General features: G+C 66.1%; 108 protein-coding genes and 1 other RNA gene (1 of these 109 running past the window's edge). 49 read left to right on the top strand and 60 right to left on the bottom strand.

The genetic code is table 11. The features are described from left to right. Window positions 1-36: 36 nt before the first annotated feature. The 7 genes from BSY238_RS08690 to BSY238_RS08660 form a co-directional block, all read right to left on the bottom strand. Window positions 37-969, bottom strand: coding sequence for a hypothetical protein (locus BSY238_RS08690; RefSeq protein ID WP_069038780.1), 933 nt, complete (start codon window positions 967-969; stop codon window positions 37-39). Between the two features lie 193 nt (window positions 970-1,162). Continuing rightward, window positions 1,163-1,693, bottom strand: coding sequence for a DUF3617 domain-containing protein (locus tag BSY238_RS08685; RefSeq protein ID WP_069038779.1), 531 nt, complete (start codon window positions 1,691-1,693; stop codon window positions 1,163-1,165). After that, window positions 1,690-4,428, bottom strand: a complete 2,739-nt coding sequence (locus tag BSY238_RS08680; protein WP_069038778.1) for a DUF2339 domain-containing protein — start codon at window positions 4,426-4,428, stop codon at window positions 1,690-1,692. The genes BSY238_RS08685 and BSY238_RS08680 overlap by 4 nt, the downstream gene beginning before the upstream one ends. A gap of 10 nt (window positions 4,429-4,438) precedes the next feature. Beyond that, window positions 4,439-6,313: an MFS transporter gene (locus BSY238_RS08675; RefSeq protein ID WP_069038777.1), complete on the bottom strand. Its 1,875-nt coding sequence runs from the start codon at window positions 6,311-6,313 to the stop codon at window positions 4,439-4,441. 12 nt (window positions 6,314-6,325) lie between these two features. After that, window positions 6,326-7,936 carry a hypothetical protein gene (locus BSY238_RS08670; protein ID WP_223300320.1) on the bottom strand — a complete coding sequence of 537 codons (1,611 nt, stop codon included), beginning with the start codon at window positions 7,934-7,936 and terminating at the stop codon, window positions 6,326-6,328. After that, on the bottom strand, window positions 7,933-9,156 hold the full coding sequence (locus BSY238_RS08665) for an alanine racemase (protein ID WP_083223983.1): 1,224 nt from the start codon (window positions 9,154-9,156) through the stop codon (window positions 7,933-7,935). Before BSY238_RS08665 ends, BSY238_RS08670 begins: the two co-directional genes overlap by 4 nt. Next, window positions 9,153-9,464 carry an ArsR/SmtB family transcription factor gene (locus tag BSY238_RS08660; RefSeq protein ID WP_069038776.1) on the bottom strand — a complete coding sequence of 104 codons (312 nt, stop codon included), beginning with the start codon at window positions 9,462-9,464 and terminating at the stop codon, window positions 9,153-9,155. Before BSY238_RS08660 ends, BSY238_RS08665 begins: the two co-directional genes overlap by 4 nt. 273 nt (window positions 9,465-9,737) lie before the next feature. Between BSY238_RS08660 and BSY238_RS08655 the strand changes: the two genes are divergently transcribed. The 10 genes from BSY238_RS08655 to glpD all read left to right on the top strand — a co-directional run bounded on the left by BSY238_RS08655 (window position 9,738) and on the right by glpD (window position 18,280). Further along, entirely contained in the window at window positions 9,738-10,088 is a 351-nt protein-coding gene (locus BSY238_RS08655; protein ID WP_069038775.1) for an ATP synthase subunit I, read from the top strand. Between the two features lies 1 nt (window position 10,089). After that, complete coding sequence (gene atpB, locus BSY238_RS08650) at window positions 10,090-10,971, top strand: F0F1 ATP synthase subunit A (protein WP_069038774.1); 882 nt, start codon at window positions 10,090-10,092, stop codon at window positions 10,969-10,971. A gap of 55 nt (window positions 10,972-11,026) precedes the next feature. Further along, window positions 11,027-11,263: a F0F1 ATP synthase subunit C gene (gene atpE / locus BSY238_RS08645; RefSeq protein WP_069038773.1), complete on the top strand. Its 237-nt coding sequence runs from the start codon at window positions 11,027-11,029 to the stop codon at window positions 11,261-11,263. 45 nt (window positions 11,264-11,308) lie between these two features. Next, window positions 11,309-11,782 (top strand): F0F1 ATP synthase subunit B, encoded by a 474-nt coding sequence (locus BSY238_RS08640; RefSeq protein ID WP_069038772.1) that lies wholly within the window; start codon window positions 11,309-11,311, stop codon window positions 11,780-11,782. Between the two features lie 4 nt (window positions 11,783-11,786). After that, the gene (locus BSY238_RS08635; protein WP_069038771.1) at window positions 11,787-12,323 is read left to right on the top strand and encodes a F0F1 ATP synthase subunit delta; all 537 of its coding nucleotides are present in this window, start codon (window positions 11,787-11,789) and stop codon (window positions 12,321-12,323) included. Window positions 12,324-12,333: 10 nt separating this feature from the next. Then, window positions 12,334-13,872, top strand: coding sequence for a F0F1 ATP synthase subunit alpha (gene atpA / locus BSY238_RS08630; RefSeq protein ID WP_069038770.1), 1,539 nt, complete (start codon window positions 12,334-12,336; stop codon window positions 13,870-13,872). Window positions 13,873-13,893: 21 nt separating this feature from the next. After that, window positions 13,894-14,763 carry a F0F1 ATP synthase subunit gamma gene (gene atpG / locus BSY238_RS08625; protein WP_069038769.1) on the top strand — a complete coding sequence of 290 codons (870 nt, stop codon included), beginning with the start codon at window positions 13,894-13,896 and terminating at the stop codon, window positions 14,761-14,763. Between the two features lie 35 nt (window positions 14,764-14,798). After that, complete coding sequence (atpD, locus tag BSY238_RS08620; protein WP_069038768.1) at window positions 14,799-16,202, top strand: F0F1 ATP synthase subunit beta; 1,404 nt, start codon at window positions 14,799-14,801, stop codon at window positions 16,200-16,202. Between the two features lie 65 nt (window positions 16,203-16,267). Next, window positions 16,268-16,690: a F0F1 ATP synthase subunit epsilon gene (locus BSY238_RS08615; protein WP_069038767.1), complete on the top strand. Its 423-nt coding sequence runs from the start codon at window positions 16,268-16,270 to the stop codon at window positions 16,688-16,690. Window positions 16,691-16,798: 108 nt separating this feature from the next. Then, entirely contained in the window at window positions 16,799-18,280 is a 1,482-nt protein-coding gene (gene glpD / locus BSY238_RS08610; RefSeq protein WP_069040568.1) for a glycerol-3-phosphate dehydrogenase, read from the top strand. On the opposite strand, the gene BSY238_RS08605 is transcribed toward glpD, so the two are convergent. The 4 genes from BSY238_RS08605 to BSY238_RS08590 form a co-directional block, all read right to left on the bottom strand. Further along, on the bottom strand, window positions 18,265-18,858 hold the full coding sequence (locus BSY238_RS08605) for a ubiquinone biosynthesis accessory factor UbiJ (protein WP_223300319.1): 594 nt from the start codon (window positions 18,856-18,858) through the stop codon (window positions 18,265-18,267). The genes glpD and BSY238_RS08605 overlap by 16 nt on opposite strands. 6 nt (window positions 18,859-18,864) lie before the next feature. Further along, the gene (locus tag BSY238_RS08600) at window positions 18,865-19,764 is read right to left on the bottom strand and encodes a Tim44 domain-containing protein (RefSeq protein ID WP_069038766.1); all 900 of its coding nucleotides are present in this window, start codon (window positions 19,762-19,764) and stop codon (window positions 18,865-18,867) included. Between the two features lie 142 nt (window positions 19,765-19,906). Beyond that, entirely contained in the window at window positions 19,907-20,644 is a 738-nt protein-coding gene (gene ubiE / locus BSY238_RS08595; RefSeq protein WP_069038765.1) for a bifunctional demethylmenaquinone methyltransferase/2-methoxy-6-polyprenyl-1,4-benzoquinol methylase UbiE, read from the bottom strand. Window positions 20,645-20,651: 7 nt separating this feature from the next. Next, window positions 20,652-21,089 carry a gamma-butyrobetaine hydroxylase-like domain-containing protein gene (locus BSY238_RS08590; RefSeq protein WP_069040566.1) on the bottom strand — a complete coding sequence of 146 codons (438 nt, stop codon included), beginning with the start codon at window positions 21,087-21,089 and terminating at the stop codon, window positions 20,652-20,654. Between the two features lie 156 nt (window positions 21,090-21,245). Between BSY238_RS08590 and phoB the strand changes: the two genes are divergently transcribed. Continuing rightward, the gene (phoB, locus tag BSY238_RS08585; RefSeq protein ID WP_069038764.1) at window positions 21,246-21,935 is read left to right on the top strand and encodes a phosphate regulon transcriptional regulator PhoB; all 690 of its coding nucleotides are present in this window, start codon (window positions 21,246-21,248) and stop codon (window positions 21,933-21,935) included. Window positions 21,936-21,971: 36 nt separating this feature from the next. Next, window positions 21,972-23,291 carry a phosphate regulon sensor histidine kinase PhoR gene (phoR, locus tag BSY238_RS08580; protein WP_069038763.1) on the top strand — a complete coding sequence of 440 codons (1,320 nt, stop codon included), beginning with the start codon at window positions 21,972-21,974 and terminating at the stop codon, window positions 23,289-23,291. Between the two features lie 40 nt (window positions 23,292-23,331). Here the strand turns inward: phoR and BSY238_RS08575 are convergent, their stop codons facing one another. After that, window positions 23,332-24,945, bottom strand: a complete 1,614-nt coding sequence (locus BSY238_RS08575) for a hypothetical protein (protein ID WP_069038762.1) — start codon at window positions 24,943-24,945, stop codon at window positions 23,332-23,334. Continuing rightward, window positions 24,942-26,492 carry a hypothetical protein gene (locus tag BSY238_RS08570; RefSeq protein WP_069038761.1) on the bottom strand — a complete coding sequence of 517 codons (1,551 nt, stop codon included), beginning with the start codon at window positions 26,490-26,492 and terminating at the stop codon, window positions 24,942-24,944. Before BSY238_RS08570 ends, BSY238_RS08575 begins: the two co-directional genes overlap by 4 nt. Before the next feature lie 156 nt (window positions 26,493-26,648). Between BSY238_RS08570 and BSY238_RS08565 the strand changes: the two genes are divergently transcribed. Continuing rightward, on the top strand, window positions 26,649-27,059 hold the full coding sequence (locus BSY238_RS08565) for a COG4315 family predicted lipoprotein (protein WP_069038760.1): 411 nt from the start codon (window positions 26,649-26,651) through the stop codon (window positions 27,057-27,059). Window positions 27,060-27,081: 22 nt separating this feature from the next. On the opposite strand, the gene BSY238_RS08560 is transcribed toward BSY238_RS08565, so the two are convergent. After that, window positions 27,082-27,939, bottom strand: coding sequence for a DUF3293 domain-containing protein (locus tag BSY238_RS08560; protein WP_069038759.1), 858 nt, complete (start codon window positions 27,937-27,939; stop codon window positions 27,082-27,084). A gap of 269 nt (window positions 27,940-28,208) precedes the next feature. Beyond that, the gene (locus BSY238_RS08555) at window positions 28,209-29,831 is read right to left on the bottom strand and encodes an ABC-F family ATPase (protein WP_069038758.1); all 1,623 of its coding nucleotides are present in this window, start codon (window positions 29,829-29,831) and stop codon (window positions 28,209-28,211) included. 164 nt (window positions 29,832-29,995) lie between these two features. On the opposite strand from BSY238_RS08555, the gene gshA reads away from it, so the two are divergent. Genes gshA through BSY238_RS08540 form a run of 3 tightly spaced genes read left to right on the top strand, consistent with a single transcriptional unit; the run spans window position 29,996 to window position 33,271 of the window. Then, window positions 29,996-31,318 (top strand): glutamate--cysteine ligase, encoded by a 1,323-nt coding sequence (gene gshA / locus BSY238_RS08550; RefSeq protein ID WP_069038757.1) that lies wholly within the window; start codon window positions 29,996-29,998, stop codon window positions 31,316-31,318. Between the two features lie 2 nt (window positions 31,319-31,320). Beyond that, entirely contained in the window at window positions 31,321-32,265 is a 945-nt protein-coding gene (gene gshB / locus BSY238_RS08545; protein WP_442922961.1) for a glutathione synthase, read from the top strand. Further along, the gene (locus tag BSY238_RS08540) at window positions 32,249-33,271 is read left to right on the top strand and encodes an FAD:protein FMN transferase (protein WP_223300318.1); all 1,023 of its coding nucleotides are present in this window, start codon (window positions 32,249-32,251) and stop codon (window positions 33,269-33,271) included. Before gshB ends, BSY238_RS08540 begins: the two co-directional genes overlap by 17 nt. Window positions 33,272-33,275: 4 nt before the next feature. Here BSY238_RS08540 and BSY238_RS08535 read toward each other — a convergent pair whose 3' ends face one another. Then, a complete protein-coding gene (locus BSY238_RS08535; RefSeq protein WP_069038755.1) occupies window positions 33,276-34,397 on the bottom strand; it encodes a GGDEF domain-containing protein in 1,122 nt (373 codons plus the stop codon). Window positions 34,398-34,455: 58 nt separating this feature from the next. On the opposite strand from BSY238_RS08535, the gene BSY238_RS19010 reads away from it, so the two are divergent. Further along, window positions 34,456-34,740: a DUF2256 domain-containing protein gene (locus tag BSY238_RS19010; RefSeq protein ID WP_335625446.1), complete on the top strand. Its 285-nt coding sequence runs from the start codon at window positions 34,456-34,458 to the stop codon at window positions 34,738-34,740. Continuing rightward, window positions 34,733-36,274 carry a cryptochrome/photolyase family protein gene (locus tag BSY238_RS08530; RefSeq protein ID WP_069038754.1) on the top strand — a complete coding sequence of 514 codons (1,542 nt, stop codon included), beginning with the start codon at window positions 34,733-34,735 and terminating at the stop codon, window positions 36,272-36,274. The genes BSY238_RS19010 and BSY238_RS08530 overlap by 8 nt, the downstream gene beginning before the upstream one ends. Before the next feature lie 7 nt (window positions 36,275-36,281). On the opposite strand, the gene BSY238_RS08525 is transcribed toward BSY238_RS08530, so the two are convergent. The 10 genes from BSY238_RS08525 to rapZ all read right to left on the bottom strand — a co-directional run bounded on the left by BSY238_RS08525 (window position 36,282) and on the right by rapZ (window position 46,020). Next, window positions 36,282-36,788 carry a macro domain-containing protein gene (locus tag BSY238_RS08525; RefSeq protein ID WP_069038753.1) on the bottom strand — a complete coding sequence of 169 codons (507 nt, stop codon included), beginning with the start codon at window positions 36,786-36,788 and terminating at the stop codon, window positions 36,282-36,284. 107 nt (window positions 36,789-36,895) lie between these two features. Continuing rightward, window positions 36,896-39,517: a CHAT domain-containing protein gene (locus BSY238_RS08520; protein ID WP_069038752.1), complete on the bottom strand. Its 2,622-nt coding sequence runs from the start codon at window positions 39,515-39,517 to the stop codon at window positions 36,896-36,898. Between the two features lie 98 nt (window positions 39,518-39,615). After that, a complete protein-coding gene (locus BSY238_RS08515) occupies window positions 39,616-40,485 on the bottom strand; it encodes a lysophospholipid acyltransferase family protein (RefSeq protein WP_083223979.1) in 870 nt (289 codons plus the stop codon). Between the two features lie 60 nt (window positions 40,486-40,545). Next, on the bottom strand, window positions 40,546-41,304 hold the full coding sequence (locus BSY238_RS08510) for a GNAT family N-acetyltransferase (protein WP_069038751.1): 759 nt from the start codon (window positions 41,302-41,304) through the stop codon (window positions 40,546-40,548). A 106-nt stretch (window positions 41,305-41,410) separates the two neighbouring features. Continuing rightward, window positions 41,411-43,174 carry a SpoIIE family protein phosphatase gene (locus BSY238_RS08505; protein ID WP_069038750.1) on the bottom strand — a complete coding sequence of 588 codons (1,764 nt, stop codon included), beginning with the start codon at window positions 43,172-43,174 and terminating at the stop codon, window positions 41,411-41,413. A gap of 30 nt (window positions 43,175-43,204) precedes the next feature. Beyond that, a complete protein-coding gene (locus BSY238_RS08500) occupies window positions 43,205-43,546 on the bottom strand; it encodes an STAS domain-containing protein (protein ID WP_069038749.1) in 342 nt (113 codons plus the stop codon). A gap of 101 nt (window positions 43,547-43,647) precedes the next feature. Next, entirely contained in the window at window positions 43,648-44,280 is a 633-nt protein-coding gene (locus BSY238_RS08495) for a flavin prenyltransferase UbiX (RefSeq protein WP_069038748.1), read from the bottom strand. Then, entirely contained in the window at window positions 44,280-44,801 is a 522-nt protein-coding gene (locus BSY238_RS08490) for a Gx transporter family protein (protein WP_069038747.1), read from the bottom strand. Before BSY238_RS08490 ends, BSY238_RS08495 begins: the two co-directional genes overlap by 1 nt. Beyond that, window positions 44,801-45,175, bottom strand: a complete 375-nt coding sequence (locus tag BSY238_RS08485) for a NusG domain II-containing protein (RefSeq protein ID WP_069038746.1) — start codon at window positions 45,173-45,175, stop codon at window positions 44,801-44,803. Before BSY238_RS08485 ends, BSY238_RS08490 begins: the two co-directional genes overlap by 1 nt. Then, the gene (gene rapZ, locus BSY238_RS08480) at window positions 45,172-46,020 is read right to left on the bottom strand and encodes an RNase adapter RapZ (RefSeq protein WP_069038745.1); all 849 of its coding nucleotides are present in this window, start codon (window positions 46,018-46,020) and stop codon (window positions 45,172-45,174) included. Before rapZ ends, BSY238_RS08485 begins: the two co-directional genes overlap by 4 nt. A gap of 257 nt (window positions 46,021-46,277) precedes the next feature. Between rapZ and BSY238_RS08475 the strand changes: the two genes are divergently transcribed. After that, complete coding sequence (locus BSY238_RS08475; RefSeq protein WP_069038744.1) at window positions 46,278-46,460, top strand: hypothetical protein; 183 nt, start codon at window positions 46,278-46,280, stop codon at window positions 46,458-46,460. A 5-nt stretch (window positions 46,461-46,465) separates the two neighbouring features. Here the strand turns inward: BSY238_RS08475 and BSY238_RS08470 are convergent, their stop codons facing one another. From BSY238_RS08470 to BSY238_RS08445, 6 genes are all read right to left on the bottom strand, one after another. Continuing rightward, window positions 46,466-46,660 (bottom strand): DUF1289 domain-containing protein, encoded by a 195-nt coding sequence (locus BSY238_RS08470; RefSeq protein WP_069038743.1) that lies wholly within the window; start codon window positions 46,658-46,660, stop codon window positions 46,466-46,468. Beyond that, window positions 46,657-47,568 carry a hydroxymethylglutaryl-CoA lyase gene (locus BSY238_RS08465; protein WP_069038742.1) on the bottom strand — a complete coding sequence of 304 codons (912 nt, stop codon included), beginning with the start codon at window positions 47,566-47,568 and terminating at the stop codon, window positions 46,657-46,659. The genes BSY238_RS08470 and BSY238_RS08465 overlap by 4 nt, the downstream gene beginning before the upstream one ends. Continuing rightward, window positions 47,568-48,362, bottom strand: a complete 795-nt coding sequence (locus BSY238_RS08460; protein ID WP_069038741.1) for an enoyl-CoA hydratase-related protein — start codon at window positions 48,360-48,362, stop codon at window positions 47,568-47,570. Before BSY238_RS08460 ends, BSY238_RS08465 begins: the two co-directional genes overlap by 1 nt. Further along, window positions 48,359-48,736 carry a hypothetical protein gene (locus tag BSY238_RS08455; protein WP_150123908.1) on the bottom strand — a complete coding sequence of 126 codons (378 nt, stop codon included), beginning with the start codon at window positions 48,734-48,736 and terminating at the stop codon, window positions 48,359-48,361. Before BSY238_RS08455 ends, BSY238_RS08460 begins: the two co-directional genes overlap by 4 nt. Then, window positions 48,726-49,331: a TIGR00730 family Rossman fold protein gene (locus BSY238_RS08450; protein ID WP_442922960.1), complete on the bottom strand. Its 606-nt coding sequence runs from the start codon at window positions 49,329-49,331 to the stop codon at window positions 48,726-48,728. The genes BSY238_RS08455 and BSY238_RS08450 overlap by 11 nt, the downstream gene beginning before the upstream one ends. Before the next feature lie 80 nt (window positions 49,332-49,411). Then, on the bottom strand, window positions 49,412-49,726 hold the full coding sequence (locus BSY238_RS08445; protein WP_223300317.1) for a hypothetical protein: 315 nt from the start codon (window positions 49,724-49,726) through the stop codon (window positions 49,412-49,414). A 263-nt stretch (window positions 49,727-49,989) separates the two neighbouring features. Between BSY238_RS08445 and BSY238_RS08440 the strand changes: the two genes are divergently transcribed. Further along, on the top strand, window positions 49,990-51,036 hold the full coding sequence (locus BSY238_RS08440; protein WP_069038739.1) for an MBL fold metallo-hydrolase: 1,047 nt from the start codon (window positions 49,990-49,992) through the stop codon (window positions 51,034-51,036). Between the two features lie 24 nt (window positions 51,037-51,060). After that, window positions 51,061-52,893 carry a PHA/PHB synthase family protein gene (locus tag BSY238_RS08435; protein ID WP_069038738.1) on the top strand — a complete coding sequence of 611 codons (1,833 nt, stop codon included), beginning with the start codon at window positions 51,061-51,063 and terminating at the stop codon, window positions 52,891-52,893. Between the two features lie 30 nt (window positions 52,894-52,923). Here the strand turns inward: BSY238_RS08435 and BSY238_RS08430 are convergent, their stop codons facing one another. The 6 genes from BSY238_RS08430 to BSY238_RS08405 form a co-directional block, all read right to left on the bottom strand. Further along, window positions 52,924-58,599, bottom strand: a complete 5,676-nt coding sequence (locus tag BSY238_RS08430) for an Hpt domain-containing protein (protein ID WP_069038737.1) — start codon at window positions 58,597-58,599, stop codon at window positions 52,924-52,926. Further along, window positions 58,596-60,689: a methyl-accepting chemotaxis protein gene (locus BSY238_RS08425; RefSeq protein ID WP_069038736.1), complete on the bottom strand. Its 2,094-nt coding sequence runs from the start codon at window positions 60,687-60,689 to the stop codon at window positions 58,596-58,598. The genes BSY238_RS08430 and BSY238_RS08425 overlap by 4 nt, the downstream gene beginning before the upstream one ends. Window positions 60,690-60,849: 160 nt before the next feature. Beyond that, entirely contained in the window at window positions 60,850-61,362 is a 513-nt protein-coding gene (locus BSY238_RS08420; RefSeq protein WP_069038735.1) for a chemotaxis protein CheW, read from the bottom strand. Further along, a complete protein-coding gene (locus BSY238_RS08415) occupies window positions 61,355-61,738 on the bottom strand; it encodes a response regulator (RefSeq protein ID WP_069038734.1) in 384 nt (127 codons plus the stop codon). Before BSY238_RS08415 ends, BSY238_RS08420 begins: the two co-directional genes overlap by 8 nt. Window positions 61,739-61,769: 31 nt before the next feature. Further along, entirely contained in the window at window positions 61,770-62,168 is a 399-nt protein-coding gene (locus BSY238_RS08410) for a response regulator (protein WP_083223978.1), read from the bottom strand. Window positions 62,169-62,272: 104 nt separating this feature from the next. Continuing rightward, window positions 62,273-62,461, bottom strand: coding sequence for a rubredoxin (locus tag BSY238_RS08405; protein WP_069038733.1), 189 nt, complete (start codon window positions 62,459-62,461; stop codon window positions 62,273-62,275). 115 nt (window positions 62,462-62,576) lie between these two features. On the opposite strand from BSY238_RS08405, the gene thiD reads away from it, so the two are divergent. The 3 genes from thiD to hemL are packed head-to-tail and all read left to right on the top strand — an operon-like array spanning window position 62,577 to window position 65,337. Further along, complete coding sequence (thiD, locus tag BSY238_RS08400; RefSeq protein WP_083224138.1) at window positions 62,577-63,419, top strand: bifunctional hydroxymethylpyrimidine kinase/phosphomethylpyrimidine kinase; 843 nt, start codon at window positions 62,577-62,579, stop codon at window positions 63,417-63,419. A gap of 3 nt (window positions 63,420-63,422) precedes the next feature. Beyond that, window positions 63,423-64,046 (top strand): thiamine phosphate synthase, encoded by a 624-nt coding sequence (gene thiE / locus BSY238_RS08395; RefSeq protein WP_069038732.1) that lies wholly within the window; start codon window positions 63,423-63,425, stop codon window positions 64,044-64,046. Window positions 64,047-64,056: 10 nt separating this feature from the next. After that, window positions 64,057-65,337: a glutamate-1-semialdehyde 2,1-aminomutase gene (hemL, locus tag BSY238_RS08390; RefSeq protein ID WP_069040560.1), complete on the top strand. Its 1,281-nt coding sequence runs from the start codon at window positions 64,057-64,059 to the stop codon at window positions 65,335-65,337. 75 nt (window positions 65,338-65,412) lie between these two features. Here hemL and BSY238_RS08385 read toward each other — a convergent pair whose 3' ends face one another. The 4 genes from BSY238_RS08385 to argS are packed head-to-tail and all read right to left on the bottom strand — an operon-like array spanning window position 65,413 to window position 69,230. After that, window positions 65,413-66,213, bottom strand: a complete 801-nt coding sequence (locus tag BSY238_RS08385) for an SDR family oxidoreductase (RefSeq protein WP_190295071.1) — start codon at window positions 66,211-66,213, stop codon at window positions 65,413-65,415. 5 nt (window positions 66,214-66,218) lie between these two features. Beyond that, the gene (locus BSY238_RS08380) at window positions 66,219-66,857 is read right to left on the bottom strand and encodes a thiol:disulfide interchange protein DsbA/DsbL (RefSeq protein WP_069038731.1); all 639 of its coding nucleotides are present in this window, start codon (window positions 66,855-66,857) and stop codon (window positions 66,219-66,221) included. Window positions 66,858-66,888: 31 nt separating this feature from the next. After that, window positions 66,889-67,488: an SPOR domain-containing protein gene (locus BSY238_RS08375; protein ID WP_069038730.1), complete on the bottom strand. Its 600-nt coding sequence runs from the start codon at window positions 67,486-67,488 to the stop codon at window positions 66,889-66,891. Next, window positions 67,488-69,230 (bottom strand): arginine--tRNA ligase, encoded by a 1,743-nt coding sequence (gene argS / locus BSY238_RS08370; RefSeq protein WP_069038729.1) that lies wholly within the window; start codon window positions 69,228-69,230, stop codon window positions 67,488-67,490. The genes BSY238_RS08375 and argS overlap by 1 nt, the downstream gene beginning before the upstream one ends. Before the next feature lie 211 nt (window positions 69,231-69,441). On the opposite strand from argS, the gene ubiB reads away from it, so the two are divergent. The 3 genes from ubiB to BSY238_RS08355 all read left to right on the top strand — a co-directional run bounded on the left by ubiB (window position 69,442) and on the right by BSY238_RS08355 (window position 73,296). Then, complete coding sequence (gene ubiB, locus BSY238_RS08365; RefSeq protein ID WP_069038728.1) at window positions 69,442-70,965, top strand: ubiquinone biosynthesis regulatory protein kinase UbiB; 1,524 nt, start codon at window positions 69,442-69,444, stop codon at window positions 70,963-70,965. Window positions 70,966-71,110: 145 nt separating this feature from the next. Next, a complete protein-coding gene (locus BSY238_RS08360) occupies window positions 71,111-71,692 on the top strand; it encodes a chemotaxis protein CheC (RefSeq protein ID WP_223300316.1) in 582 nt (193 codons plus the stop codon). A 101-nt stretch (window positions 71,693-71,793) separates the two neighbouring features. Continuing rightward, complete coding sequence (locus BSY238_RS08355) at window positions 71,794-73,296, top strand: sodium:solute symporter family protein (protein WP_069038726.1); 1,503 nt, start codon at window positions 71,794-71,796, stop codon at window positions 73,294-73,296. Window positions 73,297-73,299: 3 nt separating this feature from the next. Here the strand turns inward: BSY238_RS08355 and BSY238_RS08350 are convergent, their stop codons facing one another. From BSY238_RS08350 to BSY238_RS08330, 5 genes are all read right to left on the bottom strand, one after another. Then, window positions 73,300-74,028: a hypothetical protein gene (locus BSY238_RS08350; RefSeq protein WP_069038725.1), complete on the bottom strand. Its 729-nt coding sequence runs from the start codon at window positions 74,026-74,028 to the stop codon at window positions 73,300-73,302. A 180-nt stretch (window positions 74,029-74,208) separates the two neighbouring features. Continuing rightward, window positions 74,209-74,397 (bottom strand): hypothetical protein, encoded by a 189-nt coding sequence (locus BSY238_RS08345; protein ID WP_069038724.1) that lies wholly within the window; start codon window positions 74,395-74,397, stop codon window positions 74,209-74,211. 204 nt (window positions 74,398-74,601) lie between these two features. After that, window positions 74,602-76,029: an ammonium transporter gene (locus BSY238_RS08340; RefSeq protein ID WP_190295070.1), complete on the bottom strand. Its 1,428-nt coding sequence runs from the start codon at window positions 76,027-76,029 to the stop codon at window positions 74,602-74,604. A gap of 13 nt (window positions 76,030-76,042) precedes the next feature. After that, window positions 76,043-76,381, bottom strand: coding sequence for a P-II family nitrogen regulator (glnK, locus tag BSY238_RS08335; RefSeq protein WP_069038722.1), 339 nt, complete (start codon window positions 76,379-76,381; stop codon window positions 76,043-76,045). 38 nt (window positions 76,382-76,419) lie between these two features. Next, entirely contained in the window at window positions 76,420-77,217 is a 798-nt protein-coding gene (locus BSY238_RS08330) for a TorF family putative porin (RefSeq protein ID WP_069038721.1), read from the bottom strand. A 365-nt stretch (window positions 77,218-77,582) separates the two neighbouring features. Here BSY238_RS08330 and BSY238_RS08325 point away from each other — a divergent pair, with 365 nt between their 5' ends. From BSY238_RS08325 to BSY238_RS08305, 5 genes are all read left to right on the top strand, one after another. Further along, window positions 77,583-77,831, top strand: coding sequence for an accessory factor UbiK family protein (locus BSY238_RS08325; RefSeq protein ID WP_069038720.1), 249 nt, complete (start codon window positions 77,583-77,585; stop codon window positions 77,829-77,831). Between the two features lie 90 nt (window positions 77,832-77,921). Beyond that, window positions 77,922-78,506, top strand: coding sequence for a YceI family protein (locus BSY238_RS08320; protein WP_442922959.1), 585 nt, complete (start codon window positions 77,922-77,924; stop codon window positions 78,504-78,506). A 41-nt stretch (window positions 78,507-78,547) separates the two neighbouring features. Next, window positions 78,548-79,120 (top strand): YceI family protein, encoded by a 573-nt coding sequence (locus BSY238_RS08315; RefSeq protein WP_069038719.1) that lies wholly within the window; start codon window positions 78,548-78,550, stop codon window positions 79,118-79,120. Window positions 79,121-79,169: 49 nt separating this feature from the next. Further along, complete coding sequence (locus tag BSY238_RS08310; protein ID WP_069038718.1) at window positions 79,170-79,673, top strand: M48 family metallopeptidase; 504 nt, start codon at window positions 79,170-79,172, stop codon at window positions 79,671-79,673. Then, window positions 79,670-80,581 carry a patatin-like phospholipase family protein gene (locus tag BSY238_RS08305; protein WP_069040557.1) on the top strand — a complete coding sequence of 304 codons (912 nt, stop codon included), beginning with the start codon at window positions 79,670-79,672 and terminating at the stop codon, window positions 80,579-80,581. Before BSY238_RS08310 ends, BSY238_RS08305 begins: the two co-directional genes overlap by 4 nt. On the opposite strand, the gene dbpA is transcribed toward BSY238_RS08305, so the two are convergent. Further along, a complete protein-coding gene (gene dbpA / locus BSY238_RS08300) occupies window positions 80,582-82,024 on the bottom strand; it encodes an ATP-dependent RNA helicase DbpA (protein WP_069038717.1) in 1,443 nt (480 codons plus the stop codon). A gap of 105 nt (window positions 82,025-82,129) precedes the next feature. Between dbpA and BSY238_RS08295 the strand changes: the two genes are divergently transcribed. The 5 genes from BSY238_RS08295 to BSY238_RS08275 all read left to right on the top strand — a co-directional run bounded on the left by BSY238_RS08295 (window position 82,130) and on the right by BSY238_RS08275 (window position 88,518). Then, window positions 82,130-83,044, top strand: coding sequence for an asparaginase (locus BSY238_RS08295; RefSeq protein WP_069038716.1), 915 nt, complete (start codon window positions 82,130-82,132; stop codon window positions 83,042-83,044). Between the two features lie 165 nt (window positions 83,045-83,209). Further along, window positions 83,210-84,766, top strand: coding sequence for an EAL domain-containing protein (locus BSY238_RS08290; protein WP_069038715.1), 1,557 nt, complete (start codon window positions 83,210-83,212; stop codon window positions 84,764-84,766). Window positions 84,767-84,796: 30 nt separating this feature from the next. Beyond that, a complete protein-coding gene (locus BSY238_RS08285; protein WP_069038714.1) occupies window positions 84,797-85,483 on the top strand; it encodes an ABC transporter ATP-binding protein in 687 nt (228 codons plus the stop codon). After that, a complete protein-coding gene (locus BSY238_RS08280; RefSeq protein WP_069038713.1) occupies window positions 85,476-87,950 on the top strand; it encodes an FtsX-like permease family protein in 2,475 nt (824 codons plus the stop codon). The genes BSY238_RS08285 and BSY238_RS08280 overlap by 8 nt, the downstream gene beginning before the upstream one ends. 70 nt (window positions 87,951-88,020) lie before the next feature. Next, window positions 88,021-88,518, top strand: a complete 498-nt coding sequence (locus BSY238_RS08275) for a CIA30 family protein (RefSeq protein ID WP_069040556.1) — start codon at window positions 88,021-88,023, stop codon at window positions 88,516-88,518. 9 nt (window positions 88,519-88,527) lie between these two features. On the opposite strand, the gene BSY238_RS18925 is transcribed toward BSY238_RS08275, so the two are convergent. The 3 genes from BSY238_RS18925 to BSY238_RS08265 all read right to left on the bottom strand — a co-directional run bounded on the left by BSY238_RS18925 (window position 88,528) and on the right by BSY238_RS08265 (window position 91,123). Next, complete coding sequence (locus BSY238_RS18925) at window positions 88,528-88,659, bottom strand: hypothetical protein (RefSeq protein WP_257078996.1); 132 nt, start codon at window positions 88,657-88,659, stop codon at window positions 88,528-88,530. Between the two features lie 98 nt (window positions 88,660-88,757). Further along, window positions 88,758-90,506 carry a lipid A export permease/ATP-binding protein MsbA gene (gene msbA, locus BSY238_RS08270; protein WP_069038712.1) on the bottom strand — a complete coding sequence of 583 codons (1,749 nt, stop codon included), beginning with the start codon at window positions 90,504-90,506 and terminating at the stop codon, window positions 88,758-88,760. Window positions 90,507-90,550: 44 nt separating this feature from the next. Continuing rightward, complete coding sequence (locus BSY238_RS08265; RefSeq protein ID WP_223300344.1) at window positions 90,551-91,123, bottom strand: histidine phosphatase family protein; 573 nt, start codon at window positions 91,121-91,123, stop codon at window positions 90,551-90,553. A 223-nt stretch (window positions 91,124-91,346) separates the two neighbouring features. On the opposite strand from BSY238_RS08265, the gene BSY238_RS08260 reads away from it, so the two are divergent. The 10 genes from BSY238_RS08260 (at window position 91,347) to BSY238_RS08215 (ending at window position 99,577) form a co-directional block, all read left to right on the top strand. Continuing rightward, window positions 91,347-91,601 carry a hypothetical protein gene (locus BSY238_RS08260; protein ID WP_069038710.1) on the top strand — a complete coding sequence of 85 codons (255 nt, stop codon included), beginning with the start codon at window positions 91,347-91,349 and terminating at the stop codon, window positions 91,599-91,601. 133 nt (window positions 91,602-91,734) lie between these two features. Further along, window positions 91,735-91,929 (top strand): hypothetical protein, encoded by a 195-nt coding sequence (locus tag BSY238_RS08255; protein ID WP_069038709.1) that lies wholly within the window; start codon window positions 91,735-91,737, stop codon window positions 91,927-91,929. Next, window positions 91,926-92,243 carry a cell division protein ZapA gene (locus tag BSY238_RS08250; protein WP_069038708.1) on the top strand — a complete coding sequence of 106 codons (318 nt, stop codon included), beginning with the start codon at window positions 91,926-91,928 and terminating at the stop codon, window positions 92,241-92,243. Before BSY238_RS08255 ends, BSY238_RS08250 begins: the two co-directional genes overlap by 4 nt. A gap of 36 nt (window positions 92,244-92,279) precedes the next feature. Then, window positions 92,280-92,461: non-coding RNA, 6S RNA (gene ssrS / locus BSY238_RS08245), on the top strand. Between the two features lie 332 nt (window positions 92,462-92,793). Next, complete coding sequence (locus BSY238_RS08240) at window positions 92,794-94,320, top strand: acyl--CoA ligase (RefSeq protein ID WP_069038707.1); 1,527 nt, start codon at window positions 92,794-92,796, stop codon at window positions 94,318-94,320. A 54-nt stretch (window positions 94,321-94,374) separates the two neighbouring features. Next, entirely contained in the window at window positions 94,375-95,379 is a 1,005-nt protein-coding gene (locus tag BSY238_RS08235) for a Bug family tripartite tricarboxylate transporter substrate binding protein (RefSeq protein ID WP_069038706.1), read from the top strand. Window positions 95,380-95,484: 105 nt separating this feature from the next. Next, window positions 95,485-95,994 (top strand): tripartite tricarboxylate transporter TctB family protein, encoded by a 510-nt coding sequence (locus BSY238_RS08230; RefSeq protein WP_069038705.1) that lies wholly within the window; start codon window positions 95,485-95,487, stop codon window positions 95,992-95,994. A 30-nt stretch (window positions 95,995-96,024) separates the two neighbouring features. Further along, window positions 96,025-97,521: a tripartite tricarboxylate transporter permease gene (locus BSY238_RS08225; RefSeq protein ID WP_069038704.1), complete on the top strand. Its 1,497-nt coding sequence runs from the start codon at window positions 96,025-96,027 to the stop codon at window positions 97,519-97,521. A gap of 99 nt (window positions 97,522-97,620) precedes the next feature. Further along, window positions 97,621-98,625: a 2-dehydropantoate 2-reductase gene (locus BSY238_RS08220; protein ID WP_069038703.1), complete on the top strand. Its 1,005-nt coding sequence runs from the start codon at window positions 97,621-97,623 to the stop codon at window positions 98,623-98,625. A 133-nt stretch (window positions 98,626-98,758) separates the two neighbouring features. Further along, entirely contained in the window at window positions 98,759-99,577 is an 819-nt protein-coding gene (locus BSY238_RS08215; protein ID WP_069038702.1) for a sulfite exporter TauE/SafE family protein, read from the top strand. A 13-nt stretch (window positions 99,578-99,590) separates the two neighbouring features. Here BSY238_RS08215 and BSY238_RS08210 read toward each other — a convergent pair whose 3' ends face one another. Together BSY238_RS08210 and mgtE are read right to left on the bottom strand one after the other, a co-directional pair. Next, the gene (locus tag BSY238_RS08210; RefSeq protein ID WP_069038701.1) at window positions 99,591-100,118 is read right to left on the bottom strand and encodes a hypothetical protein; all 528 of its coding nucleotides are present in this window, start codon (window positions 100,116-100,118) and stop codon (window positions 99,591-99,593) included. Between the two features lie 12 nt (window positions 100,119-100,130). Further along, on the bottom strand, window positions 100,131-101,537 hold the full coding sequence (gene mgtE / locus BSY238_RS08205; RefSeq protein WP_223300343.1) for a magnesium transporter: 1,407 nt from the start codon (window positions 101,535-101,537) through the stop codon (window positions 100,131-100,133). Window positions 101,538-101,734: 197 nt separating this feature from the next. On the opposite strand from mgtE, the gene BSY238_RS08200 reads away from it, so the two are divergent. After that, the gene (locus BSY238_RS08200) at window positions 101,735-103,747 is read left to right on the top strand and encodes a ribonuclease catalytic domain-containing protein (RefSeq protein WP_069038699.1); all 2,013 of its coding nucleotides are present in this window, start codon (window positions 101,735-101,737) and stop codon (window positions 103,745-103,747) included. 85 nt (window positions 103,748-103,832) lie between these two features. On the opposite strand, the gene BSY238_RS08195 is transcribed toward BSY238_RS08200, so the two are convergent. From BSY238_RS08195 to BSY238_RS08175, 5 genes are all read right to left on the bottom strand, one after another. Beyond that, window positions 103,833-104,177, bottom strand: a complete 345-nt coding sequence (locus BSY238_RS08195) for a hypothetical protein (protein WP_069038698.1) — start codon at window positions 104,175-104,177, stop codon at window positions 103,833-103,835. A 23-nt stretch (window positions 104,178-104,200) separates the two neighbouring features. After that, a complete protein-coding gene (locus BSY238_RS08190) occupies window positions 104,201-105,838 on the bottom strand; it encodes a glycosyltransferase family 39 protein (RefSeq protein ID WP_150123907.1) in 1,638 nt (545 codons plus the stop codon). Window positions 105,839-105,959: 121 nt separating this feature from the next. Next, a complete protein-coding gene (locus BSY238_RS08185; RefSeq protein ID WP_069038697.1) occupies window positions 105,960-106,739 on the bottom strand; it encodes a ChbG/HpnK family deacetylase in 780 nt (259 codons plus the stop codon). Beyond that, window positions 106,736-107,119, bottom strand: coding sequence for a GtrA family protein (locus BSY238_RS08180; protein ID WP_069038696.1), 384 nt, complete (start codon window positions 107,117-107,119; stop codon window positions 106,736-106,738). Before BSY238_RS08180 ends, BSY238_RS08185 begins: the two co-directional genes overlap by 4 nt. 2 nt (window positions 107,120-107,121) lie before the next feature. Next, window positions 107,122-108,138, bottom strand: a complete 1,017-nt coding sequence (locus BSY238_RS08175) for a glycosyltransferase family 2 protein (protein WP_083223976.1) — start codon at window positions 108,136-108,138, stop codon at window positions 107,122-107,124. A 296-nt stretch (window positions 108,139-108,434) separates the two neighbouring features. Between BSY238_RS08175 and BSY238_RS08170 the strand changes: the two genes are divergently transcribed. Continuing rightward, window positions 108,435-109,256, top strand: coding sequence for a PEP-CTERM sorting domain-containing protein (locus tag BSY238_RS08170; protein WP_069040553.1), 822 nt, complete (start codon window positions 108,435-108,437; stop codon window positions 109,254-109,256). A 109-nt stretch (window positions 109,257-109,365) separates the two neighbouring features. Here BSY238_RS08170 and BSY238_RS08165 read toward each other — a convergent pair whose 3' ends face one another. Both BSY238_RS08165 and BSY238_RS08160 read right to left on the bottom strand, forming a co-directional pair. Further along, window positions 109,366-109,770, bottom strand: a complete 405-nt coding sequence (locus BSY238_RS08165) for a group II truncated hemoglobin (protein ID WP_069038695.1) — start codon at window positions 109,768-109,770, stop codon at window positions 109,366-109,368. A 227-nt stretch (window positions 109,771-109,997) separates the two neighbouring features. Beyond that, on the bottom strand, window positions 109,998-111,280 hold the 3' portion of the coding sequence (locus tag BSY238_RS08160) for an ABC transporter ATP-binding protein (protein ID WP_223300315.1). It continues 430 nt past the right edge of the window; the window shows 1,283 of its 1,713 coding nt (coding positions 431-1,713); the start codon falls outside the window, past its right edge; its stop codon occupies window positions 109,998-110,000.

The following is a 111,280-nucleotide window of genomic DNA, read 5'->3' as shown; positions in this document are numbered from 1 at the left end:
CGAGCCGATCGTGCCCGTTTGCCTGCCCGAGGCGCTTCAGGGCGGATAGCTGTAGCCGCTGCGGAAGAACTCGCGAATCAGGAAATCCTCCAGCTGGGCGTTGTTCTCGGGTGCCGCCGACAGCACGACGGTGCGACCGAGCACGCGCGATTCCCAGTTGAAATTGCCCTGGTAGTAGCGGCGGATCAGTTCGATCATGCGCTTGACCAGCGCACGCTCGATGTCGCCGCCGACACCCGCATCGACCTCAATGTATTCACGGCGCGCGTTGACCGCGTCGGTGGTCCAGCCGCGGAACACGAAAGACGCCGTCCGTACGCCCTTGCGGGTGATCTGGAACACGCCGCTGGTGCCCGACTGCAGGTTGCGCTTGATGTTCGCCATGGCGATCTCGTCCGCGCTGAGCACCCGTTCGCGCGCAATGCCGGCAGCAGTCTCTTGCCCTTCCGAGGCTTCGGCCGCCTGCCGTCGTTCGCGCTGCCGATTGACGTACGACGCCATGTCGGTCGGTTCGTCGTCGAGTTTCGGCCGGGTCGGCGCCTGCGGCGGCGGGGCCGGGGCCGGGTCGGGCACCGGCGCGCGCAGCACTTCCGGCTGCGGCTTGACCGGCGCGGGCTTGCGGTCGCGCTTGGGTCGCTCGGCCTGACGGGTCGGCGGCGGCGGAACGGGCGCCGGTTGCACCGCGGGCGGTTGCGGCTCGGCGCGGGGACGCGGCGCTTCCGGCTGGACCAGGCGGGCGCTGATGGTTTCGCTCGGCGTGCCGGTCAGCGGCAGCTCGGGCATGCTGTCCTTGTGCAGTATCCAGCCCAGCAGCGCCAGGTGCAGGCACACCGCCACCGCCAGCGCGAACAGCACGCTGCGACGCACGCGCAGGGACAGATAGACGACGCCAGGCGGGCTCGTCTCCCAGGCCATGTCGAACGCGTCGAAGCCGAGCGTGGAAGGATGTCGTCGGCGGTGTAAAGCCATCTTCAGGTCTGGCCGCGCGCCGGCAGCATGCGGAGGGGGAAGGTGCACAAGTCGGTGCGGTCAGCGCCGGCACCGGAAGTCGAAGCGCGGACGATACGTGAAATCAAGGGTCTGCGTCAGCTTCGAGGACATCTGGGGCCCCCGGTTCCCCGGATGCAGTCGCACAGACACCATCCGGGCCGCCCGCCGGCGTTCAGCGCGCCGTCGGTTTGATCTTGCCGCAGTCGGCGGCCAGCCAGCGTGCGTCGGTGTCGGCAGTCATCGCGCCTTCGGCCGACTGCATGTTCACCTTCGACGTGAAATGGGTCGGGCTGTCGATGATGGCTTCGAAATCGCCACTGGCCTTCGGCTTCGTGCAGGTGATCGTGCCCTTGACGCGGGTCGCGCTGTTGGTGACGTTCGTGTAGCGGCAGTCGCCGTCGGTCTTGCCCGTGTAGACGTTCGCGCCCTTGGCATCCTCCGGCGTGATGCATACCTGCAGTGCGCCGCCGCTGCCCATCGCGACGCCCTGCGCGGCCATCTGTTTCTCCATCATGGCGCGCGCCTCGGGCGGCAGATTCTTCATCTGCTGCTGCATCATTTCCATCTGCGCCGACATGTCGGGCATGCCCGGCATCGCCAGCTTCGACTTGAATTCCCACAGGCCGGGCTTGATGTCGGCAGCGTGTGCGCTGCCGAAGGCGCACAGGGCAAGGGTGAGGGCGGCGGTCAATCGTGCATTCAAGGTGTGACTCCTTCGGGGGCGGTGGCAGGCGGCACCGGCGCGACATAGCTGGCAATCAGTATGAGTGCGCCGATCCCGAGCAGGGAGGCGGTCCATTCGACGGTGCCCGCGCTGGCCAGATCGATCATCAGCAACTTGGCACCGACCGCGGCAAGCAGTGCGAAGCCGGCGAACCACAGGGTACGCGCGCCATTGCGGGTGGCGTGGATCATCAGTGCGAGTGCGGCCAGCGTCCAGGTCAGTGACAGCGTGGCCTGCAGCAGCGTGGATTGGAACATGGCCTCTGCCGACCAGGCCACCCCGGCCAGATGATGCACGCTGCGCGCGGCCAGCGCCGACACCCACAGCAGACCGACGGCGCCGGTCAGCGGCAAGGGTAGCAGTGGCTGTGGCCGGCCGCGTGCCAGCCACAGCAGGGCGGCGATGCTGGCCAGATCGAGGGCCGATGCCAGTGGCAGGTAGCGCAAAGCCGAGCCGCCATCCTGTGCCAGCTGCAGCGCCGCGACCGCCAGCAGCAGCAGCGCGGCGATCGGCCGCAGCACGTGGCTTTCGTAGCGGTCGCGCTGCGCAGTCCACGGCCATTCGTCGCGATCGACGGCCAGGGCACGCTGCAGTGCGATGCCGGCCATCAACCAGACCATGATCCAGGCGAGCCAGCGCCACAGGTCCTGCCCCGGCAGCCACACATCCAGCCAGCCGCCGGCTTCGACGCCGATCGACAGCAGCAGCGTCCAGGCCGTCGCAACATGGCGGAAGCGGCTGAAAAGGCCGGCCTCGTCTTCGTCCTGTCGGCGCAGGATCCACAGATGGGTCGCCCATGCGAGCGGCAAGGCCAGTGCCATCGCGCCGAACAGCAGATGGTGCTGCATGTCCCAGCCGACCAGACTGCCTGCCCACAGCATCGGCAGCGACAAGGCTGCGAGCGCGCGCGCGATGACGAAGTTGCGGCGGCGCCCCTGTTGTTCGGCGAAGGCGGCGCTGGCGATTGCGAACAGCAGCGCCAGCGCCGGCTGCAGCGCGGACGGCGCGAAATCTTCGATGTCGGCCAGACCGCCGAACAGCCACCAGCCGGCCAGCCAGAGGGTCAGTGCCTGCGGCAGCCCGTCACCGGTCGCAGCCGTGGCGCGCAGCACGCGTACCGATGCCAACGCCGCACCGGCCATCAGCAGGCAGCCCAGGGCGCGACCATTGACCAGCGGCCAATTCAGCGTCAGATCGGGTAGCGCGGCGACCAGCCACAGGCCGGCCAGCCCCTGCAGTGCCGCGCCGGCCCACAGCGTGAGCTTCGAGCCGCGCACACAGCCGTACCACAGTGCGGCCGCCCCCTCGACCGCATAGACCGCGGCCGTCATCTGCAGGTCGAACGCCAGCGGCACGGCCAGCGTCAGCAGCGCCGCGCCGATGCCGGCGTGTGCGCACAAGGCCAGCGATGCGTCCGGCACCCGCGCCCGCAGAAGCCAGGCCAGCGCGAGGTAGTACAGGCCGGCCGCGACCGCGCTGAGCGCGTCGCCGTACTCGAAAGGCTGCATCAGCGCGGCCTGCAGCACGCCGGCCGCCAGCGGCGGGCCGAACAGCAGGCTGCCGGAGTTCCACCCGGATGTCCTGCCCCGGTCCTCCGGCGCGCGTGCAACGGTCAGCGCGACAGGGGTGGCGCTGAACAGCAGGAAGAAGGCGATCAGGAAGCCCTGCACCGCGAGGTAGTCGTCCGGCGTGTAGCTGCGCAGTCCCCAGCCGGTGCCGATCACGAAGGTGAACAGGAAGCCGGCGAGTATCAGCGCGCGCCACGCATGGCGCCAGGACAGCGCAATGATGAAGATGTCGAGCAGCAGGGTATAGGACAGCAGCACGATGTGATCGCCCCGCCCGGTGGCGGCGAGCACCGGTGCCACGAAGGCGCCGGACAGGCCGAGCAGCGCCAGACTTTGCGCCGACTGGCGTGCGGCCATCAGCGCGCAGGCGGCGCCCAGCGCGGCGAACAGGCCGAAGGCCGGCGCCGGTCCGATGAAGCCGTAGTGCGCCAGCGCGAAGTAGACCGACAGATAGAGCAGCGCGAAGCCGCCGCCCTGCACCGCCAGCGCGAACATGCGGCGCGGTCCGTCGCCCGTCATGCGCCAGCCGGCGACGATCATGACCAGTCCGACCGCCAGCGCGCCGGCAAGGCGCAGCTGGGGCGGCAGCAGGCCGGCCTGCGCGGCCAGCCGCAGCGCTGACGCGACACCGAAGAACAGCACGATCACGCCGATGCGCGCCAGCGGATTGCCGCCCATCAGGCGCGCCCACAGGGCTGACCACGGCGGGCGGGCTGAGGGGCTGCGCACTTCGGGCGCTGCCGGCGTCATGCCTTGGGTGACGGCAGCAACCCGCACGCCAGGCGCGTGCAGCGCATCGAGCGGGGCTGCCTGCGCGCTGACGGACTGAGGCGTCGGCGAAACGAGCGGAGCAGGTACCGGGTCTGCGACCTGTGTCGCGGCCGTTGCCTGGCTGTCCGGTGCGGCTGCCGCGACCGGCGGCACAGCGCCGTGCTCTCGCTGCAGCGCGGTCAGCGCGTCATACAGCCAGCGCGACTTGTCATCGAGTTCGCGCAGCTTCTGCGTCAGGTCGCGTTCCCGCTGCGCGCTGCGGGCGCTGATCCACAGGCCGGCGGCGAGGCCGACGGCGGCGCCGACGAAGCTTTCGATTCCGCCGTGCGCAGCCCCCGCGACGAGGCCGAGCAGACACAGGATGGCAGTCAGCATGACAGGCGCCTCATCGCCGTTCGCCGCGCAGCCCGGCGACGATCACCTGCAGTGCTGCCGGTGTCGCGGCATCCGGCGCAATGGCGTCACCGGCCACCAGCTCGATGCGGCTGAACGGACCGCGTCGCGGCACCCGGCTCATCGCCGGCCCGTCCTTGCGCGAGAAGAAACTGCCCCACAGGCCGCGCAGCGCGAGTGGAATCACCGGCGCCGGCGTGCGCTCGAGGATGCGCGTGATGCCCGGCTTGAACGGATACAGCTCGCCGGTATCGGTGATGCGTCCTTCCGGGAACAGACCCACCAGGTCGCCGGCTTCGAGCGCTGCCGCGATCTCCTCGTATGCGCGTTCGAGCAGCACCGGGTCTTCCTTCGCCGGCGCGATCGGAATGCAGCGATTGGTCCGGAACACGAAGCTCAGTATCGGTGTGCGGAAGATGCGGTGGTCCATGACGAAGCGGATCGGCCGCCGGCATGCGGCCGTGATGACCAGTGCGTCGACGAAGCTCACGTGGTTGCACACGACGACGGCCGGGCCGTCGTCCGGGATGCGTTCGAGTCCTTTGGTGTCGAGCCGGTACACGGTGTGGATCAGTATCCACACGATGAAGCGCATCAGGAATTCCGGCACCAGCGTGTAGATGTAGATCGCGACCACGGCGTTGAAAAGTGCGGTCACCAGAAACAGCTGCGGAAGATCCAGCCCGGCCCGGAACAGCAGCAGGCTGACCAGCGCCGACACCACCATGAAACCCGCATTGAGGATGTTGTTGGCGGCGATGACGCGCGCGACGTGATGTCTTTCGCAGCGGCTCTGGATCAGCGCGTACAGCGGCACGATGTAGATGCCGCCGGCGGTGCCGATCAGCGCGATGTCGATCAGCAGCCGCCAGTGCGCGGCCTGCTGCAGGAAGCCCGCTGCACTGCCGTCGTAAGTTGCCGGTGACGACGGCGTGGCGAAGAACAGATCGATGCCGAACAGCGTCAGCCCGATTGCGCCGAATGGCACCAGGCCGATTTCCACCTTGCCGACGGACAGCTTTTCGCAGGCCAGCGAACCGGCACCGACACCGACAGAAAACACCGCCAGCAGCAGAATGAACACCCCCTCGCCGCCGCCCAGCACGTCGGCGGCATAGACCGGAAACTGCGCCAGCAGCGTCGCACCGTAGAACCAGAACCATGACACGCCGAGCAGCGACAGCCACACCGTGCGGTTGCCGGTGGCAAAGCGCAGCGTGTCGCGCGTGGCACTGAGCGGGTTCCAGTCCAGCCGCATCGCCGGTTCGGGCGCCGGAGACAGCGGGATGCCGCGGCTGGTCCACCAGCCGATGACGGCCAGCGCGAGCACCACCAGCGCGATGGCGCCGGCCGAAGTATTGCCGACCAGCCAGGCGCCCAGGATCTGCCCGCCGAGAATGGCGATGAAAGTACCCGATTCGACCAGCCCGTTGCCGCCGACCAGTTCGCCGTCTTGCAGATGCTGTGGCAGGTAGGCGTACTTGACCGGCCCGAACAGCGTCGACTGCGTGCCCATCAGGAACAGTGCCAGCACCAGCGCCGGCAGATTGCCGGCGACGAAGCCCCAGGCGCCGAGCGCCATGACGACGATTTCCAGCAGTTTGCTCAGGCGGGCCAGCATGGCGCGGTCGTACTTGTCGGCGAGCTGGCCGCAGGTGGCCGAAAACAGGAAGAAGGGCAGGATGAACACGCCCGGCAGCACGGTGGCGAGCAGCCCGGGCGACAGGTCGGTGATGCTGCCGGCCCGGAAGGTGAGCAGCGTGATCAATGCGGTCTTGAAGACGTTGTCGTTCAGCGCGCCCAGCAGCTGGGTCAGGAAGAAGGGCCGGAAGCGGCCTTCCTTCAACAGGTGGAACTGGGAACTCATGCGGGGCCCCGGTCAGCGGCGGAACAGCCGGCTTAGCAGCCACAGCGCGACCGCGCCGAGCGCCACCAGCCAGACGATGAGCGCGCGGCGCGACGCCGGCGGCGCCTCCTTCGGTGCCGATGCGTCGCGCAGCTCGTCGGGGAAGGGCCGCGGAGGCGCCGGCCGGACGATCCATTGCGAGCGGTCGGTCGGTACGCGCCCGGAATACTCATCGTAGGACGTGACCGGTGCGCGGCCAAATGCACGCGAAGATGGAATCTGCGGGATGTGGATGTACAACAGTGCTTCGACGTCGTCAGCCAGCAGGCGCTCGAGTCCCCGATCCGCCGCCTTGCCGGCCGCCAGCCGGCCGAGGAGGTCGCTGCCGGCGACGTTGAAGGCGACGAAAGGAAACAGGCCGCTGCGTTCCGCGCTCATGTAGTCGAAGGCCTGCAGGCCACTGGCCAGGCTCAACTCCGTGACCGTCATCCAGGGCAGGCCAAGCCAGGCTTTCAGTTTCGACGTCGGGCCCAGCTGCGGTACCGCCCAGCCGAGCGAACGCAGCGTGTCGAGACTGACGCCGGCGCAATTGGCAGTGGCGTGGCGGTAGCTGAAGTCGTGCCGGTAGAAGTGGCTGAACACGCGGTCGATGCCCTGCTGCACTAGGGCAGCGGCGCGCGGCTCGCGCAGCACGGCGACCAGCACCGCCGAGGGTCGGTACCAGGCCTGACCTGCATTGAGATCGGTCAGGTAGGCGTCCATCGGCAGCGTCGCCGCGACGATGCCCTTTTCGCTCCAGGCATCAAGGTTGTAGAAATTGTTAACCAGCCAGCCGCTCCACTGGCCGTGCTCCCCGAGTACGCCTGTGGCGAGGGCGAAATGGCCGCCGTGTGCCTCGTCATCGTCACCCTGGGCGCCATTGAGCACCAGCGCAAGCACCGGCTTGCCGGCGGCCGAGCGCGCCGCGCCCGGCGTGCGTTCCCACAGCAGGCGTACCGACGGCGGCTGGCGCGCACCGCCCTCGTTGGCGCGCACCAGCGTGGCCAGCGTTTCGCCGTCGCGCAGCGGTTCGGTGCTGAGCACCGTGAGGTCGATGTCGAAGTGGTGCGGCCACACGGTGCGCGCCATGAAGGCGCCGGCGTTCGCCTCACCGCGCAAGGTCAGCGGCTGGCCCTGCAGCCAGGCGACGCTGTCTGCGTTGAACCACGACGCGTTCGATGGCAGCTGCTGGACCAGCGAAAAGGCCAGGCTCTTGCCGTCGCCGATGTCGAGCCGGGTGCCGTCGGCCGTCAGGCGCGCGCCGGTCAGCATATGAGGCGAGCCGATCCAGATCAGCGGCGGGTGCGTCGCCTCGGAACCTGCGTCGTATGCCTGCGCCCAGGTGTGTACATCGTCCTGCGCGGTCAGCGCAGGATCGAAACCGCTCGCCGGTCCATGCGGCACGGCGATCCAGTCGTCCTGGAAATACCACAGCGCCTGCGGCGAGGCAGCACATCCGGCACAGGCGCCCTTGACGGCGCGAAAACCGGTCGCGTCGTGCAGGCCAAGCCGTCCGCCGGACAATCCGTCGGACGCGGCAGCGGCAGGGTGCGCGAAGGTCATCATCAGGCTCAGTGTAAGCAGGTGGCGCGCGGCGGGCGTCACAGCACGATCTCCGCCGCCGGCGGATGGCCCAGGAAGTTCACCGGACTTGCGCTCGCGCCGTAAGCGCCGGACTGGAACACCACGAGCAGGTCACCCGGCTGCGCGACCGGCAGGGTGATGTCGCGAGCCAGTACATCGAAGGGCGCGCACAGCGGCCCGGCGATGCTGACGCATTCGGTCCCGGCGTCGGGGACGGTCTGCAGCAGGGTCATCGGCAGATTGGCGGCTTGCGCACGATCGGGTTGCAGGGTGGCGTGCAGGTGATGATGGGCCCCGCCGTCAGCGACCAGCCAGGTGCGCCCGCGCACCGTCTTCCGGTCGAGAATGCGGCAGACGTAGATGCCGGCCTCGCCAACCAGGTAGCGACCAGGCTCGAGCGCGATTCGCGTACCCGGATGCGCTGCCTTCAGCCGTGCGTCGACGTGGTGCAGGTGCGCCGTGACCGCAGTCATGTCGAGCGGCGCCTCGTCCGCACTGGCCGGGATGCCGAAGCCGCCACCGAGATTGAGCCAGTCCAGCGCCAGCCCGGCGTCATCGGCCGCACGCAGCGCGTCGGCCGTGCAGAATGCATGCAGCGCGTTCACCGCGTTGGCGTCGAGCATGCGCGACGCACAGTAATAGTGGAAACCTGCGAAGGTGAGTCGGTGGTCGCGCACTGCGCGCAGTGCAGCCGGAAGCTGGTTGCTGTCGATGCCGAATACACCCGCTTCATTCATGCGTACATGCGTGCCCGTCATCGCAACATCCGGATTGACGCGCAGTGCAACCCGCGCCGGCAGGCCTTCGCGTGCTGCGATGCGTGCGATGCGACCGATTTCGCCGATCGATTCCGCGCACAGGCGCACGCCTTCGCGCACCGCAAGCGTCAGGTCCGCATCGCTTTTGCCCGGTCCGGTGAAACCCAGCTGCGCACCGACAAACCCGGCTGCCAGCGCGCGCCGGATTTCCTCGCCCGAGCTGACGTCGGCGCCATCCAGTCTCGGCTGCAGGCGGCGCAGCAACGCCGGCAGCGGATTGGCTTTCACCGCGTAACAGAGCAGCGTGTCCGCGGGCAGCTGTGCGCGCAGCGTGTCGATGCGCGATTCGATCGCCGCGGCGTCGTAGGCGAAGAACGGCGTACCGCCGAGGCGACCGGCGAGCGCGGCAACATCGAGTCCGGCGAAGGCCGCGGACGATGCGTCAGTGGATGTTGAACGGCAAGGCGTACCGGCGGTCGTCATCGGTGATCTTCCAGATAGTCGATCACGCTCTTCAGGTGGCCGATCAGTGCTGCGGCACAGAGCCGGAAGTGTATCTCGCGGCCGTGTCGCGACCGTTCGAGTATGCCGGCGTCGCACAGCAGCTTGAGGTGATGCGATACGGTCGTTCGGCTCAACGTCGAAGCCCTGGCGATGTCGCTGGCGTTCAGCGGAGCGCCCGGCTCGAACAGCAGCAGGATGCGCTGGCGCTCTTCATCGCCGAGCGCCGCAAAGACATGCGACAGGTGCAGCCACTCCGGCGGGATGTCCGATCGGTAAGCGCTTATCATGTCGAAAAATATCGACTAATTGACGCGCGGCGTCAAGCCCAAGTCATGTTGCGGCGCAGCGCGCAGGCCGCGTGGTCACCTGGAATCTGCGCTCCGCTTCGATTGACCGGTCTTGTAAGCTCATGTATCATCGCGGACTTTGTGTGTGGCGCATAAGTTCCGTGTGTGCCGCTGCAATGCAGTTGGGGATGTCGCGCAAGCGACGCTGACGTTGTTGATCGGACAGGTTCGCGCAGTGGGCCGGAAAGTCGCTGTGGAACGGAAAGAGCTGGCATGCTGAAGGCGGTCATGCTGCAGCTTTCGCTGATTCTGGTCATTACCGGTTGTGCGCTGTTGTTCGGTGGGACGCTTGCAGGGTTGTCGGTGCTGCTGGGCGGATTGAGCTACGCGCTCCCGTCACTGCTGTTCGCCCTCAGGTTGAACCGGCTGACAAAAGTTGCCTCAGCGTCCGGCAACGCATATCCGCTCGAATTCTTCTTCGGCGAGGCGATCAAGATCCTCTCGACGATTGGACTGCTGGCGTTGAGCCTTTACCTCGTACCGGACCTCATGTGGGGCTGGTTTGTCGGAGGTCTGGCTGCCGCGCTGCAGGCTGGTTTTTTTGCTTTCTTGCTCAAACACTGACATGGCATCCGGAACCGAACTGACGCACGCCGCTCCCACCGCGGGCGAATACATCGCCCACCACCTGACGTTTCTGAACAATTCCGGCGAAATGCAGGCCAACCTGATTGATTTCGGGTTGTACAACGTCGATACGCTGTTCTATTCGATCGTGCTGGGTCTGCTGACGGTGTTCCTTCTGCACCGCGCCGCGGCGAAGGCCACGTCGGGTGTTCCGGGCCGTTTCCAGGCCGCGGTCGAAATCCTCGTCGAGATGGTTGCCGATCAGGCCAAGGGCATGATCCACAGCGAAGAATCGCGCCGCTTCGTGGCCCCGCTCGCGCTGACCGTGTTTGTCTGGATTTTCTTCATGAATGCGATGGACCTGCTGCCGGTCGATCTGCTGCCGCGCATCTGGGAAGGTGTGTATGTCGCCGCGGGCCACGATCCGCATCACGCCTACATGCGTGTCGTGCCGACGGCCGACATCAACGCAACGATGGGCATGTCGATCGCCGTACTGCTGCTGTGCCTTTACTACAACGTGAAGATCAAGGGCGCCGGCGGCTGGTTCCACGAGCTGATTTCCGCACCGTTCGGCAATCACATCCTGCTGGCGCCGTTCAACTTCGCCATGAACGTCATCGAATTCCTCGCAAAGACCGTGTCGCACGGCATGCGGCTGTTCGGCAACATGTTTGCAGGTGAACTCATTTTCATGCTGATCGCGCTGATGGGTGGCGCATGGACCGGCATGAACGCACCGAGCATCCTGCTCGCGGCCGGCCACCTCGTTGCCGGCCTGTCCTGGGCGATCTTTCACATCCTGGTGATCACGCTGCAGGCATTCATTTTCATGATGCTGACGCTGGTGTATATCGGCCAGGCGCATGACGGTCACTGATTTGCAGTTCATCAGGTTGTTGTTGTTTTTCTATTCTTATCATTAAGGAGTTGTTATGGAACTGGGATTCGTTGCTATCGCCTGCGGTCTGATCATCGGCCTCGGCGCTCTGGGTGCTTGTATCGGTATCGCACTGATGGGCGGCAAGTACCTCGAGGCATCGGCACGCCAGCCCGAGCTGATGAATGCGCTGCAGGTCAAGATGTTCCTGCTGGCCGGCCTGATCGACGCTGCGTTCATTATCGGTCTCGGTATTGCGCTCTGGTTCGCCACGTCGACCTTCCTGAAGTAAGACAGGCAACCGCCCCAACACCGACTCATTGAAGGGAAAGTTGCCGTGAATCTGAACGCAACGCTCATCATCCAGCTCGTGGTGTTCCTGTCGTTCGTGTGGTTTACGAAGAATTTCGTATGGCCGCCCATCGTCAAGGCACTCGACGAGCGTGCGAAGAAGGTCGCTGACGGACTGGCTGCTGCGGACAAGGCAAAGGCTGATCTGGCCAATGCCGAGAAGCGCTCGATGGAAGAGCTGCGCTCCGCGCGCGAATCCGCCGCCGAGCTCCGCGCCGGTGCCGAAAAGCAGGCCGGCAAGCTGGTCGAGGATGCCCGCGCCGAAGCCAATCGCATCATCGCCGCCGCCCGCGAAGCAGCGACCACCGAAGCCGGTGCCGCAGCCCAGAAGGCCAAGGACGCATTGCGCGATCAGGTGGCAGCGCTTGCCGTCGCCGGTGCCGAACGCATCCTGCGTCGCGAAATCAACGCTCAAACCCACGCCGATCTGCTCTCCAACCTGAAACAGGAATTGAGCTGACACCATGGCAGAGAACGTCACCATCGCGCGACCGTACGCCGAAGCCGCTTTCCAGCTCGCCAGGGAAGCCGGTGCGCTGTCTGCCTGGGCCGATGCGCTGGGCTGCATGGCTGCCGCAGCGTCCGACCCGGCCGTTCGACAGCTGTTGTCCGATCCCACCCGCACGTCCGTGGATCGCGGCTTCCTGTTCCTCGCCGCGGTTCCGGGCGAACTGACCGACGAGCACCGCAGCTTCGTGCGCGTACTGGCCCAGAACAACAGGCTGTCGCTGCTGCCCGAGGTGTGCGAGCAGTTTGTCAGCCTGAAGAACGATCACGAGCTCAATGCCGTGGCCTACGTCAGTTCGGCCTTTCCGATGGACGACGCCACAGTGGCGCGTCTGCTGGCTGATCTGGAACCGCGTTTCGGCCGTCGCCTCGAGGCGCGGGTGAGCATCGATCCGGAATTGATCGGCGGTGTGAAGGTTGCGGTCGGTGACGAAGTGATCGACGCCTCGGTCCGCGGCAAGCTTGCCGCCATGGCCACTGCGCTACAGAACTAGGAGTTTTTTGATGAACCTCAATCCGTCTGAAATCAGCGACCTGATCAAGAGCCGGATCCAGAACCTGCACCTGACCGCGCAGGCGCGTACCGAAGGCACCGTCGTTTCGGTTACCGACGGCATCGTGCGCGTGCATGGTCTGGATGATGTGCAGCAGGGCGAAATGCTGGAATTCGAAGGCAACACGTTCGGTCTCGCACTGAATCTCGAGCGCGACTCCGTCGGCGCCGTGGTGCTCGGTGATTACGAACATATTTCCGAAGGCCAGACCGTCAAGTGCACGGGCCGCATTCTGGAAGTGCCGGTCGGCCCCGAGCTGATCGGCCGCGTGGTCAATTCGCTCGGCCAGCCGATCGACGGCAAGGGCGCGATCGATGCCAAGATGACCGACAAGGTCGAAAAGGTAGCCCCGGGCGTGATCGCACGTCAGTCGGTGTCGCAGCCGGTGCAGACCGGCCTGAAGTCGATCGACTCGATGGTTCCGGTTGGTCGCGGCCAGCGCGAGCTGATCATCGGCGACCGCCAGACCGGCAAGACCGCGGTTGCGATCGACGCCATCATCAACCAGAAGGGTCAGAACATGACCTGCATCTACGTGGCGGTCGGCCAGAAGGCCTCGACCATCGCCAACGTGGTGCGCAAGCTGGAAGAGTACGGTGCGATGGCCTACACCATCGTCGTCGCCGCAACGGCTTCCGACTCGGCTGCGATGCAGTTCCTCGCACCGTACGCCGGTTGCACGATGGGCGAGTACTTCCGCGATCGCGGCGAAGATGCGCTGATCGTCTATGACGACTTGTCGAAGCAGGCTGTTGCCTACCGCCAGATTTCGCTGCTGCTGCGCCGTCCGCCGGGCCGCGAAGCCTACCCGGGCGACGTGTTCTACCTGCACAGCCGTCTGCTGGAGCGCGCCGCCCGCGTGAATCCGGAATTCGTCGAGAAGTTCACCAATGGCGAAGTGAAGGGCAAGACCGGTTCGCTGACCGCACTGCCCATCATCGAAACGCAGGCCGGCGACGTGTCCGCCTTCGTTCCGACCAACGTAATTTCGATTACCGACGGCCAGATCTTCCTGGAAACCGACCTGTTCAACGCCGGTATACGCCCCGCCATCAACGCGGGCGTGTCGGTGTCGCGAGTCGGTGGTGCAGCCCAGACCAAGATCATCAAGAAGCTGGGTGGCGGTGTGCGTCTGGCACTGGCCCAGTACCGCGAGCTGGCTGCTTTCGCGCAGTTTGCTTCAGACCTCGACGAAGCCACCCGCAAGCAGCTTGAGCGTGGCCGCCGCGTGATGGAGCTGATGAAGCAGCCGCAGTACTCGCCGCTGTCCGTCGCGCAGATGGGTGTATCGCTGTACGCCGCCAACAACGGCTACTTCGACGACGTCGAGGTGCCGCGGGTGCTCGCTTTTGAATCGGCCCTGCATCAATACCTGCAGCAGAAGACCCCGGATCTGATGAACAAGATCGAGTCCACCAAGGATCTCGACGGTGAATCGGAAAAGGCGCTCGCTGCCGCGGTGGCCGAGTTCAAGAAGAGCTGGGCGTAAGCGCGCGGACCGGAGATAACCATGGCCAGCGGAAAAGAAATCCGTACCAAGATCAAGAGCGTGCAAAACACGAAGAAGATCACCAAGGCGATGGAGATGGTGGCTGCATCCAAGATGCGCAAGGCGCAGGACAGGATGCGGGCTGCTCGCCCCTACGCCGACACGATCCGTCGTCTTGCCGCCAATCTGTCCGCCGCCACCGCCAGCGAGTACAAGCACCCCTTCCTCGCGACCGTCGGTCAGATCAAGCGCGTCGGCATCATCGTCGTCACGACCGACAAGGGTCTGTGCGGTGGCATGAACACCAACGTGCTGCGTCTTGCCCTGAATTCGATGAAGGAATGGGAAGCGAAGGGCGCGACCGAAATCCGCGTTGCCGCCATCGGCAACAAGGGTCTGGGTTTCATGCAGCGCATGGGCGCCAAGGTGGTGTCGCAGGCAACGCAGCTGGGTGACACGCCGCACCTGGAAAAGCTGATCGGCACCGTCAAGGTGATGATCGATGCGTTCCAGGCTGGCGAGCTCGACGCGGTGTATATGTCCTTCACCCGCTTCATCAATACGATGAAGCAGGAGCCGGTGATGGAACAGCTGCTGCCGCTGACCGGTGATCGCCTCGGTACGCCGCAGGGCACGTGGGATTACCTGTACGAGCCCGACCCGCAGGTGGTGATCGATGAATTGCTTGTCCGTTACGTCGAGGCGCTGGTGTATCAGTCAGTGGCCGAGAACATGGCGTCCGAACAGAGCGCGCGCATGGTGGCCATGAAGGCGGCCTCCGACAATGCGGGCAATGTCATCGGCGAATTGCAGCTGGTCTATAACAAGACCCGCCAGGCGGCGATCACGAAGGAGCTGTCCGAAATCGTCGGCGGCGCCGCTGCAGTCTGATCGCGCACAATGATTTTTTGTATTGGGGATAGACGATGAATACCGGAAACATCGTTCAGTGTATTGGCGCAGTCGTGGACATCCAGTTCCCGCGCGATTCGATACCGAAAGTGTTTGAAGCTCTGACACTCGACGAAGCAGATGGCACGCACACCGCCGAAGCGGGTTTGACGTTCGAAGTCCAGCAGCAGCTGGGTGATGGCGTGGTTCGTACGATTGCGCTGGGCTCCAGCGACGGTCTGCGCCGCGGCATGAAGGTGGCGAATACGGGCGCGCCGATCAGCGTGCCGGTGGGCAGCGCGACGCTGGGCCGCATCATGGACGTGCTGGGTCGCCCGATCGACGAAGCCGGCCCGATCCCGACGGACGAGCGTCGCTCGATCCACCAGAAGGCCCCGAAGTTCGACGAGCTGAGCCCGTCGGTTGACCTGCTGCCCACGGGCATCAAGGTGATCGACCTGATCTGCCCGTTCGCCAAGGGCGGCAAGGTGGGTCTGTTCGGTGGCGCCGGCGTCGGCAAGACCGTGAACATGATGGAACTGATCAACAACATCGCGAAGTCGTACGGCGGCTTTTCGGTGTTTGCCGGTGTGGGCGAACGGACCCGCGAAGGCAACGACTTCTACCACGAGATGGAAGAGTCGAAGGTTCTGGACAAGGTGGCCATGGTGTTCGGCCAGATGAACGAGCCGCCGGGCAACCGCCTGCGCGTGGCGCTGACCGGCCTGACGATGGCCGAGAAGTTCCGCGACGAAGGCCGCGACATCCTGTTCTTCGTGGACAACATCTACCGCTACACGCTGGCCGGTACCGAAGTGTCCGCGCTGCTGGGTCGCATGCCGTCCGCCGTGGGCTATCAGCCGACGTTGGCCGACGAAATGGGCCGCCTGCAGGAGCGCATCACCTCGACCAAGGTGGGTTCCATCACGTCGATCCAGGCCGTGTATGTGCCTGCGGATGACTTGACCGACCCGTCGCCGGCGACGACCTTCCAGCATCTGGACGCCACCGTCGTGCTGTCGCGTGACATCGCTTCGCTGGGCATCTACCCGGCGGTCGATCCGCTCGACTCGACCTCGCGTCAGCTCGATCCGCTGGTGGTTGGCGAAGAGCACTACAACTGCGCGCGCAAGGTGCAGATGACGCTTCAGCGCTACAAGGAACTGCGCGACATCATCGCCATTCTGGGCATGGACGAGCTGTCGCCGGAAGACAAGCTGGCCGTGTCCCGTGCGCGCAAGATCCAGCGTTTCCTGTCGCAGCCGTTCAACGTGGCCGAAGTCTTCACCGGCTCGCCGGGCAAGATCGTGCCGCTGGCCGACACGATCAAGGGCTTCAACATGATCGTCAATGGCGAATGCGACCACCTGCCGGAACAGGCCTTCTACATGGTCGGCGGCATCGAGGAAGCGTTCGAAAAGGCGAAAACCCTGCAGTAATGCACCGGCGTGTGCGGTGACGGGCTCGCCCGCTGCCGCACACGGGCAGCATTCACGGAGTACTTATGTCCAAGACCGTACATGTCGACGTGGTCAGCGCGGAAGAGAAGATTTTCTCCGGGCTGGCGGAATTCGTCGTGCTGCCGGGCGAAAGCGGCGAACTGGGCATCCTGCCCGGTCACACGCCGCTGATCACGCGCATCCGCCCGGGCGAAGTGCGCATCAAGCTGCCGAACCAGGACGCCGAAGAATTCGTGTTCGTGGCCGGCGGCATGCTCGAAGTGCAGCCGGGTCTGGTGACCGTGCTGGCAGACACAGCGATCCGCGGCGCCGATCTCGATGAAGCGAAGGCGCTGGGTGCCAAGCGTCTGGCAGAGGAAGCGCTGGCGAACCGCAATGCCACGATGGATTACGCGGCAGCGCAAGCGGAACTCGCTTCCGCCGTCGCTCAACTCGCGGCCATCCAGAAGCTGCGCAAGCGCCACTGAGCGTTTCTGCAGTGCCTGGCACGGGAAAGGCAGACTTCGGTCTGCCTTTTTCGTTTCAGGCGCCCATTCGCTCCAGTCACTGATTCGTTCCGGCGCAGAATGCCGACCATGGCTTCGCCTCCGCATGATCTGCTGGTCGTCGGTGCCGGCATCAATGGTGCCGGGATCGCGCGCGACGCCGCGTTGCGGGGTTTGTCTGTCGTCGTCTGCGATCGTGGCGACATCGCCGGCGCGACCTCGTCGGCGTCGACGAAACTGATCCACGGCGGCATCCGCTATCTGGAACAGGCCGCGTTCGGGCTGGTACGCGAATCCCTGCGCGAGCGCGAGATTCTCGGGCGCATCGCCGCGCATCTCGTGCGGCCGCAGCGTTTTGTCTTGCCGCACACCGGCGAGCGGCCGGTGTGGATGCTGGCCCTCGGCCTGGGTCTTTACGACCTGCTCGCCGGCCGCAGCAGTCTGCCGCCATCACACCGGCTGCCCACGGATTTTCCGCTGCTGCGCGAACTCGATCCGCCGGTCTCCGGTGCCCACGCCTACTTCGACCTGTGGGTGGACGATGCGCGTCTGACGCTGACCAACCTGATGGATGCGCGCACACTCGGCGCAGAGGTGCTGCCTCGGCATGCGCTGGTCACGGTGAGCGCTGACCCGGCGGGGGGCTGGCGCTGCGAGCTCTCGGGGCATGGCGGGAGGCGCGAAATTCACACGCGCTGCGTGGTCAACGTCGCCGGGCCGTGGGTCGGCGAAGTGGAGAAACTGCGCGGTGAGCAGCCACCGCCGTTGAGGCTGGTACAGGGCACGCACATTCTGCTGCCCCGGCTGCACGCGGGCGACGACGCGTGGCTGCTGCAGCAGCCCGACCGGCGCGTGGTGTTCGTCATTCCATGGGACGCGCATTCGCATCTGGTCGGCACGACTGAAACGGAACTGGATTCACCGGCTGCATCGGGTGCGACTGACGCCGAATTCGCTTACCTGCTGTCCGCCGTCCAGCGCGCCTTTGGCCGGCGGCTGCACGCCGAAGACATCCAGTGGGCGTTCAGCGGAATGAGACCGCTGATCGGTGACGACGGACGCACTGCCCGCACCGCAAGCCGCGAGTATCGACTGTCGCTGGACGCAACCGACCTTCGGCGGGTCTGGCTCACCGTACAGGGCGGGAAGCTGACGACCTACAGGCGGCTGGCTGAAATCGCGGTTGATCTGCTGAAGGGCCCGCTCGGCATGGCCACCCGCTCAACGACCGCCGAGCGGGTCCTCCCGGGTTCCGGCCCCGCCCCTGCTGCGGCGCTCTCCATCCTGCACCGGACGGCGGGCACCCTCCCAGCGGAATGGATTGACGCGCTGTGGCTTCGCCACGGTACGCTGACTGCGCAGTTGATCGGTGATCACGCCAGCGGGGCGCGCGGCGCCGGCCGTGATTTCGGCGGTGGCCTGTTCGAGTCGGAGGTGCGCTGGTGTGCCGAGCACGAGTGGGCAGCCGAGGCCGATGACGTCATGTGGCGCCGGACCAAATGCGGCGTGCGGATGTCGCCCGATCAGCGGGCTGCATTCTCCAGCTGGTGGAGCGCTCAGGATTTCGGCTGAGCCCGGCGTTCGAGCAGTTCGATGCGTTTCTGAAGTCGGGAAAAATCGTCCCGCAAGGTATCGACGTCCGATGCAAAAGCGACGGACGCCGCGGGCCGGATCAGCATCTGTGCCTCGTCTGCAACATATTCGGAACCGGCATTGGCAAACCGGCTCGCCAGATCGCCGCCTGCAGACAACATAGAGCGAGCACTGCCGACCACACGCTCGGCTGCCACATCGCCGACGACGCGGCTGAGGTCTTCGGCTGCATCCCAGCGCAGCGAACGCAGCACCTGTCCAAGCGTTTCGGCCAGCGCGGCATCACCTTCGATGCGCGCCTCGCGCAAAACGCCTTCACCCTGGTGTGGCAGGCGCAGCAGCGCGTCGGCTGGCAGACGGAGCGTGACGGATGGAATGCTTTCGGCAGACTCGGCCAGCGTGCCGTCCGGTGCAATGGCAAACGCCACACCGACGGCACCAACCGCCAGCCGGGCGTGCCTGCCGGCGTACGCGGCGAGCTTCTCCTGCCCGCCCGGTGTCTGGGCGAGCAGGTGGTTGAGCAGCTTCAGTGCGGTCGCAGCGAGCAGGGCGCTCATCCCCGTTCATTCCATTTGCTGGATGCCGGCGATGAGCCAGCCACGGTCTCCCGACACGGGCTTGGAGAGGTGCCACACTTCATCGAACGATTCCGGCGACGCGTCGGCCTGTTCGCGGATCAGGCCGTAGAAGCGCACGCTGGCGACGTACTGCGTGTCTTCGGTGCTGACATCGAGCAGCACGGCTTCGACCTGCACCACGTCGGTGGACTGTGGTTCGCTGCCGCGCTCCTGGATCTGCATGCGGATTTCGGCAAACACTTCCGGCGTCGTGAAGCTGCGGATGTCCTCGACGTCACCGGCGTCGTTCGCAGCCTGAAGGCGCACGAAGTTCAGCTTGGCCTGACGCAGGAAGCCGGCGACATCGAAATCGGCCGGGATGTGCGCCGGAGCTGCAGCCGCTGCCATCGCTGCAGCTGATCCGGCGGCAGCGGGCGCGTCAAAGGGCTGATTCTGCGGCGGTGCGTAGGCCGGACGTCCGGCGGCGGCACCTGCGTACTGCATGCCCGGCTGGGGGGCCGGCGACTTGCGGCGTGCAAACATGCGCCACAGCACCAGCGCGCCGATGACCAGTAGTGCAATCATCATGAAGGATGCCAGTTCCTCACCGAATCCGAGGTGCGAAGCCAGTGCGGCCAGGCCGATGCCGGCGGCCAGGCCGGCCAGCGGTCCCATCCACGAACGCTTCGCCGGTTGTGCGGCGGCGCCGGCGGCGGCCGCGCCCGACTGTTGGGTGGCCGATGATGTGTTCTGTGCCGGCGCCGGTGTGGCGTCGCGCTTCATCACCGACGAATCGCGCTGTGATCCGAACGACTTGCTGCCGCCGAGCCGCTTGGCTTCGGCTTCGTAGGTCATGCCGCCGAAACCGACGACGGTGGCAAAAAGCATCAGCAGGAACTTCTTCATTCTGTTGTCTCCTCGGGTAAGGCGGGAACACGAGACCAGTCAGGCTTCGGAATCATCGCCCAAAAAATTAGCACACTAACAGACCGCCGGGAACGCGGAAGGTTCTGTTCTTTTTCGACCGATGGCAGGCGCGTACCGGCGTTCAGAGCTTGAAGCCGCGGTGCAGCGCGACCACACCGGCACTCAGGTTGAAGTATTCGACCCGGCCGAGGCCCGCGTCGCGCATCATTCCGGCCAGCGTGTCCTGATCGGGATGCATGCGGATCGACTCGGCAAGATAGCGATAGCTCGCCTCATCCTTCGCCACATGCCGACCCAGCCACGGCAGCACCTTGAACGAGTACAGGTCGTAGGCCTTTTCCAGCGGTTTGGCGACACGCGAGAATTCCAGCACCAGCACGCGGCCGCCCGGCTTGAGCACGCGACGGAATTCGGCCAGCGCGCGGTCCTTGTGCGTCATGTTGCGCAGGCCGAAGGCGACCGTGACGCAATCGAAGTAATTGTCCGGGAACGGCAGCTTTTCGGCGTCGCACAGCAGGCTGGGCAGCAGCAGGCCGGCATTGGTCAGCCGGTCGCGGCCTTCGCGCAGCATGTCAGGATTGATGTCGGTGTGCCATACCTCGCCTGTTTCGCCAGCGCGTTTGGCATGCGCAATGGTCAGGTCGCCGGTGCCGGCTGCCACGTCGAGCACGCGCTGACCCGCACGCACGCCTGCCATCTGGATGGCGAACGCCTTCCAGCCGCGGTGCAGGCCGCCGGACATCAGGTCGTTCATGATGTCGTAACGCCGTGCGACCGACGAAAACACGCTCGACACCCGCTTCGCCTTCGCCGCCTCGGCGACGCGCTCGAATCCGAAATCGGTGGACGGTTCGCTCATGTTCAGCTCAATGCGAGTGGCCGCGGCCACCGGTACCGCAGCCGCCCTTGGCTGAGGGCGGAGGCGTCAGCGCGGGATCGCGGCTGGCGCCGGCGGCATCGAGGCGGGCCAGATAATCGGACCACAGGGCTTGCTGGTTCTCGCCCAGCAAGTACAGATAGTCCCAGGAGTAGATGCCGCTGTCGTGGCCATCGGAAAATACCGGCTTCACCGCGTAGGCACCGACCGGCTCGACGCGCGTGATGTCGACGTCACGCTTGCCGACCTGCAGCGTTTCCTGGCCCGGTCCGTGGCCGCGTACCTCGGCCGATGGCGAGCACACGCGCAGGAACTCGAAACTGAAGCTGAAGTGCCGGCCGTTGTCGAAACTGACGTCCATCAGCTTCGATTTCTGCTGCACCTTTATTTCCGTGGGAATCGGGGTGTCCTTGTCCAGACCGGCCATGGTTTTCTGCATTCGATACGAAGAAGGCCGATGATACCGCGCGCCGCACGCACTGCCTTCGTGAACGCGCACGCAGAGGCCAGACGCTGTCACTAAATCGTCATCGTACTGAAATAGACTTCGCAGCGATCCATCACCGGAACGACCTTCATCGTCATGGCCCGCATACTCGTTGTCGAGGACGAACCGTCCATTCAGGAACTGATCAGCGTGACCCTCACGCGCACCGGCCACGATCCGCTGCGCGCGCTCGACGCCGAAACCGCGCTGCGACTGATGCAGGCCGAACTGCCGGATCTGGTGCTGCTTGACTGGATGCTGCCCGGGCAAAGCGGCATTGATCTTGCACGCAGGTTGCGAAGCGATGAACGCACGCGCGGCGTGCCCATCATCATGCTGACCGCGCGCGGTGACGAACAGTCCAAGGTGACCGGGCTGGAAACCGGCGCCGACGACTACGTCACCAAGCCGTTCTCTCCGCGCGAACTTGCGGCCCGCATAAAGGCCGTACTGCGCCGCCAGAAGCCGCAGGCGACCGAAGACCCGGTCGAGATCGAAGGCCTGCGCCTCGACCCGGCGACTCATCGCGTCACCGCGCGCGGCGCAGCCGTCATGCTGGGCCCGACCGAATTCCGTCTGCTGCACTTCTTCATGACGCACGCCGAGCGCGTGCATTCGCGCGCCCAGCTGCTCGACAGCGTGTGGGGCGATCATGTGTTCGTCGAGGAGCGCACCGTCGATGTGCATATCCGTCGCCTGCGCAGCGTGCTCGAAGCGAGCGGCCACGACGCGCTGATCCAGACCGTGCGTGGCAGCGGCTACAGACTGTCCTGCCAGAAGGAATAGCGCGCGATAATCCGCAAATGAACGGATCGTCCCGCCATGCGTGAATTCTGGTATCGCGTCCTGCTGCGCGTGGTGCTCGTTGGCGCCTGCGTGCTGACCGGGCTGATCGCCGGGTCGATCGTGTTCGGGCTGGCGCTGGCGGTCGGCGTGCTGCTGGCGGGGAGTCTGCGCGACCAGTACGAGATCGGCCGCTTCGATCACTGGCTCAATTCGACCGTCGATACCGCGCTGCCCGATGGCGCCGGTCAGTGGGAATTCCTGTTCGCCAAGCTGGCTCGGCGGGAGCGCAATGCGCGACATCTGCGCGAAGACCTGCGCAGCCGGCTCGAGCGCATGCGCGAAGCCAGCCGTGCGATGCCTGATGGCACGCTGATCATGTCGCGTGATGAGGTGATCGAATGGCTGAATCCGATGGCCGAGCAGCATCTGGGACTCGACGGGCAACGCGATATCGGCAGTCCGCTGCTCAACCTGCTGCGTCAGCCGGAGTTCGCCAACTACCTGCAATCGGGCGACTATGCCGATCCCCTGTCGATGCCTTCGCCGCGCCAGCCGGGCCGTACGCTGCAGATCCGCGTGGTGGCCTTCGGCGACGAGCAGAAGCTGCTGCTGTCGCGCGACATCACGCAACTCGAAAAGCTCGAAACGATGCGGCGCGACTTCGTTGCCAACGTGTCACACGAAATGAAGACACCGCTGACGGTGATTCATGGCTTCCTCGAAACGCTGGAGGACGCGCTGCCCGAACTGCCACACGAACAGGCACTGTCCTTCATCGCGATGGCGCAGCAGCAGTCGGTGCGCATGCAGCGTCTGGTTGAGGATCTGCTGACGCTGTCGGCGCTGGAAACCGATGCGCCGATGTCTGAGGAGGCGGTCGACATGCGCAATCTGCTCGACATCGTGATGATCGAAACACGTGCGCTGTCGGGCGGGCGGCACGAAGTGCTGCTCGAACTGGACGGCCCGCCCGGCGCGCTCACCGGCTGCGCGCGCGATCTGCGCAGCGCGCTCGGCAATCTGGCCAGCAATGCGGTGCGCTACACGCCGGATGGCGGTCGGGTGCGACTGGGCTGGACGGTGGTGGACGGCTGCGGGGTATTTTCGGTCGAGGACAACGGGATCGGCATCGATGCGCAGCACATACCGCGCCTGACCGAACGCTTTTACCGGGTCGATCGTGGCCGGTCGCGCGAGACCGGCGGTACCGGTCTGGGTCTTGCCATCGTCAAGCACGTGCTCGAACGCCACCAGGCGACGCTGAATGTCGTCAGCGAACCGGGCAAGGGCAGCTGCTTTACCGTGCGCTTTCCGGCCCGGCGCACATTGAGGCAGGCACAGGCGGTGGCAGCCTAGGTTTCCGCAGGGCCCGATCCCGCAAGGATCGTACGGCCGGCTATTTCACCAGTTCGCTGAATGCCACCCGTTCGTAATTGATGCCGAAGGTATTCAGCCGGGTCAGGGTCACGCCGAGCACGCTGTCGTTCAGATAGATTTCCAGCGCGCGGTCCTGCTGGAACCAGCCGCGTGGCACGACCAGCGTGGCTTCCTCGCCCATCACCTGTACGGCTGGCAGCAGAAAGGCACGAATGAAGCGCTCGGCGGGGGCGCCGTCTTCGGCCTTCGGACGTATGGCGATGGCGCGTGGCGTGCCGGGCAGCACATGCAGCCCGACCAGCAGGCGGGCGTCGGCTTCGACCATCAACCAGGATACGCGGGCCAGTCGCCAGTGTTCGGCGTCAGGCCCGAATACCGCCACGATCTGTGCGTGCTCCACCGGGCCGGTGTCCGGAGGCGCGCGCAGGCGATAGCCCATCACGCTGTGGTCGAGCATGGCCCAGCGCTGCGTCGGATAGTGCGCCCGCGCGCTGGCCTGCCGTACCGCCAGACCGGCGCCATCGTGGGCGCGTTCGCCGAAGGTGGCGATGTCGATGAAGTCGCTGTGGCTGTAGATGCGAGCGGGCGGCGGCTGGACGAATTCGCTGCCGCTGATCAGGAAGTGCATCGCTTCGAAGCCGAGGGCGATATCGATGTCACCGGTGCCGATGCGCCGCTGGAAGCGGCGCGGATTGGCGGCGTGGCACCACGGCTTGTACAGCAGCAGCAGCAGGCGGCCCGCCGAAACGGGGTGGCAATCGGCGCCCAGGCCGAGATGTTCCGGTGACAGACCTTGCTTGAGTCCCGCCACGACGCGCTCGATCTCGCTGGCCAGCCGGGCCGAGCCGAGCCGACGCAGCGATGGCGCGCGGGCGAAAACCTCCAGCGGCTTGGCACCGTTGTCTCGGTTGAGGTCGATGGCATAGGTCTTGGCGTCTGTGCCTCCGAACACCGGCATGATTTCGGTCAGGCTGGCGTACTGGTCGGCCCAGCGGCACACCCATTCGAACTCGCGCGGACTGCGGCCGTACGGGTTCGACAGGTCGATCAGCAGCACGCAGCAGTACGATTCCGCCGCGCTCTGTGGGTAGCCGCCCTCCTTCAGGCTGTCGGCCACCGGCTGGGTGGCGAATCCCCATTCGTCGGCCGTGCTGAAGTAGCCGTGCAGTTCCAGCCACATGCCGCGCGGAATGGTCCGCCGGGCGCGGAAATACTCGATCACCGCCCGGCCGGCATACAGCACGCAGCGTTGGCAGACCAGCGCGAGTTGTGTATCGGACAGCGGATGCACGCCGGTCTGCTCAGCCGCCTGCGCATAGCCCTGCGCCATGCCCAGCCACAGCGCAACCACCTGGCGCAGCACCGGGTCTTCAGCGCCGCCCGGAATCACCGGCCGGCTGCTGTAGCGCACGGCCAGGCTTTCCTGCAGGAAATGCAGCGGTGCCCGCATGGCTTCAAGCACGTCGAGGTAATCCGGGCTGCGCGGCGGTGTCTGGCGCAGACCGTACAGCAGCCGGGTCAGCGTATCGCGCACCCGCGGCACATTGGTCAGCGGCAGTTCAGCAATCAGTGTTCTGCACTGGCGCGCGTCGCGGTAATTCAACGTGCCGGGCAGGGGCGGAATGTCGGTCATGCTGCGGGCTCGATGCGCGCGAGGTCGAAATCGGCACCGCGCTCCAGCGATTCAACCAGCCGCACGCGCCGCCGGCCGGCGTCTCCCGACAGCAGGATGTCGCGCGACTTGCGATACCAGCCTGACGGCAGCGCGACGCATTCCGGTTGGCCGATGCGCTCGACGGCTGGCATCAGCAGGCCATGCCCCTGATGTTCGCCCTGGCCGTCGGGCGCGCGGGCCAGCCCTACCGGCTGGGGGGTGCCGGCGAGCAGGCTGATGCCGATCTGCAGTTCGACGCCATTCGCCATGACCCAGCAGATGTGCGCCAGCATGAATTGGGGGGCGTTGTCCGGCCGTACCGCCAGCAGCATCCCGTTGCTCACGCGCATGCCGTCGCCGCCGATGCGACGGCCCAGTCGCAGACCGGTGGCGCTGTCGTCGAGGATGCGCCAGTCTTCGACCAGATAGCCGGTGGCGGTGGTGGCCGGCGCGCTGGTGGATTGCAGTACGTCAAGCGCAGCGGCGCCTCCGCCAAAAAACTGCTGCACCGCCAGCATGCCGACGACCACCGATGCGTTCTGCTGCAGCGGTCGTCTCGGTTCGGCGCGTGTCAGGCCACCGCGGCAGCAGTGCGTGTGCAGGTGGCGCAGCAGCCGGTCGGCCTGGGCCGGGCTCAGTTCGTCGCCCAGACGCAGCGCGACCGGTGTTTCACCCTGCGCAAGCAGCCCCAGCCGCTTGCGGATGCCGTGCGAAAACTCATCCAGCACCAGCCAGCGCAGCGAGCTTTCACGCTGGGCGGCACGCGCGATCGCCTCGTCGCTCGACAGATCGAGCATCAGTGGCGGCAGCGCGCACTGGTGGATCGCAGTGTCGAGCAGTGCCACCTTGCCGGACCACTTGCCGAGCCAGCGGTACAGCATGCGCAGCTGGCGGTGCGTCAGGCCGAACGGACTGGCCGTGTGCATCAGCACGCACAGCACATAGGCGGCGCGCACGCTGGTGGGGCGTTCGTCGTTCAGCGTGTCGTCCTGGATCTTGCGTTCGCCCGCCCCGAGCTTTTCCGCCGCTTCGTAGCAGGCATGGGTGCGCCGCCAGTAGCCGGTCGGCGGCAGATGAGCGGCGCGCAATGCGTCAAGCTGCATCTGCGACAGCGCGCTCAGTGCGCGGTGGGCAATCAGCCCGACCTGGCCGGCGACGCCGCCGTCGCCATCGAGTGCAGCAGCCAGGCAATGCAGGTAGGCCGTGGCCAGCGCATCCCACATCGCCTGATTGGCATCGAAGGCCGCGCGCTCGCCAGCCGACAGCGGCAGCGGCCGGCCAGCAAAGCGGCCCGACGCGCCGGCTTGCGCATGCAGCACGGCATCGCGCACTTCTTCGATCACGCGCAATCGCTCGCCCGCCGTCATCCGATACCGGTTCAGCAGGTTGATCTGGCCGAGCAGGCTGGCCTGGGCGTTCAGGGGCTGCGTGCCGTCGAGCTGCTGCAGCCAGTCGCGCGCCGCCCGGGCAGTGCCGAGCTCGGGCGGGTGCGTTGGTGCGGTTGCAGGCAGGGCGAACGGATGCATTGCGATCTTGCAGCGGATAGCGATACCTGATTCTATGTGCGTGCCGCTGTTTGCGTGTGCGCACCTGGCTTGATCGCACGCATTTTTTGACCGATTGCGGCATCGCAACCCGCGTGGGCGCGCTGTCTGCGCGCAATCACCGAACGGGAGATCGACATGTTATCGAGATACCTGCTGTCTATCGTCACCATGGCGTGCAGCCTGACCGCGCTGGCGCAGCCGATCGAGGGCGCGGACGGACGGCTCACCGACCCGTCCGGCCGGGTGCTCTATACGTTCGATCGAGACAGCGCAGGTGTCAGCGCCTGCAAGGATGAGTGTGCCGTGCAGTGGCCGCCTTTTTCCGCCTCGCCCGATGCGTCGGCGAAGCCTGCCTTCTCGCAGTTGCGCCGCGACGATGGCAGTCTGCAGTGGGCGCATCGCGGCAAGCCGTTGTACTACTTCGTGGGTGACGCAAAACCCGGCCAAGCGAGCGGCGACGGCCTGGGCGGCACCTGGCATGTCGCGCGCACCCGCCCTGCGGAGACACCGGACAGCGGGCCCAGTTACAGTCCGAAGGGATACTGAGCGGTGCTGTCTGCGGGCGGGGTCAATCGCCCCTCGGGCGCACGCACCACATCAGCCGTGCCATGTTGCCCGCTTCACCGCACAGCACTGCGTTCTGGCCGAAGGCGGCGCCTATACGCAGGGCTTCCTCCGGACTGATGCCAGCGCACAGCAGCGCCGGTTCGGTCCAGCCGGCGACGCCGTCGTCCGGCCAGTTCATTGCTTCGCACACCGGCAGGCCGCGCTGCACCAGCAGCGCGCGCAGGGCGGTGTGCGCGGCGTGGTTGGCATCTTTTTCGCAGCGCGTCGACCACGGATTGGCGGCGGAAATGACCGCCCAGCGGGTCTGTCCGTGTTCGGCCAGCCAGTGCTCGAGCAGCGGTTCAGGCGTGCCGATGCGCAACGTGGCCGGACCGCCGGGCAGGTCGGCCGCATAGGCGGTGCTTTCGTAGGCCGTGACCAGCTCGGGTGTCACCGCCACCGTCGGCAGCCCCAGCCGCGCCAGCAGCGTGGCGCGCCACAGCGCGGCGGGTATGCGCGGGCGGGCCGCGCCTTCGCGCTGCTTCGCACTCCAGACCGACCCCGGGAAATGCGCGTCGTCCGGCCAGCGGGCGATGACGTGCCAGTGCAGGTGCGGCACCATGTTGCCGAGGCTGCCGAGGTTGATCTTGTCCGGTTGGGCGATCTCGCGCACGGCGCGCTCGACCTGCCAGACGACCTCCATCAGGTGCTGGCGGTCGGCGTCGACCAGATCGGTCATTTCGCGCACATGCGCATTCCAGACCACGCGCAGGAAGGCTGGATGGTCGGCATCGCGTGCATCGATGATGCGCAGCCGCTCATCACGCCACAGCCAGTGGTGGCCCGGCGCATCGCCGCAGATCGGGCAGCTGCTGGACATCTCAGTCGCTCCAACGCACGTTGCGCAACTCACAACGCATGAAACGGCGCCGCGCCGCCCCAAGGAGTGTAGCGGGGGTTTCGGCGAGCGCTGCTCGCCGCCCGCGCAACCGGCCGGCTGTGCAAAGTCGACCGTGGATGAGCGCAGCCCGCACGGGGGGCAGCGAACGAAGTGAGCGTGGGGGCATCTGCGCCGCCCGCAGGGCCGCCCCAAGGGCGAGCGCAGCCCCCACGGGGGGCAGCGAACGAAGTGAGCGTGGGGGCTTCATTTCAATCTTCGATGCCCTGGCTGGCGAGGTATTCCTCGTAGCCGCCGCGGTAATCGGTGATCTGTCCATCGGCGCGCATTTCCAGCACGCGCGTGGCCAGCGTCGATACGAAGGCGCGGTCGTGCGACACGAAGAACAGTGTGCCTTCGAACGCGTCGAGACCGGCATTCAGCGATTCGATCGATTCCATGTCCATGTGGTTGGTCGGCTCGTCGAGCAGCAGCACGTTCTTCCGCTGCAGCATCAGCCGGCCGAACATCATGCGGCCCTGTTCGCCGCCGGACAGCACGCGCACCTTCTTCTTCACGTCTTCGCCGCCGAACAGCAGCCGGCCCAGCGTGCCGCGGATCAGCGTGATCGCGTCGTCGCCCTCGTAGCCGCCCTCACGCACGTAACCGCTGATCCAGTCGGTCAGGTTCAGGTCGCTGTCGAAGTCGGCCGAATGGTCCTGCGCGAAATAGCCCAGCCGGGCCTTCTCCGCCCATTTGATCGCACCGTGCTGCGGCGCCAGCTCACCCACCAGCAGCTTGAGGAGGGTGGTCTTGCCGACACCGTTCTCGCCGATGATGGCCACGCGGTCACCGCCATCGAAGGTGGCGGTGAAGCCTTTCAGGATCTGCGGGCCGCCGTCGTAGCCGAACACCACGTTTTCCAGTTCGACCGCCTGGCGGTGCAGCTTTTCCTTCGGGTCGTACTCGAAGCGTATCCACGGATACTGGCGCGAACTCGGCTTGAATTCCTCGATCTTGATCTTGTCGATCATCTTCAGGCGCGACGTGGCCTGCTTGGATTTGGACGCATTGGCCGAGAAACGGCGCACGAAGCTCTGCAGGTCTGCCACGCGCTCCTTCGCCTTGGCGTTCGCCGCGGCAACCCGTTCGCGCGCCTGCGTCGATGCCTCGATGTAGTCGTCCCAGGTGCCCGGATAGACGCGGATGGTCGCGTAGTCCAGATCGGCCATGTGGGTGCACACCTGGTTCAGGAAGTGACGGTCGTGGCTGATGATGATCATCGTGCTGTTGCGTTCGTTCAGCACGTGTTCGAGCCAGCGGATGGTGTTGATGTCGAGGTTGTTGGTCGGCTCGTCGAGCAGCAGCACGTCCGGGTTGGCGAACAGCGCCTGGCAAAGCAGCACGCGCAGCTTCCAGCCGGGCGCGACCTCGCGCATCGGTCCGGTGTGCTGTTCCGTCGGAATGCCGACACCGAGCAGCAGCTCGCCGGCGCGCGCCTCGGCGGTGTAGCCGTCGTATTCCGCGAATTCGCCTTCGAGTTCGGCGGCGCGCATGTAATCCTCTTCGGTCGCGTCCGGGTTCGCGTAGAGGGCGTCCTTTTCCTGCATGCAGGCCCACATTTCCGCATGACCCATCATGACCACGTCGATCACCCGCAGGTCTTCGAAGGCGAACTGGTCCTGACGCAGGAAGGCCATGCGCTCGTGCGGATCGAGCACGACGTTGCCGGCGGTCGGTTCGAGCACGCCGGCGAGGATCTTCATGAAGGTCGACTTGCCGGCGCCATTGGCACCGATCAGGCCGTAGCGGAAGCCGCCGCCGAACTTGATGCTGACATTGTCGAACAGCGGCTTGGCACCGAACTGCATGGTGATGTTGGAAGCGGACAGCATGGCACTCACGGAAAGTTGAACGCGCGGATGCGCAAGACGCGGGATTGTACCGGAGCGCAACCGGGGGCCGTCCGGGTCGGTGCGGCCCCGAGGTGGCAGAGGGAGGTCGCAGGGGTACAATTCGCGGCCTGAATTTCAATGCGGATCGCGACCGCCCAACGCCCATGGTGCCTCATCTGACCACCGCGCTCACCGGCCCGCTGCTCGCGCTGGAGCGCTGTTTCCTGGAACGCCAGACCGACATCGAACAGTGGTTCCGCTCTCAGTGGCTGGAGCACTCGCCGCCCTTCTATGCCTCGGTCGACCTGCGCAATGCCGGCTTCAAGCTGGCACCGGTCGACACCAATCTGTTTCCCGGCGGTTTCAACAACCTCAACGCCGCGTTTCTGCCGCTGTGCGTGCAGGCGACGATGACGGCGATAGAAAAGTTGTGTCCGGAAGCGCGCAACCTGCTGCTGGTGCCCGAAAACCACACGCGCAACCTGTTCTACCTGCGCAACGTGGCGCGGCTTGCGCACATCCTCAAGCTGGCCGGGCTGCACGTGCGCATCGGCAGCGTGCTGCCGGACATCACGGCGCCGACCACGCTGGACCTGGGCGATGGTCAGAGCCTGCTGCTCGAACCGCTGATCCGCCTGCCGGGCGGGCGGCGCATAGGCGTCGAAGGTTTCGATCCGTGCGCCATCCTGCTCAACAACGACCTGTCGGCCGGCGTGCCGGCGCTGCTGCAGGACGTGCGCGAACAGACCATCATTCCGCCGCTGCACGCCGGCTGGACGACGCGTCGCAAATCGCAGCACTTCGAAGCCTACAGCGAGGTGTCGCGCAGCTTTGCGTCGGTCATGGACATCGACCCCTGGCTCATCGATCCGATGTTCGATGTCTGTCACGACATCAACTTCCACGAGCGCAGCGGAGAAGAGTGCCTGGCGACGCGGGTCGGCGCGCTGCTGGCGCGCATCCGCGACAAGTACGCCCAGCACGGCATCGACCACGATCCCTTCGTCATCGTGAAGGCGGATGCCGGCACCTACGGCATGGGCATCATGACGGTGCGCGACCCGTCCGAAATCGTCGGCCTGAACCGCAAGCAGCGCAACAAGATGGCCGTCATCAAGGAAGGCATGGAAGTCAGTTCGGTACTGATCCAGGAGGGCGTACCCACCTTCGAGACGGTCGATGGCGGTGTCGCCGAACCGGTGGTGTACATGATGGACCGCTACGTCGTCGGCGGCTTCTATCGTGTACACGCCGAGCGCGGCCGCGACGAGAACCTGAACGCGCCCGGCATGCACTTCAAGCCGCTGGCGTTCGAATCCTGCTGCACGATGCCCGATCCGGGCTGCGAGCCGGATGCGCCGCCCAACCGGTTCTATGCGTATGGGGTGGTGGCGCGCCTTGCGCTGCTGGCAGCCAGCATCGAACTCGACCGTGGCCTGCCGGAAGACGGCCAGCATGAAGCCGTCGAAGCGGAACTGCGCGGCTGATCATGCAATTCGCCTTCATCGTCGATCCGCTCGACGCGCTCAAGCCGGTAAAGGATTCCAGCATCGCCATGATGCGCGAGGCGGCGCGCCGTGGCCACGAAATCTGGACCGTGCAGCGCGAGGCGCTTAGCCTGTCCGGCAATGAACTGTCGGCGAGCGCGCTGCGCATTGACCTCGCGCCGGGCGACCACCCCTGGTACAGCCCGGCCGATGTCGAGACGCGCGCGCTGTGCGACTTCGACGCCGTGCTGATGCGCCAGGACCCGCCGTTCGACTTCGAATACATCACCGCCACCTGGATGCTCGAGCGCGCCGTGGCCGGTGGCGCGCGCGTGTTCAACCATCCGCGGGCGGTGCGCGACCACTCGGAAAAGGTGTCGATCTGCGAATTTCCCGACCTGATCACGCCGACGCTGGTCACGCGCGACGTGGCGGCGATCAATGCCTTCATCGACCTGCATCGCGACAGCATCCTGAAACCGCTCGACGGCATGGGCGGCTCGCGCATCTTCCGCGTGCGCGCCGATGACCCGAACCGCAACGTCATCATCGAAACGCTGACCGCTGACGGCACTGACACACTGATGGCGCAGCGCTTCATCCCGGACATTGCGCAAGGCGACAAGCGCATCCTGCTGATCGACGGCGAGCCGGTGCCGTTCTGCCTCGCGCGCATCCCGAAGGCCGGCGAGACGCGCGGCAATCTAGCGGTGGGCGGGCGCGGCGTGGCGCAGCCGCTGTCCGAAGGCGACTGGCGGATCGCCCGCGCGCTCGGCCCGGTGCTCGCCGCAAGGGGCCTGCTGCTGGTCGGGCTGGACGTGATCGGCGACCGCCTGACCGAGATCAACGTCACCAGTCCGACCTGCTTCGTGGAAATCACCGAACAGACCGGCTTCGATGTCGCCGCGATGTTCGTCGACGCGCTCGAACGTGCGGCAACGCGCTAGCGCCGTCCTCGCGCTGCTGTGGCTGTGCGGGCTGCTCGCGGGCTGCGCGCGCGATCCGGTCGAGCGGCAGGAATCCTTCGTGTTCGGTACCCGGGTCGAAGTCGTCGTCTACGGCGTCGATCGCGCGCAGGCGCGTGACGCGCTGGGTGAGGTGCTGCGCGAATTCGACCGCCTGCACCGCCTGCTGCACGCCTGGCAGCCGTCGGAGCTGACACGCATCAACGCGGCCATCGCCGCCGGCGAGCCGGCCGACATCGATGACGAGATGGCGCAGTTGCTGGCTGATGTAAAGACCACGGCGCTGCGCGGCGAAGACCTGTTCAATCCGGCCGCCGGCGCGCTGATCGGTGCCTGGGGTTTCCATGCCGACGAATTCCTGCCGCGGCGGCCCGATGCGGCGACGCTGGCGGCGTTGATCGCGGCGCGGCCGCGCATGGCCGATGTCGATATCGACGCCGGGCCGGCCGGCGGTCATCGTCTGGGCAGCCGCAACGGCGCCGTGCAGTTCGACCTGGGCGGCTATGCCAAGGGCTACGCGCTCGACCGTGCGGCCGCCCTGCTGCGCGCGCGCGGCGTGCGCAACGCACTGATCAATATCGGCGGCAACGTGCTGGCGCTGGGCGCCAAGGGTGACCAGCCGTGGCGCGTCGGCATCCAGCACCCGCGCAAGTCCGAGGCACTTGCCAGCGTCGAGCTGCGCGACGGCGAAGCCATCGGCACATCGGGTGACTACCAGCGCTACTTCGAGCTCGATGGCGAGCGGCTGTGCCATCTGATCGATCCGCGCGACGGCCAGCCGGTGCGCCACACGCAGTCGCTGACCGTGCTGATTCCTGCTGCGCCCGATGCCGGTGCGCGCTCGGACGCCGACAGCAAGCCGCTGTTCATCGCCGGGCGCGACGCCTGGCAGGCGCTGGCCGCGCGCATGGGCGTCAGTCATGCGCTGCGCGTCGATCAGGATGGCAGCGTGGTCGCCACATCCGACATGCAGGCGCGGCTGCGCTGAGGGCTCAGCGTTCGACCAGACATTCGCCGGGGCTGCCCGGCGTGGTATCGGTCGCCGCCTCCACCCGGTTGCGGCCGTTGTCCTTGGCCCGGTACAGCGCGGCGTCGGCCGCTGCGATCAGGGCGTCTATCGAGGCTGCGTGCGCGTCAGCGCAGGCGAAACCGATACTTACCGTCAGTTCGTCCGGCGCTTGCCACGGTCCGGTTTCGACCGCGCGGCGCAGGCGCTCGGAAATCTTCCGCGCCAATTCGGCTGGCGTATTGGGCAGCATGACGACAAATTCCTCTCCGCCGAAACGCGCGAGGTAGTCGTCACTGCGCAATTCCGACGCCAGCTTGCGTGCAACCTGACGCAGCATTTCGTCGCCCCGTGCGTGGCCGTAGGTGTCGTTCACCTGCTTGAAGCGGTCGATATCGATCAGCGCAACCGACAGCGGCAGATTCAGCGTGAGTGCAACGCGGAATTCGTCGCCGAGTCGATGATCGGCGTCGCGCCGCGAGCCGACGCCGGTCAGCGCATCGACGCGGGCCTCGACCGCGAGTTGTTCGCAGCGCTCTTCCAGTGCATGGTGCTGCTGCATCAGCAGCGATTTCTGGCGCTGCAGCGCGAGCGTCGTCTCGCGCAACTCGCGCACGCGCAGCCGCAGATGCATCTGCGCCTCGGCCTGCCGCGCCAGTGCCTTCAATGCGCGCTGCTGCGACGCGTCCAGCGTGCTCGGACGATGGTCGATCACGCACAGCGCACCCAGCGGCAGGCCGTCCGGCGACCACAGCACCACACCTCCATAGAAGCGGATATGCGGTTCGCCGACCACCAGTGGGCTGTCAGCGAAGCGTTCGTCGAGCCATGTATCCGGCACGACGAGCAGTCCGCCCTGTTCGTTGAAGGCATGGGCACACATCGAAACATCACGAGATGTTTCGCTCGCCTGCAGTCCGCAGCGCGACTTGAACCATTGCCGCTCGGCGTCCACCAGCGATACCAGTGCGATCGGCATCTCGCAGATCTGCGAGGCGAGCATCGTCAGGTCGTCGAAAGCCGGCTCGGGCTCGGTATCGAGCAGATCGAGGCGGTGCAGCGCGTGCAGGCGCTGTACTTCGTTGGCAGGCAGGGGTGCGGTCTTCATCGGCGCTCAACAGGTATCGTCACTGTTTTTAACGCCTTTCAAGGCTCGAGCTTGAGCCATGATTTGTATCGGATTTCCGCAATGGTCCGGGGTGGATCGCCGTACGCGGCAAAAAATCCCCTGCGTCGTGAAACCGGCTGGCGAACTACCGGTCTTCCTCTCGTCCTGTTTTCCCCGGCGCGCCATGACCCTCCATTTCAAAGGCAACAAGCAGTCGCTCCCCAGCCGGCCCTGCATCGCTTGCGGCCGAGAAATGACCTGGCGCAAGTCCTGGGCAAAGAACTGGGCGCAGGTGAAATACTGTTCGGACGCCTGCCGTCGCAGGGGGATGGCGCATGGCTGAAATGCGTCATCTGGTACTCGTGTTGGGCGACCAGCTCGACGCGGATTCCGCCGCCTTCGCTGGCTTCGATCCGGCGAGCGATGCCGTGCTGATGATTGAGGCGGCTGGCGAATCGACCCACGTCTGGAGCCACAAGGCGCGTACGGTGCTTTTCCTGACCGCCATGCGGCATTTCGCGCAGGGTCTGCGCGCACGCGGCTGGACGGTGGATTACCGCGCGCTCGGCGACGACGCCGAAGCGGCGCTGGTCGATATCCTCGCCGCCCGGCTGACGCAGCACCAAGCGCGCAGGCTGGTGCTGGTCGAGCCCGGTGAATGGCGGCTGGAGCAGGCGATCCGCGCGCTGTGTTCCAGCAACGGAATCACGCTCGACCTGCGCGACGACCTGCACTTCATGATGTCGCGCCAGGGTTTCGCCGACTGGGCGCGCAAATACAAGCAGCCGCGCATGGAGTTCTTCTACCGCCACATGCGCGAGCGGCACGCCGTGCTGATGGAGGGCGGCGAGCCGGCCGGCGGGCGCTGGAATTTCGACGCCGACAACCGTGCCGGCTTCGGCAAGCGCGGCCCCGGCCTCGTGCCGGCGCCGCTCGCCTTCCCGCCTGATGACGTGACGCGCGGCGTGATCGATCTGGTCGAAGCACGCTTGGCCGATCACCCGGGTTCGACTGCACACTTCGACTGGCCGGTCACCCGCGACGACGCACTGGCCGCGCTCGCCGATTTCGTCGAGCACCGGCTCGAATTGTTCGGCCACCATCAGGACGCGATGTGGACCGGCCAGCCCTGGCTGTGGCACGCCCGCATCAGCGCGGCGATGAATCTGAAACTGATCGGCCCGCGCGAGGTGATCGCGGCGGCGATCGATGCCATGCAGCGGTATCGCCTGCCGCTGCAGTCAGTCGAAGGCTTCGTGCGGCAGGTGCTGGGCTGGCGCGAATTCATCCGCGGCATGTACTGGCTCGACATGCCCGGCCTGCGCGACGCCAACCATTTCGGCCACGCGCGCGCACTGCCACGCTGGTACTGGACCGGCGACACGCACATGCAGTGCATGCGCGCAGCCATCGGTCAGACGCTGCAGTACGGCTACGCGCACCACATCCAGCGGCTCATGGTGACCGGCCAGTTCGCGCTGCTGGCGGAGATCGAACCGCAGCAGGTCGAGGACTGGTATCTGGCGGTCTATGTCGATGCGGTCGAATGGGTCGAACTGCCCAACGTGGCCGGCATGACCCTTTACGCCAACGGCGGCCGCTTCACCAGCAAACCTTATGTGGCGAGCGGCGCCTACATCCAGCGCATGAGCAATTACTGCGACGGCTGCCGCTACAGGCCGACCGAGCGCACCGGCGAGCGCGCCTGTCCGGTCACCACGCTGTACTGGCACTTTCTCGACCGCCATGAGACGGCCTTTGCGGGCAATCCGCGCACCGCGCTGATGGTGAAGAACCTGCAGCGCATCGGCGATGCGGAGCGCGACGCGCTCCGCAATCGCGCGGCCGACATGCTGGACAATCTCGACCGGTTGTAGCGCCAGCTCAGTTCAGCCGTTCGTTCGCCACCACGCCCGGGTGATAGGTTTCATAGACGATGACCGGAACGCCCAGTACGCCGAGGTGCTGCTCGACCAGAGGCTTCACGTCGGCCCAGTCCATGCCGCCGACACCCGTGGCCAGTCGCGGCAATGCGATGCTGGTGACGCCGGTGGAACCGGCGTAGCGCGCCAGCGCCTTCAGTGCGTGGTTGACCGATTCCAGCGTGGCCTTGCCGGGTCGTGCGGCCGGACCTTCACCCACCATTTTCTGGGTCAGCAGATTGAGGATGGTGCGTGTGCTGCCGTCGCTATCCACGCCGGCCCAGGACCATACCGTGCCGGCGTCCAGGTGCTGGCCGCGCTGCGCGTGCCGGTAGTCGCGCGCCATTGATGGCCAGCGTTCGCGCAGCGCCAGCGCGAGACCGTGGTCGAAGTGTTCCTGCGGCGCGATGCCGTGCGCAATGACCTGAGCCTGGCTCAGCAGAATGTCGCCTGTTACGTACTGAATCATCAATCTTCCCCCTGAAAGCCGCGCGCAGCATGGGTGTTGCGCGTCGGTTCCACAGTACGCGCCCGCTGCGTACGGCCTTTGATCGGGGTCAACGGGGTGACGGGCTCTCAGCGCGCAGGGGCGGGGACGAACAGCAGAAGCCCGGGCTGAAGGCGTGAGGGGTCGGGCACCGTGTCGGTGTTTGCGTCCGCAATGCGCGGCCAGAGCCGACCCTGGCCATACATGCGCGTTGCAATGCCCCACAGCGAATCGCCCGGCTGCACGTGGTAGGGCCACCCGGGCAGACCGGCCTCGTCGGCGGTCACCGGCACGGCCAGATACTCGCCGGCCAGTATGTAATCGGGGTCGCTGATCCGCCGCAGTCCGGGCGCCAGTGCGCTGGCGGCATTGTGCCGCTCGAGGATGAATGTCCATTCCCGCGCATCACCGAGCAGCCGCTTCGCGATGCCTTCGAGCGTGTCGCCGCGGCGCACGGTGTAAAGCGCTTCGCCCCGATCGGTGCCGGCCGCCGGTTCGACCTTGCTGTCGACGGCGAAATCGGGGGGCTCACCTGCGCTCGCTACCACGTTGCCCACCCACCCGGACAAGTGCGCGAACAGCGCGCCGAGCGCAGGGTCTGCGGCGCGCTGCGCCGCGTCCCACAGCAGCACGCTCAGGCGTTGTGCATCAGCGCCGAGCGACGCCGGATCGAGCGCATCCGGATCGAGCCGCAGCAATTCCTGCAGGGTGGCCGCTGCCGCAACATCTTGACCTGCCTCCAGTTGCGCGATGGCCTGAGCGACCGCAAGACGAGTGCGCTCGGCCTGCGTTTCGGGCGCAGAGACCGGTCGGGCAGCTGGCGCTGTGCCGGCAGGCTCAGCGGAGGACGGGGCGAGGTCAGAGGCGTTGAAGGTCAGCAGCGCGACACCGATCACCAGCAACAGCAGCGCAGCCAGCGCGCCATAGAGCAGGGTCCGGGACGAGCGTGCGGCGATCGGTACCGTCTCTGGTACGGGGACGGTTACCGGCGCCAGGGAGGGTGGTGCTTGTTCCTGAGCGGCTTCCGGCGCAGCGGCGTGTGACGCACCGGGCTCACGGACAGGCGCTGCCTCCGGTTCGACAGCGGGCAAGGCCACCGGGACGGCGAGCGGAACAACAGCGGGTGTGGCGGGAGGGGCAATCGTGAACAGCCGCCCGTCCGGCGAGCGCATGTGCAGCGCCGGTGCGCCCCACTCGACCTCGTGACCGCGGGCGAACAGGAAGGCGCGTGCCGATGTCAGTGCGGCGTCTACCGGCTGGCCGGCGGCGAGATAGCGATAGAAGTGACGTGACAGCTCGACCGCAGCCTTGTCGGGAATCGCGAACTGCATCGCGATCACCGCCGGCACGCCGCGCCGGATCAGGGTCTGCGCGATGCCGCCGAACGGGTCGACCGGCGATACCGCGCCACCCATGCAGCTGTTCAGGAACACCAGCCGCAGATTGGCCAGATGATTGCGCAACAGCACGCCGAGCCTGCGCCCGGTCAGCGGGTCGGGCGCGCGGTCGGGCGTATCGCTTTCCAGCAGCAGCAGGCCGTCGCCGCCGTTGAAGTCACCGTGGCCGATGAAATGCAGCACGTGCGGTCGCACCGTCAGCAGCGCGTCGTCCAGCCGCTCCAGGGTCGCGTTCTCCAGCCGCGTGATGCCGATCAGGCCGCGCTTGGTCAGCGGCGCCAGCGCCTGGTCTAGCCGCGCCAGTTCGTCGCCGATGCTCAAGGGCGCCAGACCGCCCGGAGCGGCGAATGCGATCAGCACGCGCAGCGGCGGCGAAATGCTCAGCGTCGGTGTCGGTTCATCGACGTCGAGCCAGCGCACCACCGGCTTCATGCGGTCGGAGAACAGGAAGTCGTCCTTCTCCGGGCTGTACAGGAATTCCCACGGCAGACGACCCAGTTCCGGCGTGTCGGTGGTGTCGATGACGAAGCGCAGGCCCTTGCCCTGCTGCGGATCGATGGCGCGCAGGCTGTCTTCGATGCCCGTCCTGAGCGTCGGTCCGAACAGCGCCCGGTACAGCAGGGTGCCGGCATCACGTGCCTGTGCCGCCGTGGGCAGGCCATTGTGGGCCAGCGCCCCGGGCGGGCGGCGCAGCGTGTCGCCGACCGCCGCGCCACGCATCGCATCCTCGATCGCCGGTGCGTCGATCGCGCAGTCTCCGCTGAAGCCGTCGACCGCCTGCGGGCTGTTGATATCCACTGTGTAGCGGCCGGCCTCGGCATAGGAAAAGCGCACCTTCAGCGAGGCATAGGTGGGCGTGGCGTCGGGCGAGTCGGGTGGTGGGGTGACCGCGTCCGGTTCGGTCGCTGCATGGGAAGGCAGTCGCTCGATGTCGGCCACCGCCAATACGACCTCGGCCGCCAGATTGCCTTCCGGTACCAGTACGGTGACCGAGCCCAGATAGGGCGGCAGGGCACTGAACGGGGTGGCTTCGACCATCACCGGCAGCACATGGCCGGCCGGATCCGGCCAGCGGCGGCGGGCGATCTTCAATTCGGTGCGGGTGTAGTGGCCTTCGGCGACCGCTGCGGGCGACAGCAGGAACACGAACAGGTCGCTGCTTTCGATGGCGCTGCGGATGCGGTCGTCGTAGTTCAGGCCGGCCGGCAGGTCTTCTCGGTCGAAGAATACGTCGTGTCCGGCGGCCTGCAGCGCGGCATTCACGCCTTCGGCACGCGCGCGTATTTCCGACGCGTAGGACAGAAAGATCTTCAACGGCTGGCTCCGGCGCTGCCCGATGACCGGCCGGTCATCCGTTCTGGCAGGCGTGCCGAGTATAGACCGCGCGCCGCCCTGCGGCGCCCGGCGCGGCGTCAGTTCGCGGGTTCGGCCGGCGCGTGGTCAGTTGCCGGGGCTTCTAGACCGGACACGGTGGCGTGCGTGGTGCGGGCCAGATGCTGGCGGGTGTGGCCGTGCGTGGGCAAAGACGGCAGCAGTTCGACCCGTGCCACGGTGCGCGGCGCGCGGGCGAGCCGGCACACCGATTGCCAGAAAGTGGTGTCGCCGATGTACAGCGCGGCTTCGGACAGCTCGCCGTGCATGTCGAGGTAGCTCAGGCGCACCGGCTTGACCGCGCGGCCGGCATCGATCGCCGCCTGGAACATCGCGGCGCGAAACGGCAGCACGCTGCGCCCGTCGGTGGTCGTGCCTTCCGGAAACACCATGACGCTGCGCCCGCAGCTCAACGCGCTGACCAGCGTGTTGCGCACTTCGGCCGCCGAGTTGCGGCTGGTGCGCCGGATGAATACCGTTTCATTGCGTGCGACCAGCCAGCCCAGTACCGGCCAGCTGCGGATTTCGTCCTTGCAGACAAAGCCGAGCGGCGAAATCGCGTTGATGACGAACACGTCCACCCATGAGATGTGATTGCTCACCAGCAGCTGGCCCGGACGCGGCAGCGGTCCGCCGGCCTGCAGTTCGACGCCGAGCACGCGCAGCAGGCGGCGCGACCACTGCGCCTTGATCTTGCGCTGCGTGCGCGCCGACACCAGCGGATAGATCAGCGCCACGCGGGCGCAACCGTCGGCCAGATGCACGGCCAGACGCGAGATGCGCCAGCTCATGCGCAGCCCGGCGCGCAGGCCGCTGTCGGAGGCGTTGCTGACGGGCTGACGGGCGGGCGGGCTTTCGAAGGTCAAGGCGGATGCGTCGAAAAAGTCGGCTGAGATATCGATCAGTGACATGGCGCGTGTCCTCGCATTCTGCCTGATGGTTTGCCCGATGGTTCGACGAGGGTGCCCGGCTCAGGCAGCGCGCTGCACGAAGTGCCTGGCATAGCGCGCGTCCAGCCGTGACAGGGTGAGCAGCAGCGGCAGGTCGGCCGTATTGAAGTCCGGGTCCCAGGCCGGTTCGCCGCACACGTCGGCACCGGCGCGAAGATAGCCCTTGACCAGTGGCGGCACGACGCAGGCCGGATGCGGGGTCAGCCGCTCGAGCGGCAGGCGCACCTTCGGGAACACGCGGTACTCGGGCGGCGCCATGCGGTCGCTCAGGCTGTTGAAGATCGCCGCCGCGTTGTGACCGCCGTCGGCCATGCTGATGCTGGCGCAGCCGATCAGGTACTGGTAGCCGCCGTCGAGCAGATAGCGCGCGAGACCGGACCACAGCAGCGCGATCACCGCCGCGTTGTTGCGGTAGTCCGGGTCTATGCAGGAGCGGCCGATTTCGACGATCTGCGAGCGCAGGTGGTCGAGCCGGCCGAGGTCGAATTCGGTTTCCGAGTAGTAACCGCCGGTGCGCCGCGCTGCGTCGGGCGCCAGTATCCGGTAGCAGCCGACGATGCGGCCGTTGTCGTCATCGCGCACGATGAGGTGGTCGCAGTGCGGATCGAAGCGGTCGCTGTCGACGCCGTGCGTCGGCGTGTCGAGGCGGGCGCCAAGTTCCTCGACAAATACGCGCCAGCGCAGCTTTTGCGCCGCCAGGATTTCGGATTCGCAGTTCGCCAGCGTGACGCTGAGATTGCGTTGGGCACGCCGCTCGCGTGCGGTATCGACCTGAAGCATGCAGACGATCTCCGTGAAGGGTCAGCTTCAAGATAGGTGCGCAGTGTTCAGGCGATATGACGTAGCGGCGACACGACGGTTACAGCGATGCCGCCCCGGGGCTGCTTCAGGGTTGCCCGAGAAAGCGCAGCGCCAGCAGCGTGATGTCGTCGGCCTGGGCGTGCGCGCCGCAGAAGGCGCGCGTGGCGTCGCGCACCGCGCCTAGGGTCTGCAGCGCGCTGCCGCGGGCCGCGCCGGTGACGGCGGCGAGCAGGCGTGCTTCGCCGAACTGCTCGGTGGCTTCGTTCTCCGCCTCGGTCACGCCATCGGTATATAGCAGCAGCAGGTCGCCGCGCGCCAGCCGGGTTTCTCCGAGCGCGTAATCGATCGCCGGATCGATGCCGGCGATCGGGTTGCGCGGAACCTTGAGCAGCGAGGCTGGCTCGCCGTGTCGCGCGATGACCGGCCGCAGGTGGCCTGCATTGGCAAAGCGGAAGCTGCCGCTGCCGGTGTCGAGCAGGCCGATGAACAGGCTGGCGAACAGCAGGCGGTCGTTGTTCAGTGCCAGCTTGCGGTTGATGCGCTCCATCACGCGTTCGAGATGGCCTTTCTGGCCCTGTTTGCGGCCGGCCTCCGAGCGCAGCGTGGTCAGCGTGCGCATCATCAGCAGCGCGGCCGGCATGCCCTTGCCGCAGACGTCGCCGATCGCCACGAACAGGCGCTTTTCATCGATGAAGAAGGCATCGAAAAAATCGCCACCGACTTCGCGTGCCTGCTGGATGCTCGCTTCGCATTCGATTTCGAAGTGCTCGGGGAACAGCGGAGAGCGCATCGGCAGCATGCCGGTCTGGATTTCCTGCGCGGTGCGCATTTCCGACTGCAGCCGGTCGAGCAGCATGGAGTTGCGCACGCGGTCGATCACCTGCTGATTCGTCTTGCGCATGCGCGCCGCCATCATGCCCAGCAGATTGCGCGCGACGCGCGGCAGCGGCAGCAGCTCGGAAAAGAACTGGTGGGCATCGATCAGCAGCAGGCGGGTGCCCGGTTCGGCCACCACCCAGGCCGAGGCCGGTTCGCCGTCGATGATGGACAGCTCGCCGGCACATTCGCCCGCTGCGATCACGCTGTAATCGCCGCCCTGCGGCGTATCGAGGTGCACACGCAACCGACCGGTCAGCACCAGCGCCACGTGCTCGTTCGGTACGCCCGGCGCCAGCACGACGTACTCATCGGGGTAGTCGCGCTGCGGGCAGTGCGCGAGCAGACCTTCGATCAGTGCGTACGGTACTTCGCGGAACAGCTCGATACGGGAAATGAAACCGAGTGCGCGTCGCTCGCCACCGCTTCGCCGATCCGCGGCAATGCGTGCACCATCACTGGCCGTAAGCGGGAAAGCCGCAGCCGGGCGGCGCCGGCGTTCGATGCCGCGGCGGATCGGCGCGCGGCCCTGGGCTGGCCCGGCGCGGCCGGGCCGGGTCCATGCGAGCGTCAGCTGGTTGCGCGCGCCGACCCGCTCGTAGCTCACCTGGTCGGCAAACTGGCGCACCAGATGCACACCCAGGCCACCTACGCTCGCTTCTTCCAGCGTGGCCGGGGCCACCGGATCGGGCAGCGCGAGCGGATCAAATTCGCGGCCGTCGTCGGCGATGACCAGCTTCACCGACTGCGGTTCGAGGATGAGATCGAGCGCCAGCGTGTGCGGCGCCTCGTCTTCGAAGGCGTAGCTGATGATGTTGGCAACCAGTTCCGATACACACAGGTCGAGCCGGAACGTGAGCTCGCTGCCCAGCTCGAAACTGTCGCCCAGCGTGCGCAGCCAGGCGCTGGCGGCAGAAATCGCGCCGCTGTCGTTGATCAGCCGCAGGCTGCGGCGCGCATGGGCGCTATGCATCGGCGCCCCCCGCAAGCATATTCAGCGGGCTCAGGCGTCGAGTGCCGCGCGCGCGGTGTCGAGGTCGGAACACAAGGTCAGCAACTGGTCGACGCCGGCTGTCTGCAGCACGCGCAGCACCATCGGCTGGGCACCGAACAGCACCAGCTTGCCACCGCGAGCGGCCTGGCCGCGCGCGCCTGCGAGCAATGTACGGATGCCGATCGAGGCGACGAAACTGACGTCCGACAGGTCGACCGCAATCCTCGCCGGGTGCGTGCTGGTCAGATAGGTGAAGGGCTGGTCCAGCGTCTGCGCGCCTTCGATGTCGAGCCGGCCGTCCAGCCGGATCAGGGTGATGTCGCCATCCAGCGTCTGGCTGTCCATTTTCATATGCTCGCTCCCGTGGTGCCCGATCGCCGACTGGGGGCGACCGAACGAGCTGTGCAGCTTGTTTCATTTCCATGTCAGGCGTGTGACAGGGCCTTCGGCCTTCACTCCGTTGGCGCATCACCCCAGCGCGGCACCAGATCGTGCGGCACGCGCAGCTGATCGAGTACGCGCGCCACGACGAAATCGACCAGGTCGTCGATGCCCCGGGGCTGATGGTAGAAGCCGGGCGACGGCGGCAGAATGACCGCGCCGTTGCGCGACAGGCTCAGCATGTTCTCCAGGTGCAGCGTGGAAAATGGCGTTTCGCGCGGCACCAGGATGAGCTGCCGGCGTTCCTTCATGACCACGTCGGCGGCGCGCTCGATCAGGCTCGATGCCAGGCCGTGGGCGATCGCCGCCAGCGTCCCCATCGAGCACGGGCACACCACCATCGCGTCGGGCGGGTTCGAGCCGGAGGCGGGCGGGCAGTTCCAGTCCTCGCGGCCGAATACCTCCAGCTGACCGGGCTGCGCGTTGAAGCGTTCGGACAGTTCGCGTGCGGCCTGCGCCGGATTGGCCGGCAGCAGCAGATCCATTTCCTGCCGGGCCACGATCTGCGCCACCTGCGAATAGACCAGCCACACCTTGCAGCCTGCGCCCAGCAGGCATTCGATCAGGCGCAGGCCATAAGGCATGCCGGAGGCGCCGGTCAGCGCGACGAGGACGGTCGGCGGTGCAGCGGGGGATGTGTGCATCAGTCTTTCTCCTGCATCAGCCGCGCGGCGACGATGCCATTGAGGACGCCGAACAGCAGTGCGGCGCCGAAGAACACCGGCGCCAGGTTGAACAGGCCGTCATGCGGCACCAGCCACAGACGCGCCAGCACCAGTTGCGCGCCGATATGGGCAAACGCGGCGGCGACCGAGCGGCCGACCGGCCCGAGCCAGTGCCAGGACAACGCTTGCAGCGCGCCCAGTACCGCCAGACTGGCCAGTGCGCCGGCACCCGCCAGAAAGAAGCCGGGCGCGAGAAACTGGCCGGCGAGCAGGCTGCCGGCGACCACCCGAAGCACGCTGACCCAGGCCGCGTCGCGCCAGCCGTGACGCGCCAGCACGATCAGGATGACGATGTTCGCCAGACCGGGCTTGACGCCCGGCAGCGGACTCGGAATCGCCGCCTCGACCAGCGACGCGGCGATCGCCGCCGCCGCGTAGCGTGCCAGCCGGCGGTCGCGCGCACTCGGCTCGACCAGCAGCGTCGTGGCCGATGGCGACATCAGAAAGCCACCGTGTCATGCGCACCGTCAGGCCCGACCAATTGCAGCGAAATGTGGCTGGGTGCGCACACCGCAACACTGCCGGTGCGGGTCAGCCAGCCCTGCTGCACGCAGTACTGGCGCGGGCCTGGATCGGCCGCAATGCGCGCCCGGCCCGGTTCGACCTCGATCACGGTCTGACCGCGCGCGGCGAGGGCGCCGTCCAGGGCGATGCGATGCGTGCCGGTCAGCGGCAGTTCGGCCACGATGCGCCCGTCCAGCCTGACCTGTGCCAGGGCCGGTGCGCTGCGGCCCCATTGCGCGGCCGCAGTCGCCGCGGTGGCGAGCAGGCCGGCGGCGATGACCAGCCAGTCGCCCGGCCGCACCGCCTTCATTTATGCGCCGAAGCCAACGAGCGGTGGCGCACCAGCACGCGCGCCGCGCTGCGGAAGTGTTCGGCCAGCCACTGCGCCATGTAGACGGAGCGATGCTGACCGCCGGTACAGCCGATGGCCACGGTGAGGTAGCTGCGGCTGTCCTTCACGTAGCAGGGCAGCCAGTCGCCCACGAAGCGCGCGATGTCGTCGCGCATGCGGATCACCTCTGCATGGCCTTCGAGGAAATCGATCACCGGCTTGTCCTGGCCGCTCTGCGGTCGCAGTGCGATGTCGTAGTACGGATTGGGCAGGCAGCGCACGTCGAACACCAGATCGGCGTCGAGCGGAATGCCGTGCTTGAAGCCAAACGACTCGAACATCAGCGTCAGGCCGACCGCTTCATCGACTTCGACCACGTCGCGTATCCACTTGCGCAGCACGGAGGCGTGCAGATCGCTGGTGTCGATGCGGTGGCCCAGTTCGACGATCGGCGCCAGCAGCTCCCGCTCGCGCCGGATCGCCTCGCCGAGCGAGGTCTGGTCGTCGCCCAGCGGGTGGCGGCGGCGTGTTTCCGAAAAACGCGCGATCAGCGTGGCGTCACGCGCGTCGAGGAACAGCGTCTGCAACTGGGTGCCGTTGCGCAGCACGCCCATCATCGGTGGCAACGCTTCCATGCTCTTGCCGGAACGTACATCCACCGCGATGGCGACCCGGCTGTAGCCAGCTTCGCGCAAATGCCCGACCAGTTGCGGAAGCAGTGGCGCCGGCAGGTTGTCGACGCAGAAGAAGCCACCATCCTCCAGCACATTGAGCGCCACGCTCTTGCCGGAACCGGACATGCCGCTGATCAATACGAGGCGCATCGCGCCGCGTCGCAATTCGTTCACCTTGATTCACCCTGCAAATGGATGTTCATGCATGCAACATGCTTGACTCTGACCGGCCGCAATCTACGCTTGAAGCTCAGGCCTGCGCCGGACGCCTCTGCCGACCGCAGGCGACTGACTGTCAATGATGATCCAGGTAGGTGCGTCACAGGCGATTTTCTGCAGGGCCTGACGCATTTCCGAGCCGTGCCAGGATTTCCGCCCGCTGCACTTTCAACCCGAAGGAGCCCGGCATGCGATATCTCAGACTTCAGCGCAGTCAGGCCAACAGGCGGCGTTCCGAACGTGACGCCGATCGCGCGGGGTCGCGCACCGAACCGGTGCCGAATGATCCGCCCGCCTGCGAATACCCTGCGCCCGCCGAACAGCCGCCGGTCAAGCCGGCTGCCGGCCCGCGCAAGCTGAAGTCGGGTTGAATCGCTCACGTGCCGTCCATCGGCGTGACCCGCAGGTGTCCAGCGGCTTCGCGCCGACCGATATTGGCCAGGATCTGCAGGCGATGGCTGTCTGTCGTCGAACCCCAGCAGGCTATTTCGTCGCGCGAGCGCAGGCAGCCCAGGCAGAGCGCGGTGGCGGGGTCAAGCTGGCAAACGCCGGTGCAGGGTGAAGCAATCATGTAGGTCGTCTTGAGTTGAAGGCACGGGCCACGCGCGACGCGACCGGGTGGCCGAGTTGCGCGCTGATCCAGGACGCCACATCCACCAGTTTCTGCAGATCGACGCCAGTGTGCACGCCGGCATCATCGAACAGGTAGACAAGGTCTTCGGTCGCAACGTTTCCGGTCGCGCCCGGCGCGAAGGGACAGCCGCCCAATCCGCCGACCGAGGCGTCGAATACGGTCACGCCAGCCAGTGCTGCAGCATAGGCGTTCGCGGCAGCCATGCCGCGGGTGTCGTGGAAGTGACCGGCGATTTGCCGGGGTGGCACGTGTCGCGCGACGCTGTCGATCAGCGCGCGCACCCGAAAGGGGCTGCCTGCGCCCGTCGTGTCGCCGAGGCTCACTTCGTGACAACCCATGGCGATCAGCTCGGCCGCCAGCGTGGCGACGGTTTCAGCGCTGACGGCACCTTCGTAGGGGCAGCCCATGACGCATGACAGGTAGCCGCGCACCCGCAGACCTGCATCGTGCGCACGCACCGCCACGCGCGCCAGCCGGTCCATCGATTCGGCGATGCTGCAGCCGGTATTGCGTTGCGAGAAGGTTTCCGACACGGCGGCAAAGATCGCGATGTCGGTGCAGCCGGCATCCAGCGCAGCATCGAGCCCGGTTTCGTTCGGTACCAGACAGGGGTAGCTGACACCGGGGCGGCGATCGAGCCGCTCCATGAGTTCGCCGCTGCCGGCCATGTTGGGCACGCGGCGCGGCGATACGAAGGCGCCGGCTTCGATGTCGCGCAGACCGGCATCCGCAAGCCGGCCGATCAGTTCGAGCCGGCGATCGACGTCGAGCGCAACCGCTTCGTTCTGCAGGCCGTCGCGTGGGCCGACTTCGACGATGCGGACGGCGGCGGGCAGCGCCGTCATCACGAACTGCCGGCCGGCACCCAGCCGGGATGACGCCGCCCGAAAAGCGCGTCCAGACCTTCCTGCGCTTCGGCACCGGCATCCAGCCGATGTTCGATGTCCACCGCCTGATCGAGCGTCTTTTCGTCCACCCGCGGCCGGCCGAGCGCACGCACCAGCGATTTGACCTGCTGTTGCGCACGCGGTCCGCCGAGCAGCAGCGCATCGACGACTTCCCCGATCGCATCGTCCAGTTGTTCGGCCGACGCGGCCAGTTCCGACAGCAGGCCGATGCGGTAGGCCTCGGATGCAGAAAATCGCTCGCCGGTCAGGAAATAGCGCCGCGCGCGCTGCGGACCGACTGCGCCGATCACATACGGAGCGATGACGGCCGGTACGCGACCGATGTGCACGGCTTCGAACGAAAATTCGGCGTCGAAACTGGCTATGGCAATATCGCATGCGGCAATCAGGCCGGCACCCAGCCCGTATGCCGGGCCCTGCACGCGTGCCACCACGGGCCGCGGGCATTCGGCGACGCTGCGCAGCAATCGTGCCGCCAGCGCCGGCTCGACGGCGATCAGGCCGCTGCGTTCCAGCTCGAGCGGATCGGAGCCGACGCTGAAACTGTCACCCAGCGCCGACAGGACGATGGTGCGCACGCCGGGCCGCGCGACCAGATCGTCGATGGCGCCGATCAACGACTCCGCGAGCGAAGCGTCGAGCAGATTGTGCGCATGCGGGCGATTCAGCGTGACGATGCCGATGCCGGCATCGACTTCGGTCAGCACCAGCGCGTCAGCGTGGCGCGTCACTGCGGGTCTCCCTGTACCAGCGTGCCGCCGAGCGCGCGCAGCGGAGCACCCAGTTCGAAGCCGGGCATCACGACTTCCTCGTCCACGGCATACAGCTGGCAGGGCAGGCCGTGCGCCTCGCAGCGTGCCAGTGCGTCAGTCACGGCGCCTTCGCCGGCGTTCCAGGCCCAGTCGCCATTCATGTTCAGTGCAAAGGCACGCGGGCGGATGCCGATGCGCAGGAAGCGGCTGTAACCCGCACGACCGCTTTCGGTCAGCAGCGGCACCGCCTGCACCAGGTCGACCGGACGCACCTGTGCATTCTGTGCAGTGCCTGCGGCGGGCAGGCCCGCGCAGGCGCAGGCAAACAGCAGGCGCGTCAGATCAGGCTTCATGCAGCGAATTCTCCCCGGAAACGACGGCGGACAGCAGACGATCGAGCAGGCGCTGCGCATCGTGCTCGGACGGCATGAGCTGCCTGTGCGCAGCGCTGAGAAAACCTTCCTGCACCGCATGATCGAACATCGCGAGCAGCGGATCGAAGTAGCCTGCTGTGTTCAGCAGGCCGCACGGCTTGCGATGCAGCCCCAGTTGCGCCCAAGTGAGAATTTCGCACAGTTCGTCCAGTGTGCCAAAGCCGCCGGGTGCGGCGATGAATACGTCCGCCAGTTCGGCCATCAGCGCCTTGCGTTCGTGCATGCTGCCCACCACGTGCAGCGCGCTCAGGCCATTGTGGGCGACTTCGCGATCGAGCAGGTGACGCGGAATGACACCGATCACCTCGCCGCCAGCCGCCAGCGTCGCGTCCGCGATGATGCCCATCAGTCCGATATTGCCGCCACCATAGACCACGCCGTGGCCGGCGCGCGCGATCAGCGTGCCCAGTTCGGCGGCGGTGTCGCGATACAGGGGGCGGTCACCCTCGCGGGAGCCGCAGAACACACAGACGCGCATCGGACGGTACGAATTCGGGTTGGAGAAAGCGAACACTGGCGAGTATGCCCGGCCCCGCGTGCCCTGCGCAGGGCACGCGGGGCCGGGCGCAAAGAATTCCTGATCCGGATCGGCCTTCAGTCGAGAAATTTTGCCCGGACAATACGCCACTCCTGCGGTCCGTCGAGCGTGCGCGAGCAGCCGAGCGGCACCGGCTCGGCGCCCGGCTTCATTTCCGTCTTCGAGCGGTCGCCGGTGCCCACATCCATGTGAAAGCGGTCGAGCCACACCATCACGGTGCGCGTCGGATGGCTATTGGCAACGAGCAGCTGCACCGAGTTGCGCGACACGCAATTGCCGGCGAAATCCTGGCTGAAGGTGACGAACTTCGTCGGGTCTTCGTCCTCGGCCCACACCATCGGGCCGCTCAGCGCGAGCAGCAGCAAACACATCGTTTTCCGCATTGTTTCCTCCGGATTCATGGGCCGTCAGGCGACCCGCAAATCTCTGATGCCGGCCAGCCGCCGGTGTTCCGCGCCCTGATGCGCAAGTTTAGGGTCTGTTGGCTTTAAATTGCGGTTCGCGATTCATGGCAACAGACCCTGGCAAGCCCGCCATCGCGTTCCGGAAGCAGGTTCGATATTGCACTGCACAATGCGCAGTCGTTTCGGGTTACCATTCAAGGAATTCAACGCCTTGGACTACGCTGCCCATCGTGTCTGCCCTCGAACCCCATCCCGCGATCGCCCCGCCAGCCGGCTGCATGGTGCAGGTGGCGCGTGGCGTGCACTGGTTGCGCATGCCGGTCGCTTTTGCGCCCGGTCACGTGAATCTGTGGGCCATCGAGGATCAGTACGAGGATGGCAGCAACAACGGACCGTGCTGGACGCTGGTGGACGCAGGTTTTCCGGATGACGCGACGCGCGCCAACTGGACCGCGGCGCTGACCGGCGACCTCGCCGGTCGTCCGGTGCGCCGGATACTGATCACCCACTGCCACCCTGACCACTTCGGGCTCGGCGAGTGGCTCGCGCAGCAGACCGGCGCACGCATCTGGATGTCGCTCGGCGAATTCATGACGGCACAAGCCTGGTTCGGCACCGTGCCTGCGTCGGACCGGGGCTTGATGGCCGACTTTTTCGTGCTGCACGGTCTGGCTGCCGAACAGACCGATGCGATGCGCGGTGAAAGCGGGCGCTACCGGCAGGTCGTCGGTGAATTGCCGCTGGCGATGCGGCGCATCCTGCCTGGCGAAACCCTGCGCATCGGCGGTGACGACTGGACGGCCATCGCGGGCTACGGCCACTCGCCGGAGCATCTGTCCTTCCATCGCGCCAACGATCCGGTACTGATCGCCGGCGACATGCTGCTGCCGCGCATCTCGCCCAACACGCCGACGCTGGCCTACGAGCCGGAGGTGGACGCGGTCGGTCAGTACCTCGATTCGATCGAACTTTTTCGCGCGCTGCCCGACCACACCGTGGTGCTGCCGGCGCACGGCGATCCGTACGTCGGCATCGCCGCACGCGTGGATGCGCTTCAGGCGCACCATGCAGAACGCCTCGCATTGATCGTGAGCCTGTGTGCCGAGCCGCAAACCGCGGCGGCGCTGCTGCCATCGCTGTTCAAGCGCGAACTCGACAGTTTCCAGACCCGCTTTGCCATGGGAGAGGTGATTGCCCACCTCAACCACCTGTGGCAGACGGGTCGCCTGCGCCGCCTGCCGAAGCAGGACGGCGTGCTTCGTTACACCCAGCCATAACCAGTTTCCGGGGGAGCCAGAGCCATGAATAAACCAGCCACCAAAGACACCACACAGCCCGAGGCGTCGTCCCTGCCTGATCCGGCAGAAGTCGCCAAGACCTATGCCCAGGTCGCCGAACGAGCGTCCAAGCTGCTCGGAGACCACGTCCAGCGACAGCTCAAGCGCGGCATCACGCCGCCAGCCGACGAACTGGGCATCGCCCAGGCCTTCATGGACATGACGTCGCACCTGCTGTCCAACCCGTACAAGCTGGCGCAGGCGCAGATGGGACTGGTGTGGGACTACTACACGCTGTGGCAGCAATCGATGCTGAAATTCATGGGTGTCGATGCAGCACCGGTGGTCACTCCGGTCAAGGGCGACAACCGCTTTCGCGGCGAAGATTGGCAGAGCCATTTCCTGTTCGATTTCTTCAAGCAGAGCTACCTGATTTCGGCGCGCCACATCCATGATGTGGTGAGCAACGTCGAAGGCATGGACGAACACACGCTGCAGAAGGTCAATTTCTTCACCCGCCAGACCATCAACGCATTCAGCCCGAGCAATTTCGCGCTGACCAACCCCGAAGTGCTGCGCGAAACCGTGCGCAGCCATGGCCAGAACCTGCTGAAGGGCTTCAACAACCTGCTGCGCGACATCGAGGATGGCGACGGCCAGCTGCGCGTGCGCATGACCGACACCACGGCGTTTGAACTGGGTCGCAACGTGGCCACCACGCAGGGCAAGGTGGTGGGCGAGAACGCGCTCATGCAGCTGCTGCAGTTCAACCCGACGACCGAACAGCAGTTCAAGCGTCCGCTGCTGATAGTGCCGCCCTGGATCAACAAGTACTACATCCTCGACCTGCGCGACTCGAACAGCTACATCAAGTGGGCGACCGATCAGGGTCACACCGTGTTCGTCATTTCCTGGGTGAATCCGGACGAAAAGCTGGCCCAGCTGACCTTCGAGGATTACGTGGAGCAGGGGCCGCTGGCCGCACTCGACATGATCACGAAGCAGACCGGCGAAACCGAAGTCAATGCCGCCGGCTACTGCCTGGGCGGCACGCTGCTGGCCACCACGCTGGCCTATCTGTCGGCGAAGAAGGACAAGCGGATCGCCAGTGCCACCTTCTTCACCACGCTGATCGATTTCTCGGAGCCGGGTGAGCTGGGCGTGTTCATCGACGAGAAGGCCGTCGAGGGGCTGGAAAAGAAGATGTTCTCGCGCGGCTATCTCGAAGGGTCGGAAATGGCCGGCACCTTCAACATGCTGCGCTCGAACGATCTGATCTGGTCGTTCGTCGTGAACAACTACCTGATGGGCCGCGAGCCCTTCCCGTTCGACTTGCTGTACTGGAATTCCGACTCGACCCGCATGCCGGCCTGCATGCACAGCTATTACCTGCGCCAGATGTACATCCACAACAAGCTGCGCGAGCCGGGTGGCATCACGGTGCTCGGTGAAGCGATCGACATCCGCAAGATCAAGCAGCCGGTGTATTTCATCTCCGCCATCGAAGACCACATCGCGCCGTGGAAAAGCACCTACACCGGTGCCACCCTGCTGTCCGGCCCGACGCGCTTCGTGCTCGGCGGCTCCGGCCACATTGCAGGCATCGTCAATCCGCCGGCCGCCAACAAGTACGGCTACTGGACCAGTGCCGCACCCAAGCTGGCAGCCGATGCCGACACGTGGCTGGAGGGCTGCACGCAACACACCGGTTCCTGGTGGACCGACTGGCAGCAGTGGGTGACCGCGCTCGACGCCGACATGGTGCCGGCGCGCGACCCGGCAAAGGGCAAGCTGAAGGTGATCGAAGATGCACCTGGCCGTTATGCCAAGCTGCGTCTCGACACGACGAAAGGTTGATCAAGGGGGCGCGCAGGGCGCCCCTGAACTTCACCGGCGGCCGCTGCCGCCGGTGAAGTCAGCCACCCGCTGCAGCAGGTGGGCCTCGTCGTAAGGCTTGCCGAGATACTCGTTCACGCCGATCTGACGCGCATAGGCCTGATGCTTCTCGGCGATGCGCGAGGTGATCATCACGATGGGAATGTCGCGCGTGCGCGCGTCGGCGCGCACCTGCAGCGTCAGTTCGAAACCGTCCATGCGCGGCATTTCGATATCCACCAGCATGACTGCCGGCAGCTTGTCGGCCAGCTTTTCCAGCGCATCGACGCCATCCTTGGCCGTGATGACGCGGTAGCCTTCGCGTTCCAGCAGCCGGCTGCTCACCTTGCGCACGGTCAGCGAATCATCCACCACCATGATCAGCGGCGGCAGCGCTTCCGGCACTTCCGGCACGGCGCGCACGATGTCGGGTCGGTCAGCCATGCGACCGATACGCGATGCCAGCGACACCGGGTTGATGATCAGCGTGACTTCGCCATCGGCCAGCACGGTGGCGCCGGCGATGCCGGCCAGCCGTGACAGTTGCGGTCCGACTGGTTTCACGACCACTTCCTGGTTGCCGCGCAGCGCGTCTGCCTCCAGCGCCATCAATTCGTGGCCGGCACCCAGCAGCAGCAGCCAGGTGCCGGTGCCCGGCTGGGCATCGGCATTGCCAAGCAAGCGGGGCAGGTAATGATAGGTGTAGTGGTGGTCCATCCAGTCCTGGCCACCGGCCAGACGAAGGGCAACCGCTTCGTCATCGCGCAGCTCGTGCGCGTGCTTCACCATCGACGACGGAATGGCGTAGGTCTTGCCGCCGCTGCTCACCAGCAGTGACTGGGTCACCGCCAGCGTCATCGGCAGCGACAGCCTGAAACGCGTACCGCGGCCGGCTTCCGATGTGGTTTCGATGCGCCCGCCCAGTGCGGTCGTGGCGTTCCTCACCACATCCATGCCGACGCCACGGCCGGCCAGTTCCGACAGCTGTTCGGCGGTCGAGAAGCCCGGTTCGAAAATGAGGCTGGTCAGACGCCGCTCGTCGGCCTCCTCGTCTGCGCCGAGCAGCCCACGCTCGACGGCGCGAGCACGGATGCGTTCGAACGCCAGCCCGCCACCGTCGTCGACCAGTTCGATGACGACCTCGTTGGTCTGCTGGGTCAGTGAAATGACGATTTCACCGGTTTCCGACTTGCCCGCCGCTTCGCGTGTCGCGCGTGGCTCGATGCCGTGGGCCACCGCGTTGCGCAACAGGTGCTCGATGGGACCGGTCATCTTTTCCAGCACTTCGCGGTCGAGTTCGATGCGTGTGTTGGTCAGTTCAAGATTGACCTTCTTGCCGGTTTCCTTGGCCGACTGGCGAGCCACCCGGTACAGCCGGTCTTCCAGCGTCGAGAACGGCACCATGCGCACCGACATCAGCGCCTGCGACAGATCCCGGTTCAGCCGCGCCTGCGACTGGATCGCGGTGTCGGCCGCATCGAGGTTGCGCACCAGGTTGTACTGCACCGTGGTCACGTCGGACAGGCTTTCGGCCATCATGCGCGACAGTTCCTGGAAGCGCGTGAAGCGATCCATTTCGAGCGGGTCGAACTGTTCGTGCTGCGCCTCGGCGGCGGCCATCCGCGACTGCATCTGGCTCTCGGCCTGGATTTCGATTTCGCGCAGCTGGCTGCGCAGGCGCTGTACGTTTTCCGTCAGATCATTCAGCGAGCCGCGCAGCGAACGCAGTTCGCCCTCGATGCGGGTTCGCGCAATGCTCATTTCGCCGGCTTCATTGACGAAGCGGTCGACCATGTCGGACCGCACGCGCACCGACGGGCGCTCGCGCGGCGCACTGGCGTCGCCCTCGGCCGCGGGCGTCGGGGCTGCTGCATCCTCGGTCGCCACGGTCTCCGGAGTCAGCGCTTCACCGCGCTCCAGCTTCGCCACCAGTTCTTCGCAGCGGTCATAGCCGAGGTCGAGCTCGTCGAGCAGCAGCGCGCGATCATCCGGCGCACAAGGCTGTTCGATCAGCGTCTCCATGCTGTGCACCAGATCGCCGAAGCGCATCACACCGGCCATCCGGGCACTGCCCTTGAGCGTATGCAGCTGCCGGCGCAATGCGTCCGACGCACTCAGCGCGTCGTTGTCGTCGCGCCAGCTGCGCAGTTCGCTGCCGATTTCCCGCAGCAGGTCATGGGCCTCCTCGATGAAGATCGGCAGCAGCTGATGATCGATCTCATCCGGTACCACGGAGGCCTGTGCGCTGTCGGCCGGCACGGCGGCGCGGGCTGATGGCAGGCGCGCCAGTTCGAACGGCTGTGCGTCATTGCCGGCCGCCTCGGCCAGCACGTATTCGTCCGGCAGCGTGACCTTCTCGAACGCGGTCAACGCCGGCAGGTCGGCCGCGACGACTTCCAGTGCGGGTTCGACCGGGGCGGCCATTTCGTCCGCGGTGTCGAAGGCCTCGGGTTGTATCGGTTCGGGCGCTTCCGCCAGCACTTCCGTCACGCCGCCTACCGGCATGATGTCCATGTCCGGCAGTTCGAGAACCTGCAGTTCGACTGTCTCGGGCACGACGCGTGCTGCGCTGAACAGCGCATCGAGCCGTGCGATCAGTTCCGGTGCTGGAGTGGCGATCGCACCAGAACCGATGGCGGCGACCTGGGCTTCCAGCGCGCTGGCGGCGCTGTTCAGCAGCGCGGATTGGTCGGCTTGCGGCGCGTCGCCGCGCGCTTCGCAGCGCAGCAGCGCATGTTCGAGCGCGCGCGCCAGCGCGCTGATGTCTTCCTGACTGACGGTGAGAGAAATGCCACCCAGTGTGTGCGCGGCGAGCAGGCTGTCCTGGCTCGGACGCAGCGACGGATTGATGTGCAGTCGCGTCAGTTCGCGCCGCAAAGTGGCGACGTGACCACGCGCTTCGGCGAGGAACAGGTCGAACAGCGTGCGGTCGGCGCCGGCATCGAGTGCGCGCTCTTCTGCGTCGATGTCGGACGTGATGTCTATCGTGCTTTCCGGCAGCGTCAGTTCGACGCCCGGTGCATCCAGGTCGAAATCGAGTTCGAGGTCGACGTCGCCGGCAGCGGCGTCCAGCGGTGCATCCAGTGCGACGATGTTGGTCACCGAATCGAGGCCGGTGTCGGGCTCGAACACATTGGCTGCGACCGGCTCGGCGGCCGGCGTATCCGCCTCCAGATCGAAATTGAAATCGATGTCCAGGTCGAGGTCGCCGCCCGCGACGGCTGCGCCCGGGACTGCGTCTTCAGCCGGTGCTTCGGCGGCCGGCGCGGCAGCGGGCTCTGCGTCGTGCGTCTGTATCGCGTCGCAGGCCGGCTGCAGCCATTCATGCTCCGGCGAGCGGGTATCGCCCTGCGCCAGCCGGTCAACCCAGCCAGCGAACAGCATGCGCGCGCCGTCGAGCAGGTCGAACAGTTCCGGTGTGCCGTCGCGCTCGCTGCCCAGCCAGCGGTTCATCACCTGCTCGACCGCGAACGCCGCCTCGCCCAGATCGCGCAGGCCGACCATGCGACCGCTGCCCTTGAGCGTATGAAAGCCGCGTCGCAGCGTGGTCAGCAGATCCTGGCTGTGCGGCTGCAGGCGCGCGGCGTCGGTACTCGACGCCATCGTATCCAGCACTTCGCGCGCTTCCTCGATGAATATCTCGAGCAGTTCGGCGTCGAAATCCTCCTGGCTCGCTTCGGCGAGGCGCACCGTGTCGGCCGACGGCGCAAGCGACTCGTGCGGTGTCTGGCCGATGCCCTGCACCGCGTCGGCGATGGCGGCATCGGGTACCGCCTCGCCGGCCTTGAGTGCGGCCAGGGCTTCGGTGGCGCGCTGCTCGAGTTTTTCATCGGCGAGCAGCTTGGCGTCCTGCCGGATGGTTTCGAGTGCCTGACGCAGTTCGTCGCGCGTGTGCGCGTCGGCGCCGCCGTGCGACAGCCGGTCGAGCAGCTGAGCCGCCTTCTCGCGCCGGTTCGCAAGTTCCGACTCCACGCTTGCGCCTTCGCCGGCTTCGGCGGCGTCCTGCGCCGCGCTGCGCGGGTTGAGGATCAGGTCGAGGTCGGCCGGGCCGTATTGCAGCTTGTCGACGAAGAAGCCCAGGCCGGACAGCTGGTGCGCGAGGGCTTCGAATTCGCCTTCCACGATTTCATGTTCCGGCTTCGCCATGTCGGCGATCTGCGCCGCCGCACGACGCACCAGCGACACGGCGGCGTCCTGCCCCAGCATGTTGAGCGCGCCGTCGATCTGCTTCAGCGGGCCGGCCAGCGACGCCAGTTCTGCCGCGCGCGATGGATCGCGGAAGTAGCCGTCGAGCTGCTGTTCGACATCGGCCAGGCTGGCCATGATTTCGCGTGCCACCTGACCCATGAACAGCCGTTCCTGCGCGCGGCGCGACATTTCGTCGAACAGCGGGATCTGCATCGCCGGCAGCGCTTCGCCGCGGCGCGCCCGCGCGAGGCGGTCGATCAGCGTGTCGACCTGGCTCGGCAGGTCTTCGCTCTGTGCGCGGCTGAACTGTTCGACCAGCGCGTCCATCACCAGCAGCGCGGTGGCGACTTCCATCGCCAGATTTTCGGTGTGCTGCAGCGGATCGCGGCGCAGCCATTGGCCAAGGTCGAGCAGCGCGGCGGCCAGACGCGCCAGATCCGGCTGACCGACGCGGCCCGCCGCGGCGACCATGGCTTCGCATTGTTCATGGAACTGCGGCAGGCCGACCGCCGCCCCGGACGAAAAACGGGTCCATGCATCCTTGCCCTGGCCAAGCGATTCGCGCAGCGCGGCCAGCGCCGGACGCAGGGTGCCGAAGTCGTCGTGGCCGGCGGTGTCGCCGGGTGCCAGCAGTGCGTCGAGCTGATAGGTATCGCGCACCTGACGGATATGCGGCGTCACCTGATCGGCGGTGGCGATGAAGTACAGCGAATCGCGCATCAGCCGCTCGGCCACGCCGCGCGAGCCTTCGAGCAGGCGGCGCATCTGCACGTCCATGCGCGCGCACAGCCGCTTGATGAAGAAGTCGCCGCGGATGGCGCCCTGCGCCAGACCGTCGGTCAGCGCACCGCACACCCACCAGAAGGCGCGCGTCGCCGGGACCGACTGCATCTGTTCGATGGCACCGATGGCCTGCCGCATCTGCGGCAGGCCTTCGCGATCGTCGCGCAGGAAACGCAGCAGGCCGCGTTCGAACTGGCTGCGTGCGGCACGCAGCGCGCGCGCACGGTCCAGTGGCGACATTTGCGACGCCGGCTGGGCCGGAGCCGGCGGGCGCAGCGTGAGGTCGGGGAAAAACAGTTCGGACGGCACGACGACCGTTTCGCCGCGCAGCGCCATCAGGTCGCGATACAGCGGCATCAGCCGCATCGGCTGGTCTGCGCCACCCGCGACCAGTTCGTCGAGATGACCGCGCACCGACGCAATGGCGCGCTGGGCGAGCGATGAAGCCCCCCGGCTGCTGGCCAGCCTGCCAGCGTGCCAGTCGGCGAACAACTGTTCGAGCGCGTCGCAGAAATGGGTCAGGCCGTCGAGACCGACGATGGCCAGCGCGCCGCGCGCCTGGTGCAGATGGGTCTGCGCAAACTTGAGCGGCTCGGCGCCCGCCTGATGATCTTCGTTGCCGAGTGCTTCGGATGCGCGGATCAGCGCCAGATCGATTTCGCCGCGGACCCAGATCAGCGGGCCCAGATCCTGATGGGTGGAAGGCGTCGTGTTCATACCTTGAAGCCCGCGACCGAGCCTTTGAGTTCAGCCGCCAGATCGGCCAGCTGTCCGATGGAAAGAGCGGTCTGCTTGGTGCCGACCGTGGTCTGTTCGGTAATGCGCAGAATGCCCTGCATGCCGTGCGCCACCCGGGTCGCCTGCTCAGCCTGTACCTGCGCCGACGACGAAATCGCTTCGATCAGTTCGGTCAGTTCGGTCGAAACGGTTGAAATTTCATCCAGCGCCTGTCCGGCGGCGTCGGACAGGCGCGCACCTTCGACCACGCCGCGGGTCGAGTTTTCCATCGCGGCGACCGCGTCCTGGGTATCGGTCTGGATGGTGCGCACGATGGCTGCAATCTGCTTGGTCGCCTCGCCCGACCGTTCGGCCAGCCGCTGCACCTCTTCGGCCACCACGGTGAAGCCGCGCCCGGCCTCGCCGGCACCCGCGGCCTGGATGGCGGCATTCAGCGCCAGCACGTTGGTCTGTTCGGTAATGTCGGAAATCAGTTCGACGATTTCGCTGATCTCCTGCGACGACTCGCCGAGGCGCTTGATGCGCTTCGATGTTTCCTGGATCTGGTCGCGGATGTCGTTCATGCCGCGGATCGAATTCGACACCGCGTTCGAACCGTTCTGGGCTGCCGCCAGCGACTGGCGCGCCACCTGCGCCGAGCGGGTCGCCTCTTCCGACACCGCGTTCATCGATTTCGCCATGGCCAGCACCGACTGGCCGGACTCCGTCACTTCGCGCGACTGCCGCTCTGCGGCCGTCAGCAACTGGGTCGAAATGCGCTGCGCGGACTCCGACGCTTCGGCCACGCGTCCGGCCGCGTCGTTGATCCGCTTTACCAGCACCGACAGTTCCTCGATCGTGTAGTTGACCGAGTCGGCGATGGCGCCGGTGATGTCTTCCGAAACCGTCGCACGCACCGTCAGGTCGCCGTCGGCCAGGTCGCCCATTTCATTCATCAGGCGCAGGATGGCCTGCTGCGTCGTGTCCTTTTCGCGTTTCGCTTCCTCGCGCGAGCCTTCGACGAGAACGCGCTGCCGGTGCTGGTCCTCGTTGTAGGCGCGCACCATCAGGAACACGCTGGCCAGCGCAAGCAGCACGCACAGCGCGGCGCCAAGCGCACGCAGCGCACGGTCTTCGCGCTGTGCCGAATAGACTGTGGCCAGTGCGTCGGTCGGACCCGCCAGCGCCGCAGCGCTGCCGATCAGCCAGAGACCCGCGGCACGTGCGGCGAGCAGGTCGGCTGGCTTGTCCAGCGCCGTAACCAGCGCGGTCAGGCGCGGCACCAGATCGTTGTGCGCCTGCGCAAAGGCCTCACGCGGCTCGCCCTCGGCACTTTGTTCGAGTTGGGCAGCGGTGTCGAGCAGCACGGGCAGGGCGCGCTGAAGCGCGTCGAGCGTGTCGGCTGACGTCGGCGTGATTGAGGTCAGCGCATGGATCGCCGCCCGGACCTGACCGACGCTGCCGGCCAACGACAGGCTGAGCCCGCCATCGCGTGCGCCACGCTGGGCGGCGATGCGGCCCAGCGCAGTCATCATCGGTGTTGCAGCAGCATCGAGTGCGCGGCCGGCCTCGCCAAGCGCAATCAGGGTTTTCTGCTGGCCAAGCAGCAAGGCTGTGTTGCGGTCCTGGCCGCTCCATGCGGCGTCGATCTGTTGCAGCGCATCTTTCGCGGCGCCGCGGGCGGGCGGCAGCGATACACCGTCCACCTCGCCACCACGGTTCAATGTGTCGAGCAGCGCGGTCACCGCAGCGCGAGCGGACGAAAGTTGGCCCAGCGCGCCGGCCTGTCCGGCCAATGCCTGCGGCGCGGATTGAGTCACCCCCTGCATCAGCGTGCGCAACTGACCCGCGGCATGGATGTGGGCCGCGTTTTGCCGCGTGCCGCGCCAGTCCTGCCACACCAGTACTGCGGCCAGCGCGATGAACAGCAGGAAGATCACCGCCAGCGACCGCACCTGCTGGCCGAGCGGCAGGTGGCCGATCAGCGGCAGACGGCCGCGCAGGAATCCCGCGGCATCCAGCTGATTCGACGGCGCGGGGTCGCTGCCGGCCTGCGCAGCGGACTTCAGTCCAGGAATGTTCAACGCCATCGGGACTTTCCTCGGGGACTACGTTGCTTGGGGGATAAGGCAGGGGGCTCGAGCAGCGGCCAGCCCGGAACAGCGATCACGAAAACATGGCCCGATGCAGCGCCGGGCGATCGGCAGCAGCCGGCAGCGGGATGACGTGCGAGCAGGGCCGGCATGCGGGTCAGGCCGCCACGTCGGCAAAGCCGGGGTCTGCGTAGAGGCGTCGCGGATCCAGCCGCAGCCACACGCGGCCCTGGGTGTCGACCAGCCGGTCCGACGCCCAGGGTCGCGCATCGGCCTGACCGGTATCAGCGCTTTCGAAATCTTCGAGTGCCCGCAGACCGAGCACGCGGGACACCAGCAGCGCGCTGTTTGTCCCGAATTTGGCGTGCGGCAGAAGCAGCCGTGTTTCGCCCGCCACACCGGTTGATGCGCCGCCCTGAAAGGCGGCGAAGTCGGTCACCGCGTAGAGCAGGCCGCGTACGTTGGCGATGCCGCGCAGCCAGCTGCGGGTCAGCGGTACCGGCGTCAGCGCGGGTACCGGCAGGATTTCGCCGGATTCGGCCAGATCGACCAGCCACAATTCGTCGCCTGCCTGCACGCCGAGCAGCGCGCGTGCGCTGCCCTGTCCGGAGGTGTCGGACAGCTTGCGGGCCAGCTCCTCCTCGAATTCGCGCAGCGAGACCCTAGCCATCGTTGCCCGCCGCGCCCAGTTGCTGGATGCGGCCCAGCAGTTCTTCGAGATTGACCGGCTTGACCATGTAATCGAGCGCGCCCTGCCGCATGCCCCAGATGCGGTCGGTCGGCAGATCCTTGCTGGTGCACATGATCACCGGGATGTCACGCGTACTGTCTTCGCGCGTGATGGTGCGCGTTGCCTGGTAGCCGTTGACGCCGGGCATCACGACGTCCATCAGGATGAGGTCGGGTTTTTCGGCCTTGGCTTTCTCGATGGCCTGCTCGCCGTTCTCGGCGATGATGACCTCGAAGCCCTTGCGGGTCAGGAAGTCGTTCAGTACATGGCGTTCGGTGGGCGAGTCGTCCACCACCATGATGCGCTTGATGGCCATTGTGGCTCCGCGTTCGGTAAGCGCCGGCAGGTCAGTCAGCGCCGTTGCGCGCGTGACGCGACACTGCCTGCAGCAGGCTGTCCTTGGTGAAAGGTTTGGTGAGGTATTCGTCCGAGCCGACCATCCGGCCGCGTGCGCGGTCGAACAGACCGTCGCGCGAAGAAAGCATCACGACAGGAGTAGCGGCAAACCTGGGGTTTTTCTTGATGAGTGCGCAGGTCTGGTAACCGTCGAGACGCGGCATCATGATGTCGCAGAAGATCACCTGCGGGTGATGGTCGCTGATCTTCGACAGCGCATCGAAGCCGTCTTCCGCGAGGACGACCTGATATCCCGCCTGGACAAGAAAGATTTCTGCACTGCGGCGGATGGTGTTGCTGTCGTCGATCACCATCACCTTGACGCCGGCGCTGCCACCCGATTCAGCCAAGATGCTCTCCCGTTCTTGTGCGCGACGATCGATGCCGCGATGTTGTGCCGTTCGCCGTCAGACAGCGACGCGGGTCGCACGCTGAACAAACGGCGGTCGGCTGGTCAGATCTGGACCATCTCAAAATCGTCCTTGCGTGCGCTGCACTCAGGACAGGTCCAGTTGGGCGGGACATCCGCCCAGCGTGTGCCGGGTGCGATACCCTCTTCCGGCAGACCGGCGGCTTCGTCGTAGATGAAGCCGCATATGAGACACATGTAACTCTGGAATTCGGCCGTGACTGTGGAACTCATGGCAGTATGGTTTGTTAGAATCGAATCGATATTACCGTAATTAACCTTCTGTAACGACAATCCGGGCGCGCGCTTTATGGTCAATCGTGATGTGCGGGCGCATCCGCCTCTTGTCATGTGTTTTTCCGCCACCGACCCCACCGGTGGCGCCGGCATGCAGGCCGATCTGATGACGCTGTCGGCGCTCGGCTGCCATCCGCTCGGCGTGGTGACGGCCGTCACCGTGCAGGACACCACCGGCGTCGAGGAAATCGTGCCGATGGACGACGACCTGGTGGTCGATCAGGCGCGCGTGCTGCTGTCGGATGTTCCGGTGTCGGCATTCAAGATCGGCGTCATGGGCAGCGTGGAGAACATCGCCGCCATCGCCGAGATCATTTCAGACTACCCGCACCTGCCGGTGGTGTTCGATCCCGTGCTGTCATCCGGCCGCGGCGACGAACTGGCCGACGAGGAAATGGTGATCGCGCTGCAGGAACTGCTGCTGCCGCTGACCACGGTGCTGACGCCGAACAGTCTCGAAGCGCGCCGGCTGGCGCAGTTCGGCGACGACGATGATGAGGACGACGAATCGGACAACCGTCAGGATCCACTCGCGCTCGACGAGTGTGCCCGCTTGTTGATAGCAGCCGGCTGTGGGCACGTGCTGCTGACCGGCACCCACGAATCGACGCTGCGCGTCAGCAACGTGCTGTACGGCCATGGCGGCGTGATCCGGCGCGACGAATGGGACCGCCTGCCCGGCAGTTACCACGGCTCCGGTTGTACGCTGGCCTCGGCGCTGGCTGCCTGGCTGGCGCAGGGGCTGGACGTCGGCGCTGCGGTGCAGGCGGCGCAGGAATATACGTGGCGCACGCTGGTCAACGGTTTCCGGCCCGGCATGGGTCAGTATCTGCCCGACCGTTTCTTCTGGACGCGCAACAGCAATATGGACGCGGACGACGGCAGCGACGACTAGACGATGCCTGCCGACCTCCGTTCATTGCGCGGCCTTTACGCCGTGACACCCGAAGCCCTCAGCGGCGCTGCGCTCTGCCGGGCAGCCGAAGCTGCCTGCGCCGGCGGTGCAGTGCTGCTGCAGTACCGCAACAAGTCGTCCGACGCCGCTTGCCGCCTGGCGGACGCGCGCGCGCTGCGCGCCATCACCACCGTCTGCGGGACGCGTTTAATCATCAACGATGATGCCGAACTGGCGCACGAAGTCGGCGCCGACGGCGTGCACGTCGGCCGCGGCGATGGCGATCCGGCGGCGGTCCGCCGGCGGCTGGGTCCGGCGGCACTGATCGGCGTGTCCTGCTACAACGATGCCGCGCTCGCGCGCGAGGCCCGGCGGGCCGGCGCCGATTACGTGGCCTTCGGCGCGATGTTCGCGTCGGCGACCAAACCCGCTGCGCCGGTCGCCGACCGCGCGCGCTTCGCCGAGGTGGCCGATCTGGGCATTCCCCGATGCGCCATCGGTGGCATCACGCTGGACCGGGCACCGCGGCTGATCGAAGCCGGAGCCGATCTGCTCGCCGTGGTGTCCGACCTGTTCGACGCCCCTGACATCTCCGCGCGGGCACGTGCCTATGCGCAGCTTTTCTGAAGGAATCGCCATGACCACCCGCAACGAACAGCTTTTCGAACGCGCCCAGCGCAGCATTCCGGGCGGCGTCAATTCACCGGTCCGGGCCTTCCGCTCGGTGGGCGGTACGCCGCGCTTCTTCACGCGCGGTGCGGGCAGTCGTCTGTGGGACGCCGATGGTGTCGAATACATCGACTATGTGGGGTCGTGGGGCCCGGCCATCCTGGGCCATGCACACCCGGAGGTGATCCGGGCCGTGCAGGAAGCCGCGGTGGGTGGCCTGTCTTTCGGTGCGCCGACCGAAGGCGAAATCCTGATGGCCGAACTGCTGTGCGCCCGCGTGCCGTCGATCGAACAGGTGCGCCTGGTCAGTTCCGGCACCGAGGCGACGATGAGCGCCATCCGTCTGGCGCGCGGTTTCACCGGCCGTGACGCGATCGTCAAGTTCGAAGGCTGCTATCACGGCCATGCCGACAGCCTGCTGGTCAAGGCCGGCTCCGGTGCGCTCACCTTCGGCAATCCGAGCTCGGGCGGCGTGCCGGCCGACTTCGCCAAGCACACGCTGGTACTCGACTACAACGACCCGCAGCAGCTGGAAGACTGCTTCCGCAATCACGGTGAGCGCATTGCCTGCGTCATCGTCGAGCCGGTGGTCGGCAACATGAACCTCATCGTGCCGACGCGCGCCTTCCTCGATGCGATGCGCACACTGTGTACACAATATGGCGCAGTGCTGATTTTCGACGAGGTGATGACCGGTTTCCGCGTCGGTCCGGTCGGCGCCCAGGGCCTGTTCGGCATCACGCCCGATCTGACCACGCTGGGCAAGGTGATCGGCGGCGGCATGCCGGTCGGCGCCTTCGGCGGCCGGCGCGACATCATGGCCGCCATTGCGCCGATCGGTGCCGTGTATCAGGCCGGCACGCTGTCCGGCAACCCAGTCGCCGTGGCGGCGGGCCTGAAGACGCTGGAACTGATCGACGCACCCGGCTTCCATGACCGGCTCGCCGCCCGCACGAAGCAATTCACCGATGGCATGGTCGCCGCGGCCCGCGAGGCCGGCGTGCCATTTTCGGCACAGTCGGTCGGCGGCATGTTCGGCCTGTACTTCCGCGATGCGCCGCCGGCGAGCTACGCCGAAGTGATGCAGTCGGACCGCGAACGCTTCAACCGCTTTTTCCACGCCATGCTCGATGCCGGCGTCTATCTCGCGCCGTCGGCGTTTGAAGCGGGCTTCGTGTCGGGCGCGCACAGCGAGGACGACGTGGCGCAGACGCTGGCGCGGGCGAAGGCCGCGTTCGCGAAGGCCTGACGGAATAGACAGGATTCAAGGTGCAAGGAGGGGCGACGCTCACTTGCATACTGAATCTTGCAACTTGCATCTGCCCTACAACGTACCGCGCGGCTTGCGCCCGGCCTTCGCGAAAGCGACGTCGAATACCGGGCCGGGCAGCAGGCGCAGCAGCTTGGCCACCACGCCCATCTGCCAGGGCACGACTGCGTAGGACGTGCCGCGAGCAATGACGCGGGCGAAACGCGGGGCGGCTTCGTCGGCGCTGAGCAGAAAGGGCATCGGGTAGGGATTGATGGCGGTCATCGGCGTGTCGATGTAGCCGGGGCAGATCGTCTGCACTTTCACGCCGCTGCCGCGCAGTTCCACCCGCAGGCTTTCCAGATAGGTGATCGCCGCCGATTTCGAGGCGCAATAGGCGCCGGCACCCGGCAGGCCGCGGATGCCGGCGACCGAGGCGATGCCGACCAGTGCGCCGCTGCGCCGTGCCTGCATCGGTTTCACGAAAGGTGCGAAGGTGCGCACCAGCCCCAGCACATTGATGTCGAACACGGTTTCGAACGCCGGCAGGTCTTCCTGCTCGCCGGTCAATGTCCCGACCGATACACCGGCATTGCCGATGACGATATCCGGCACGCCGGCCTGCTGCATGAAGGATTCTGCGGCAGCCTGCAGTGCGGCGGCGTCGCGTACGTCGGCGGGAAAGATGAAATGTTGCCCCGGCAGGCTGGCAGCCAGTGCTTCGAGCTGGACCGCCCGCCGCGCCACCAGGCCGAGTGTGGCGCCCTCGGCGGCGTAATGGCGGGCCAGTGCTTCGCCGATGCCGCTCGATGCACCGGTCAGAAAGACAACGGGTGCCGCGCGGGCACCCGTTGCTGCCGGACGCGTGGCGTCCATGCGGTTTACTTCTTGGCGGCCGCTGCGCGCTCGCCGCGCGCGCGCTCGATCAGCTGGTCGACGATGGCAAGCATGCCGTCGTAACTGTTGCCGAGCGCGATGTACTTGCCATCGACCACCAGCGCCGGCACGCCGGTCAGCTGATAGGCGGCGCTCATCTGCTGTGCACGCTGCACCTTGCCCGACACGGCGAAGGACTTGGCCGTGTCTTCGAACTTCTTCGCGTCGATGCCGTTCTTGCCCATCCAGCTGCTGATGGTTGCCATGTCGTTGAACGCCTGGCGCTCCATGTGGATGGCGTCGAACACCTTGCTGTGCATGCGGTCGAGCTCGCCGAGGGTTTCCAGCGTGTAGTAGGTCTGCGCGCCAGCCACCCAGGACTGACGGAAGATGGCCGGTACCCGCTTGAAGGTCACGTCGTCCGGCTTGCGGTCGAGCCACTTCTTCAGTGACGGCTCGAGCTCGAAGCAGTGCGGGCAGCCATACCAGAAGAACTCGATCACCTCGACCTTGGGGCCCGGTTCGACCGACTGCGCCGGCTTGATCTCGCGAAAGTCCTTTTCATTCAACGGGGCGGCAGCGACGCCACTGGCCATGAAGCCGGCAAAAGCCAGCGCGGCGATCTGCTTGAATCCGAATTTCATGCTGTCTCCTGTGTATGCACGGCAAGTCCGGTCATCGGACAAGCGAAGTATCGATCCCGTTCTGGGCCAGTTCGGCGCGGACCCGGCTCATGTCGTCCGGGCTGGCGAACGGGCCTAGCCGTACGCGGTAAAGCGTGCCCTTGCCGGCGACGGCATGGGTCTGAACGTTCGACTCCAGACCCATCAACGCAAGACGGGCTCGCAGGTTGTCCGCTTCTTCTTCCGACGAGAAGGCGCCGGCCTGCAGGACCAGCGATTCAGGCGCAGCGGCAGGCGCCGGCGTGACCGCAGGTGCCGGGCTGTCTTCCGGAGTCGTCGGTGCTGCCGCAGGCGGCGTCCGGGCAGGTGCGGGTTGCGCACTCTGGTTACCGGGCAGGATTTCATAGAAGTCGAAGCGCGGCTTGGCGGGCGGCTTGTCACCCGGTTTGCCGGGCAGTGCGACCGGTTCGCTCCCCGGTGCAGCCGCCGCTGGCGCCGCTTCACGCAACTGCAGCGGCAGCGCCGAGCCGTTGATGTACCACATGACGCCGGCGCACAGCACCACGCCCAGTACCAGGCCGATGAAGATGCCGACCACCGTGCCGCCGCGATGCTTGCGCGCGGGCGCCTTTTTTTGCGCAGCTTTGGCCATTACATCGATTCCGGTGCGGACACGCCGAGCAGCGACAGCCCGTTGGCGATGACCTGCCGCGTTGCGGCGGCCAGTGCAAGACGGGCTTCGCGCACCGCCAGATCGTCGACCAGCATGCGCGAAGCGTTGTAGAAGGCGTGGAAATCGGATGCCACGTCGCGCAGGTAGAAGGCGACCGAGTGCGGTGCGCGCTCGGCCACCGCCTGGGTGATCACATCCGGGAACTCGGCCAGGCGTTGGGCCAGCAGCAGTTCGCGCTCGCCGGTCAGCGAATCGAACGGGATGCCGGGCAGCAGCGACAGGTCGAGCGCGTGATTGGCCACTGCCTCGCGCAGCACCGAGCAGATGCGGGCGTGCGCATACTGGATGTAATAGACCGGATTGTCGTTCGACTCGGATTTGGCGAGATCGAGGTCGAAATCAAGATGCTGGTCGCTCTTGCGCAGCACGTAGAAGAAGCGCGCCGCGTCGTTGCCGACTTCGGCACGCAGGTCGCGCAGCGTGACGAAGTCGCCCGAACGCTTGCCCATCGCCGCCTTCTCACCGCCGCGGTACAACACGGCGAATTGCACCAGCGCGATTTCGAGCTTGTCCGGGTTTTCGCCCAGTGCGGCCAGCGCACCCTTCACGCGCGGGATGTATCCATGATGGTCGGCACCCCACACGTCGATGACGAGGTCGAAGCCGCGCGCGAACTTCTCCGCGTGATAGGCGATGTCGGACGCGAAATACGTATACGCGCCATTTTCGCGGCGCACGACGCGATCCTTCTCGTCGCCGAAGCGGGTCGACCGAAACCACAGCGCGCCGTCCTGTTCGTACAGGTGGCCGCCGTCCTGCAGGCGTTTCACCGCGCGATCCACCGCGCCGTTGCTGTGCAGCGACTGTTCCGAATACCACACGTCGTAATGCACGCGGAACTCACCCAGATCATTGCGCTGGTCGGCCAGCATGGCATCGAGCGCGTAGCGGTGCACCGTCCACCAGTCTTCGCCCAGCGTGGTCTTGGCATGGGCGATCAGTGCGTCGAGCATGGCGTCGGCGGTATCGCCGGCGACCGAGGCGTCGGGCAGATCGGCCGTGTGCCGGTTCAGTCGGGTGCCCTGCTGGATGAACAGTTCCGCCCCGATGTCGCGCACATAGTCGCCGCGGTAGCCGTCGGCCGGGAATTTCACCGCCGCGCCCTGCGTTTCCATATAGCGCAGCCATACCGACACGGCGAGGATGTCCAGCTGGCGACCGGCGTCATTGACGTAGAACTCGCGCGTCACCGCGTAGCCGGCGGCGTCGAGCAGGTTGCACAGCGCAGAGCCGTAGGCGGCGCCGCGACCGTGGCCGACGTGCAGCGGCCCGGTCGGGTTGGCCGACACGAATTCGACCTGCACCTTTTTGCCGGCACCGGTGTCGGAGCAACCGTAACGCTCGCCTTCGTTCAGGATGCGGCCGACGATGGCCTGCTTGACCGAGGCGCTGAAGAAGAAATTGATGAAACCGGCGCCTGCCACTTCGGCGCGCTCGACGATGCGCGATGGCGGCAGTTCTCGCACGATGCGTTCGGCGATGACGCGAGGGTTCTGTTTCAGTGCCTTGGCCAGCTGCAGCGCGACGTTGCAGGCGAGATCGCCGTGCGAAGCCTGCTTCGGACGATCAAGAAGGATGTCGGGTGGCGCGATGTCGGGCGCCACGCTGGCCAGTGCGGCATGCAGCAGACGGGTCAGTTCTCGGCGCAGTTCGGGGGTCATGAGTGAAACGGAAGCGCGATGCGCAAGTGCATTTGGAGACCGCGAAGTATAGCGCGAGCCCGCAGACAGCCCGGAAAGCCGCTTCCGGCGTGACGGTGCTTCTTGTACAGTGCGCGCTCCGCACGCCGCTGTCGAGTCCCCGCAACATGAGGTTTCAACCCCCCAGACCGTCTGTCCCTTCCCCGCTAAGTGCGGCCGAGGGCTGAGCCGCATGCGCTGGCTGCGACTGCTCAAGATCCTCACGGTGAGCCTGCGCTTCGGGCTGGACCAGATGCTGCTCGATGCCGGCAGCAAGCTGCGCTTTGCCGGCCTGCTGCGCGTCACCCGGCTGGGCCGGCGCTTCACCGACCCGCGCGCCGTCAGGCTGCGCGAAGCGCTGGAGGCGCTGGGCCCGATCTTCGTCAAGTTCGGCCAGATGCTGTCCACCCGGCGCGATCTGCTGCCGCCGGACATCGCCGACGAACTGGCCAAGCTGCAGGACCGCGTGCCGCCGTTCCCGTCGGAGCAGGCAATTGCCCGGCTCGAAACCTTCTACGGCAAATCGCTTGACCAGGTGTTCCGCAGCTTTGAAACCCGACCGGTGGCGTCCGCATCGGTGGCGCAGGTGCATTTCGCGGTGCTGCCGAATGGTGAGGATGTCGCGGTCAAGGTGCTGCGCCCCGGTATCGAACACATCATCGCCAACGACATCCTGCTGATGGAAACCGCCGCCGGTCTGCTGGAGCGGGTGTGGTCGGAAGGGCGCCGGCTGAAGGCGCGCGAGGTGGTGGCCGAATTTTCCAAGCATCTGGGCGACGAACTCGACCTGATGCGCGAGGCGTCGAACTGTTCGCAGTTGCGCCGCAACTTCCGCGATTCGCCACTGCTCGCCGTGCCCGAGGTGTATTGGGACTTCTGCGGCCCGACGGCCATGGTGATGGAGCGCATGTACGGCCTGCCGATATCGCATACCGATGCGTTGCGCGCCCAGGGCGTCGACATGGCGGCGCTGTCGCGCGCCGGTGTCGAAATCTTCTTCACCCAGGTATTCCGCGACGGTTTCTTCCACGCCGACATGCACCCGGGCAACATTTTCGTCGCGCCCGACGGCCAGTACATTGCGCTCGACTTCGGCATCATGGGTACGCTGACCGACGTCGACAAGAACTACCTGGCGCAGAACTTCCTCGCCTTCTTCCAGCGCGACTACAAGCGGGTGGCGCAGGCGCACGTCGATGCGGGCTGGGTGCCGCGCGGCACCCGCGTCGATGAATTCGAGGCGTCGATCCGCGCCGTGTGCGAGCCGATCTTCGACAAGCCACTGAAGGAAATCGAGTTCGGCCGCACGCTGCTGCGGCTGTTCCAGGTGTCGCGCCGGTTCAACGTCGAAATCCAGCCGCAACTCGTGCTGCTGCAGAAAACCCTGCTCAACATCGAAGGCCTCGGTCGTCAGCTCGACCCGGAACTCGATCTGTGGAAGACCGCCAAGCCCTTTCTTGAACGCTGGATGAGCGAACAGGTCGGCTGGCGCGCGCTGCGCCGCAAGCTGCTCGACGAGGCGCCGGCCTGGGCGATGATGATGCCGGAGCTACCCCGGCTGGCGCACAAGATACTGAGCCAGTCCGCGGCGCAGGATGTGCGGCAGGAGGCGGTCGACCTCGAACAGCGCAGCCGCCGGCAGCTGCGCTGGATTCAGTTCCTGTGCCTGCTGGTCGCGCTGCTGATCGGCTTCGAGGTGTGGCACGCCTTCGCCTGAGTTGCGCTCGGGACACCGTCCCTAAAGATGTCGCCACGAAAGTCGTTAGCCCCTGTTCATACCGGGAGATGCCGACGATGAATATGACCACGGTAGCGGGGCATGCAAGGGATAACGCGGGGGCTGGGCAATGATTCCTCCACACATGAAGGCATTCGGCGAACTGGCCGGCTCGATGAGCAGCTCGGTGCATGGCGCCGCGTCCACCTTCACGCAGATCGTGTCCGAGCAGGTGGGCATGTCGGTTTCGCATGTCGAAATGGCCGACCGCGCCCGCCTCGACATCTGCATGGCCAGCCTCGACAGCTGCCTGTGCGGCGTGGCCCAGCGCATGCGCACCACCGAGGGCTGCAGCGCCGAAGCCATGCTGGTGCTGCCGCAGATCGGCGGCCTGGCGCTGGTGAGGCGCATGCTCGGTCTGCCGGGTGACATTGCCGAGCCGGGAGAACTGGAGCAGGACGCTCTGGCCGAAGTCGGCAACATCGTCATCGACGCCTGCTCCGGTGTGCTGGCCGGAGCGCTCGGTTGGCACATCGAGGCGTCGCAGGCGCGCGTCACGCTGTCGGTACCTGATCGGCCGTTCGGCATGGATGAATCCGTACGCTGCGCGCTGGTGACCCATCTGCGCATGCATCTGTCGGGCCTGCGCGTCGATGGACTGGTGGTGCTCGAAATGACCGCCCTCGCCGGGCTGCCCATGTTGCCGCCGCGGCGCCTGGACGCCTGATCGAAAACCCCGCAAATCCAGTGCCCGCAAGGCTTGTGCGCCGTTATCATTGAGCCTGCGCGGCGTTGTTCCGCGCCGTGAAATGTTGCTTCGGGGCGTGCATGCTGATCTGGTTCGTAGTGCTCTATCTGATGGTGTCGGTCGGCATCGGTCTGTACGCCGCGACACGGGTCCACAACGCCAGGGATTTCGCCGTTGCCGGCCGCAGCCTGCCGCTGCCGGTGGTGACGGCCACCGTATTCGCCACCTGGTTCGGCGCCGAGGCGGTGTTCGGGGTGTCCGCACAGTTCGTCACCGAGGGCCTCGGCGGTGTGGTCGCCGATCCTTTCGGCGCATCGATGTGCCTGATCATCGCGGGCATCTTCTATTCGACCAAGCTGTACAAGCTGAACATCATGACCGTCGGCGACTACTATCGCCTGCGCTACAACCGTACCGTCGAAGTCATCACGTCGCTGTGCATCGTCGTGTCGTATCTGGGCTGGGTGGCGGCGCAGATCAAAGCCATGGGCCTCATCTTCTTCATGGTGACCGACGGCGCGGTCAGTCAGGAAACCGGCATGGTGCTCGGTGCCCTCATCGTGCTGACCTACACCACGTTCGGCGGCATGTTCTCGGTTGCCATCCTGGATTTCGTGCAGATGGCGGTGTCGATGGGCGGCCTGCTCTACATCGCCTACGTCATCAGCGGCCTGACCGGCGGTGTGGCGCCGGTCATCGACCACGCGTCGGCGGCCGGCAAGCTCGATTTCTTTCCGCCGGCGGATCCGTGGCTGTGGATCACCTTCCTCGGAGCCTGGCTGACCATGATGCTGGGCTCCGTCCCGCAGCAGGACGTGTTCCAGCGCATCACGTCGGCGAAGAGCGCGAAGGTCGCGATCGGCGGCTCGGTGCTGGGTGCATCGATCTACTTCTGCTTCTGCTTCGTGCCGATGTTCATCGCCTATTCGGCGACGCTGATCGACCCCGGCACCTTCAATGCGCTGATCGAGGAGGATTCGCAGCGTGTGCTGCCCACGCTGGTCATGCAGCACACGCCGCTCATCGCGCAGATCCTGTTCTTCGGTGCGGTGCTGTCTGCCATCATGAGCTGTTCGTCGGCCACGCTGCTGGCGCCGTCGGTCACCTTCGCCGAGAACATCGTCAAGGGCTTCTACCCGCGCATGGGCGATCGCCAGCTGCTGCTTGTGATGCGCAGTGCCATCGTCGGTTTCGCCAGCATCGTGCTGGTGGTGGCGCTGAATTCCGAAGCGGGCATTTTCGAAATGGTCGAGAACGCCTACAAGGTGACGCTGGCCGGCGCCTTCGTACCACTGTTCTTCGGGGCGTTCTGGAAGCGCGCGACAACCCAGGGCGCGCTGGCCGCAATCATTGGCGGCCTGGGCTCATGGTTGCTGGTCGAGATACTGGTCGGCGAGGCCAGTGCGGTGCCGGCCCAGCTGATCGGGCTGGCGGTCAGTGCCACCGGCATGATCGTCGGCTCGCTGCTGCCTCAGTGGGTGGGTCATCGTCTGCCGCACGAGCCGGACCACGCGGCGCTGCATCACCATGCCGCCGCCGGCACGCATCACGCCGCCACCGGTCACACCCCGCCGCCGCGCTGATCGCTACTGCGCGGGCTGAGGCTGCGCCGCGGCCTTGGCGGCCGCTTCGGCTTCGCGCTGCAGGCGCTGCGCTTCCTTCCGGCGCACCCGTTCGTCGATCTTGTCGGCGTGGCGCTGCTGGTCTGCCGCACGCTGGGCTGCGCGGGCGTCCTCGCGTTGCCGTCCGGCGGCCTGTTCGGCATCCTTCCGGGCGGTTTCCTGTGCCTTGAGCCGTGCGCGTGCTTCCGCCTCGGCGTCTTTCTGCGCGCGCTCGCGGGCATCCTGCTCGCGTTGCCGTGACAGCGCCTGCTCGGATTCACGCGTCTTCACGCTCATTTCGATCGACTTCAGCCGGCGCTCATCGGCTGTCCGCTGCTTCTCCGCGCGGCGTGCCTGCGCGGATCGCGTGCGCACGTCACGTTCGATGTCGCGCGCCTCTAGTTCGAGCTTGCGCACTTCAGTGACGCGCAGACGCAGGGTTTCGTCCGCTTCTTCGATGCACGACGACACCAGCGTGCGCTGCCAGCAGAGCGCGTCCGCGGCCGCCCGGTCGGCATCCGCCTTGCGCCGCAATTCGCGTGCCTGATCCTTCAGATCGCTGGCACGCTTGCGGAGCCGGTCGCGCTCTTCGGCCGGAAAGGCATCGGCTTCCGCTGCGGTGGTGTCGGTGGCGACTGCGGAGCCAGCCGCAGCCAGACCGCTTGCCGTCAGGGCAATCAGTCCCGCCAGCAGGTGTGCGGCAAAAGTGTTCACGTGCGTCCTCATCCTTGAACTTCGACGCCGAGTGGCGCCGTGCTGTCCATCCGCCGAGATGCTAACCCGGCGTGCAGACGTTCGACATGCAAAGGGGACTCAACGCATCAGGACGGGCGTCGATGGACAGGATGTGTCTTCAAGGGGGCCTGGGCCGACGGACGGCGCGTGGCAGGGCTTTCAGATCTGCACGGTCGGCGCCGGTCGCAGCACATAGCCGACGATCGCCAGCCCGCCCAGCGCCAGCGTGATGCCGGTCGGCAGGCCGGCTGCCATGGATGCCGCGGCAGCCACTGCACACAACGGCGTGGCCTGTCGGGTTGCAGACCGGCGACCGGCGTGCAGGAATCGGTTGACTGGAGTCGGCATGGTGATTTTCCTCAAACGCATCAGGTGCTGAGTTTCACGGGATTTACCCACGGGCGAAGTCCAGAATATCGCCGCGATTCCCCGGCATTCCGTGCGATTTCGAACACTGCCCGCTGTGTCGCTCTGACAGTCCGTGACACAGGTCGCAAAGAAAAAAAAACGGGCACCCGAAGGTGCCCGAACTTTGCAGAGGAGAGCGTTGCTTCAGATGCGGTAGGCTGTTTCGCCGTGCGCGGTCACGTCCAGACCTTCGCGCTCTTCATCTTCCGGCACACGCAGGCCGATGAAGATGTCGACCAGCTTGAAGGCGATGAAGGACACGACGGCGGACCAGATGATCGTGATCACGACGCTCATCACCTGGACGGTGACCTGCGAACCGATCGAGAAATCATCGGCGCCGGTGCCGCCCAGTGAAGGAGCCGTGAACACGCCGGTCAGAATCGCACCGACGATACCGCCGACGCCATGGACGCCGAACACGTCGAGCGAATCATCTGCGCCAAGCATGTGCTTGAGGCCATTGACACCCCACAGGCAGATCACGCCAGCCAGCAGGCCGATGACCAGCGCGCCGATCGGTCCGACCGTACCGCAGGCCGGTGTGATTGCCACCAGACCGGCGATCGAGCCCGATGCCGCACCGAGCATCGACGGCTTGCCCTTGAACACGGCTTCCGCGGCGACCCACGCCACGATGCCCGCTGCAGCGGCAACCATGGTGTTGAGTGCAGCGAGCACCGTGCCGGCATTCGCTTCGAGGTTGGAGCCGGCGTTGAAACCGAACCAGCCCACCCACAGCATGGACGCACCAACCATCGTCAGCACCAGCGAGTGCGGCGCCATCGATTCCTTGCCGTAGCCGATGCGCTTGCCGACCATGTAGGCACCCACCAGACCGGCCACACCGGCGTTGATGTGCACCACCGTGCCGCCCGCGAAGTCCAGCGCACCGTGACCCAGCAGGTAACCGCCGGCGCCCCACACCATGTGAGCGATGGGGATGTACGAGAAGGTGAACCACAGCACGCTGAACAGCAGCACTGCGGAGAACTTCACCCGCTCGGCGAACGATCCGACGATCAGCGCAGCGGTGATGCCGGCGAAGGTCAGCTGGAACATGACGAACAGATATTCCGGAATCTTCACGTCGGCACTGAATGTGTCGGAAAGGGAATCAACCGTCACGCCGCTGAGGAACATCTTGTCCAGCGAGCCGATGAATGGCGTCGCTTCGGTGAAGGCCAGGCTGTAGCCATAGACGATCCACAGGATGCCGATCAACGAGAAGACGACCATGACCTGCATCAGCACCGACAGCATGTTCTTGGCGCGAACCATGCCGCCATAGAACAGCGCCAGGCCGGGCAGGGCCATGAACAGCACGATGATGGTGGCAACCAGCATCCAGGCGATGTCGCCCTTGTGGACCTCCGCCTTCACTTCTTCAGCCGGTGCAGCCTCGGCAGGTGCAGCTTCCGCCGCCATCGGTGCTTCAACTGCCGCATCTGCCGGAGCGGCCGCTGCTTCTTCGGTAACGACAGCCGGAGCTGCCGGGGGATCTTCTGCCATGACAGGCGCAGCCAGGCCGATAGCCAAGGTTGCGCACAGGATGCCCAGGAAACGTTTCATCTTGTGTTCTCCCTTAAAGCGCATCGACGCCGGTTTCACCGGTGCGGATGCGGACGACCTGTTCCAGATCGAAAACGAAAATCTTGCCGTCACCGATCTTGCCGGTGCTGGCAGACTTTTCTATGGCTTCGACCACGCTGTCGACCAGCTCGTCGCTGACTGCAGCCTCGATCTTCACCTTGGGCAGGAAATCGACGACGTACTCGGCACCCCGGTACAACTCGGTGTGACCTTTCTGGCGGCCGAATCCTTTCACCTCGGTAACGGTGATGCCCTGCACGCCGATGGCCGATAGGGCCTCGCGTACTTCGTCAAGCTTGAACGGCTTGATGATGGCTGTGACTAGTTTCATGACAATCCCCTGGCAGATACCGTGAAGCGTTGTTTGGATCAGAACGTCTTGGTCAGGAACACCACATACTGGTCGTCACCCAGATACTTGCCCTTGAGGTTCGTGTAGAAGGCCTTCTCCGCGCTGTTCATGCTGGTGTCGGTGTAGAAGGCGCCGACCGTGAAACCTTGCGGAAGGGCGTACGACAGGCCGATCTTCCAGTCTTCGTACGAAGCGATGTCGTCGTTCTTCACGCCGGCGTTGGAACCGCTGAAGTCCTGGATGCCGTAGTGCAGGTTCAATGTCAGCGCTTCGGTGATCGGGTAGTTGGCCGACAGGTCGAGGTACCAGGTGCCTGACGAGTTGTTCACACCGAAGGTGTCGCCCAGGCTGTACGAGTACTTGGCGCTCAGGAAGCTCCAGCTGACAGCGGCGTAGGCTTCCAGCGTGTCGGCCTTGGTGACGCCGGGGTTGCGGTCGCCCGGGTAGATGTACTGCAGCAGGCCGACGTCGTAGCCGATGCCGGTTTCGCCGAAGGCGCCGCGATAGCCACCATACACGTCGATTTCCATGCTGGAGCTCGAGTAGGCCGGGTCGACGCCTGCCGGCGCGTCCTTGAGCCACGAAATGTTCGATGCCCAGGTGCCGAGGTAGAAGCCGCTGGCGTGCGAGTAATCGAAACCGCCCTGCAGTGCCGGGTCTTCATTGGTCTGGCTGATGCCGCGGAACACGTACTGACTGAACAGACCAACGTTGCCGGTGAAGGTATGCGGGCTGGCCGGCTCTTCGGCTTGAGCGGTGAAGGCCGGCACGGCCAGTGCGCTGGCGAGGGCAGCGGCGATCAAAGTCTTTTGCATTGGGTTCACTCCTTGATTTAGGGAAACTGCCCGGCTTGTCTTGCACAGAACGTGCCAGACGTTGTTACTCCTTGTTTTTCAATGGTTTGATGCAGTACGGCGAATATCCGGGACGGTCCGAGGGGATCCCCCGCCCCAAATGCACGCACTGCAATATGGTCTTGCACCAACACGGTGCATTCCCGGGCGAACGGCGCTGCTTTGTGCACAATCGGTGCCTCGCACACCGCCTCGGCAATCATTTGTCGTGAATTCCGTCACGCCGGGATCGCGCGTTCCGCTGCGCGACGGCACAATGCGGGGCTTCGCGGTCGGCGAAGACCGGATGTGCTGCGTTGTACCGGCCATAGCCTGGAGAGAAACCTATGCTGAATCCCAAGATGCTGGAAGAACTGTCGTCGCGCTTTTCCGAACTGCTTGCCGCCAGCCCGGCCAGGGATCTGGAGAAAAACGCCAAGGCGATGGCAAGCGCCATGTTTTCGCGCCTCGACCTGGTCACGCGCGAAGAATTCGATGTGCAGAAGGATGTGCTGGCGCGCACCCGGGCGCAGCTCGAAGGGCTGGAAGCGCGGGTGTCCGAGCTCGAAAAGCAGATTGCAGCGCGTGCCGGCTGATCGCCCGGCCGCGTGGCGGCCGGATCCTGCAGCGGAATTTTTTGGCTCCGCTGACATCACACCGGTGTCTTTCACAGTCTGGAGCCGTCGATGATGCAGGGAATTTCGCCGCTTGCGCGCCGTGTGCTGGCGTTGGGCGCGGGCCTCGCGCTGCTGTCGTCCGCAGTGCACGCGGCAGGCAGCTATTCGCGAGTCTTGCCGGAGAAAAGCTCGCTGGCCTTCGTGTCCCAGCAGATGGGCGTGTCGGTCGATGGCCGGTTTACCCGATTTTCGGCCACGCTGGACTTCGACCTGGCGAAGCCGGAAGCCGGCAGCGCCACGCTCGACATCGAACTGGCGTCGATCGATGCCGGCGGTCCGGAAGCGAACGATGAGGTCAAGGGCAAGAACTGGTTCGATGTGAAGCAGCATCCGACGGCGCGCTTCGTGTCCAGTTCGGTCAAGCCGCTTGGCAACAACCGTTACGAAGTGCGCGGCCAGATGAGCATCAAGGGCAAGACACGCGAAGTCGCGGCCCCCTTCACGCTCAAGCCTGACGGCAGCGGCGCGCTGCTGGAAGGCAGTTTTCCGATCAAGCGCCTAGAGTTTGGCGTCGGCACGGGCGCCTGGGGCGATACCTCGGTCGTTGCCGACGAGGTGCAGATCCGTTTCAAGCTGGCCGTCGCAGGCAAGTAGGCCGTGCGTTGGTCTTCATTCAACAAGATTCTGGAACCCACATGAAACTCACTCCCGCTCTGTTCGGCCTGTTGATGGGCGCCTCGCTGACTACCGGTGCAATGGCGGCCGACAGCTACACCATCGATTCCCGTCACACCTTCCCGACCTTCGAAATCAACCACCTCGGCTTTTCAACCCAGCGCGGCCGCTTCAACAGTACCAGCGGCAAGATCATGCTGGTGCCGTCGCAGAACAGCGGCAGCATCGAGGTGAAGATCGATACCGCCTCGATCGACATGGGTCTTGAAGCGTGGGACAAGCACATGCGCGGCGAGGACTTCTTCAATTCCGAGCAGTTTCCCGCCATGACCTTCAAATCCACGAAGCTCATGTTCGATGGTGACAAGCTGGTCGGTGCCGAGGGCGACCTGACGCTGCTCGGGGTGACCAAGCCGGTCACGCTGGACGTGAAGGGCTTTGCCTGCGGTACGCACCCGATCAACAAGAAGCCACTGTGCGGCGCTGACATTTCGACCACGATCAAGCGCTCCGACTTCGGCATGACCAAGTACCTGCCGGGCATCAGCGACATCGTCTACATCGAGATTCCGGTCGAGGCCTTCCGCGACTGAGTGCAGCGGAAGGGGAGCGGACGCAATCCGCCCCCTCCGCCCGGGCGCAATGGACACGCTGAAGTACCTGGCCGGCTACCCGGCGCACATCCAGGATCAGGTGTGCGCGCTGATCGAGCAGGGTCGGCTCGCCGAAACACTGAAGGCGCGTTATCCCGACACGCATGCGGTGCGCAGCGACGGCGCACTGTACGATTACGTGATGGCGCTGAAGCAGCGCCATCTTCGCAATGGCGCGCAGATCAACAAGGTCATGTACGACAGCAGCCTCGGTCTGGTCGCCCGGGCGCTCGGCACGCACACCACGGTGTCGCGTGTGCAGGGCGGCAAGCTGAAGGCCAAGCACGAAATACGGGTCGCCACGCTGTTCCGCGACGCGCCACCGGAATTCCTGAAGATGATCGTCGTACACGAACTGGCCCACCTGAAGTCGCGCGAGCACGACAAGGCGTTCTACCAGTTATGTACACATATGGAACCGCAGTACCACCAGTATGAATTCGATCTGCGCCTGCACCTGACGCAGCTTGACCTGTGCGGCGGGCCCGCATGAATCCGAAGGGCAACCGACCTACCGTCTCGCTGGTGCTCGGTTCCGGCGGCGCGCGCGGGCTGGCGCACATCGGCGTCATCCGCGAGCTGGATTCGCGCGGCTATGACATCCGCGCGATTTCGGGCTCGTCGATGGGCGCGCTGGTGGGTGGCATTCACGCGCTGGGCGGACTCGACGCCTACGAAAAGTGGGTGACCGCGCTCGGGCAGTCCGACATGCTCCGCCTGCTCGACCTAACGCTGTCCGGCGGCGGCCTGATCCGTGGCGAGGTATTGATCCAGCGCCTGCGCGAGCTGGTCGGAGAATGCAATATCGAGGATCTGCCGCTCGACTACACTGCGGTCGCCGTCGACATCGAACGCGGTCGCGAGGTGTGGCTGTCGGACGGCTCGCTGTTCGAAGCCATCCGTGCCTCGATGGCCGTGCCATCGGTGTTTACGCCACACGCCTACCGCGGCCGCCTGCTGGTCGACGGCGGCCTGCTGAATCCGGTGCCGGTGGCGCCGACCCTGCGCACACTGACCGATCTGACGGTCATCGTCGATCTGAATGGTGAAGCCGTCGTGCCGCCGCCTCTGCACACCGACGCGGATCCCGGCCTGCTGGCGCGGCTGCGCAGCTACCTGCCCGGTGGCAACGGAAACGGCGCGGTGAAGGTCGCCGAATCAGGGCTGGCCATGTCGGATGTGCTGATGCGTTCGCTGGAAACCATGCAGGCTGCGCTGACGCGTCGCAACCTCGCGGTGTTCTGGCCCGATGTGGTCATCAGCGTGCCGAAGAACACCTGCCGGTTTCATGAATTCCATCTGGCGTCGCCGCTGATCGAGTATGGCCGCCGTCTCGCCGTCGACGCGCTGGACCGGCTGGAGGCGTCGTCCGGCGCGCGCGGCGGGCCGCCGTCGCCCTGATCAGTCGGAGCCGAGCCGCTTCACCTTGACGTCGCGCCCCTTTACTCGCCCGCCGTCCAGCCGGCGCACCACCTCGTCGGCAATTTTCCGTTCCACCGCCACATAGGTCAGGTATTCGGTTACGTCGATCCGGCCCACCTGCTCGCGGGTGAAGCCGGCTTCGCCGGTCAGCGCGCCCAGCACGTCGCCCGGCCGGATCTTTTCCTTGCGCCCGCCCAGTATCTGCAAGGTGGCCATCGGCGGCACCAGCGGCGCATGACCGGCCGGCTCCAGTTCCGCCAGCGGCTGCCATTCGAGCGCCACGCCCTGCGCCTTCTCGATGCGCAGCGCCCGACCCATCTCGTTGCGGCTGACCAGACTGAGTGCCCAGCCCTCGGCGTCACCGCGCCCGGTGCGTCCGATGCGGTGCACGTGCACCTCGGGGTCGGGCGTCACGTCGACGTTGATCACCGCTTCGAGTTTGTCGATGTCGAGTCCGCGCGCTGCCACGTCGGTCGCCACCAGCACCGATGCGCTGCGGTGTGCGAAGCGCACCAGCACCTGGTCGCGCTCGCGCTGTTCCATGTCGCCATACAGCGCCAGCGCCTCGAAACCCTGTGCACTCAGGCGGTCCGCCAGTTCGCGGCAGCGTGCCTTGGTGTTGCAGAAAGCCAGCGTGCTGACCGGCCGGAAGTGGCGCAGCAGTTGCGCCACGGCGTCGAGCCGTTCGGTGTTGTCGATTTCGTAGAAGCGCTGGCGGATCTTGCCGGCCGCATGCTGCGTCGCGACCTGCACCCGTTCGGGCTCGCGCAGGAACTGCGCCGCCAGCTTTTCGATGCCGGGCGGGAAGGTGGCCGAAAACAGCAGGGTCTGGCGCGCGGCCGGGCACTGTTGCGCGATCCATACGATGTCGTCGAAGAAGCCCATGTCGAGCATGCGGTCGGCTTCATCGAGCACCAGCATGTTCAGGCCACGCATATCCAGCGTGCCGCGTTCCAGGTGATCCATGATGCGGCCAGGCGTGCCGACGGCCACATGCGCACCGTGCTCAAGACTGCCGATCTGCGGCCCCATCTTCGCGCCGCCGCACAGCGTCACCACCTTGATGTTGTCGGTGGCGCGCGCCAGTCGGCGAATTTCCTTCGCGACCTGATCGGCCAGCTCGCGCGTCGGGCACAGCACCAGCGCCTGCGGCGAAAACCAGCGCGGGTTGAGCTTGGCCAGCAAGGGCAACGCGAACGCCGCCGTCTTGCCGCTGCCGGTTTTCGCCTGCGCGATCAGGTCGCGCCCTGCCAGCGCCAGCGGCAGCGTCGCTGCCTGTACCGGCGTCATCGCGAGATAGCCGAGCGTGGTCAGGTTGGCAAGCGTTTCGGGCGCCAGCGGCAAGGTGTCGAAAGCGGTCTCGGTCACCGCCTGCGGCGCAAGGTCGGGCGAGCTGGGTTCGGAAGAGATTGATTCAGTCATGCGCGATTATAAGGGCCCGCGCCAGACTGGCACGTGCGTCGCCCTTGCGCCGTGGCGCGCCGCTCCACCAGAATGCGCCGACAGCATCCGACAGGTAGCGACCCGATGAAACGCATCGTCATCCTCGGCACCGGTGGAACCATCGCCGGCCAGGCGCGCAGCGCCGCCGACAACACCGGCTATGTCGCCGGCACGATCGCCGTTGCGGATCTGATCGCTGCCGTGCCCCCGCTGGCGGCGTTTGCGATCGATGCCGAGCAGGTTGCGCAGACCGACAGCAAGGATATGACTTTCGCCATCTGGCGTTCACTGGCGCAGCGGGTTGCGCATCACCTTGCACGCAAGGATGTCGCAGGCATCGTCATCACCCACGGCACCGATACACTGGAAGAAACCGCCTACTTCCTGCATCGCGTGCTGGCGCCGGCCAGACCCGTCGTGCTGACCGGCGCGATGCGCCCGGCGGGTGCGCTGGCCGCCGACGGACCGCAGAACCTGCTCGACGCCGTGCGCCTGGCCGCGTCGCCCGAAGCGAGCGGCGTACTGGTCTGCATGGCGGGCACCGTTCATGCCGGCTGCGAGGTGCGCAAGGCGCATCCGTATCGTGTCGACGCCTTCGATTCCGGTGATGCCGGTCCGCTCGCCTACCTCGAAGAGGGCGTGCTGCGCCGTCTGCGCGACTGGCCGCGCGGCGACGCACTGGGTCTTGCGCATGTTCTGCGCGAGGACTGGCCGCGCGTCGACATCGTGCTGAACCATGCCGGCGCCGACGGCGCGCTGGTCGATGCGCTGTGCGCGCTGGGTGTGCGCGGCATCGTCGCGGCGGGCACCGGCAATGGCACCCTCGGCGTGCCACTCGAGGCGGCGCTGCTGCGTGCGCAGGCAGGCGGCGTCGCCGTGCTGCGCGCCAGCCGGACTGCGCGTGGCAGTGTCATCGACACCCCCGGCGCTGTGTTGCCGGGCGCCGGTGCGCTCACGCCGGTGCAGGCGCGCGTCGAGTTGATGTTGCGGTTGATGTAACGCGCCGCGGCGGGGCTGCCGCAATGGACGTACGTTCGCCTGTCACGACGCATCGTGAATTTCACGCAGCCCATGTAAGTGAAACGGCACGATGCGCTTACACTTCGACATCGTGCACATACACAATAAAGTCGCCCAAGCGACTGCTGATCGAACAACGCCCTGATGCGACGCCGCGCATTCATCACGCTGCTGACGGTCGCTGCCCTGTTTGCCGGGCTGCTGCCGCTTGCTGCAGCGCTCTATTTTTCCTGGACCTACACGCTCAGGGTCGAAACGCTGCACCTTGACGCGCTGGCGCAGCAGGCCCTGCTGCGCGCCGAGCAGGTGTTCGACGAGGCGCAGTCCGAGCTGCATGGCCTCGACACGGTTCCGGACACGCCGTGCTCGCCGGCCCACATCGAGCGCATGCGCCAGATCGCCTACTGCACGCCCTTCGTGCGCGAAATCGCCTACATCCGCGATGGCCGCATACAGTGCAGCAGCATGGGTTCTGGCGAAGAAAACGGCGTCCGTTCGCTGCCCGCTGCAGACTGGACCGATGGCAAGGGACGCCAGATATGGTTCCGGCTGACGCACCCGCTCGACGACGCACGACCGTCCGTCGCCATCGGTCGCGGTCCGCACCTGGCGCTGATCCACGCCAGCCATTTTCAGATACGCAGCATCGCCGACACCCGGCTGGTCGTGCTGAGCATCACCGACTGGCTGCCGCTCGCCGTGGTCGACGAGCCGCTCGTGTCGAGCATGATCGATACCGCGATGACGGGCCGTGAGCATATCCAGGGCGATCGCCTGTATGCCGTCGCGCAGTCCGGCCAGCTGCCCATCGTCGCGGTGGCGGCCCAATCGCGCGCCCAGCTGCTCGCGGCATGGACCGAGCCGCTGGTGATGACCACACTGTTCGGTGTCCTCGTCAGTACGCTGATGGTGTGGGCGGTGCGCCGTTTCACGCGCCAGTTCTTCTCGCCGGCCACGGCGCTGCTGGCGGCCATCCGGCGCGGCGAATTGCGGGTGGCCTACCATCCGCAGATACGCCTGTCCGATGGCCGCTGCGTCGGCGCCGAACTGCTGGTGCGCTGGCCCGACCAGAACGAGCCGGTCATGAGCACCGACGATCTGGTGCATCTTGCAGAGCACTCCGGCTTCGAACATGAAATCACCTCGCGCGTGCTGCGTACCGCGATTGCCGAGATCGGCGACCTGCTGCAGCGCCGGCCCGAACTGACGGTGTCGCTGAACGTGGCGTCGCACGATCTGGAAAGCGGCGGCCTGAGCGAACTGTTGTCCGACGTGCTCGACGGCAACGGCATCCGGCGCAGCCAGATCGAACTCGAACTGACCGAACGCAACCTGATCCAGGCCGGATCAGCCGGTCTCGTGCTCGCGCAGCTGCGCGAAGCCGGCCACAAGGTGCTGCTCGACGATTTCGGGACCGGCTACTCCAGCCTGTCCTACCTGCATGACCTGCCGGTTGACGCGCTCAAGATCGACCGCGCCTTCGTCGGCACCATCGGCGCCGATTCGCCGCACGCACCGCTGGTGCCGCACATCGCCGAGATTGCCCGCTCACGCAAGTTGCAGATGGTGGCGGAGGGGGTCGAGACGGAACAGCAGGCGACCTATCTGCGCGAGCAGGGCGTGCAGATTGCGCAAGGCTTCCTGTACGCGCGGCCGATGGATGCCGCCGAATTCCGTCAGTTCCTCGCCACGCGTGCCTGAACGTACGGCGCGGCGCGCAGTCCATCCGCCGTGCTTTCCCTGATTGCCCTCGACAAGACCCTGCCCGGCACGCCGCCGCGTGTGCTGCTGCACGCGCTCGATCTCGATATCGCTGCCGGCGAATACGTGGCGGTGATCGGCGAATCCGGCTCCGGCAAATCCACGCTGCTCAACGTCGTGGCGGCACTCGATCGCCCGGATGCGGGTTCTGTGCGTTTCGACGGCGTCGAGGTGTCGGCGCTGGACGATGACGCCGCCACCGTGTGGCGGCGCACCCGGGTCGGCTTCGTGTTCCAGGCCTTTCACGTTCTGCCCTGGCTCAGTCTGCGCGACAACGTGGCGCTGCCGCTGGCGCTGGCGGGTGTGTCGCTGCGCGAGCGCCGCGAGCGGGCGCTCGCGCAACTGGCCACGGTCGGGCTTGCGATACGCGCCGACGACAGCCCGACGCAGTTGTCCGGCGGCGAGCTACAGCGTGTGGCGATCGCGCGCGCGCTGGTGCACCAGCCGCGCCTGCTGCTGGCAGATGAGCCGACCGGCAATCTGGATGCCGACAACGCCGAGCGGATCGCAGCGTTGCTGCGCGATGCCGTGAAGTCGGGCGCTGCCTGCGGCCTGCTGGTCACCCATTCGGCCGCCGTCGCGTCCACCGCTGACCGCGTGCTCAGGCTGGGCCGCGACGGCCGCCTGCATCCGGCCGACACGCACGTCGATGCTTGAGCTGCTGTGCCGCTCGGCCTGGCGCGGCGCGAGCCGGCTTGCGCTGCTGGCCATCGCGCTCGGGGTGGCGCTTGGCGTCGCGGTATCCGCCATTCACCGGGCAGCACTCGACGAGTTCGAATCCGGCCTGCGTGCGGTATCGGGCTCGGCCGATCTGGAAGTGGTGGCGGCGCGCGGCATGGAGGAATCGGTCTATCCCTTGCTCGCCCGCCTGCCCGACGTGGCGCACGCCAGCCCGCTGGTCGAGCGCGAGCTCGACGTTGCGGTCGGCGCGCGCACGCTGAAGCTGCGCGTCATCGGCATCGATGCCTTTCGCGCGGTGGCGGTGCAGCCGACCTTGCTGCCGCCGGCCGGCGACATCGGACGGCTGATGGAGCCGGGCGCGATCTTTCTGAGTCATGCCGCCGGACAGACGCTCGGCGTGCAGCCGGGACAGACGCTGGCACTCGGGCGTGACGGCACGTCGTTCACCATCGCCGGCTGGCTGCCGTCGGCCGGCAGCGGCGCCGTGCTCGCGGTGATGGATATCGGCGAGGCGCAGTCGCGGCTGACTACCATCGGCCAGATCAGCCGCGTCGCGCTGCGCCTGCGCGAAGGCGTGAATCGCGCCGACGCGACCGCGCGCATCGCGGCCGTGCTGCCCCCGGGCGCGCACTGGCAGACGCCCGCGCAGGCACTGGAACGGGCAGACCGGCTGTCGCGTGCCTATCGCGTCAATCTGGGTCTGCTGGCGCTGATCGCGCTCGCGGTCGGCAGCTTTCTGGTGGCCGCGACGCAGGCGGCAGCGATTGCGCGGCGCACGGCCGAAGTCGCCTTCCTGCGGGCCGCCGGGCTCACCCGCGCGCAGCTGTTCCGGATGCTGATCGGCGAGGGAGCGCTGCTGGGCGCATGCGGCGCGCTGCTGGGCATCGCGCTCGGTCACGCACTGGCGGCGCTCGCGCTGACGCTGATCGGTGCCGATCTGGGCGCCGGTCTGGTGTCCGGCGTGGCGCCGGCACTGTCGTTCGACATCGCGGCCAGCGCGGGCTTCGGCCTGCTCGGCGTCGCCAGCGCGGCCGCCGGCGCCGCCTGGCCGGCGCGCGATGCGCTGATGATTGCGCCGGCACAGGCGCTGCGGGCCGGACACTTCGGTCCGCCGCTGCGCACGCTGGGAAATGATCGTCGCACCGTGGCGGTACTGGCCGCGCTGCTGCTGGGTGTCTTTGCTGCACTGCTGCCGCCGCTGGTCGGCCTGCCGCTCGGGGGCTATGCGGCAATCGCCTGCGTGCTGGTCGCCGCCGTGCTCGCGGTGCCACCACTGGCGCGGACGCTGGCGCGCAGCTTGCCGATGTTTGCAGCCGTACCGCTGGATCTGGCCCGGGCGCGACTGATGGCCGAGCCCGGATTTGCATCGCGCAGTGCGGCCGGTGTGCTCGCCGCCACGGCGCTGATCGTCGCGATGGCCGTGATGGTGTCGTCCTTCCGCAGCTCGGTCGATCGTTGGCTGACCGATGTGCTGCCGGCCGAGCTGTACCTGCGCGGAGATCGCGATCGATCGTGGCCGGACGACATCGAAGCGCGACTGGCGGCAGTGCCGGGTGTCGAGCGGCTGGAAGCCATTCGCCATCAGAGCATGCTGCTGAGTGCCGACCTGCCGGCCGTGGCGCTGATTGCCCGCCCACTGCCGGATGACGCCGGTCGCGTACTGCCGCGCGTCGGTGCATCGGTGGCGCCGGGCACGCTGCCGCAGGTGTGGGCGTCCGAGGCGATGGCGGATCTTTATGGCTGGCAGCCCGGACGCGAAGTCGAACTGCCGATCGCCGGGCAGGCACTGCGCGTGCAGGTGGCCGGTCTGTGGCGCGACTACGCGCGCCAGCACGGTGCGGTGGTGATCGATCTGGCGCTCTACCGGGCGTTGACCGGCGACACGGCGTCCGACGATTTCGGGCTGTGGCTCGATGCGGGGTCCGGGGAAGAGGACGTCTCGCGCGCGCTGCGCGATGCCAGCGGCAAGGGCGAGGCGCTGGAACTGACGTCGAGCGACGAGGTGCGCCGCCTGTCGCTCGGCGTGTTCGACCGCACCTTCGCCGCGACCTACGCGCTGGAAGCGGCGTCGGCGCTGATCGGCCTGGCCGGGATCGCCGCGGCGTTTGCCGCATCGGCCAGTGCGCGGGCGCGCGAATTCGGGCTGTTGCGCCACCTCGGCTGCACGCGCAGGCAGATCGCCGTCCAGCTGGCCGCTGAAGGTCTGCTGTCTGCGCTGCCCGGCCTGCTGCTGGGCCTGGTCGCCGGATTTGCGATGAGTGCGCTGCTGATCGAAGTGGTGAACCGCCAGTCCTTCCACTGGAGCATGGACTGGGTGGTGCCCTGGGGCTGGCTTGCCGGCATCGTGCTCGCCATGCTGGCGGCGTCGACGTTCGCAGCGATACTGGGCGCGCGCGGTGCGCTCGGTGTGGCGGCGGTGCGGGCGGTGAAGCTGGACGATTGAGCAGATGATCGGGCAGGACGTCGCGGGTCGCGACGATTGTCCGCCGGGCCAAGCCCCTTACAATGCGTTCATGGCGCGCAAACTATTTGATTTTGGCAAGGCCGATACAGTCAATGACTGGTCGCCGATCGATGATGGCGTGATGGGCGGCATGTCGCGCAGCAGGCTGCGCCCCGACCCTGCCGGACACGCGGTGTTCGAAGGCATCGTGTCGCTGGAACGCAACGGCGGCTTCGCGTCGGTGCGCGCGCAGCCAGGCAATATCTCCGAACCGGGCGCGACCCACTATGCACTCGTGGTGTTCGGAGACGGCAAGCGCTACAAGCTCAGCCTGCGCTGCGACGACGATTTCGACGGCTTGAGTCACCAGATCAGCTTCGAACCGCCGGCCGGTCAGTGGGCCACCGTGCATCTGCCGGTGGCGGCGTTTCGCGCCACCTTCCGCGGCCGCAACGTGTTGGGTGCACCACCGCTCGATCCTTCACGCGCACGGCAGATCGGCCTGATGATCGCAGACCGTCAGGCGGGCACTTTCTCGCTCGGCATCCGCGCGATCCGGGTCGAGTGAACGTCCCGCTCAGTGCGGCTTGATCAGCGGCTGCATCAGTTCGGACGCATTTTTCTTCGCCTGCTTGGCGGCCTTCTTTTCTTTCGGTGTCGACGCCGGCTGTTTCTTCGTCGCCTTCACGCTGTTTCGTTCCTTGCTCATGGTGTGACCTTTCGAGTGCCGCCGGCGCAGTGGGCGCACGGCTCAGCCCGATCACTATAAGCCGATGCGACCTCGCGGCGGGGAATGACGGATGCGGCTCAGTCGCCGCCGAGCTGCGAATGGTAGAGGTTGGCGTACATGCCGCCGGCCGCCAGCAGCTCTGCGTGTCGGCCGATCTCGGCGATGCGGCCGCGGTCCATCACGACGATGCGGTCGGCTCGCTCGATCGTGGACAACCGGTGCGCGATGACCAGCGTGGTGCGATTCTTCATCAGCACTTCGAGCGCCGCCTGCACCTGTCGCTCCGATTCGGTGTCGAGCGCCGACGTCGCTTCGTCGAGGATGAGTACCGGAGCATCCTTCAGCAGCGCGCGCGCGATCGCCAGCCGCTGGCGCTGACCGCCGGACAGCTTGACGCCATTCTCGCCGATCAGCGTGTCGAAGCCTTCCGGCATGGCCTGGATGAAGTCGAGCGCGTAGGCCGCGCGCGCGGCGGCTTCGATGTCGCCGCGATCGGTGTCGCGCAGCGCACCGTAGGCGATGTTCGCTGCCACGGTGTCGTTGAACAGCACCACGTCCTGGCTCACGAGCGCCATGTTCGCGCGCAGGCTGGACAGCCGGATGTTCTGGATGTCGTGACCGTCGAGCAGGATGCGCCCGCTGCCCGGCGTGTAGAAGCGCGCCAGCAGATGGGCCAGCGTGGTCTTGCCGGAGCCGGATGCGCCGACCAGCGCGACCGTCTCGCCCGGTGCGATGGCCAGATCGATGTGCTGCAGCACGCGTTCGTCGCGCCCCGGATAGCCGAAGCCGAGCTGGTCGAAGTCGATGCGGCCGCGCGCGCGTTCGATCTCGACCGTCCCGGTGTCACGCTCGGCCTGTTCGTCGATCAGCTGGAACACGCTTTCCGCCGCAGCCAGCCCGCGCTGCAGCGGCGCATTGACGTCGGTCAGGCGCTTCAACGGCGCCAGCAGCATCAGCATGGCGGTGACGAAGCCCATGAAGCTGCCGACCGTCGTGCGATTGCTCGCCGAGTCGTGTAGCGCCACGGCGATGACGATGCCCAGCGCCATCGCGGTCAGCACCTGGGTCATCGGCGACACCAGCGATGCGGCGACGATGTTGCGCATGTTCTGCCGCCGCTGCTTGCGACAGGCGGCATCGAAACGGCCCATCTCATAGTCCTGGCCGCCGAATATCTTGACCACCTTGTGCGCTTCGATTGTTTCTTCCAGCGTGTGCGCGATGCTGCCCATGGCGGTCTGCGCACCGCGCGCCGATTCGCGGATGCGGCGCGAACTGAGGCGCACCACGATGGCGATCAACGGCAGCATGCCCAGCACGATTAGCGTGAGCTTCCAGTCCAGCCACAGCAGCCAGGCCAGCAGCCCGGCCACGGTCAGCGTGTCGCGCACGAACACGGTGATGACATTGGTCGCCGCCTGCGTCACGCCCTGCACGTCGTAGGCGACCTTGGAAATCAGCGCGCCGGAGTTGTGGTTGTCGAAGAAATCGGTCGGCAGCGCGAGCAGGCGTCCGAACATGGCGCGACGCAGATCGAGCACGACGTTGTTGGCGGCCCAGGCGAAAGCGTAGTCGGCGATGAAGCCGAAAATGCCGCGCGCGGCGAACAGCGCGACGATGAGCACCGGATAGAACCATACGGCATCCGGATCACCGCCGCCGAAGCCGCCGTCGAGCAGCGATTTCATGATGGCCGGAAACACCGGTTCGGCGGCCGCCGTGAGCGCCATGCAGAGCAGTGCGACGGCAAAGGCCACCCAGTATGGGCGCACATAACCGAGCAGGCGCACGTAGATCGCGCGGCTGGAAACCTGGACTGAAGTCATGGCGGGTCAGGTGCGGAGAAGCGCGGATTATAGGTGCAGCGCGCTCAGCGGTTGAATGCGCGCAGTTTGGCGCCGAGCGGACCGATCGTCAGATGCGTCAGGTGGCCGAAGTCGAATTCCAGATTCAGCCAGCGCTCGGGTGGCAGCCCGAGCAGCGTGCCGGTCAGCGCGCGCATCGGCCCGTTGTGGCCGACCAGCACGAGCGCATCGGTGCCGTGCCGGTGCGTCTCGAACGCGGTCCAGACGCGTGCCGCCATGTCGGCGTACAGCTCGCCGGCCGGCGCCCGGAAGTCGATCAGCGCATTGCCCCAGGTGTCGAAGCCATGCGACGGAATGTCGCTGAACGGCTTCATTTCCCACTCTCCGAAGTCGAGTTCGCGCAACCGCTCGTCCGTCTCGACCGCCGGATCGAGGGCGTGTGCCAGCAATCGCGCGCGCTGCAGCGGGCTGCTGACGGTGCGCGCATCGGCCGGCAGAAGCGGGCGCAGACGGTCGGCACAGGCCACCGGATCTTCGGCGACGTCGAGGTCCGTCACGCCGTAACAGAGTCCCGGCGCCACGGCGGGCTTCGGATGGCGCACCAGATAGAGGTGGAGCGGATCACTCAAACGGAACATTCCGCTCATGGTGTGCCGCCTGTGACATCACGCGAACAGGCCGGCGCACCAGCCCGAGTCGCAGCCCTGACACACTGTGCTGAGCTTGCGACCCACTGTGCTGCGCCGCAAAAATAAACTACGAGTTTCGTCACAATCCATTACTGGTGCGGGGTTGAAAGAGTTGTTGCAGTGCACTACATTCAATCCAACAACTGCTTTTTAACTTGCTGGGAGCTTCATCATGAAAACCACTGCACTGCGTATCTTGCTTGCTGCGAGCCTTTCACTTTCGGCTTTTGCGGTGTCTGCCGATGCCGCCGAATCGTCGAAGGCGGTCGGACACCCCGAAGACTACAAGGTGTTCATCGATGCCAAGACCGGTTACGCCTTCGTGCGTACGCCGTCACGCTGGGTGTTCACCCGCAAGGTGGGTGGCGGCCAGGTTGCCGAAACGTCCGCCGAAAAGCGTATCGATACGGCCGAACTGGCGCGTTGATCGCACGACCCGGCGGGTTTGCCTCCGCCGCTCACCTGAAAAAGCCACTCCCGCGAGTGGCTTTTTCTTTTGTGCCGCCGCCCGGCCGGTACTTGTCTTGACCGCCCGATGGGCGCCCCCCTATAGTTCGCCGATGGATCACGATATCAATCAATTGGGCGACCGTCTCGACATCCTGCTCGGTCGATTCGGGGCGCTGCACGATGAAAACATCGTGCTGCGCAACCGCGTGGCGGCGCTGGAAGGCGAGAACAGGGTGCTCGGCGACAAGGTCGAAGCGGCGCGCGAGAAGGTGAGCAGTCTGCTCGAAAGGTTGCCACAGGAATGAGCCGCGAACCCGCGCAGGCGGAAACCACTGAAATCACGATCCTCGGACGCGAGTACCGGGTGCAATGCCGGGAAGGTGATCGCGACGCACTGAATGCCTCGGTCGAACTGGTCGAGCGCCGCATGCGTGATCTGGCGGAAACGACGCGCGCATCGGGAGAACGGCTTGCGGTGATGTGCGCGCTCAATCTTGCACACGAAATTTTTCAGATGCAGGCGACCGGCGGTGTTGATTTGGTGCCGCTGCGGCGTAGAATCAATTCCATGCAATCGCGTATCGAAGAGGTGCTTTCCAGTCAGGAAAAGCTGTTCTAGATGCCGTTTGCGTCAGGGTTGAACGCCCTGAGCACCAATCCCCTGCGGTGTTCGCCAAGGTCATAGATTCCTTGAACCAATGTTGATTGGCATGAGGTTGCGAACCTAGGACGCCGCTGTTGTGCCGGCCCTTCACGGGCTGGCCTGATGCGGCAGGAACGCAGCCGCTCTGAACCCTCGGTTCAGGATGCCGGCCTAGCGACATGCGCGGGGGTCCCCCTACCGACAGCCCACCACCCCGGGCGCGCGGTACGGTCACCGAGGTGACCGCCTCTGGTTGGCGATGAGACACATCGCAGCCATTGTCTTGTGGCTTATCTGCCACAGACTGTTCCAACTCAGTGTCTTTGCAGCAAAGTTTTGCATAAGCTGATCGCTTGGTGCGGGCATGGCTTGAACGATCGTTCGTTATGGACGACACTCACACCCCCCATCGTTTTGCTTTTGCGGAACAGCGGTTGTCCGCGGAGACCTGTCGGCTTGCGTCTGCGGAACCCCGAAGCACGCGATGGGCGGCTTCTTGAATTTCAAACTGTCTTACGGAGTCTGTATGTCGGCCACCTCTACGCTGATCGAGCTGTTTTCCACTGGAGCCGATGCATCCGTCGCGCTGTCTGCGCCGGCGCGTTCGGACCTGAGCTTCGGTCAGCTGCGTGCCCTGATGGCACGCACCATCGCACGCCTGAACGCGCTCGGCATCGGCCGCAATGATCGCGTCGCCATCGTGCTGCCGAACGGCCCGGACATGGCCAGCGCATTCATCAGCATCGCCGCCGGCGCCACGGCTGCGCCGCTCAACGCCGGCTATCGTGCGGAAGAATTCGAGTTCTATCTTTCCGACCTGAACGCCCGGGCGCTCGTGGTCGACCGCGGCAGCGTGTCGCCGGCCATCGAGGTGGCGAAGAAGCTGGGTGTTCGCGTCATCGATCTGGTGGCGCAGGACGCCGCTGGAGATTTCACGCTGGAGCCGCGCGAGGCGGCCGACGTGTCTGCGCCGGCGCACCCGGGCAATGCCCAGCCGGACGATGTGGCACTCGTGCTGCACACCTCGGGCACGACCTCACGCCCGAAGATCGTGCCGCTGACCCAGCGCAACGTGTGCGCTTCGGCGCAGAACATCTGCGCAACGCTTGCCTTCACCGAAAAGGATCGCGGCCTGAACATCATGCCGCTGTTCCATATCCATGGCCTGATCGCCGGCATCATGGCGCCGCTGTCCGCCGGCGCATCGGTGTTCTGCACGCCGGGCTTCGACGCACTGAAGTTCTTCTCCTGGATGGATGAAGCGCGTCCGACCTGGTACACCGCGGTGCCGACGATGCACCAGGCCATCCTGTCACGCGCATCGCGCAACAAGGAAACGATTGCCCGCAACCCGCTGCGCTTCCTGCGCTCGTCGTCGTCGTCGATTCCGCCGCAGGTCATCCGCGAACTGGAAGAGGTGTTCGGGGCACCGCTGATCGAGGCATACGGCATGACGGAAGCTTCGCACCAGATGGCGTCCAACCCGCTGCCGCCGCGTCCGCGCAAGCCGGGTGCCGTCGGACTGGCGGCCGGTCCCGAAGTGGAAATCATGGACGACGACGGCAACATCCTGCCGGCTGGCGAGATCGGCGAAATCGTCATCCGCGGCGCCAACGTGACGCCTGGCTACGAAAACAACGAGAAGGCGAACAAGGAAGGTTTCACGCACGGCTGGTTCCGCACCGGTGATCAGGGCAGCAAGGACGCCGAGGGCTATCTGTCGCTGACCGGTCGCCTGAAGGAAATCATCAACCGCGGTGGCGAGAAGATTTCGCCGCGCGAGGTCGACGAAGTGTTGATGGATCACCCTGCGGTCTCCCAGGTCGTGACGTTCGGCATTCCGCACCCGAAGCTGGGCGAGGAAGTCGGCGCAGTCGTCGTGCTGCGCGAAGGCCAGAGCGCGACCGACAAGGAAATCCAGGCGTTTGCCGCGACGAAGCTCGCCGACTTCAAGGTGCCGCGCAAGATTCTGTTCATGGACGAAATTCCCAAGGGTGCAACCGGCAAGCTGCAACGTATCGGGCTGGCACAGAAGCTGGGTCTGGGTACCTGATCCACGACCTTTTCCGCAGTACTGTCATCAACAATATCCACTGAGGAGAGTGCAATGATCGAGTTCAAGAACTGGGCCGCAAGAGCCCTGGTATCTGCGGTTGCAGCGATCGGCCTGACCGGTGCTGCACATGCGTGGGAACCGACCAAGCCGGTCGAGTTCGTCGTGCCGGCCGGCACCGGCGGCGGCGCCGACCAGATGGCCCGTTTCATCCAGGGCATCGTGGCCAAGAACAAGTTGATGGAGCAACCGCTCGTCGTCGTCAACAAGTCGGGTGGCGCCGGAGCCGAAGGATTCCTCGAGGTGAAGGGTGCCAAGGGCAATCCGCACAAGATCATCATCACGCTGTCGAATCTGTTCACCACGCCGCTGGCGACCGGTGTCCCGTTCAACTGGCGTGACCTGACGCCGGGCGCGATGCTCGCACTCGACCAGTTCGTGTTGTGGGTGAATGCCGACGCGCCGTACAAGACGGCCAAGGAATACATCGACGACATCAAGGCCAAGCCGGCCAGCACGTTCAAGATGGCCGGTACCGGCTCGAAGCAGGAAGACCAGATCATCACCGCGATGATCGACAAGGCCACCGGCAAGAAGATGATTTACGTGCCGTTCAAGGGCGGCGGCGATGTGGCGGTGCAACTGGTCGGCGGTCATGTCAATTCGACCGTCAACAACCCGATCGAAGCCGAAGCCCACTGGCGTGGCGGCAAGCTGCGCCCGCTGTGCATCATGGACACCGAAAAGCTGACCTACACCGAAAAGGTGACGGATACGCAGTCCTGGGCCGACATTCCGACCTGCAAGAGCGCCGGCGTGCCGATCGAGTACCTGATGCTGCGCGGCATTTTCCTCGCCCCGGGCGTCACGCAGGAACAGGTGGACTTCTACGTCAATCTGTTCAAGAAGGTGCGTGAAACACCGGAATGGGCCGATTTCATGAAGAAGGGCGCTTTCAAGCAGACCTTCATGAGCGGCAAGGAATTCGCCGACTGGGTGGGCAAGACCGAAGCGATGCACTACGGCCTGATGAAGGACGCCGGCTTCCTCGCCAAGTAATCCGCCTCAAGCAAGTCAGTCACACGGGCGGGTCATCCCGCCCGTGTTCATTTAATCGCCCGCCGCAAAGATGCATGCGCCCTGTTTTCATTCTGGAGATTCGTGATGGAGCGATCCGAGGAAGCCGCTGAAGCCGGCTTGTCCAACCGCTGGCCGGAACTACTGGTCGCGCTGTTCCTGTTCGTCATGGGAATCATCGCGGTCATCGACAGCATCCGCGTCGGCATCGGCTGGGAAGAGGGCGAAGGCCCGCGCGCCGGCTACTTCCCGTTCTACATCGGCTGCATCCTGCTGGCGTCAAGCGGCTGGATCCTGATCACCGCGCTGATGAAGTTCAGGCGCGCGCAGCCGCAGTTCGCCAGCTGGACTGAACTGCGCTCGGTGATGCAGATGCTGGTGCCGCTGACCATCTATGTGGCGGCAGTGGTGTTCCTGGGCATTTACGTGTCTTCGCTGGTGCTGATCGCCTTCTTCATGAAGGTGCACGGCAAATTCGGCTGGCTGGCCACGGCGATCACCTCGATCGGCGTGCCGCTGGGCGCCTTCCTGCTGTTCGAGCGCTGGTTTCTCGTGCCGCTTCCAAAAGGTCCGATCGAGCTGATGCTCGGTCTGTGACACCACAAGAACTCATCCTCCGAGACCGAGATGGACGAACTCAATAACCTCATGCACGGGTTCAGCGTCGCGATGACGCTGCCCAACCTGGGCTTCATGGTGCTCGGCGTCACGCTGGGCATCCTGATCGGCGTGCTGCCCGGTCTGGGCGGTGCCAACGGCATCGCCATCCTGCTGCCGCTGACCTTTTCGATGGACCAGACCTCGGCCATCATCATGCTGTCCTGCATCTACTGGGGCGCATTGTTCGGTGGCGCGATCACGTCGATCCTGTTCAACATTCCGGGTGAGCCGTGGTCTGTCGCGACCACGTTCGACGGCTATCCGATGGCGCAGCAGGGACGCGCGGGTGCCGCGCTGACCGCGGCGTTCACGTCGTCCTTCGTCGGTGCGTTCTTCGCCGTGCTGCTGATCACCTTCCTCGCTCCCCTGGTGGCGAGGTTCGCGCTGAAATTCGGTGCGGCGGAAATGTTCGCGGTGCAGATGCTCACCTTCTGTTCGTTTGTCGGCATGAGCAAGGAGCCACCGGCCAAGACGCTGGCCGTGATGGCACTGGGTTTCGCGCTGGCCGCGGTCGGCATGGACACGGTGACCGGCACGTTGCGCATGACCTATGGCGTGACCGAACTGCTGAAGGGTTTCGACTTCCTGATCGCGGTGATCGGCCTGTTCGGCATCGGCGAAATCCTGCTGACGATGGAAGAAGGCCTGGCTTTCAAGGGCAAGAGCGCGAAGATCCAGCTCGACGTGGTGCTGAAGACCTGGGCTGAACTGCTGCGCTACTGGAAAACCTCGATCCGCTCGGTACTGGTCGGCTGCTGGATGGGCGTCACGCCGGGCGGTGCCACGCCGGCCTCCTTCATGGCCTACGGCCTGGCCCGTCGCGGTGCAAAGGACAAGGATTCGTTCGGCAAGGGCAACATCGAAGGCGTGGTGGCGCCGGAAACCGCGGCGCACGCAGCCGGCACGTCGGCCCTGCTGCCGATGCTGACGCTGGGCATTCCGGGTTCGCCGACCGCCGCCGTGCTGCTGGGCGGCCTGCTGATCTGGGGCCTGCAGCCGGGTCCGCTGCTGTTCACCGAAAAACCGGACTTCGTATGGGGCCTGATCGCCTCGATGTATCTGGGCAACATCGTCGGCCTGATCATCGTGCTGACCACCGTGCCGTGGTGGGCAGCCATCCTGCGCATTCCGTTCTCGGTCATCGGCCCGATCATCATCGTCATCTGCGCGATCGGCGCCTACACGGTGCACAGCTCGATCTTCGACGTGGTGATGATGCTGGTGTTCGGCGTGTTCGGTTACCTGTTCAAGAAGCTGCGCTATCCGCTCGCGCCTCTGGTGCTCGCGCTGGTGCTGGGCGACATGGCCGAGTCTAGCTTCCGCCAGTCGATGCTGCTGTCGCAGGGCAGTCTGGACATCTTCTGGGCGAATCCGCTGGTCGGCGGCCTGATGGCCTTGTCGTTCGTGATGCTGCTGTGGCCCATAGTGCCGGTGCTGAAGCACCAGCTGCGCCGCCGCACTTGATCTGAAACCCGCTGCGCCCGCCGCACGACGGCCGGGCGCGGCCGGCGGCGGCGTGACCGGTGTCCGGCGCGCCGCCGCGCTCTCGAGGGAGATGAAAAGATGAAGATTGCAGTCGTTGGCGCAGGCGCCATCGGTGGTTATCTGGCCGTGAAGCTGTCGCGTGCCGGCAATGAAGTCACCTGCATCGCGCGTGGCCCCAACCTCGCCGCCATCCAGGCGAAGGGCATGTCGCTGATGCTGGAAGACGGCACGGTCGAGCACGCGCCGGACATCCGCGGCGTGCAGAAGATGACGGACGCCGGCGTGCAGGACGTGATCCTGCTGACGCTCAAGGCGCATCAGGTGAAGGATGTCGCGGCCGACATGCGGGCGCTGTTCGGCCCGGACACGATGGTCGTGACGATGCAGAACGGCATTCCGTGGTGGTACTTCCACAAGCTGGCCGGCGATTACGAGGGCACGCCGGTCACTTCGGTGGACCCGGACGGCATCGTCGCCGCGAACATCGAAGTCGAGCGGGTCATCGGCAGCGTGGTGTATCCGGCGTCCGAACTGGTCGAGCCGGGCGTCATCAAGCTGATCGAAGGCAATCGCTTCACGCTGGGCGAACTCGACGGTTCGCGCTCGCCGCGCATCGAGGCGCTGTCGCAGGCCATGATCGCCGCCGGCTTCAAATCGCCGGTGTCGAAGGACATCCGCTCCGAAATGTGGGTGAAGCTGTGGGGCAATCTGAGCTTCAACCCGATTTCGGCGCTGACGCATGCCACGCTGGAAGACATCTGCCGCTTCCCGCTGACCCGCGAACTGGCGGCCAACATGATGCGCGAGGCGCAATCGGTCGGCGAGAAGCTGGGCGTTGAATTCAAGATCGCGCTCGACAAGCGCATCGCCGGTGCCGAAGCGGTCGGCGCGCACAAGACCTCGATGCTGCAGGACGTCGAAGCCGGCCGGCCGCTCGAATTCGAGGCGCTGGTCGGCTCGGTGCGTGAACTGGGCCGCATCACCGGCATCCCGACGCCGAACATCGATGCGGTGTATGCGCTGGTGTCGCTGCTGGCGCGCACGCTGTCGGACAAGCGCGGCAAGCTGGCCATCGCCGGTTGACCCACCGCGCAGCCGTTGCCGTCACAGGGCACCTGAGGGTGCCCTGTGTGTTTCTGCGCAACGCAGGCTTTGCGGTCGCACTGCGGCCTGTGTTCAGATAGCGGTTTTTGCAGCGCACCATGATGTCCGCACCATGATTTTCTTCCCCGATACCGAGTTCGTGCTCGCCTGCCTGTTGCTGGGCACCGTCACAGGCTTCCTGGCCGGATTGCTGGGCATCGGCGGTGGCGCTCTGCTGGTGCCGATTCTGGTCAGCCTGTTCGAACGGCTGCACGTCACGCCCGACCACATCCTGCATCTGGCGCTCGGCACCTCGATGGCGGCCATCGTCGCGTCGGCCGCGATCAGCCTGCGCACCCACCATGCGCACGGCGCGGTCGACTGGCCAACCGTGCGCACGATGACCATAGGCGTGCTGATCGGCACCCTGTTCGGCACCTTCATCGCGCGCGAAGTGTCGACCCAGGTGCTGTCACTGATCTTCGCGGTGTTCATCGGCTACGTCGCACTGACCATGCTGATCGGTTTCAAGCCCAAGCCTGCCCGTCAGTTGCCCGGAGCAGGCGGTTTGATCGTGGCCGGTAGCGGCATAGGCGTGGTGTCGGCGCTGGTCGCCATCGGCGGCGGCGCGCTGACGGTGCCCTTCCTGACCTGGTGCAACCGCGACATCCGTCAGGCCATCGGCACCTCTGCCGCGCTCGGCCTGCCGATCGCGCTTGGCGGCACGGCCGGCTACATCTTCAATGGCTGGGGCGTGCCGGACATGCCGCCGCAGGTGCTGGGCTATGTGCACCTGCCGGCGCTGGCCGCCATCGTCGCGGGCAGCCTGTTCACGACACAGCTCGGCGCGCGCGCCGCACACCGGCTGCCGGTGCCGCTGATCAAGCGGCTGTTTTCGCTGCTGCTGGTCGCGCTGGCCGTGCGCATGCTGTGGAAGCTGTGGAACGCCTGATCCGCGCCGGGCGTCAGCGGCGGTGGCTGGCCCGGGCCAGCCGCTCCACCAGCGCGTCCTGATCGGCGCTGCGGCCTGCCGCACCCATGGCCGTGAAGCTCACTGTCAGCTCGCCCACCTTCAGCATGCCCTGACGCAGCATGGAGAACGGCTCCGGCGTGATGTCGCCACCGGCGTCGAAGAAGTAGCCGGCGGGTGCGCTTGCCGGCAGCGGTTGCAGCGGTGCATCGGCCGCACCGACGGTCTGGGCGGTGCGCGCCACGCGGGTGCGGATTTCCTCCAGCGTTGACGGCGGCTTGCGATCGGCCGCCTTCCACACTGCGGTCACCACCCACTGTGCCTTGCCATCCGGTGCCGACACGGTCACGGTCGGCGGCATGCGCACATCGTGCCGGCTTTCCTCGACCGACCAGGTGTCCGGCACGCTCAGTTCCAGCGCGCCCGCTTCGGCGCAGGTGACGGTCAGCGCGCGGTCGGCCGCTTCGGCGCTGGCGCCGGCGATCATCAGGGCAAGGCTGGCAGTGAATAACCGGATGCGCATTGTCGGTCCCGATCAGAGCAAAACCAGGGTGGCCAGCCCGAGAAAGATGAAGAAGCCGCCCGAGTCGGTGACCGCGGTGATCAGCACCGAACCGCCGACAGCCGGGTCGCGGCCGAGCCGCGCCAACACGATAGGCACCGTCACGCCGATGAAGGCGGCCAGCAGCAGGTTCAGCGTCATCGCCGCGCTCATGACGGCGCCCAGCGCCCACGAGTCGTACAGCCAGGCGGCCAGCAGGCCGAGCAGGCCGCCCCAGACGATGCCGTTAATCAGGGCAACGCCCATTTCCTTGCGGTAGAGCCGGCGTGCCGCATCGGGTGCGATCTGGCCGAGCGCGATCGCACGCACGATCATCGTGATGGTCTGGTTGCCCGAATTGCCGCCGATGCCGGCCACGATGGGCATCAACGCGGCCAGCGCGACCAGTTTCTCGATCGAGCCTTCGAAGGCGCCGATGACGCGCGAGGCGAAGAAGGCGGTGCCCAGATTGATCGCCAGCCAGGCCCAGCGGTTGCGCACCGAATCCATGATGGGCGCGAATATGTCTTCCTCCTCGCGCAGGCCGGCCTGGGCCAGCAACTCTTCTTCCGACTGTTCGCGGATGAAGTCCATCACCTCGTTCACCGTCAGCCGGCCGATCAGCTGATCGTGGTGATCGATCACCGGCGCCGACACGAGGTCGTAGCGCTCGAACGCCTGGGCGGCCGATTCGGCGTCGTCCGAGGCGTGCAGCACCAGCGGGTGCTCGCGCATCACGGCCGCCACTTCGACATCGCCGTCGTTGATCAGCAGGGTGCTCAGCGACAGCACGCCGCGCAGTTTTTCTTCGCGGTCGACGACGAAGATCTGGTCGGTGTGGTCGGGCAGTTCATCGAAGCGACGCAGATAGCGCAACACCACTTCGAGCGTCACGTCCTCGCGCACGGTGACCATGTCGAAATCCATCAGCGCGCCGACCGAATCGTCCGGGTAGGACATCGCGGAACGCAGCTGTTCGCGCTCTTCGACGTCGAGCGCGCTGAATACGTCCTGCATGACCTCGGTCGGCAGGTCCGGCGCGAGATCGGCCAGTTCGTCGGCGTCCAGCTGTTCGACCGCGGCCACCAGTTCCTTCGGCTCCATCGCGTCGATCAGCGATTCGCGTACCGCGTCCGACACTTCGAGCAGGATTTCGCCGTCGCGGTCGGCGCGCACCAGATCCCACACCAGCAGCCGGTCTTCCGGCGGCAGCGCCTCCAGGATGTAGGCAATGTCGGCCGGGTGCATCGTGTCGAGCTTCTTCGTCAGCTCGCTGTGGTGCTGCTTGGCGACCAGCGTTTCCACCAGGTCGTGACGCGGCATTTCCTGACGGTGCAACAGGCTTTCGACGCGTTTCTGACGGTCGAGCAGCGACCTCACCTCTTTCAGGCGACGGTGCATTGCATCAAGCGGCAGAATTTCGTCGTGTTCGTCCACAGGGTGCCGTTCGGGCAGGGTGATCGGTGCAGCGGCTGGCAGGCGATTGTAGCCGTCGACTGTCCGCCGCCTCCGGGTTTTTGCCGCAATGCGACAACGCGCGGACCCCGGGCGGCGCTTATCCGCGATAATCGCGGTCCGAGTTCTTCCGTACCCGCTTCATGAATGTTCTTTTCGAAGAGGACGGCCACTTCCGTGCCGGCTCCGTGATGACCGACAGCGTGTCCTCGCTGCAGGTCGAACTGCCGAGCGGCAAGCGTTCCAAGGTGAAGGCGGCCAATGTGCTGCTGCGTTTCGCCAGTCCCGACCCGGCTGCACTGCTGGCTGCAGCAGAAGTGCAGGCGACCGATCTCGATGCCACCTTCCTGTGGGACGTGTGCGGCGACGACGAATTCCCGTTCGAGGAACTGGCGCGCGAATATCACGGCGCCGCGCCGACGGCCGAACAGGCGGCCGCCATCCTGCTGTGCCTGCACGCCGCACCGGTGTATTTCCACCGCAAGGGCAAGGGCCGCTTCCGCAAGGCGCCGCCCGACATCCTGAAAGCCGCACTGGCCGGGCTGGAAAAGAAGCGGCTGCAGCAGGAGCAGGTCGATGGCTGGGTCGCCGAGTTGCTCGCCGGGCGCACGCCGCCGGACATCGCGGCCTGCAGCGCGCAGATCCTCTACAAGCCGGACCGCAACCGGCTCGAAACCAAGGCCGTCGAAGCCGCCGCCGCATCGGCCGGCCTGTCGGTGGTCGGCCTGATGGCCAAGGCGGGCGCTTTTGCGTCCAGCCATGAGTACCACCTTGGGCGCTTCCTGTTCGAATACTTCCCGCGCGGCACCGACTTTCCGACGCATGAGGTGCCGCCAGCCGGCGATCTGCCCGATGCCGGCGTGCGCGCCTTTTCGATCGACGACGCCACCACGACCGAAATCGACGACGCCTTTTCGGTGCAGCCGAAGGCCGGCGGTGGCTGGCGCATCGGTATACATATTGCGGCGCCGTCGCTCGGCATCCAGCCGGGCACGCCGCTCGGCGACATCGCGCGCAGCCGGCTGTCCACCGTGTACTTCCCCGGCCGCAAGATCACCATGCTGCCGGACGAGGCGGTCGATACCTACACGCTGCAGGCCGGCCGCAGCTGTCCAGCCCTGTCGCTCTACCTCGATGTCGAAACCGACCTGCGCGTCACGGCGAAGGAAAGCCGCATCGAACAGGTCGCCGTGGCCGCCAATCTGCGCCACCACGAAATCGAGCCGCTGTTCAACGAAGACACCATCACCGGCGGCGACTTGCCCGAATTCGAGTGGCGTGACGAACTGCTGCTGCTGTGGCGTCTGGCCGAAGTGCTGGAAGCCGGCCGCGGCAAGCCGTCGGCCAACGCCGGGCAGATGGACTTCAATTTCTACGTCGACTGGGCGCAGACGACCGAAGACGGCGAAGGCCGCATCGACATCCAGCGCCGCGCGCGCGGCAGCCCGCTCGACAAGCTGGTCGCCGAACTGATGATCGTCGCCAACAACACCTGGGGCAGCGACCTGCGCGATGCCGGCATTCCGGCGCTGTACCGCGCCCAGGGCGCCGGCAAGGTGCGCATGACCACGGTGGCTGCGCCGCACGAGGGCCTGGGCGTCGATTGCTATGCCTGGTCAACCTCGCCGCTGCGCCGCTACGTCGATCTGGTGAATCAGTGGCAGATGATTTCGCTGCTGCGCGGCGAAGAGCCGGTGTTCCCGCCGAAGTCGGAGGCGCTGCTGTCGGCGCTGCGCGATTTCGAACTGGCCTATGCGGCCTACGCCGACTTCCAGCGCGGCATGGAGCGTTACTGGTGCCTGCGCTGGCTGCGCCAGCAGGCGCGCGAAGGCAATACAGTGTGGCCGGCCATCGTGCTGCGCGAGTCCCTGGTGCGGCTGGAACATGTGCCGCTGGTGCTGCGTTCGCCCAGCCTGCCGGCGCGCGATCCGCGTTCGCGCGTCGAGGTCGAGATCGACCAGCTCAACCTGCTCGACAACGACGCGCGTGCCCGCTGGGTCGGCGATCTGGCCGCACTGGCCGGTGCGGCCCAGGTGTCCGAGGAAGAGCTGGCGGAAGAAATTGCCGAGGCGGAACTGCCGCCCGAGACGCCGGCGGCAGACGCGCCGGTGCCGGAACTGCCGGTGGCTGCGCCGGAAAGCGGCGAAGCGGATTAAGCAGTTTTTGCAGGCACTGCAATCGTCGCGAAGCATCTTGCGGCCATGCGCTGTCGCGCTGTTCGTCCGTTGGGCATCGCTGCGCTTACCCCAACCTGCGGGTGATTGATTTGCGGGGTGGTTGGTCGCGCGCGCATTCGCGGCTCTGAGGTCGCGGCACCTGCGTAGGTTGGGGTGAGCGCAGCGATGCCCAACAAGATCCCGTCACCGGCAGGAAGGTGACGAATTCGCGGTAGTGCCGTTCGTGGAAGTCGACCGGCGAACCGGTGAATTCGTCGCGCTGTTCGCGCCAGGGATTGCCGTCGGTGATGGCGGCCAGGGCCTGCGGGTGGCGCTGCACCTGATCACCGCTGCGCAGCGGCATCAGCCGTAGCGGCCACATCAGGATCTGGCGGAAATGTCGGGCGATCGGCGGATCGGTGCGGCTCATGGGCGATTCAGTGGCAAGAGACCCTAGCGCAGCAGCCGGCGCTGTTCCGCCGTCAGCATGCGCCGGTCCTTCAGGATCGTCAGCGGCAGGCCTTCGCGTGCCACCTGGCCGATGACGCGGCCGGCCAGCACGCTGTCGCAGTCCATGTGCGTGGTCGAAATGAAGAAGTCGGCGCTTACCCAGTCGCGGGTGATGACGAACTCGGGCCCGAGCCAGGCGTCGGCTTCGACCGGGTCGGCGCACACCGCGACCTGCCAGGGCGCGGCTGGCCGGGTCGTGCCCTTCAGATGGTCGCGCAGCAGGCCGGTGGCTTCGCGCACGCCGTCCGACCAGTAATCGGCCTCCCAGCGCCCGGCGACCGCAGCTTCGAAGCCGCCGGCCAGCCGGTTGTAATTGACGTAGTGATAGGGATGCAGTCGCGCCAGCGCGACCAGCGGATCGAGCGCGCCGATCAGGCACAGCGCGCTGAACGCAGCTACCAGGCTGCCCGAGCCGCGCGTGTGCCGCCACAGGGCATGCAACCCGGCGGCGGCGATCACCGCAAGCGGTGGCAGCAGGAAGGTGAAGTGACGGATGCCGTTGTACAGCGCCGGCCGGGTCGCGATGGCCAGCGCCAGCGGCAGCAGCGCCGCCAGAATGACCGTCAGCCACGGCAGCTGCGTTCGCCACGTGTGGCGCGGTCCTGCCAGCGCCGCGGAGAGCGCCATACCCAGCGCGGCAACGAGTCCGGCCAGCGCCAGTTCCGGCAGACGCACGGCAAGATAGATCGGCAGATAGCTGCGCGGCACCTCGGTGATCGCCATGACCTGGCCGTCAAGCACGGTCTGGATCGCGAAGGTGACATGCGAGAAGGTGGTCAGCGCCTTGATCAGATTGCCCGGTGCCTGTGCGGCCCACGGCCAGAACAGCGCGATCAGCGCCAGCGCGACCGGCATGGCAGGCAGCAGCGCACGCAGCGAGCGACCCAGGTGCGCGAGGCGGGCGCGCCAGTTGCCGTCGACCAGCGCCATCGATGCGAGTACGCCGAGCCCGAGCACCATGATGCCGAATACCGCACCGACGCGCAGCCCGAAGGCGAAGCCGATCGCCATGCCCAGCTTCAGCACCAGCCCGAGTGGCGGTGCCGGCAGGCGCGCCACGATGAGCGTCGTGTACCAGGTCACCCATGCCATGCAGGCGGCAAACGGAATGTCCTTCGTGTGGGTGAACAGCGCGCCGCTCCAGGCACCGGTGAGCATCAGCAGCGCCACCGCGATGCAGGCGGCGGTGTCGTCAAGCAGGTGCCGCGCCAGTCGATACACGGCGACCATGCCGGCAAAGCCGAACGCCGCCGACAGCAGGTGGCGCATGTCCCACACATTCATCGGCAGCACGCGTTCGAGCGCCGCAGCGATCAGGTCGAACAGTCCGCCATACAGATACAGGTCCTTGTAGTGGAAGGCCGACATGTCGGTCAGCCCGGACGCGTAGTAGTCGAGCAGCAGCCGGCCGTAGGTGTGCTGCACCCACTCGTCGTTGCTGATGCCGTGCTGGCCGAAGGTCAATGCGATGTGCAGCGCGATGAGCGCGAACAGCGCCAGTCCGGTGCCATACGCTGTCAGGCGCGGGAGGCTGCGCGTTGCAGGGTGAAACGTTGTAGCGGTCGGTGTCACAGGGTGCATGGAGAGCGGCGGGAGGAAAACGTGCGGAGGTTTAACGCGCTACATGCGGGCGCGCTGACAATGCCGTCGCCAAATCGGGTGGAAACAGGGTGGGCAGCATGAAACGCCGGATGCCCGCTGTTCACGGCCGCAGCTGCCCGATCTGAATGCCGGATGCCGCGAGCAGGTCGTGGAAATCGTCCCCGGCAAGCACGCCATGTTCGACTGTGCGCGCGCGCGCGATCGGATCGCCCGGCACGGCCTGCGTCGCCGGATGACACATCACGGCGTCGCCGTCATCGGCCGTGGCGAACCAGTGCGCCAGCCGGCGGCGGTAGCCGGCGGCGTCGCAGTCGAAGCCGTAGGCGCCCAGCAGGCGCGGCATCACGCGGAAACCTGCGGCGCCAGCACGGCGCAACAGCGCTGGCGCACCGAGCGCGGCAATGAAGCGCGGCTTGAAGCCGTCGCCCGGACGCGCACCGCTGATGCGCAGCCAGGGCAGCCGGCTGTCGTAGCGCGTCAGCAGCACCTCGATCAGCGCGTCGCGGATCTGCGGCAGCTGGTGCACGTGCTGATGGCCGTCGATGTAGTCCGGCGCGTGGCCGGTCGCGTCCTCGAACCGCGCGCACTGGGTGGCGATTTCGTCGCGCACCTGCGTCAGGTTCAATTGGCGGCCATTGCTGAGGGCAATCAACGGCCACAGATCGCGGCGAGCCGGAGAAAACTCGGTGAAATCCAGGTGCAGGCCAAAACCGGCACCGCCGTGGCGGGTGGCGATGTGCGCGGCAGCTGCAGTCCAGCCCGGCGCGCGGGTCATGCAGGCCGCACCGCTGAGACGCCCGGCATCGATCAGATCGAGCACCGCGGCGTCGACCGCCGGGTGACAGCCATAGTCGTCGGCCGTCAGAAAGACCGTCTTCATGCCGTGTGGTGTGCGAACGCCCAGTAGCGGCCGAGCACCCAGGTGCTGATGGCGACGCACACCAGCACGATGGCCAGCGCGATCCACAGCGGCAGCGGCGTATAACGCAGCAGCGCGGCCAGCATCAGCTGGTTGCCGACGAAGGCGGTGCACGACACCGCCAGCAGCCGTGGCAGCGCCTGTCGGTGACTGGCTCGCGTGCCGGCGAACGAAAAGCGCCGGTGGCCGAGGTAGCTGACCGGAAAGGCGCACAGGAAACCGATCAGGTTGGACCACGCCGGGTCCATGCCGGTCGCGGCATCTGCCGCCAGCGTGACCAGATAGTGCACGCCGGCGGCGCAGCCGCCGACGATGAGGAACAGCAGCACGGAGGCGCGCATGTTCAGTCTTCGATCCGGTCTGCGTGCGGCACCGGATCGCGCCGCACGAGTTCCGCCACGACATACGGCGGCCGGCCCTTCACCTCTTCGTAAACGCGCGCCAGGTATTCGCCGAGGATGCCGATGAACAGCAGCTGCACGCCGGAGAAGAACATGATGCTGACCACCACGGTCGGCCAGCCCGGGAGGTCGATGCCGAACACCAGCTTTTCGATCACTTCATACAGGCCGTAGCCAAAGGCCAGCGTCGACAGCAGCAGCCCGGTCAGACTGGCCATGCGCAGAGGCAGTACCGAAAAGCTGGTCAGACCGGTCCACGCCAGCCGCATCAGGTTGAGCCGGTTGAACGTGGTGACCCCGGCCGCACGAGGCAGCGGCGTGTACGGAATGCCGATCGAACGGAAGCCGACCCAGGCGTACATGCCCTTCATGAAGCGCTGACGTTCCGGCAGCGCCAGCAGGGCGTCGACCACGCAGCGGTCCATCAGACGGAAGTCGCCGGCATTGGGCGGAATGTCCAGCCGGCCACCGATATTCATCAGACCATAGAACACTCTGGAGCCGAGCCGGTTGAACAGACCCTGCTCGCCGCGATCGGCGCGCACGGCATAGACCATATCGTAGCCGTCGCGCCAGCGCGCGAGCATGTCGCCCAGCAGTTCGGCCGAATGCTGACCGTCGGCGTCCATGCAGACCACCACGTCACCGCGCGCGTGCTGCAGACCGGCGGAAATCGCGGCTTCCTTGCCGAAGTTGCGCGAAAAGCGCACCAGCGTGACGGGCAGGCGAGCCGCGCAATCGCAGGCGATCTGCGCCGTCGCGTCGCGGCTGCCGTCATCGACCACCACCAGTTCGAAACGTGGCGTCAGCGCCGACAGGTGGCCGGCAATCGTGTCCAGCGTGGCGGTCAGCGCGCCTGCTTCGTTGTAGGCGGGGATGACGATGCTGACGCAGGCCGGCGCCGCGATGCGTCGCAGGGAAGGCTGCAGCCGGTGGCTGGCGGGGTCGGTCGGAATCATTGTGGGGTGCCCGCGTGGCTGGCAGCGGCGGGCCTGAACAGGGTTGAAGCGGGTGAGCAAGGTGCGCAGTGTACCGGCCTGCAGACGCTGTCGGGAGGCTTTACAGCGCCTTCCGATAGTTAGCGTGCGCAGTTGTTTGCAATTGCAAGTGCATGAAAATAAACAAAAGAGCGGGCTGTGGCACGGCGATTGCTAAACAAGACATCGTCAGACTCGAAGTAATGGACGTCGAGTCGCCACACAAAGATGATGCGGGCGCGCTTCGGCTGTTTGCCCGCCACGATCGGGATACCACCATGAAACTTGCAAAAATCGCTCTGGCACTTGCACTCGCTGCCTCGGCCAGCCACGCCTCTGCGGCCATCATCGCCTCGGATGATTTTTCCTACGCAACGGGCGCACTCAACGGCGCCAACGGCGGCACGGGCTGGAACGGCGGCTGGAGCGCCACCGGCGCGGCATCGGTCAGCGATCCGGTGGTCGATCTGGACGGCAACCGAGCGGCCTCCTTCACCTCGAACGCCGGCAACGCCGCACACCGCGCCCTGTCGTCGGCCTTTACCGGTGACAGCGTGTTCGTCAGCTTCTTCATTCAGGTCGCGACCGGTTCCGACATCGGCAACAACGACTTCCTGGGGTTGTGGCTGCAGAACGGCGCCGCCAACGAAGGATCGAACCGCCCGACGCTCGGCCTGAAGGGCAACGAGGTGACCAACGATGCGTCGCGCAACGACCTGTTCGTGCGCACGACCGGCAGCAATGGCAGCTTTCTCGCATCCAGCAACGTGATGCTCGGTCAGACCTATCAGATCGTCGGTCACCTGTACCGCAACGCGGCCGGCAACTACACCAACTTCGACGCCTGGCTGAACCCGACTGCGGGTGATCTGGGCACGCCCGATGCGAGCTTCGTCGGCAATTCGGGCATCAACCAGATCACGCGCGTCGGCATCCGTACCGCGAACCTCGATCAGGGGGACAACGTCCTGATCGACCGCGTTGTGCTGGCAACCACCTTCCGTGAAGCGATCGGTCAGCCGATCCCGGAACCGGGCGTACTGGGTTTGCTGGGCCTCGGCCTGGCCGGCATGGCGTTCATGCGCCGCCGCATGGCCTGAGTCGGCGACGCACGGGTTCGACTACCGTCTGCTCGACGTACTTTCGCCTTGGGGCAGCTTCGGCTGCCCCTTTTTCGTTCACGTCCCGAATGTGGGGGCACGGGTGTCCTCATGGCCTGTTCTTCAGCGCCTCGGCCGCGCGGGTCAGGTGCTGCATCAGCTTCGGGGCGACGTCCATCGGAATGTCGGTCGCCTCGATGGCATGCACCATGCAGCGCAGCCAGGACACGATTTCCTCCTGGCTGATGGCGACGTGCGCATGCATCTGCCGCAGGTTGGCATGGCCCATGCGTTCGGCGTAATAGCGCGGGCCGCCGAGAAAGCCGCACAGGAACTCGAACTGCGCCTCGCGCAGGTGGGCGACGCCGAAACCGTGCTGGTGCAGCGCGTGTACCGGCGCCCCGTCCGGATGGGTTTCGACGATGTCGTAGAAGGCATTGACCAGCCGGCGCAACGGCGCTTCGCCACCGATCTGCTGGAACATGCTGGGCGGTCGGGTCGCGCCGCTGGTCATCGGGTCTCCTTGACGGGGCGGCTTGTTGGGCGTCGCTGCGCTCACCCCAACCTACTGTTACCGCAGCGGTATGCAGCATCCGCTGTCCCGCCCACTCGCCGCAATACCCCGGTGGAGGTACCCGCCCGGGCGTGGCATCCGACGTAGGTTGGGGTGAGCGCAGCGATGCCCAACACCACGCTGCGCAAAGGACCGCTGCATCCTCCCCCGTGCCGCCGCGAGCCTTATCAGGCCGGAATCGCCGCGGCGAGGTCGACGAAGCGCCCGGCGTCCATCGTGAGCACGCGACCCATGCGCTCGAAGGCGCGCGGTCGGTGCGCGATCAGGATCACCGTGCGGCCGGGCGCGTGATCGCTCATCAGCGCGTCGATCACGCGCGCTTCGGTATCGGCGTCGAGCGCCGACGTGGCTTCGTCGAGCAGCAGCACGGGCGCGTCGCGCAGCACGGCGCGCGCGAGGCCGACGCGCTGTCGCTGGCCGCCCGACAGGCTGTGTCCTTTCTCGCCGACCGGACTGTCGAGGCCGTCGGGCAGCAGCGCGATCACGTCGTCGAGCTGCGCGATGCGGCAGGCGTTCAGCAGGTCGACTTCACTCACGTCGCGGCCGAGCGTCAGGTTGTCGCGCAGCGACAGGCTGAACAGTTCGGTTTCCTGCGGCACCACGGCGATCTGGTGCAGCAGCGCCTCGTGCCGGATATCGGACAGCGGCACGTCGTCGACCGCCAGTCGTCCCGACTCCGGCGGGTACAGCGCGAGCAGCAGCTTGACCAGCGTGCTCTTGCCGGAGCCCGAACGCCCGGCGATGCCGATGTGCTCGCCGCGCCGAATCGTGAAATCGAGCGGGCCGAGCACGCGCCGGCCGTCGTGCGCAAAGGTGAGTGCGTCGGCGTGCAGCACCTGCCAGTCGGCCGGCCAGTCCAGCGTGCCGTGCTGCGCGGTCTGCGGCGCGAACAGCGGCATCATGCGGCCGAGGTTGGAGGTGCGCTCGATCATGGTCTGCACGCGGTCGGTCATGTCCATCGACGCTTCACGCAGCGTGTTGAAGTAGGCGGTGTAGGTGAGCACCAGTCCGACCGACAGTCCGCCTTCCATCACGCCCCAGGCCACGCCCAGGATATAGAGCGACCATGCCAGCGCGGTATGCAGCTGGAACAGCATCCACTTGGTGTTGGTCAGGCGCAGCCGGCGGTAGGCGAAGTCGCGCGCCGCCTGTTCGCGTGCGGCGACCCGCGCCGTCATGTCGGCGCCGGCATTCATCGCCTTCACCGACAGGATGTTGGCAGCGCTTTCGACGAAGCTGCCGCTGGCGTTTTCCATCGATGCGTTGATCTGGTCCGACAGCTTCGCGATGCGCCGGTAGAAGTACCACTCGATGAAGCCGAGTACGCCGCAGTAGTACAGAAAGAAGAACACCGTGGCCGGGTGCAGCAGCATGCAGGCGATCAGCGCGCCGAAGAAGGCACCGGATGCCGTGAGCAGGGCATTGACCAGTTCGCTGGTCCAGTCGCGCA

The sequence above is a fragment of the Methyloversatilis sp. RAC08 genome (assembly GCF_001713355.1).
Classification (GTDB): Bacteria; Pseudomonadota; Gammaproteobacteria; order Burkholderiales; family Rhodocyclaceae; genus Methyloversatilis.
The sequence above is the reverse complement of the archived record's forward strand: the minus strand, read 5'-3'. Positions and strand labels throughout refer to the sequence as shown.

Excerpts from the sequence above, each read along its gene's own strand:
- BSY238_RS08500 (WP_069038749.1), bottom strand. The coding sequence starts at position 43,546 with ATGAAAATGGACAGCCAGACGCTGGATGGCGACATCACCCTGATCCGG.
- BSY238_RS08210 (WP_069038701.1), bottom strand. The coding sequence starts at position 100,118 with ATGCGCATCCGGTTATTCACTGCCAGCCTTGCCCTGATGATCGCCGGC.
- BSY238_RS08385 (WP_190295071.1), bottom strand. The coding sequence starts at position 66,213 with ATGGACGCCACGCGTCCGGCAGCAACGGGTGCCCGCGCGGCACCCGTT.
- BSY238_RS08555 (WP_069038758.1), bottom strand. The coding sequence starts at position 29,831 with ATGCTGTCCGCTTCCAACATCACCATGCAGTTCGGTGCCAAGCCGCTG.
- BSY238_RS08525 (WP_069038753.1), bottom strand. The coding sequence starts at position 36,788 with ATGATTCAGTACGTAACAGGCGACATTCTGCTGAGCCAGGCTCAGGTC.
- atpA (WP_069038770.1), top strand. The coding sequence starts at position 12,334 with ATGAACCTCAATCCGTCTGAAATCAGCGACCTGATCAAGAGCCGGATC.
- BSY238_RS08195 (WP_069038698.1), bottom strand. The coding sequence starts at position 104,177 with ATGAGCCGCACCGATCCGCCGATCGCCCGACATTTCCGCCAGATCCTG.
- BSY238_RS08180 (WP_069038696.1), bottom strand. The coding sequence starts at position 107,119 with ATGCGCGCCTCCGTGCTGCTGTTCCTCATCGTCGGCGGCTGCGCCGCC.
- atpG (WP_069038769.1), top strand. The coding sequence starts at position 13,894 with ATGGCCAGCGGAAAAGAAATCCGTACCAAGATCAAGAGCGTGCAAAAC.
- BSY238_RS08215 (WP_069038702.1), top strand. The coding sequence starts at position 98,759 with ATGATTTTCTTCCCCGATACCGAGTTCGTGCTCGCCTGCCTGTTGCTG.
- BSY238_RS08165 (WP_069038695.1), bottom strand. The coding sequence starts at position 109,770 with ATGACCAGCGGCGCGACCCGACCGCCCAGCATGTTCCAGCAGATCGGT.
- gshA (WP_069038757.1), top strand. The coding sequence starts at position 29,996 with ATGGTGCCTCATCTGACCACCGCGCTCACCGGCCCGCTGCTCGCGCTG.
- BSY238_RS08510 (WP_069038751.1), bottom strand. The coding sequence starts at position 41,304 with ATGCTTCAGGTCGATACCGCACGCGAGCGGCGTGCCCAACGCAATCTC.
- BSY238_RS08305 (WP_069040557.1), top strand. The coding sequence starts at position 79,670 with ATGAATCCGAAGGGCAACCGACCTACCGTCTCGCTGGTGCTCGGTTCC.
- BSY238_RS08375 (WP_069038730.1), bottom strand. The coding sequence starts at position 67,488 with ATGGCCAAAGCTGCGCAAAAAAAGGCGCCCGCGCGCAAGCATCGCGGC.
- mgtE (WP_223300343.1), bottom strand. The coding sequence starts at position 101,537 with ATGCACCGTCGCCTGAAAGAGGTGAGGTCGCTGCTCGACCGTCAGAAA.
- BSY238_RS08290 (WP_069038715.1), top strand. The coding sequence starts at position 83,210 with ATGCGACGCCGCGCATTCATCACGCTGCTGACGGTCGCTGCCCTGTTT.
- glnK (WP_069038722.1), bottom strand. The coding sequence starts at position 76,381 with ATGAAACTAGTCACAGCCATCATCAAGCCGTTCAAGCTTGACGAAGTA.
- phoB (WP_069038764.1), top strand. The coding sequence starts at position 21,246 with ATGGCCCGCATACTCGTTGTCGAGGACGAACCGTCCATTCAGGAACTG.
- BSY238_RS08435 (WP_069038738.1), top strand. The coding sequence starts at position 51,061 with ATGAATAAACCAGCCACCAAAGACACCACACAGCCCGAGGCGTCGTCC.
- BSY238_RS08200 (WP_069038699.1), top strand. The coding sequence starts at position 101,735 with ATGAATGTTCTTTTCGAAGAGGACGGCCACTTCCGTGCCGGCTCCGTG.
- BSY238_RS08190 (WP_150123907.1), bottom strand. The coding sequence starts at position 105,838 with ATGCACCCTGTGACACCGACCGCTACAACGTTTCACCCTGCAACGCGC.
- BSY238_RS08310 (WP_069038718.1), top strand. The coding sequence starts at position 79,170 with ATGGACACGCTGAAGTACCTGGCCGGCTACCCGGCGCACATCCAGGAT.
- BSY238_RS08380 (WP_069038731.1), bottom strand. The coding sequence starts at position 66,857 with ATGAAATTCGGATTCAAGCAGATCGCCGCGCTGGCTTTTGCCGGCTTC.
- BSY238_RS08655 (WP_069038775.1), top strand. The coding sequence starts at position 9,738 with ATGCTGAAGGCGGTCATGCTGCAGCTTTCGCTGATTCTGGTCATTACC.
- glpD (WP_069040568.1), top strand. The coding sequence starts at position 16,799 with ATGGCTTCGCCTCCGCATGATCTGCTGGTCGTCGGTGCCGGCATCAAT.
- BSY238_RS08445 (WP_223300317.1), bottom strand. The coding sequence starts at position 49,726 with ATGTGTTTGCTGCTGCTCGCGCTGAGCGGCCCGATGGTGTGGGCCGAG.
- BSY238_RS08515 (WP_083223979.1), bottom strand. The coding sequence starts at position 40,485 with ATGTCACTGATCGATATCTCAGCCGACTTTTTCGACGCATCCGCCTTG.
- BSY238_RS08470 (WP_069038743.1), bottom strand. The coding sequence starts at position 46,660 with ATGATTGCTTCACCCTGCACCGGCGTTTGCCAGCTTGACCCCGCCACC.
- BSY238_RS08475 (WP_069038744.1), top strand. The coding sequence starts at position 46,278 with ATGCGATATCTCAGACTTCAGCGCAGTCAGGCCAACAGGCGGCGTTCC.
- BSY238_RS08275 (WP_069040556.1), top strand. The coding sequence starts at position 88,021 with ATGGCGCGCAAACTATTTGATTTTGGCAAGGCCGATACAGTCAATGAC.
- BSY238_RS08320 (WP_442922959.1), top strand. The coding sequence starts at position 77,922 with ATGATGCAGGGAATTTCGCCGCTTGCGCGCCGTGTGCTGGCGTTGGGC.
- BSY238_RS08265 (WP_223300344.1), bottom strand. The coding sequence starts at position 91,123 with ATGTTCCGTTTGAGTGATCCGCTCCACCTCTATCTGGTGCGCCATCCG.
- atpE (WP_069038773.1), top strand. The coding sequence starts at position 11,027 with ATGGAACTGGGATTCGTTGCTATCGCCTGCGGTCTGATCATCGGCCTC.
- thiD (WP_083224138.1), top strand. The coding sequence starts at position 62,577 with ATGTGTTTTTCCGCCACCGACCCCACCGGTGGCGCCGGCATGCAGGCC.
- BSY238_RS08415 (WP_069038734.1), bottom strand. The coding sequence starts at position 61,738 with ATGGCCATCAAGCGCATCATGGTGGTGGACGACTCGCCCACCGAACGC.
- BSY238_RS08490 (WP_069038747.1), bottom strand. The coding sequence starts at position 44,801 with ATGTCGCCATCGGCCACGACGCTGCTGGTCGAGCCGAGTGCGCGCGAC.
- BSY238_RS08590 (WP_069040566.1), bottom strand. The coding sequence starts at position 21,089 with ATGGCCGGTCTGGACAAGGACACCCCGATTCCCACGGAAATAAAGGTG.
- dbpA (WP_069038717.1), bottom strand. The coding sequence starts at position 82,024 with ATGACTGAATCAATCTCTTCCGAACCCAGCTCGCCCGACCTTGCGCCG.
- BSY238_RS08175 (WP_083223976.1), bottom strand. The coding sequence starts at position 108,138 with ATGATTCCGACCGACCCCGCCAGCCACCGGCTGCAGCCTTCCCTGCGA.
- ubiE (WP_069038765.1), bottom strand. The coding sequence starts at position 20,644 with ATGAGCGAACCGTCCACCGATTTCGGATTCGAGCGCGTCGCCGAGGCG.
- argS (WP_069038729.1), bottom strand. The coding sequence starts at position 69,230 with ATGACCCCCGAACTGCGCCGAGAACTGACCCGTCTGCTGCATGCCGCA.
- BSY238_RS08570 (WP_069038761.1), bottom strand. The coding sequence starts at position 26,492 with ATGCATCCGTTCGCCCTGCCTGCAACCGCACCAACGCACCCGCCCGAG.
- atpD (WP_069038768.1), top strand. The coding sequence starts at position 14,799 with ATGAATACCGGAAACATCGTTCAGTGTATTGGCGCAGTCGTGGACATC.
- BSY238_RS08260 (WP_069038710.1), top strand. The coding sequence starts at position 91,347 with ATGAAAACCACTGCACTGCGTATCTTGCTTGCTGCGAGCCTTTCACTT.
- BSY238_RS08345 (WP_069038724.1), bottom strand. The coding sequence starts at position 74,397 with ATGCCGACTCCAGTCAACCGATTCCTGCACGCCGGTCGCCGGTCTGCA.
- BSY238_RS08680 (WP_069038778.1), bottom strand. The coding sequence starts at position 4,428 with ATGCTGACTGCCATCCTGTGTCTGCTCGGCCTCGTCGCGGGGGCTGCG.
- BSY238_RS08235 (WP_069038706.1), top strand. The coding sequence starts at position 94,375 with ATGATCGAGTTCAAGAACTGGGCCGCAAGAGCCCTGGTATCTGCGGTT.
- BSY238_RS08420 (WP_069038735.1), bottom strand. The coding sequence starts at position 61,362 with ATGGCTAGGGTCTCGCTGCGCGAATTCGAGGAGGAGCTGGCCCGCAAG.
- BSY238_RS08560 (WP_069038759.1), bottom strand. The coding sequence starts at position 27,939 with ATGTCCAGCAGCTGCCCGATCTGCGGCGATGCGCCGGGCCACCACTGG.
- BSY238_RS08360 (WP_223300316.1), top strand. The coding sequence starts at position 71,111 with ATGAAGGCATTCGGCGAACTGGCCGGCTCGATGAGCAGCTCGGTGCAT.
- BSY238_RS08430 (WP_069038737.1), bottom strand. The coding sequence starts at position 58,599 with ATGAACACGACGCCTTCCACCCATCAGGATCTGGGCCCGCTGATCTGG.
- BSY238_RS08425 (WP_069038736.1), bottom strand. The coding sequence starts at position 60,689 with ATGGCGTTGAACATTCCTGGACTGAAGTCCGCTGCGCAGGCCGGCAGC.
- BSY238_RS08295 (WP_069038716.1), top strand. The coding sequence starts at position 82,130 with ATGAAACGCATCGTCATCCTCGGCACCGGTGGAACCATCGCCGGCCAG.
- BSY238_RS08690 (WP_069038780.1), bottom strand. The coding sequence starts at position 969 with ATGGCTTTACACCGCCGACGACATCCTTCCACGCTCGGCTTCGACGCG.
- ubiB (WP_069038728.1), top strand. The coding sequence starts at position 69,442 with ATGCGCTGGCTGCGACTGCTCAAGATCCTCACGGTGAGCCTGCGCTTC.
- BSY238_RS08505 (WP_069038750.1), bottom strand. The coding sequence starts at position 43,174 with ATGCATAGCGCCCATGCGCGCCGCAGCCTGCGGCTGATCAACGACAGC.
- phoR (WP_069038763.1), top strand. The coding sequence starts at position 21,972 with ATGCGTGAATTCTGGTATCGCGTCCTGCTGCGCGTGGTGCTCGTTGGC.
- msbA (WP_069038712.1), bottom strand. The coding sequence starts at position 90,506 with ATGACTTCAGTCCAGGTTTCCAGCCGCGCGATCTACGTGCGCCTGCTC.
- BSY238_RS08635 (WP_069038771.1), top strand. The coding sequence starts at position 11,787 with ATGGCAGAGAACGTCACCATCGCGCGACCGTACGCCGAAGCCGCTTTC.
- BSY238_RS08465 (WP_069038742.1), bottom strand. The coding sequence starts at position 47,568 with ATGACGGCGCTGCCCGCCGCCGTCCGCATCGTCGAAGTCGGCCCACGC.
- BSY238_RS08660 (WP_069038776.1), bottom strand. The coding sequence starts at position 9,464 with ATGATAAGCGCTTACCGATCGGACATCCCGCCGGAGTGGCTGCACCTG.
- BSY238_RS08315 (WP_069038719.1), top strand. The coding sequence starts at position 78,548 with ATGAAACTCACTCCCGCTCTGTTCGGCCTGTTGATGGGCGCCTCGCTG.
- BSY238_RS08230 (WP_069038705.1), top strand. The coding sequence starts at position 95,485 with ATGGAGCGATCCGAGGAAGCCGCTGAAGCCGGCTTGTCCAACCGCTGG.
- BSY238_RS08575 (WP_069038762.1), bottom strand. The coding sequence starts at position 24,945 with ATGACCGACATTCCGCCCCTGCCCGGCACGTTGAATTACCGCGACGCG.
- BSY238_RS08530 (WP_069038754.1), top strand. The coding sequence starts at position 34,733 with ATGGCTGAAATGCGTCATCTGGTACTCGTGTTGGGCGACCAGCTCGAC.
- thiE (WP_069038732.1), top strand. The coding sequence starts at position 63,423 with ATGCCTGCCGACCTCCGTTCATTGCGCGGCCTTTACGCCGTGACACCC.
- BSY238_RS08280 (WP_069038713.1), top strand. The coding sequence starts at position 85,476 with ATGCTTGAGCTGCTGTGCCGCTCGGCCTGGCGCGGCGCGAGCCGGCTT.
- BSY238_RS08170 (WP_069040553.1), top strand. The coding sequence starts at position 108,435 with ATGAAACTTGCAAAAATCGCTCTGGCACTTGCACTCGCTGCCTCGGCC.
- BSY238_RS08325 (WP_069038720.1), top strand. The coding sequence starts at position 77,583 with ATGCTGAATCCCAAGATGCTGGAAGAACTGTCGTCGCGCTTTTCCGAA.
- rapZ (WP_069038745.1), bottom strand. The coding sequence starts at position 46,020 with ATGCGCCTCGTATTGATCAGCGGCATGTCCGGTTCCGGCAAGAGCGTG.
- BSY238_RS19010 (WP_335625446.1), top strand. The coding sequence starts at position 34,456 with ATGATTTGTATCGGATTTCCGCAATGGTCCGGGGTGGATCGCCGTACG.
- BSY238_RS08535 (WP_069038755.1), bottom strand. The coding sequence starts at position 34,397 with ATGAAGACCGCACCCCTGCCTGCCAACGAAGTACAGCGCCTGCACGCG.
- BSY238_RS08455 (WP_150123908.1), bottom strand. The coding sequence starts at position 48,736 with ATGAAGCCTGATCTGACGCGCCTGCTGTTTGCCTGCGCCTGCGCGGGC.
- hemL (WP_069040560.1), top strand. The coding sequence starts at position 64,057 with ATGACCACCCGCAACGAACAGCTTTTCGAACGCGCCCAGCGCAGCATT.
- BSY238_RS08665 (WP_083223983.1), bottom strand. The coding sequence starts at position 9,156 with ATGACGACCGCCGGTACGCCTTGCCGTTCAACATCCACTGACGCATCG.
- BSY238_RS08405 (WP_069038733.1), bottom strand. The coding sequence starts at position 62,461 with ATGAGTTCCACAGTCACGGCCGAATTCCAGAGTTACATGTGTCTCATA.
- BSY238_RS08485 (WP_069038746.1), bottom strand. The coding sequence starts at position 45,175 with ATGAAGGCGGTGCGGCCGGGCGACTGGCTGGTCATCGCCGCCGGCCTG.
- BSY238_RS08185 (WP_069038697.1), bottom strand. The coding sequence starts at position 106,739 with ATGAAGACGGTCTTTCTGACGGCCGACGACTATGGCTGTCACCCGGCG.
- BSY238_RS08605 (WP_223300319.1), bottom strand. The coding sequence starts at position 18,858 with ATGAGCGCCCTGCTCGCTGCGACCGCACTGAAGCTGCTCAACCACCTG.
- BSY238_RS08225 (WP_069038704.1), top strand. The coding sequence starts at position 96,025 with ATGGACGAACTCAATAACCTCATGCACGGGTTCAGCGTCGCGATGACG.
- atpB (WP_069038774.1), top strand. The coding sequence starts at position 10,090 with ATGGCATCCGGAACCGAACTGACGCACGCCGCTCCCACCGCGGGCGAA.
- BSY238_RS08240 (WP_069038707.1), top strand. The coding sequence starts at position 92,794 with ATGTCGGCCACCTCTACGCTGATCGAGCTGTTTTCCACTGGAGCCGAT.
- BSY238_RS08675 (WP_069038777.1), bottom strand. The coding sequence starts at position 6,313 with ATGAGTTCCCAGTTCCACCTGTTGAAGGAAGGCCGCTTCCGGCCCTTC.
- BSY238_RS18925 (WP_257078996.1), bottom strand. The coding sequence starts at position 88,659 with ATGAGCAAGGAACGAAACAGCGTGAAGGCGACGAAGAAACAGCCGGCG.
- gshB (WP_442922961.1), top strand. The coding sequence starts at position 31,321 with ATGCAATTCGCCTTCATCGTCGATCCGCTCGACGCGCTCAAGCCGGTA.
- BSY238_RS08355 (WP_069038726.1), top strand. The coding sequence starts at position 71,794 with ATGCTGATCTGGTTCGTAGTGCTCTATCTGATGGTGTCGGTCGGCATC.
- BSY238_RS08220 (WP_069038703.1), top strand. The coding sequence starts at position 97,621 with ATGAAGATTGCAGTCGTTGGCGCAGGCGCCATCGGTGGTTATCTGGCC.
- BSY238_RS08615 (WP_069038767.1), top strand. The coding sequence starts at position 16,268 with ATGTCCAAGACCGTACATGTCGACGTGGTCAGCGCGGAAGAGAAGATT.
- BSY238_RS08330 (WP_069038721.1), bottom strand. The coding sequence starts at position 77,217 with ATGCAAAAGACTTTGATCGCCGCTGCCCTCGCCAGCGCACTGGCCGTG.
- BSY238_RS08255 (WP_069038709.1), top strand. The coding sequence starts at position 91,735 with ATGGATCACGATATCAATCAATTGGGCGACCGTCTCGACATCCTGCTC.
- BSY238_RS08600 (WP_069038766.1), bottom strand. The coding sequence starts at position 19,764 with ATGAAGAAGTTCCTGCTGATGCTTTTTGCCACCGTCGTCGGTTTCGGC.
- BSY238_RS08495 (WP_069038748.1), bottom strand. The coding sequence starts at position 44,280 with ATGCACACATCCCCCGCTGCACCGCCGACCGTCCTCGTCGCGCTGACC.
- BSY238_RS08250 (WP_069038708.1), top strand. The coding sequence starts at position 91,926 with ATGAGCCGCGAACCCGCGCAGGCGGAAACCACTGAAATCACGATCCTC.
- BSY238_RS08340 (WP_190295070.1), bottom strand. The coding sequence starts at position 76,029 with ATGAAACGTTTCCTGGGCATCCTGTGCGCAACCTTGGCTATCGGCCTG.
- BSY238_RS08565 (WP_069038760.1), top strand. The coding sequence starts at position 26,649 with ATGTTATCGAGATACCTGCTGTCTATCGTCACCATGGCGTGCAGCCTG.